Origin of the sequence: Pedobacter glucosidilyticus, from assembly GCF_002483235.1 — a bacterium.
GTDB lineage: Bacteria > Bacteroidota > Bacteroidia > Sphingobacteriales > Sphingobacteriaceae > Pseudopedobacter > Pseudopedobacter glucosidilyticum_B.
On the sequence record NZ_DLHN01000037.1, the window covers coordinates 1 to 115,343 of the forward strand.

Sequence of the window (115,343 nt, forward strand, 5' to 3'; positions counted from 1 at the left end):
GGCTTCTTTCTTTTCCTTGATGAAAAGAAACAAAAATCAAGGCTGATGAATATTTGTAGTTTCGTCTAAATAAATCTTTATCCACAATCCTGAGTGGTGTGAATGGTTTTACTTAATGAAGGTTTTTACAACACCCCTCGGATTGTTTCCCCGATAGTGTTTTTATGAAAGTTTCTACAAAAGATTTATTTGACTTCACGTCCAAATCTTCATAGGCCGTCTTTCGTTCTTCGGAGAATATTATTTAATGATTAAAGGAAATTTCTAAATATCCGCTTTTCAAATCTTTTTACTTTATAATTTTGAATATGCAAAAGATTTATGGGTCTTTCCTGCCAAATCTTCATAGGCCGTCTTTCGTTCTTCAGTAAGTTTTGTTTAATAGGATTGGGAGTTCCTAAACATTCGCTCTTTAGGAGCTTTTTAATTTTTACTTTTGATTTTTAAATTTTTAAGTCTTTCTACTCTGCACTTTATACTTATAACTTTCTACCCTATTCACTGAAAAACCTTTTTCATAAAAGCGGTATTAGCAGAAAAATTATCCATTACTTTGGTAGGAAAACGGGCATCGCGGGAGCGTTCTATGACCAACCAGCCTTTCCAACCCATGGCGTCTAAAGTTTCTTTAACTTTAAACATATCTAAACGCTTATTATCTTGTAGCCATACGCCATCTTCATCTGTACAATGGATTTGGCAAATACGCTTTTTACCCAAGATTTTTAATTCAGTTATCAAATCTCTACCGGCTTTTAAGGGATTAGAGAAATTAAAATAGATTTGGATATGTTTAGAGCCTATCTCTTTCAACAATTTTTTCTCTTCTATAGCACTTAAAGAGGTTTCTATACCGATGATAACGCTAGCTTTTTTGGCCATAGTGCCTGCAACTTTTAATCGCTCTACAATAGCGGGTCTTAGCTCGGGGTTTTTAACTAAATCGCCTTGAACGCCTAAAGGAAGAAATGCTACTTTCACCTGCATCGCTTTCATGGTATCAATACAATCTTGAAGCATTTTTTGATAGGTTGGTCTGGTAGCAAAGGATTGTGCGTAAAAACCTGTCATGGCTAATGAGCAAATTTCTAATTGCAGCTCTTTAGCTTTTGCTAAGAAAGCTGCTCTGGTAGCTTCATCTGCGAGTTTATTATCAAAAGTTTCTTGGTTGCCTAATCCTCCCATATCTAGCTCTAGACCATCAGCGCCAATATCTTTGGCGAGTTGAAAAGCAGAGATTTTCTGACGCTTGAGAATCATCAAATCTATAACGGCTATTTTATAACGCTGTTTAGGTACATCGGCGAAAGCCAAAAGCCTTTGTGGAATACAAGCTGCAGTGGCTAAAATTCCTAATTGACCAATAAACTGACGACGATGAGACATGCTATTTTAGCTAAATTATTTGAACATTTTTTCTAATTGCTCGTAACCCATGATGGCGTTTTTAGGAAGATTTTCGCCTTTATCGCCAAAAACATATAGGGCTTCTTTTTTCTCTATGGTACAGCCAGACTCATCATAATGACCATTTTTATCTTGAACAGCTTTGGCATCTAGTTTAAACTGAGCGATTAAAAAATCGTAAACGGCTTTGCGCTTAGAGAAGCCAAAATCGTGTTTATCTTCTGGTAAATGAACGTTTTGTATTTGCGACGCTTTGCCATAATAGGCATACATTTTTTTGAGGTAAGGATAATCATGCTGTGGAAAATGGGCTGTCCAGTCTCCACCATCAGAGATAACCAGTTGAGGGTTTGGCGCCGTGATAGCAGCTAATTCTACGTTGTTAGTTCCTCCGCCGCAAAGGTGTACAGGCATACCGCTTTCGCAAGGGCAACCTCCATAAAAATAAGATGATAAAGACACTACCGGGATGCTTAAATTTATTCTTGGATCCATAGCGGCCATTAATACAGTTTGGCTACCGCCGCCAGACCCTCCGCAAATGCCTACACGGGTTTTATCAGCTTCTTTTAAACTCAATAAATAATCTAGTAATCTGATAGCGCCTAGAGTTTGTATCGTTTGAGCAAGACTTTTACGATGGTCTTCATACTTAAATTGCAAACCCGACTCGCCCCAACCAAATAAGTCATAACTTATGGTGATGGCTCCCATTTTGGCTATCATAGCGCAGCGGATTTGGCAATCTGCTCTGAAACGATGATCAAACCAATGTCCATCAGGACTTAAAATAACCGGCACTTTACCCTTCATTTTCAATGGCTTATAGATTGAACCATTAACATATAAACCGGGCATAATTTCTAAAGCGATGTTTTCTACGGTGTATCCATCCATCACTCTTTTTGGTGTAAGAATAGGCTTGCTTGAAGGCAATGCTGGCAAAGGAGACAGTTTAAGTGCTTTGTAAAGTTGTGGGCGAATAGAATCTCTGCGGATTTCCCAAGATTTTTTATCGCTATACAAAGCAGCCAATCTATCTAAATTATCCCAACCGTCTTGCACTTCCCAACGGTAATACTCGTACTCCTTAAGCTTATAAACTTTGTCTTTTTCTTTGTTGAGTTTTAAGTCGAGCGGTTTAAAAATATTGTCTAAAGTTTCCTCTAAGCTAGGTCTAAAGCGCCAATCGGCATAGCTTAGCCATTTATCTGCAACTTGGTTTTCGCTGTATTTAATCTTAACATCAAAGCGTCTTTCTATTCCTGTAATCACCTCTTTTAAAGGCTTTTTGTATTGATTATCGCTGTCTTGTTGCGCATACAGCGCCTGACAAACTACAAGAAGTATAAAAAGAATCTTTTTCATGATGAACTTATTGATTTTTATTGGCTAAGTTTTGTGCTTTCTCTTCTCTTCTTCCGGCAATCCATCCGCTGTAAAGCAAATTACGGTCTAGTGTTGGTTTAGGAAAAAACAAGCTGGCTAAGTAACCAACGCCTATCACAATGAGATGGCTGTAAACACCCAGCATTAATTTATCATGAGTAAAGTTATAATCGCCCATATCTAGCAATAAGAACTTCTCCTCGCCCAAACCAATTTTGGTAGAAGTTAAAAAAGCGTAGGACGTGAAAATGATACAAACGATGATAGCAATATTTACCCCTTGCCTATTTGCCCGGGCAGAGAATACACCGAGTAAAAATATCCCTACGATACCACCAGAGAAAATAGCGTATAAGGTAAAGATGATGCCTAAAACGCCTTCTCCACCTACATTGATGTAAATAGCGCCAATACCTATGGCTATAAAACCAGATAAAGCTACCATCCATCGACTAGCTAATAAGTATTCGTTATCTATTTTACCCGGACGAATTTTCTTATAATAATCCTCGATACCAACGGCTGCCAAAGAGTTTAAATCGGCACTTAAGCTACAAATAGCAGCAGAAATCATGGCGGCTAAAATAAAACCTACAATACCGCTAGGCAGCTCGGTCATGATGAAATATGGGAATACGCTATTGGCATTTACATCTGCCGGAAGGCTTTGCTGTTGATAATAAACAAATAAAGCAGTACCGATAAACATAAATAAAGACCAAACGGGTACGGTTAACAAAATCCCTAATAAAGATGCTCTGATGGCAGATTTATCTGACCTGGCGGTTAAATATCTTTGGATAACGGTTTGGTCTGTACCGTATTTTTGGATAGCATAAAACATCCCGTTAATAGCCATCACGATAAAGGTAAGTCGGGTAAAATCTATATCATAAGGACCAAATCCTGTTCTTCCGTTTGCAGATGCAACCTCCCAAATGGTAGATAAACCACCGTTAACAGAGAAGATTATCACCAATAAAACCAATATACCACTAGCAAAAAGCATAAACCCTTGGAAAACATCTAACCAAATAACAGCTTCTATACCACCCAATAAATTAACTACGATAATGATTACCCCCACTACCATAATTACCCAAAAGGTATTGAAACCTGTCATGCTAGAGAGTGCTACTGCTAATAGGTAAAATACCGTCCCCATACCAGAAAACTGCCTTAAAACAAAGGCTATAGAGCTGTAATAGCGAGCAAAAGAGCCAAAACGCTTCTCGAAATACTCATAAGTACTTAAACCAATGACTTTACGATATAAAGGAACAATAAACCAAATGGTACCAAGCAAAACAATGGGCACCATTAAGCCTTGCACCAATAATATCCAGTTGTTAGAAAAACCCTCGCCAGGATAACCCAAAAAGGTAACACTACTAATTAAAGTCGCTAATAAAGACATCCCAATGGCCCAAGATGGCACCCTACCTTTGGCAGAGAAATAAGCCTCGGTAGTTTTTTGGTTTCTGGCATAACGCAAACCAAAATAGAGGGTAATTAATAAAACGGCAATAATGATACTATAATCAATTATTCCTAGAACGGGTTTAGTCATTGTAATTGGTTAGTTGCTATGAGAAGTTTAGAACTTCCATATATTTTTTGTCCAGGTATAACTACCAGGCTTTAAAGTAATATTTATTTTTTGATCTTTCGCCATACTTCTGGTTAAACCTTGAGCAATTTCTTGAACCATCAGCAGGCGGTTAATCTTTAATTTATCTAAAATTGCCGATGCTGTAGCACCACCTTCTATCACCAATTCTTTAACCTTAACTTCTTGTAATACCAGATTTAAAACCTCTGCCATGTAGCTTTTGATAATTTCTGGCTTGGCTTCTTGTTCTTGTTCTAAAGTATTTACAGCAATAATAACCTTAGCTTTTGATTGTAAAATCTGGATAATCTCTTGCTGCCATTGCATTAATAAACTATCCTGATTTTTAACATCATGAGCTAAAGCAGCAGGCATATAACTTACCACTTCTTGTTGCTGTGCTTGTTTCACTAAGTTGATGCTCTTATCAAATTTACTACCGCAAACATAAATGATAGGGCTTTTAAGCATTAAACGCTCTTTTCTATTGACCGATAAATTGGTGAAACGTTGTGCTAATAAAGCGTTAAAAAATGCAGATGAGCCCGCTAAAGCCACATCATGATGAGTATGTTTTAGCCAATGATTAAAATCCTCTAAAATTTCTATATCGCCTATGGTTATTCCTATAGCTGCGAAATCATTTTCATGCTGTTGAATATGAACCGGAAAAACTGATGATGTTACCCTTAATAAATCTTTAACAGAAGCGCTCTTAGCAGGATATTCTGGATCATGCGCAAAGCCTGTTTCGTGTATAAGCTTCCCTTCTATCCAGTATTCACCGTTTTTGATGGTTCTACCTAAAGATGGATTAGCAGCTAATATCAAAGCTTTTCGCATGCCTAAAGCCAGCATTTGCTCTTCTATTTCAGCCAATACATGACCACGCAAAACAGAATCTATTTTTTTAAAAATCAGCTGTGGATTTAACTTTCTTAATGCTGTAAAGGTGGTTTTGATAATCGCTCGGGCTTGTTCTTCTGCTAAAGAACGGGTATTGGCATTTACCACAACAACATCGGCTTTTTTGGCAAATTGCAAATCAGAAACCACCTCTACCGTGAGGTTATACCTTAGCGCAATACCACCAATTTCTGCTGCTCCTGTTAAATCATCTGCAATAACGGCTATCATAAAATATAAAATGCTTTAGGATTGAACTTCTGCTTTTCTGTATGCTGCTAATTGTACAGCAGAGTTTATAGCTAAAGTCATGGCATCTGCACTAGCAATACCTTTACCGGCAATTTCAAAGGCTGTACCATGGTCTACAGAAGTTCTGATGATAGGTAAACCCATGGTGATATTTACACCTTTAACGCTATCCATTTGCTTTTTAAGCGGATTCCATTTGAAGCCAGAAAGTTTAAACGGAATATGTCCTTGATCATGATACATAGCTACAATACCGCCATAAAAGCCTGTTGCAGCTTTAGAAAATAAAGTATCTGCAGGTACTGGACCTTCTACATCATAACCTAAGGCTAAAGCTTGTTGTACGGCTGGTAAAATTTCCTCATCATCCTCGGTACCAAATAAACCAGAATCACCAGCATGCGGATTTAAGCCTGCTATACCGATTTTTAAATTCTTTTCGCCCAAAGAGATTAAGCCCTGATATAAAAGCTCTACAACTTCAATAATTCTTTCTTTTTTAACCAAATCGCAAGCCTGTCTTAAAGAAACATGGGTAGAAACATGAATTACCTTCATGTTATCTTCTACCAAAAGCATTGCGTATTTTTTGGTCTGAGTTAAATCGGCATAAATTTCTGTATGGCCAGCGTAATGATGACCAGCCTCGTTGATGGATTTTTTATTGATAGGCCCAGTTACGGTGGCATCAATAGCCCCTGCTAAAGCCAATTCTATGACTTTCTTAACTGCCTGAAAAGATGCTTCACCTGCCATAGCAGAGATAGCTCCAAATTCTAGCTTTTCTAAATCTACATTCTGAAGGTCAAAAACATCAAGCTTTCCCATTTCAAAACGGGCATCGGCCACGTTTTGTATAGGATTAATTTGTGCCATTAAACCTAATTTTTTAATGATATGCTTAAAAACTGCAGCGTCACCAACTAATAAAGGGCGGCAATAATCGTATATTTTAAAATCAAGAAGCGCTTTAACGGCAATTTCTGGCCCAATACTGGCAGGGTCGCCCATGGTAATTCCGATAATTGGTTTATGAGGCATGGCTTAATAAATTCAGGGTTATTTTTTCTCTTTTAATTAATTCGTGAAAACCTTTTCTCAGCTCGTTCTCTTCTGTTAAAGATAAACCACTAAGTGGAGGCATCATGGTACTTTCGCATAAGCCCAGTTCATTCATCAAAACTTTTAAAGCCCATAAAGACTCGCCCAAAGAACGGTCATGCTGGTATAAATGACCTAATCTGTCAGACTGGATTTGATAATGAAAAGCCAAATTGTAATCTTTTTGAAGGACTGCTTGAAACATTGCTGAATAAATAGATGGAGCTATATTTCCGGTACTTGGTACCAAACCGTCAGCACCGTTGATAAGCGCATGAGCAGATTTTGCTGCCCAACCTAAAAAATAACTAAAATCTGATCGGTTTTTCCAAAGGTTTAAACACTCGTCTAACCTTTTTTCACTACGTTCAGAATCTTTAGCACCAACAATACTAGGGTGTTGACTAAGTTCATCCATCAGCGAAAGCGGAATAGACATGTGTGTGGTTGCCGGGATATTATATACAATTAAAGGCCCGGGTATACCATCTGCTAGCTCTAAAAAATAGCGTTTCATTTGATCTTCAGACAGATGATAATAAGTTGGCAAAGTTGCCGCTACCGCATCTACACCTTCATCAAAACATAATTTTGCAAACTCTATAGAGTCTTCTACGATGTTAGATGATATACCCGCATACAGCTTTACATCTTTAGTTCTGATTTTTGCTGCTGTTTTTATATAATCTTCTTTGAAAGATTGCGGCAAAGAAGCAGATTCACCTGTAGTACCTAGTATAAAAGGCGAAGCATTGCTTTTATACAGGTGAGAAAAAATCCTTTCTACAGCCTCCTTATCCAGCTTATAATCATGCGCTAGTGGCGCTACAACCGGAACAATAGTTCCTTGAAATTTCTTTTCTGTATTCATGTGTTAATAAGCTGCTGTATAAATGGATATAGCATCCTGAAGGGTGATCTCTCTAGGATTGTTTTTTAATAATCGTTGTATTTGCATGGCGTCTTTTGCCATTTCGGTAATTTTATGTTTGGGTATGTTTAAATCGCTAAGCTTAGCCGGAATACCACAAGCCGCTATCAGCGCTTTGATTTTTGCAATTCCGGCGAGCGCCATTTCTTCATCATTTTCTTTGTTTTCGCAACCTAAAGCTTGTGCCACCTGCGCATATTTTTTAACTGCTGCTGGGTAGTTAAATTCCATCACATAAGGCAATAAAAGTGCGTTGGAAAGCCCATGAGGCAAATGAAACATGCTGCCTAAAGGATAGGAAAGTGCATGCACACCTGCTGTGTTTACTGGGCCTAAGCAGAAGCCGCCTAGTAAACTTCCCATAGCAACTTGTTCTCTGGCTGTTTTGTTTTCCCCGTCTTTTACAGCATCTACCAAATAGGCTGCTATTAAGCGCATCCCTTCAAAGGCATACATATCTATAAAAGGCTGAGCAAACTTATTGGTAAAGGCTTCTAGGCAATGGGTTAAAGCATCTAAACCTGTTGCTGCCGTAATACTTGCTGGTACGCTGATGGTTAATAATGGATCCACATAAACCATATCGGGCACTAAAAACGGACTGATGATGCCTTTTTTCTGACCTTCATCATCCACCAAAATAGCGTTTGGAGAAACTTCGCTTCCAGTACCTGAGGTTGCTGGTACACAAATCAATTTTATACTTCTGCCTTTGAGTAAGCCTATGCCTACAATCTCTTCTAAAGTTTGGGTATTGTCTAGTTGTGCAGCTATTAATTTGGCGATATCTAAAACGCTACCCCCACCAATTCCTAAAACTACATCGGCATTAAAATCTTTACATGATGCCAGCAAGTTTTTAAAATCTTGAAAAGTAGGTTCCTGGATAATACTGGTATCTATCTTAATAACTACTCCTGATTGCTCTAATTGCGCTTTCAAATCTGTTAACGTATTTAACAGTGGCTCTATCGTTAATAGCAATACTCTTTTACAAGAAAGTTGTAAAATTTCTTTGGTTAACTGTTGTAATGAGCCATTTCCGAAAACCAATTTACCCGGGAAATGTACGTTTAATAACTGCATTTAATAATTGTTATTTATTCTTCTTCTGGTTTAGTTTCTTTTAAAACAGGTGCTTCATAGCCTTTAAGTGCCGGCCACTGTCCGTTTTTTATTTTCTTTAATTTTAGTTTTGATGGATCTACCACCACATGTTTCATTTTTTCTCTTCGCCAGGTGTAAGCAAAATGTAAAAGACCATCTTTGGTTTGGATAACGGCTGGATAAGAATATTGGCTGATAGGCGAATCCTCTAAAATGAGTGCTGCTTTCCAGTTTTTACCATCCTTAGATACCGATACATTTAAAGGCGTTCTCGGGCCTTTTGCTAAATCGCCAGGAGGCAAAACATGGTTATAAACCAAAACATGCTGACCATTTTTTAGGGTTACTGCATCGGTTCCTGAATTGTTATTTGGCAAATTGGTTTTTGCTAAGGCTGTCCATGTTTCGCCATTATCGTAAGACCAAGCTTCTGCTAAAGCCCTATTTCTTGTTCTAGCTAAAATTTGAAGTTTGCCATTGCCATGATCTAGAATACTTGGCTGTATCACATTTAAACTATCTTTCCCGGCATCTAGCGGACCAATTTTTCTCCACGTTTTACCAAAATCAGCACTTACTTCAAAATGGACTTTCCAACCTTTGCCTTCTGTACTGCTGGCAGCAAATAAATTTCCGTTGCTTAATAAAACAGGTTTGTTTTTTACTGGGCCGATATAACCATCGGGCAGTTTTTGCGCTGCAGACCATGTTTTACCATGATCTTTTGAGCTTTTTAACATCCCCCACCATTCTGATGGTTTGGGGCCAACTTTATAAAACAACAATAAATCGCCACCCGGAATTTGATACAATACAGGATTCCAAGTTGGTAGTCTTTTGCCATCTGGCTGTACGCCATCTGCCGCAGATACTGGAGCTGTCCATTTACCATTTACCTGTCTGCTTACATATATTTCTACATCGGGATGGCGCTCTCTGGTACCACCAAAAAAAGCATAAACCAAGCCTTCTGGAGTTTCTGCTAAAGTGGCCGAGTGGCATGATGGAAAAGGCGCTTTATCGTAAATAAATTCATCTACTAAAATGCCTTTACGCCATTTTGCTTCTTGCGCATTTAGCTTTGTAACTCCAAAGCATACAAATAGGATGATGATATATCTTTTTAACATGGTTTTACTTTTTTGCTTCTGCTTGTTTCTTTGCTTTTTGGGCATTTACATAGTCTTTATACATTTGGCGCCAGTTTCTGCCATTGTTGTTTAGATACTGTTCGCATTTGTTTTTATAAATCTCAAAAATGGCCGATATCTGCTTCATGCTTTTATAATCAACAGCCATTTCGCGGGCTTCTTCCAGATTTTTTTGGATAAATGCTTCTTCCGTAGCCGTCATATTTGGTACAATGGCTTTATAACCTTTCATGGTAAAATCAACTTTACCGATGGTGTATTTATCTAAAATTGCGTTTACTTGCTCTGTAGATAAATCGGCTCTTAAACCTGTCATCAAGTTTTTATGTACACTATCAGGCATGGCAGAATCGGCAATAATTTGACGATGTAATTCGCTTAATTTTTCGCCTGTTACAGGATTTATCCCGGCTGGAACTGTACTTGCTGGGTGACTATTATGCCAATCTCTTACCGCTGTAAGATGCTTTGCAATAACCGCTTTTATACGATTTTCTTTGGCAGCATCATTTAAATTTAAACTAGAAACCCACTCGGCTGCTTTTTGCTCTTGCTCTGATTGAGCCATTACCATAAGTGGTAGCGCTAAACATAATAGGATGATATACTTAAGACTTTTCATATTAATTCACTTTAAAATGATAACTACCAGAAAGCACTTCGTATATAGCTCTGCCACCTTCTGTTTTGATGTATTTGATATTTTCTGAATCGGTAATTTTCTGATTTCCTTCTTTTACTTGTTGTTTATCCTTTACAGGGATGTAAACCCAAGCACTGCTATTTGCAGGAATTGTTATTTGCCAGCTAAATGCTGATTTTTCTTTCTTCCAATTGCTTTTAACCTCGCCATAAGGTGATTGGTAACTTGCATCTACCCAGTTTAACCCATTGATTTCTTCGGGTTTCATGATGATTTTTTTGAAACCTGTTTGTTGCGTATCAGCGCTGATACCTGCTAAACTTTCATAATACCAGATGAGCAAATCGCCCAGCATCATCACATGGTTTTGCGAGTTCATTTTTGGTGCAGCGGTATTGCCGTTCCATAGCTCCCAAATGGTGGTAGCACCATTTTTTAGCATATATCCCCAAGATGGATAAGTGGTATTGGTTGCTATTTTATAAGCTAAATCATTTCTTCCGATTTGAGTTAGCGTACGCATCAGCCATTGCGTACCCACCACGCCAGTACTTAAGTGTCCTTTGTTTTTATTTTCGATGATATCTACTACCTGAGCAATAACTTGCTCTCTTTGTTTGCCATCGGCTATACCAAAAGCAAGTGGTAAAAGATTATCGGTTAACTTATTAGCGCCGTAATAACCGTTTTTATAAAATTCCTGATTAAAGGCTTTTTTCATCTTTGCGGCCTCTTGCACAAAATACAAGCTATCCTGAGCGTTGCCAGTTAAGACACTAAACTTCGTCATGATGGTAAGCAAATGATAATAATAAGCCGTAGAAATTAAGGCACTTGGGTGTTTTTGATCAGCATTTACGCCACGACCATCTTCTGCAGTTACAGGCGGCTCGCACCAATCGCCATAGCTATCTTTGGTGATGATACCTTTATCGTTCATATAACGATCTTTCATATAAGAAAGCCACTTTTTAATAGCCGGATAATTTTGTTCTAACACTTTAACATCGCCCGTTTGGCGGTAAAGCATCTCGGTAACCAAGGTTAAAGTTGCTGGCCAGCTCACGTTATCGCTATAATATCTCCAAAAGGCAGGGGCAACATCTGGTATGGCACCATCTTCTTTTTGTGCGTATCTGATATCATCTAACCATTTAGCGTAAAATGTAGCATTGTCAAATAAAAAGCTCTCGCCGTAAGCACCCACGGTACGGTCGCCCAACCAAGGCTGGCGCTCATTACGTTGCGGACAATCAACCGGCATTCCTTTATAATTAGAGGCTATACCCCACCAAGAATTTTTATAAATCTGATTTAGTAAAGCGTTTGAGGATTGAAAAGTTCCTGCTGTAGCCATATCATCATAAACAAACCTACCTACAAAGCTTTCTTTATTTGGCTGACCTTTAAAACCTGTTACCTCCGCATAACGGAAACCATGATAAACAAATTTAGGCTCCCAAACTTCTGTACCTTTTCCATTTAAAATATAGGTATCCGTTACTTTAGCATCACGTAAGTTGGTTGTAAATAGTTCACCGTTACTTTGTAAAGATTCTGCAAAACGCATTTTAATGGTATCACCAATTGTACCTTGTACACTTATTTTCATCCAGCCAGAAAAATTCTGTCCAAAATCTATCAGATACTTGCCATTACCTTTTGGTGTGATGCTAACCGGATAAATATCTTGCATCACCTTCATTGGTGCTATTTTCTGAGCTTCAAACTTACCGCCTGGTTCTTGCACATACTCGGCTTTAAGCCATTCTTGATCATTAAAACCAGGTTGTGCCCAGCCTATCAATTCTTTTCTGGCATCGTAAACCTCACCATCATACTCGTTATTGGCTAGTAATGGGCCGTTTGCAGTACCTTTCCAACTTTCATCTGTTTTAATAATTTCTGATGTACCATCAGTATACTGCACATGGATCTGCATCAATAACTTAGGAAAACCGAAAGTTTTTACCTTGTAAGGCTTAGCCTGACGCATGGCATAATACCTGCCATTACCTAAAATTATACCGATAGCCTGTTTACCTTGTTTGATGTTGGAAGTAATATCAAAAGCATTGTATTGGATATTTTCCTGATAATCTGTTGGTGCAGGCGCTAAAACCTGATTGCCAATTTTTTGTCCGTTTACATAAAACTCATACAAACCTAAGCCCATGATGTAGGCTGTAGCCGATTTGATTTGCTTTTTTACCTCAAACTCTTTGCGTAAATAACGAGCGGATAGTCTCTGTTCCTCTTCATTATCCCATGGAAAATGACGGTCGAAACCTATCCAGCGGCCATTCCAAGCTTTATAATATAGTAAACCAATAGTCCAGTTAGCAGCTTCACTCCAAGCACTTTCGCCTTTATTTGTCCAAACTTTAACTTTCCAAAAACACTTTTCTCTAGCTTTTAAAGCTTTACCAGCATATTTTTGATGTAAAGACTCGCTAGAATTTATTTTACCAGAGTTCCATAAATCGGCATCTTTTTCTGTTAATTTATCAGGAGAAGAAGCTACTAAAACTTGCCAAGCAGTTTGCATAACCCCTCTTTGCTGACTAACAATTTGCCAGCTTAAGCGAGGCTGTGTATGGTCTATAGCTGTTGGGTTTTCTAAAGACTCGCATTTAAGCTTTTGTACAATAATTTGCGCAAAAGCTAGCTGAGCTGTACATAAACATAACAGCGTTACTATAAAAATCTTATGTGTTAACAGGCTCTTTTTCATCATTAATTTTTACCTGTAAAGTCAAAATATAAGGTCATATCCAAAGCTCTTTTAGGCTCTTTCTCGAAATCATAATAAATATGTTTCATCCCCATGGGGCCAGTAGTTTCTGGTTTTTGGGTTTTAGTTCCTATGGCGGCAATACCATTCATGAAAGAAATATCCCCGGAAGGGAAAGTCATTTGCATATTTTCCCATGTCGTATCTTTCTGTTTTTTAGGCGTAAACAACCTTAAAAAGATGTCTTCTTTATCTGTATAAACTTTAAAGCTTTGCTTTTTGGTGATGAATTTACACCAGTACATATTGGCGTAATAGCCTTTAAACTCAGGATATTCAAAAGGAATTTCTCCGGTTGAGTTATCATTATAGTCTTTTTTCCAAATACCGAATTGATTACCTTTCATTCGGTTTTTCCAAACGCGGTAAGGACCAAAACCCATAAACTCTACTCCTTTTATTTGTTCCTCTGGAAAAGAGAAATTAACACCTACATATTTGGTGAAATAGCTCTCAGGGAAATATTTAACCTGCATTTTCACCATTCCAGATGGGTAGATTGTCCACTGCAAAGTATTAAAGCTTTCCTTTTTATCAAATGATGAAGAGATGATGATGTTATCGCCGTCTTGCTTTAAGCTAAAGTTTTTGAAATTGGTAGCCCCCTCTTGAATAAAAGGTCCATTATTAAAAGGAATGATTCCTTTTTGATTTTGTACCTGTTCTAAAATCCCTGTTGTTTTATTGATGCTGAGCTGTAAATCGGCAACTTTTAAGATAAAAGCGTTTGCGTTTTCTTGAACTTCTACTTTATTTTTTGATAAATTGGCTAAGGCCGCTTTTAAAGTATTTTCTGGCCTAGTGATAGGGAAACTCCAAGTAAAAATTTCTTGTCCGTAAACGTCTTTAGCTGTTACATATAAAACATCAAAAGTGTTCCAATCTGTTGGCAAAAGCATTTGAAGCAAGCCTTTTTCTAAAGGTTTTAGGTTGGGAGCTTCAATTTTACCAGTTTTAATAGTATTTTCACCTTGTGTCGCCAATCGGCTTAATTTGAAACTGAAACTACATTGGTTGAGATTGGTAATATGGTAACGGTTTTCTACCGTTAATTTGCCATCAAAAGCAGGTGTGATTTCTCTTCGCTCTATAAAAACAGGCGACCATATTTCTTTAATAGCGTAAAAGCTACCTTCTTTTTCGTGATGCGGACCAACAATACCATCGGCACCGTGGTTACCATCAGTATCTAATATTCCATTTTTATCTGTACGTACTACGCCTTGGTCGGCAAAATCCCATAAAAAGCCCCCTGCCGATAATGGATTGCTCCACATGGCTTTCCAGTAATCTTCTAAGCCAGCACCATGCCCACCATCAAACATACCATGTAAAAACTCGGTTGGCATCACAATATTTCTACCTTGGTCGTAATTGCCAATACCATAATTATATTCGCGGTAATGCGTGGTTTCAAAACCTCCGTAAATTTCCCAAGGATGTATAACAGGCCTTTTTTGAATATCTAATTGGGTAAATAAAGCATCTAAATCGGTATTATGACCACCTTCATTACCGTTTGCCCAGAAAATAATAGATGGATGATTTTCATCTCTAGCGAACATCTCTTTCAGCAGTTTGGTACCTGTTGGGGTATCATAATGCCCATGCCAACCTGCTAATTCATTCATCACATATAAACCCAAAGAATCGCAAGCTTCAAGTAAATGACTATCAGGCGGATAATGTGCCATCCTGATGGCATTCATATTCATTTCTTTGATGAGTTTTACATCATTGATGCTGATGGTTTTACTGGTTGTTCTGCCAGATTCTGGCCAAAAAGAATGATGATTTACACCTTTAAACTTAATTTTTACACCATTGATATAAACGCCATCACGCTCTCTTAGCTCTACCGTACGAAAACCAATATTTTTACTGATTTGATGAACCAGTTTTGACCCATCATATAAAGAAAAAACAGCTTTGTAAAGGTTTGGAAACTCGGCCGACCATAATTTAGGCGCTTTAAAAGTAGTTTTAATCAAGTTTGAGTTACCTGATAAACTTTGCTGATGTTTGCCTAATTTTTCACCTGATTGATCAAAAACTTCTAAAACCAGTTTTTGGGCTTCGCCTTGATGTAAAAGTTTAGCCGAAAAAGAACCATCGGCTTTAGCGTCTATAGAAACTTGTTGAATATGCTGTTTTGGTAAAGCTTCTAAGAAAACAGGTCTAAAAATGCCCCCAAAAATCCAATAATCAGCCTCGCGTTCTGCGGCATTTATAGATTTATTTGTCGAATGCTTACTTACCGTTACTTCTAATACATTGCTTTCTTGAAACTTGATAAGCTCGGTAACATCATATTTAAACTGGTAAAAAGAACCTTGATGTATCTCTCCTGCTACTTTTCCGTTGATTTTAACTTCAGCATCGGTCATCACCCCATCAAAAACCAAATTGATTTTCTTGTTCTTCCAAGTATCGGCAACTGTGAAACTGTATTTATAAAGTCCCTTTTCTTTACCCTTGTTTACCTCTTTATTAAAGCCATAGTTGTATTTACCAAAGCCTTGTAACTCCCAATTTGAAGGTACGGCAATGCTTGTCCATTTGCCCGAGTTTGCACCATCAGTACAGAAAAAATCCCAATTTTTGGTATCTCCAAAACCAGTTCCAGAAAGCATCATCTTTTCTGTTTGTTGCGCAGCTAAACGAGCCGTTATCAAAAACAGAAAAATTGTAATGTATATGTTTAGGCTCTTGAACATGATTATTTGCTTAGCGCTGATGTTTTTAAAGAATGAATAAAATAAATGGCTTCTGCTACAGGATCTCCCGGATTTTTTAAATCATAATCCTGATCGGTTGGTGTATCTGCATCCGGGAAACGGCGAACTTCACCTGTTCTAAAAGCTACCCTACTAATTTCTGCTACCGGAGCAAAAAACAGCTTAGTCCCCTTGTCTTGTCCGTTTAAAAACAGCTTGTAAGAACGGGTTTTAGTATTTACATCTAATCTTAAAGTATAGGTTTTACCAGCCTCGTACTTAGCAATTCCGCTGTTGCGATAACCTGCTTTAGATTTTAGCTCACCATCAGCATCAATAATAATGCGTGTTGCGGCAATACCTTTTTGGTCTAGTAATTCTATGTGTAGTAAGCCTTTATCAGCCTGAGCCGCAGTAAAAGAAAACTCTATAGAAACTTGCTCTGCCGAAGGAATAACTCTTTCTACCTTAGCATAATCGTACAAATCTTTATCGCGTAAAGCCAAAGCTTTTTTACCGTTAGGTGCTTGCTCTATTTTTGCAGAAGCCCAAATTGGACTATAAATATTCCACTCCTTTAGTTCCTCGCCAGTTTTTAAATCTGCAAAAACATCATTTACAGGCGTTTCAACTTTATCTTTAACCGGAACTGGGATTTTAGCTACCCACATATCTTCTTTATTCATGCTGTAGCCTACCCACATATTTTTATCTGCCGGGATGCCGTTACCTTCTAAAATACCTCTCACATATTGCGGCCCATAAGATTTATAATTACCGCCGTAACGCATGGGCGATATCTCGCCATTAACCAATAACAAATTGTGATAATTTAAGCCATCATTACTTACAGATACAGCTAAAGGCCAACGGTATTCTGATGGATTGTAAACCGTAGCATACTTACCGTCTGATGTTTTTTGTCCCCATATTTTAGCATTACTATTTACAAAACCTGGTGCTCTTAAAGCATCATATAGCCAACTTTTACCGCCATTGTTACTGATACTGGTTAAAGCATGTTTCCAAAAACCAGCAATTCTGCCATCGGGCAAGGTATAATAGCTAAAAGCTTTGATAGCTCTTTTATAAGGTACTAGCGGGTCGTTTCTATCTGCTTCTTCTGACCATTGCTGCATCATTAAAGGCTTAGAAAGTAACTCGTTACAAGCAGCAACAAAGCCTTTGTCTTTGCTTTTAGTGTAGAAAGGATATTGCGCTAATTTGGTATTGAAAGAAGTGTTAAAACGGATGAAATGGATAGGTCCGTAAGTACCATCTTTATAAACTTCACGTACTACCCGGCCAATACCATTACCATCATTAGGGTCGTCTTTGGCATCTAAAGCCACACCATAATAACCTAAAACCAACAATCTGTTACTCGTACTTACATAAAAGCCCATGCGTTGGTGCATAATGGCATACAAATCTTTTGCCTTACCGGGATGATTGGGTTTAGTAAAACCGTCAGGTACTTTGTATGGTGGAAAAACTATTACTGGTGCCGACCATTGGTAGCCATCTTTTGAGGTTTGCAATAGGGTTTTACCTTCTGCAATATGCTCGCCCACTGGGTTACTTAAATACTGCAAAAAGAAAGTATTATTCCAATAAGCCAACATGGGTTGGTGGTTGTAAGTAAAATTATGGCCCGCATTATATTCTAGATGCGTTCTATTTGCTCGCATCACTTGTATGTTGTGTACACCCACCGCCGGACTTAACTGCCCATGATGATAATCTACATTAGAAAGTGTTTTTCCAATATATTTCACTGTGTCTTGCTGGGCTAGCAGACTAGAAGTGCTTAATGCTACGGCTATACAGGTTTGGATGATTTTCATATTAATTCTTTTCGGCTTTTTTGATGATGGCCTTTAGATGTTTTGCTTTGGCTTTAAAAATAGTCCCGTGTTTGTGCCCCTCTGGCATTTTAATTTCAGTATCGATGTTTTTAAAGCTTTTGAAATCTTGTGTGCTTACTGCTGAATATTTTTTAGCTCCGTAAGAGTCATAATAAATTAGCCAGTTGTTTCCTGCTTTTACTACCGATGGGCCTTCTGTTAAATAAGGTGTAAAAGCATCAGATACTTGGTTATAAGGCCCTAAAGGATGCTTTGCAAAAGCCACTTTCATGTTTCTGTTTGGGCGTGTGTTATCTTTCAAAACCAAAACATAATCTTGTTGAGCTCTTTTTACAATGACAGCATCTATGACACTAAAACCAGGGTCTATAAATAATTTTGTTGGTGTAAAAGTTTTAAAATCTTTGGTGGTAGTGTAGTACATCCGGTGGTTGTTTTGCTCCTCTTCTACTCCTTTTTCAAAACGGTAAGGGATAGTAGAAGCCCAGATGATGATAAACTGCTTTTCCTCATCATCATAAAATAACTCTGGTGCCCAAACATTTACCGTAGTTTCCTCGTGTTGCATAACTGGAATAAATTGCTGTTCCGACCAAGTCACTAAATCTTTAGAACTGGCATAACCAAAACCTTTATCGCCTTTCCAACTGCTTGTCCAAACTAAATGATAGATACCATCCGGACCTTGTACAATTGAGGGGTCTCTCATTACTTTCTGCGACCCGATTTCTGGTTTTAAGAAAACCTGATTTAAATCTTCCCAATGGTAGGCATCTTTACTGTAAAGCAAACGTAAACCATCTGTTGCAGGCTCATGAAAGGAAGAAAACATATAAACCTCTGAGCTGCAAGAAGAAAAAAGTAAAAGTAGGAGGAATAAAAGCCTCACCCTAAATCCCTCTCCGAAGGAGAGGGACTTCCATGGTTGCCTGTCTAATTTCCTTATATGGTTAATTCTTTGCATGGTTTATTTTTATCAACTATCTATTGCTCTCTTTACCTAGTTCTTTACACTTTGTACTTTCTACTCTGTACTTTTATACTTTCTACTTTATAATCTCTAAAACCAACACCCAATCATTACCTGCTTTTTCATCCCCCGGAGGGTTAAACTCTTTTACGCCTTTATTTTCTACTTGAGCTTCTTCTTTGTATTTACCATCGCGTGGGTTAAACCAAGAGACTTTCACCTCATCACCTTTTATTTTACCCATATTGATTTTCATATTTCTACCGGTATAGGTATAAATCATGGCGTAATCATCTGCTCTGGTAGCTATCAATCGGTTATATTTTTCTCCGTTTTCTGCAATTAGACTTTGGTCTGGAATACGGTTGAAATAAGGTTTAGAAAGCATTAAATTTTTAAGATGAACCATTTGCTTAGCTCCAGGTGCATGAATAGCCTGATTCCATAATTCTTTTGAACCATAAGCGCTTGTAGAATCTGTCTTTTGATGCATTTGCATTACAGAGTTATGACCATAAGTATAGCCAAAAGCACCAGCAAAAACCGACCAGTAGCCATATCGGCGAACATCAGCATCTGTCCAACGTGGCTCTAAAGTATCGTGTAAACCTTGCGGGATACCCTCATAAGAAGGTTCACCATCGATGGTAGGTTTAAGCGGACTTAATTTTAAATCGGCTTCCATAAACTTCCAATTGTCTTCGCCGTAATGTTTTACTTCGTTCTTAGATGTATCTTGATCATACCTTCTATGGCCAGATTGCACCATATTAAAATCTAACCAGCTCTCCTTATGGAACCAATCAGATGAAGCTGTTCTTCCTCTTGGATGAAATGTGATTAAATGTCTATCATCATAAGCTCTTAAGGTTTCTCCTATTTTCTTCCAAACGGCTAAAGAATCGCTGCCTTTAATATCGCCGCCGTTTAACCAAATGATGTTGTTATAGTTTTTATATCGCTGAGCTAAAAATTTGGCGTATTGTTCTGCTTGTGCAACACTCACTTTTCCATCTTTCACATTGGTACCCCAAACAGGAACTAGAGCCATATAAATTCCTTTTTCGTTTGCTTTATCAATAATAAAATCTAAATGATCCCAATAATCATAAGCTAAAGAATCTTGAGGATTGTTACCAGCAGTTGTATCTGGTGTAGCTACATTAGCATTTACCAAAGAAGAATCTCCATAAGTATTTACAGACGGAACGGTATGCAAAACCATTGCCTGCACCACATTAAAACCTTTTTGCTTACGGTCTTCCAGATAAGTTTCTGCCTCTGCCCTGTTTAGTTTATTGAATAATAACCAACCCGTATCTCCTAACCAAAAGAAAGGTTTACCATCTTCTGTCATTAAATACCTTTTGTTTTCAGATACCTTAAGCAGCTGCACACCATGATATTCTTCAGTAGTTTTACAGGCTGTAAATGCCAATGCTATCAAAAAAACAATATTTATGATTTTCTTCATCGTATTTTATTTTTTCTTTATCCAAACCACAACATTACTTTTTAAATCTTCTGTTTGGATGGTTTGATGGTTAATCTTTATAGTATTTTGCTTTAAAATTTTCCCGCTTTGTGGACTGATATAGCTTAACAAATAAGTTCCTTTCTCAAGCTTTACTTCTGCCGAACTGTTTTGGTAAACAATAGCTGATGATACATTAGCCAAAGTATAAACGTCTTTTTGCGTTTGTGGCTGTGGTTTCATGGTGGCAGCATCTTTCAAGAAATTTTCATCAGCGATAAGAGGCAAATCGGCCAGAGAGCCGCCAGCCATGAATACCGCCCAGCCCATTCTATCATAATTACCTGCATTATAAATTACTGCTTTATCAGGAAATTTGGAACGATACTCGGCCACAGCCCTATAAACCTGCTCGAAAGAAGATTTTCCTACTTTAGTTAAACGAGCATGCTGTCTTGGCGCTAAATTTTGTCCTCCTTTTGGCGCATAAGCCATACCGTTTTCTTGGTAAAACCAATATCTGATATCAATAACATCAACATATTTAGAACGCTCTGGATCAGCCAGAATCTCGTCTTGTACATCTTTAGTAGCACTTAAACCAATGATGGGATGTTTACCCGTTTCTAATTCCCATTCTTTAATAACATCTAGCCAAAAAGCTACAAAATGAGTTGGCCCGGTATACTCGGCACTGGTAAGTTGTATCACAGAGGAATTATCCTTAAAATTCTCTAGACACTGGCGAATATAGTTTCGGTGTAAAGCTCTCCTTACGGGATGATTCACATCGTAAAACTGCTCTGCCATGAAAATACGCTTATCACCAGCATAAGGTACAGGCTCTGGAAAACCCGTGTTATTGATGTTATTTGCTGGTCGCCATGGGAAATCTGCATAATGCGCCCCTGCTTCTAAAATATTATGTTGGAAATAATTTTGATGCAAAAGTACCAGACCTTTTTCATCTGCAAGGTTGGCAAACTGCTGTAATCTACCCCAGTACCATTTATTAAAAGTAGTTAAGTCGTATTTACTTAGACCATCCCAAGCAGTTCCTTGTCCGCTGCGAGCAAAAGGCTGCTCGTAAAACGGAGGCCAAACTTCGCCATCCATTCTTCTTACACGCTGGTGATCATCTCTCCTACGCTCGTACCATAAACCGTAGTTATGATCCATAGCAACTACATTTTTTTGTTGCATATTGGAGGTAAGTTCCTCCAAGTCATCGGTTAAACCAGTACCAATTTCGCCGGGTACAAAACGAGTAATATGCGGACGCATTTTATCTATTGCGTAAGGTCTTGCACTGCCAGACCACCATTGTATATCTTGCTTAGCGCCAGTTAAAAGCTTATTTTGATAAATGATAAAACCGTTTTTCACCTGCATATCACCTACTTTAGGGCTTACTTTAGCGATAACTGGTTTTATAATTTTAGCGCCATTAGCTTCGGTACTTATCGGAGTTCTTGAACCAGCATCATCAATAAACTGACTTAATTGTAAAACAAGTTTTGCTGCTAGCTGTGTTAATGCTAAAGCCGTTTCTATAGAAGGACTTGAAGATGCTTCTGATGCTACAGGTAATAAAAATTTTCTGGCTGTTGCCGATTTTCCTAAACGATCTTCTAACTGTGCATAATAAAAACTTCTTGGGTTTACATGTTCATTAGACATATCCCAAAAACCATCTCCAGCAAATTGTGCCCAAGTACCAAAAGCCCAATTTTGAGCTGTTGGTGGTTGCTCGTTATACACTTTAGCTGCACTACATTGCCAGAAAAGACTGTTAGCAGCTGTCCATCCTGCACCTTGCCCATCTTGTCCTCTATTTGCAAAACTTAAAGCTTGTCCATCTATATTCATGACATCAAACAAAGCTCCTGAAGCCCAGCTATCTATAGCTCCACTGAAGCTATGAGGATTTACAGCTTGGCATTGTACAAAAGCATTTGGCCCTGCCGCCATAAAACCTACGGCAAAATCATGGTAACCAAATTCAGCATATAATCTTTGAAATAATGTTTGTTGGCCTTTGGTGTAAAAAGTATTTCTACGCTCGCCACCAATTTCAGAAACTGGTGCTAAAGATTTACAATCTTCTACCGTTACGCGTTTACTGTTTTGATTTACATAAACCGCAGAACCTGCAAAGTGCTTGAAAGTGATTTGTCTTACCCAAACATCGGCTGCATTTTCTATGTTGATAGCATTCCAGCGGTGGTCTTCGTCTTTTTTATTTTGTTGATTGTAATCTGATACTAATTGTAAATTTTCTATTCCGACATTGGTTATACGGCCATTCCACTGGTATTTGGCCACCGTAGCTTGTCCAAATTGTTTATCTAAAGCTGTAGTAATAGGTGCATCAATGGTGATGTTATTACCATTGATAGCTGTAATTTTTCTATCCCAAAAAATATCTCTTTGACCTGGCTTCCATCCCAAACTGCTTAAACCTCCACCAAAAGTTATGGCATTTAGTTGAGTTATCCATTCTTGAGTAGATGGGCGATGGATGATGATTTGATTTCCTACTTTAAAAGAGCTAGCATCAGCAACTTTAAACTGAAAAGCATTTACAGGAACGTAATCATCACTAACATTTACAGGTGTTTGTTTTACCTGATCTTGAAGACCAACAACACGAACCAAAATCTCTCTGTTTGTGCCTTTTCCTAAGATGGTAGTTCCGTTTTCTACACTACCAAAACCTCTTAAAACAATACCAGAAGCGTTTATTTTAATAGTCCCATAAACCTGATAAACACCTTTTTGTAGTAAGATAGCACCTCTAAATCCATTTTTATCCAAAGGTAATTTAGCAACTTCATCTATAGCCGCTTGGATGGTAGCAGTTGCATCGCCTTCTATATGAGGAACAATAATTTTTGTTGCAATTTGAGGAATAGCTTTTTCGCCTGCCTGATAACCGCTGTAAGAATAATCAGGAATACGATTACCTAGAGCATCTGGAGTATAGGCTAATTGCCCATCTTTCTGAAGATATACCGGAGGTTTCGGAGCCTCTTTCTTTTGTGCTTCAACACCTAGTGGAGATAATCCTAAAAACAAATAAACACCTAAACTACAGAAGTTTAAGCTATAACTAGATACACCGAGTTGAAGTATTTTATTAAGCAAAGTTATTGTCATTTAGGTTTGATTTATGTCTAAAAAAATTGTTGAAGCAAATTACTCATTTAGGTCAACAGATATATTTTTTAAGATATAAATTGGATTTTCTAATACAAATTTAATGGTTAAAGCACTTTTATTTTTGTAGTATTTTCTCTATGTCTTATATGATTTTGCCATAGGCGATAAAATATGATGAATCATCAAAAAAAAGTGATTGTTATTTATAAAAAAGACATAATCTCATCAAATTTTTATTCTTATGGAAAGAACATCAAGTATTTACTATAGCAATTTTATACAAAAAAGAGGAGATACTGATGGGCAGTTCTCCTCTTTTATAAGCCAACCAAAATACCTAAAGTATGAGGTTTATAAATTCTTAGTGAAACCACTCGACTAAGAAAGCTTTTTATTAACTTTTATTACTGAGCTTAACCATCTTGGATAAATAGTACATCAATAAACTATAATGAAAATTTTAATATAAAATTTTTAAGTTTTGAAACCTTTTAAGCTCAAGTTAAAGACTTTGAAAAAATGATCCTCTTTAATAAGGTGTTACATTCTTAATATCAACTACACTATTTAAATAAACCTCTATGTTTGAATAACCCGATGCAGTAATTTTACTAGCATCAGAAGCGTCTTTAGGATTTAAGCCATTTTTAGCTTCATAATCATCTGGCATACCATCTTGATCACTGTCTTTGTAGGGTTTACCTTCATATTTTGGATAGCCACCAACCTGACTGATATCGGTAATGATACCACCTTTATAAGAATCTTTTGGTAATCTACGATGTTTAAAATCAGCTTCAGGGAGCTTTACATCTTTTATGTATTCTATCTCACCTGTTCTCACTTGTTTCACAATTCTGGTATCAACTGGGTCTCTTTTGGGTAAAGTAGCACCTGCATTATCTAATACATAGCTGTATGCTTGTTGTGCCGGAATAATGGTCATTTTAGGCATTGGTAAAGGCTTTTGAACTCGCATGGCAGCAAAGTAGGGCTTTGCTTCATCATAAGTCATAGATTCGCCTTTTTTATTCTCTAACTGTATCCCACCATCCCAGTTATTTTGGGTTACTTTAGTATTTCCTTCCACAATATTTCCCTCAACATGCGCTCTTCCGAAAACAACATAAGGCAACTTACTACGACCAGATTCTGGCTTTAAAATACGGTAACCTATAGGCTGAGTTTTTGGTGTTAAAGGGCCTGGTTTAAAATAGTTATTGATGATATTGTATTGTGCTGTATAATCGCCACCATCTATGGAACGATGTACCCAGTTAAACATCACATTATTAGCGAAATTAAAAATACCATTCCAACCAATTGATGGATTTCTTGCAGCATTATCTGCCCAAAGATTTCTTACAAAAGCACAATTTTCTCCGCCTAAAGTACTACCAAAAGCATGGTTCCAAGTGTCTAAGGCTTCAGAAAAAATGGAGTTTTGGATGGTGATGTTTACTGTACCTAATTTAACTTCTGGCTTACCTGTACTATCGTTATACATGTGGCGATACATAGACATGTTTTCATCTAATCCCCAACTTGCTGATACGTGATCTATCATGATATTTCCTACCGGATTACCACCAATAGCATCATCTCTTCTACCCACATAGGTTTCACCTCTTCTAAAACGCATATATCTAACCACTACATCGTGGGTGTTAATCCAAACTGATTCGCCAGCAACACAAACACCATCTCCAGGAGCAGTTTGACCTGCTATGGTAATGTACGGTGCTCTGATGATTAAAGGAGTTTTTAATCTGATGATGCCTGCTACATTGAAAACTACTATTCTGGCACCACCTTGCTCGCAGGCCCAACGTAAAGAACCGGGGCCACTATCATTAAGGTTAGTAACCACATAAACTTTACCGCCACGACCACCAAAAGCATAAGCACCGCCACCTTCTGCACCAGGGAAAGCTAGAATATCTGCCTGTGGTAAATCTGTAGGACGACCTGCCCAAGGAATATAAGGTTTTCCTTCTTTTGCCTCTTGCTCTATAATAGGTAGTGCTTTTTGCCAAGCTAAATCAGATTGCTTGGTAGCTTGCTTCATTAATTCTGCCGTTGCTTTTTGTACATCGTCTGGTATGCTTGGGTATTGCGCTTTTACTTGATAAGTAGTTAACATAACTGCTGCCCCCAGCAGGGTAGACTTCATCAGTTTCTTCATTTGATTAATTTAATTTAGGAAAATATACGATGTTGATAAAGTATAATATTTCAAATTTAAAGATTAATGTATGGTCCTATTTATATCATGTTTACAAATTATTATATGATTTTATCGGAAACCTCATACAAAAAGCAGCTTCTAAAATCTTTATAACAAAAAAGAACCTTATCTAAGATAAAGTTCTTTTCTATTAGAAAAATCTATAAATAAGGTTTAATTAATGATTATTTTCTGAGTAAACAGTTCTTTTTGATTTAATACGCTTTTTATTTTTAGTATATAAATGCCAGGCATTTTGATAAAAAACTTTTGTGTATTATTTGAAATAACTTCTGCATTTTGAATTAATCTGCCTGACATGTCATAAATAAATAGTTGAGCATCTTCTTTTAACTGACCAGTTAGTAAAGAAACATCTCCGGTTGAAGGAATTGGCCAAACTTTAAAATCCGTTTCATTTCCTTTTACAAACTTTATAGAAGAATAAGCCGTTTCACCATTTTTATCTTTTTGGATAAGTTGATAATAGGTATCGGTAACATGATCATTTTGATCTATAAAATCATAACTTATTGGCTTATTACTTTGTCCTTGAAGCGCTTTAGAATTTATTCTTACACCTAGGTTTTTGAAGTTTTCGCCATCATCTGACCTTAAAACTTCAAAATGACTATTATTAACTTCTTGAACGGTTTTCCATTTTAAAATAACTTCTTTAGTGTTTTTTCTGGATGCTTCAAAAGAAACAATGGTAACAGGCAATGTTAAAGTAGCACCACTAACTATATTAACTTTCCTTGTCATTGAATGTCCGTTAGCATCTGTAACGGTAAAATTAAATGCGGCTAAACCATTAGTTGAAGGTGTAAATGTTACTATACCATTGCTTTGGATTGCACTTCCATTACTAAGATTTGAAATTGTATATACTGGTGCATTAGTAAAGCCTTTAGACAATTCTTTAATATCAATACTTATTGCTTGTGAAGTTATGGCGCTGTAATGTGGTTCTGCCATCCAATTTAAATAATCTTCCAGATTGGTGAAACCATCTTTATCATTATCAGCATTAGCATCAGAAAAATCACCAACAGAAGAGTTTATATTTAGATTATGGATTGTTTCCCACCAATCTGGTAAACCATCTTTATCTGTATCCCAATTAGCTGCTCTGTAAACTTCTGGGTATGATTCATAACCGCCAGAATCAATCTCAGAATCTGGAAATCCTTTTTTACCTGATATGCTTCCTGTTACAGAGTAAGTACCATTTAAGGTTTCTGTTACCATTCTGGTATCATGTAAATCAAAAACAGGCTGATTTGCTCCAACATCAGATAAAACCATTTTATAAGCATGAAAAGCAGTTTGGGTGGTTACAGGTACGCTAAAAAATGGTTGATCTAAAAATGGCTCATAAGTTTTGGTTGCTCCATTAGTGTAAACAGCTCTTCTTCCATTAACTTGTGTAGTTTCATCAAACCTACCTGGCATTACATTTCCATTGAAATAATATTGTTGAGTACCCAAGCCAATGTTTTCGTACTGTGCTGTTAAAGCGTAAAAAAGAGTTGTACCTGCACCTGGTTTATAATAATTATTTACAAAGTTTACTTGATTTGCACCACCATCAGTAGCTCTATTTCCCCAATTATAAACCACATTATTTCTGATATCTAATTTGCCAGCTAGATATCCATTGTTATCTAAACCTCCGCCCAAACTCCAATTACGTCCATAACAATGTGCTAATAAGTTATGATGAAAGCTCCCTTTGTTTCCACCAATAGTTGCGGCATAGCCATGCTCTGTACCTACTGGATAGTTTTGGTGACCAGCTATATTGAGAGCTTCTGAAATAAGTGTTCTTTGTAAAGTGATGTTCTTAGCATTTCTAGAGCTAAATGCTTCATCTATAGTCCAACTGATAGAGCAATGATCCATGATACTATGATCTCCGGTTAGTCCCATTCCATCTGCTGTTGGGCCAGAGCCTAATCTTAACCTCATATTTCTGATAATGGCATCATTAGCACCAAAACCAAAAGGAGATTTACGTAAACAGATACCTTTACCAGGAGCTGTTTGACCTGCTATGGTAACATAAGGACTGCTTAGTGTTAATCTTGATAGTAACTGAATAACACCACCTACATTAAAAACTATTGTTCTAGGACCAATATCATTGGTAATAGCTTCTCTTAAACTACCAGGGCCACTATCGTTAAGGTTGGTAACATAAACAACTTTACCACCTCTGCCGCCTCTTGCATACCTACCAAAACCTTCTGCACCAGGAAATGCTAATTGCCCTGGTCTAAAATACCAAACTCGCCCTTTTTCTGTTCTACCTGAAAATACTTCATCTACTCGCCAGTAATAAGTATCTCCGGTATAAAGATTTGCAGCATTATAACTGTTAGCTGTAAAATTACCTTTGAATAAAGGAGAAGAACGATCTGCTGAAAATACAGCTTGCTCACTAGTACCGAAATAAACATCGTGAGACAAAGCACCAGAAGCGGCTGTCCAGCTTAAGTTAGTTGCACCGCCTATCAATTCTACATGTTCATCAGCATTGTAAGGTATAGGATCTTTTGCCTGACTTCCCATATCTCCTAAGTTTATCCCAAATGCGTTGATAAAAACATTTTTGTAAAGAGCTGGAGTATTTACCTCTGCCTCAAACCTGATAACGATATCTTTATTTTCCTGAGCTTCTAGATTTAAATAAACAAATGTTGCAGTAGAATTTGTTGCTCTTACCATTGGGTGTACGTTATCAGCTACTAGAATATCATTAAGATAAACATCAACCGGACTAACATCATTAGCTAGATAACCGTCTACCGCATTTAAGTATACCAATAAATTGTGTGCGCCTGCTGCCAAACCACTAATTCTCAATTCAATTTTCCCGCCGTTATTGCCATCTTTCACAGTAACACCATCAGAGACTAATTGCGCCCCTAAAGTTGTAGCCCCTGCTTTATACCAATTGGTTGTAAGACTTGTGCCTTGTGAACCTATGCGCTTAAATCTTATTTTAATACCTTGGGTGGTTAAGCTATCTGCTTCGGCAGTTGGAATGCGCCACGGAGTATACCCATTTTCTGTGTTCTGATCGTCTCTTCCACTAAAATGGTTTAAGTCTACTTTGATAATGGGGGTTTGGGCTAATGTAATTGTGATACTAAGGTTTAAAATAGTAAATACTAATTGAGGTAATAGTCTTCTCATATATAAAGAAACGTAATGGTTTATAACAATAGTCAGTTTAACAAAATTACGCTAACAATCAACATAATATTATACTATATTATCACAATAGTATAGTTTATTAGCATACAATTAATAGGTTAAATAATAAAATGATTCGTTAAAAATTCACCATTTGCTATCATTTATAGAATATCATTAGCTAAAAGTTTAAATCTGATTAAAAAACACCCTCTTTACTCTAGTTTTGAAGACTTTTAACAAAAAATGACAACATCATACATAATATAGAAAAAATCATACAAGAATAACGCTAAATCAGGCTTTAGATTTGGTTAGATTATAAACTCATATAAACCTTTTAATTAATTCATTATGAAAAGAAAATTACTTAATATTTTTCACTTAGCTTTCTTTGGACTTTATTCTTTAAATCAAGCTTCTGCTCAGGAATTTGATTATAATTCAGGACTTATATCAGATACAGAAGTTAAAGCTACTTTAACTAATGCGTCTAATCCAGGGATTACTCAAAATGGCATAAAATTAAGTTTTGATCCTGATGATTTATCCAATAGTAATAATAGTTTATCAGTTGGATTAGCAACAGGTGTAGGTGGAGCTACTTTTACGAGGATTCAATTCAACCACGCTACAAGAGGCTTTTTTATTTTAACATCACCGACTGCAATAAAAAGATTTGCGATACAATACAGAGGCGCTTCAGATTCAGGGACTGGAGCAATGATGATTACTTATGGTTCTTCAAAAACGGATCCTTTTATTAAAACACATACATTCCCAGCAGTTACAGGACTTGCGCCAGGTGTGATAAATTATATTAATTTTGCTCCCGAAGAAGATGTTAAATATATAAAGATTCAAAGGTCTGGCTCTCTCCAATCCCAACTTTTCCGTGTATCAGCTTCTACAACTAGTACAACTTTTACTTTACCATTAGATTTATTAGATTTCTCTGCAAAAGTAACACCTTCTGGAAACTCGGTTGATTTAAATTGGAGAACAACTAACGAAATAAGTACAAAAGAATTTATAATCGAAAGAAGAACTGAAGAAACTTCATTTAAAGAGGTTGGGAGAAAAAATAGTTATAACACTTACGGTATTCATAATTATAATTTTACAGATTATAATATATCATCTGGAAATATCTACTACCGATTAAAACAAATAGATCAAGATGGACAATTTAAATATAGTGATATTGTTACAGTAAAAGTAAAATCAAACTTAACATTAAGTGCGTTTCCAAACCCAACAACAGATGTATTAAATTTAGCTCATGCAACTGCAAAAAATGCCTCTGTAAGAATCCTAAATCTTAATGGGCAAACATTAATTATCAAATCATTAGACAATGGGTCTAGCTCTACATCAATAAATACAAGTTCGTTTAATTCTGGAATATATATATTAGTTTATAATAATAACGGAGAAGAATCTACTTTAAAGTTTATCAAAAAATAATTATTTATATTTCATTTTTCAAATAAAGAGCTACTCTAATCGGGGTGGCTTTTTTTATTATGTCTATCTTGTTATGAAAGTTGACTACTCAAAGTAATTACACTCTTAAAAATCCGTTAGGCACCAAAACAACAACAAACATCGTATCAGCATAGTTATAAAGAACTTCTCTTAGAAGTGCACTCAACTATAAAACAAGATACAACTATTTGAAATAAGATTTAATCAATAGATAATTCTAAAAAGGATAAAAGACATTTTATAGAGATAATCATCCTAATCATTATTTCAACCCGTATAATAGTAAAATCACTATTACACCAATCTTTAAACTATATGTACCTAGTTGCTCAAGCAAGTAATACTGCATCCTAACCTTTTAGCATCTTTAAAAGAACAGAAATTGTCTATCATATAGGTGATTAAAACAATAAAAATGATTTCATAAATTTTCTTGCCTCTTAATAATAATTTCTATTGTGTAGATAGAATAAATAACATTAATTAAAAGCAATTAGACAGCAAAAGAAAAGTGAGTATAAAAAAGAAGCCGCCTCATATAGAATGAAACGGCTCCTTAAAAAAAAATTATAGGTTTTTATCTATTTCTGAATCTTAACATCAATATTCATAAACCATCTATTTAAATAGTCTCTAGTAAAACCGTTTATATAAAGCACCCCATATTTACCTTCTTGTGTACGGAAATAGAGAATACTACCAGTAGCTATATTGGTTACTGAGGTTCTATTTAAGGCAGAAGCTAATTTTACAGCTTCTGTTTGTATACTCAACCCAGAAGTTAACGTATTATCAAATATAGTTTTCGCATTAGCCGTTATTCCTTGTGTAAATACGGTTGTTCTTTTAGTCCAGTCAGTAAAATCATACTTACCAGCCATAGGATTAGTAGTAGGTGTATTGGGTGTATATAAATTAAGACTAGGAACTACGTTAGGAGCAACCGGAGGTAATATATAAATACCAAAATCAATTTTTGCTGAGTTATCTTTTCCATTAGCAAAATTAAAAGTCTCGCCAGTAGCTATAGAATAAAAACTAGCTGATGTAACATCAGGATTTTGACTTGTTGCATCTAAACTTGGTGCATATAAAAATCTGTTCGTGATGATGGTGTGATCATTACTAACGTTTATGTTTACATTTTTATAATCATCACCTAAAAAAACATTTAAAACATCTGTAGCATAAATCCTATATCTGTTTAATCCGTTACGGGTCATATTAATTCTAACAACACCTCTGTAATTATTCTTATTAGCATCTGGTAGCAATACGATATTTGTTCTTGTTGGCTGAGCATTTCCTGCAAATGTTTCAAAAACAACATTCCTCATATCCTTTTTAGATGTTAAGGTATAATCCATGTAAACATTATCTCCAGGATTAACTGTTCTTGTATCCGCTTCAGTAACTAATATCGGATTATTTACAACTTGACTACCAGAAGGATAAGCTATTGTAACTAATGAAGTAATATCGGCATTAGTATCGTCAATTACCTTTATATTATAAGTTACCGTTTGAGGATTTGCGCTCGAAAGAATTAAAACCCCAGAATTATAACTTTTAGTTTGAGCACTTGTTAATTGAATAGTTCTTGCTGGTGTTGTGCTCCCTACCTCTGTTAATTCTACTCTAGCCATATTCTTAGTACTGTTTGCACCAGATGTAGGTAAAGCGGCGGTAAACTCAACATAAACTTCACCTTGGTTTAGTGTGCTCTTATACTCTAATTCAACATCTGTTAACATGTTAAATATGTTAGGCACCTCTTTCTTACAAGATGTAAATACAGTAAGCAATGCTAGCATACTGCAAAATATTTTTAAGGCTTTATTATTTTTCATCTTATTATTATTAAAATTTAAAGAATACAATTGATTAATCTAGTGGATCAAATGTACCCCCAGCCCAACCTATTGTTGGTTGAATATTTACGCCACTGTATACAAAATCATTATGGAAAGTGTAGAAATAATGGAACTCTGGAACACTGTAAGGACGTGAAATTGGCTGAACTATAGAATAAGGTTTGAAATATGTTAAATAAGTAGCTTTATCTTCTATATTTAAATTATCTCTAAATCTTTGACCTGTAGTAGCATTTGTAATCGCTTCTAAAGTATTTTTTGTTGTGGTAGCATTACCTTGCAATTCAATAATCATTGCAGACATGGTACCTGTCAACAAATGCATTCTTCTCATTCTTCTTAAATCAGCATTACGTTTGTTTTCAAAAGCAAACTCTATAAAACGCTCATTAAAAATAAGATCACGCATTGCATCTATACCTGTTGCAGCTCCTAAACCGTAATCATTACCGGCAGCGCCTTGTTCTATTCCTGCTCTCATTCTAATTTGTCTTACTAAATCTTTGGCTAAAGTAATATTGCCTGTTTCATTTAAACATTCAGCATAGTTTAACATCACTTCAGCAAATCTCATTTCTATCCAGTCCATTCCGTTTCCGCCAAGATTACTAGTATATGGAATAGAACCTGAAGCTATACTTGGTATAGAAAATCTTTTACAATAAACACCCCATCCAGCACTCTCTTGTATGGCATTTACATAAGTCCATTGTCTACGATCTTTTTTACCACTTAATTCCCAAACACTACCATTATAAGCAAAGGTAGCCGTAAATCTAGGATCTCTATTTTGCCAAAACATAACAGGATCATAATTGTACGTCCCAGCTGTTGAAATTACATTACCATCTTTCATCGGATAAGCATCCATTAAATTTATTGTTGCTCTATAGCCTTGGTTTGGAGAAGCACCATTATTTTCTGAAACTGGACGACTTCTTCTTTCCGCGTCATGCCCTCTTCTCTCTATAGAACTGTTATATGGTCTCACTAAAATTACTTCAGGATTAGCAGTACCTTCTGTCTGGAAAAGAGTAGCATAATTACTGTGTAATCTGTTGCCAGCGGCTATACAAATATCATATGCTTCTTTATTAGCCTGTAAAGCTACATTCCATCTTTCTTGCTCATACGGATGCCTTGGATCATTTCTTGGATTAAACTGCGGGCTAGCCCAATATAATAAAGCTTTTGCTTTTAAACTTGCTGCTGCTGCCTTAGTGATTTTACCTCTACCTGTAGCATCGGGAAAAGTAATACCATCTAATAATACCATAGCAGAGTCTAAATCTCTTACTATAGTTTGAAAACACTCTTTAGCACTAGCTCTACCAGTTACCGTCAAATAATCAGGGCTTTGAGGCTCTAAAACAAGTGGGACGCCACCATATACTTTAGTTAACTCAAAATAAACCATGGCTCTTAAAGCATAGTATTGACCCAAATATTGTCTGTAAACAGATCTTGGTAAAGTACCTTCAGGAATATATTTTATAGCATTATTACATCTAGCAATATCAAAATATTTATTACCTCCGGCATTACCTGTGTAAAGGTTACCCGTAAAGAAAACACTATGGTTATCTAAGGGTTCGCCCATACCAAGAGCTCTAGCTGCCCAAGAATCTGCATTTGGAAAAAAACTCTCATCACTTGCAAAGTGTATACCGTATCTACCTTGCATATTGTTAGTAGTATGATCTTGAAATAAGAACTGAGGCATAACTACATCATAAGCTCTATTTAAGTGTAACTGTATGGTACCTTCGGTGCTCCATAAATCCGGACCAACTCCACCTCTATCTTTTAATTCAAAAAATTCATCTTTATTAACACAAGATACTATTATAGAAGTGCTGATTAACAAAGCAAACATTGCTTTTACTTTAATCATATTTTTTTTATTAATCATAACTTTAATTTTACAAACTTAAACTTAAACCAAAAGATATAGTTCTGATTGTTGGATAATCATATGCACTTGAGGTATATGGATCTTTATAGGGGAAAGGATTAACCAATGTCCATAAATTATTACCCGTTGCTAAAAGTTTTGCATTTGACAAACCTAATTTGCTAGCATATTTAGCAGGTACTTTATAACTTAATGTCATATTGTTTACCCTTATGGTAGTACCATCAACCGCCCAGAAATCTGAGTTTCTAGAGATTGAGGGATCATCAAATCTTGGAAATCTACCCTCCTGAGGATTTTCAGGTGTCCAACGGTCTGTCCAGATAGGGATAACATTTCTAGTTAAAGATGGTGCTGTTCTCGCTCTCGAATCAAAAAACACTTTACCTCCTAGTCTTGCAAAAATATTAGTGCTTAAGGCAAAATCCTTATAAGACAAGCCTATTGATAAACCTGTTGAGAAAAATGAATTTGTATTATCAAATAATGGAACCATATCATAATCGTTGATGATACCATCTCCATTAATATCTTCATAATTTAACCAGCCAGGTTGTGGTATAGCTGCATAAATTTTATAGTTAGGATTCTCTGCCATAAAAGCATCAACTTCTGCTTGAGTCCTAAACATACCTCTACTTCTTAACCCTATGTTAGAAGAATTATACTTTCTTGGGTCTGTTCCGAATTTATTTCCTAAATAGTTTCCTGAATTTAGATTAAGCTCTAATAAATCTCCAGCCGGATAAATGATTCTTTCTACTACTGAGTTTCCATAACCAAAATTCATACTGGTGTTAAGCTTTAGATCTTTGGTGATATTGGCTTTATAACCAATATTAAATTCTGAACCCCAATTGTGATATATACGATAGTTTACAATCGGACCTTGGAATCCTGAATATAATGGATACATTCTCTCGTTACCTCTATCAAATACATCATAACTGCGGTTTCTGAAAACCTCGATACCTAAATCTATCTTATTGTTAAGTAAAGACATCTCCATACCTAAGTTCATGGTCTCTTTTTTCTCCCACGTAATAAACACATTTGGGTAAATACTTGGATTTAAACCATTGGTATTGATGTTATCACCATACAAATAACCATTTGAGGTATCGATTGTGTAACGCTCTTGCCAAAATCTTGAACCTACTCTATCATCACCGGTAATACCATAATTAGCTTTAAACTTTAGGAAATTTATAAACGGCACATTGTCTTTAAAGAAATCTTCCTGACTAACAATCCAACCTAAACCTATACTTGGAGATAAGCCCCATCTGTTCCCTCTAGCGAAGTTTGATGAAGCATCTAACCTTACAACACCTTCTACTAAATATTTTTTATCAAAATCATAACTAAATCTTCCAAAAAAGGATCTTTTTGTTTCTTCAAGTATAGTATTGTTATCTATAACTAATTTGGTTGGATCAAACGCCCACCAATCATCTCTTTCAGGGATGATTTGGTTTGTCCATCTAACTCCTAAAACTTCACTATTACCTTCTGTTTGCTCACCACCAACCAAAGCACTGATGGTATGAGCTTTAAAGGTTTTGTTATAACTTAAAGTTAGAAACCCCTGATAACTATTTCTTTCGGTTAACCTAGGAGATATGGATGCATTAAGAGGTGTTATTGCAGCAAACTCATAATTAGGATTTGCAGAAGTGACTCCTGGCAATAATGTATTAGAATAAAGCGCCAAGTTATTACCAGTTCTCACAAAATCGTAAAGCTTGTATGGCGGCTGATAAATTCTATTGTTTTCTTTACTACCACCTTGAGAAATCTGAAATTTAGCAGATAAACCTTTTAAAAACTTCGGTTGATAATTAATACTTGCATTAATTCTATACCCTTGAGATTTGGTATTGTTATAATAACCAGAACGAAGTACGCCCAAAGGGTTTCTAGGAGTACCGTTGTTAATATTAACTGGTAAACCATTAATTTCTAAAGGTATCCATTGAGGCATGGAAATTATAGTTTCAAAAAAGTTTTGATCAGCATCAGAACTTGGGTTCTTGCTATTCAGCAATCTTTGATCTACGTTAAAGTTTAAATCAGCAGTAAGACCATCCGTAATTTTAGCGGTCATACCACTTCTAAAACCAAATCTATTTTGCTTTAAACCTTCATAATTTCCATCCTCGTTTTGAAAACTACCGCCTACAAAGAATGTAATTTTATCACTACCACCAGATATATTTAAATTATGACGCTGCATAACAGAGGCACTCCATAATTGGTCATACCAACTTTTGTAATTTAAATTCTTAATGGTTTCTAAATCAGCATCAGTAAAGAAATCACTTGCCCTGATACCTCCAGTGGTTGTACCTAACATTTTATAGCCATCATTTAATAAAGTAGCTAATTCTACTGCTGATAAAAATTCTGGCTCTTTAGCCGCATCATTAACCCCGTAATATCCATTATAGCTTATAGATGGCTTGCCTTGTTTTCCTCTTTTAGTAGTAACTAAAACAACTCCCTTTGCACCAGAAGCACCATAAATTGCTGCTGAAGCATCTTTCAAAATAGAAATATTTTCTACCATAGATGCATCAAGGTTTTCAAATACTTCTGGTGTTACTGTAATACCATCTATAATATATAAAGGCTCATCTGTAGTACCAAATCTTGCAGCTGTCTCTGAGTTGGTTGAACTTCTTATATTTAGGGTAATACGAGCTCCTGGTCTTCCAGAAACCTGACTAACGCCAACACCAGCAATTCTATTTCTTAATGCTCCAGCAATATTAGGAGCAGGAATATCTTGAATTTCTTGACCAGTAATAGTCGCTACAGAACCAACAATTTCAGAACGTTTTTTCTCGCCATAACCGGTATAAACAACTTCATTCATTAAATTAACGCTCTCTTGCATTACAACATTGAAGCTTATTCTACCGGCGGCCGGCACTTCCAAAGAGTTAAAACCAACAAAACTAAAAACTAAGGTTTCGTTACCGGTTGGTAAGTTTAATCTAAAAACACCGTTAACATCAGTACTGGTACCGGTATTAGTCCCTTTAATTTTTACAGCAACACCAGGTAATGGCTCTCCCTTACTGTCTTTTACCGTACCGGTAACATTTACCCAACGGGATGATGTGCTTATTGCCCCCGAATGAAGTGACAACCCGGCGTTTCGCTCTGCTGCCACACCAGAAGCTGGCAAAAACAAAGCTAGTAACAAAGGAGCGCAAGCTGCCCTTATCACGTTGCGTTTGTTTAGTGGCTTTTGTAAAGATAACTTCATAGTTCTTCTTGATTCAATTGGTTATTATTAGATTTTGGTTAGTTCTTTTTAGGCAATAAAGACTACCTGACAGTAAAATCGTATGATTACTGTTTCAAATAATTTTTATTACTTTTTTATCGGATTATATACCTATGAATTGTAGCTTATAATCTTCAAATACGTTATGATAATTTAGGTTATAAAATATTGGTTAAAACATTTATATATCAAATATAGGGGTCAAAAATACTGCTTTTGTATAGCATTTTTTCAAAATACTATAGCATATTATCATCCCTTATTTTTCTTTTCTTTAGCCTCTTTTATGCGTTGCTCCCACTCTTGTCCAGCTTTCTTCATGTCTATACCTTGAGCAGAAAGATAATTATTGATTTTACCTTTATATTTCCCAAACCAAGCATGCTTTTTCTCTGATGATGGCGCATCCATAGCATGCTCACGAGCTTCTGTTAAAAAAGCCTTGATTTTTGTACTTTGCTCTTCATTTAAATTTGGTAACATTTCATGATAACCTTTAAGGGTCAAAGGTAAAACACCATAAGTCATACCATCTTTAACTTGTTCTATTTGCCCATCATTAAGCTCTTTCTCTAAAGCCTTGATATAATTTTTATGGATTTTAGAAAGCTTTTGGTCTGCCTTTTCTTGATAAGCTTTAGATTGTTTTTCAAGTTCAACTTTCTGACTTTTTAAATTAGCCTTAAGTTTATTCATTGCATTGTTTCTTTCTTCGTGATGCTGATTGATAACTTGATATTGATTGGCTATAATAGCTGTCACTTTTTTGTACTGAGTGGAATCTGAAATACCTAATTGGGAGACAATTTTCTCTGCCCTTTTTTTAATAATCTCCTGATACGAAGTTTTATCTTGCTTACTACCTTGTGCTTTTACATAATTAAACCCTATCATCATAAGGAAAATAAAAAGCAATAATTTTAGAGAAGTAAATTTCATTTTTGGATTGATAAAAAAATATGATAATTGGCTACCTATAATGGTCTTACACAAAGTACATCAATAATAAAAAATGATTCATGCTTATTTTTATCAATTTTTTATAGGATATTATCATTAAAATTTTATGATTATTTACTTAATCATCTCCATCATTATCAACCTATTATAGTGCTGATGATCTCTATCATGAAGCTTTTAAATTTCAACCTAGAATTTTATTAAAAGAATGAGTTACTGCTCATTAGGATTCTTAAACTGTTTGGATAGTTTAATGAGTTGTAAAATTTGACCAATAATTTGGCTGTAGCTAAAGACTTAAGTCTCTAAACTTCAAAAAAACACCAATTTTTAGTATCTACATCCTCTCCGGAACATCAATACCTAATATACGCATTGCTTTTTTAAGGGTTAATGCCGTATGGTAAGAAAGAAACAATCTAAAGTTTTTGATATTTTCTTCTTCTACTTTTAAGATACTTTCTGTTTGGTAAAATTTATTGTAACTTTTTGCAAGCTCGTAAGCGTAATTGGCAATGGCTGCCGGGTTATAATCTCTGGCAGCTACGGATAATACTTGAGGGTAACGACTCAGTATCTGAATCAATTCAGATTCGGTTTCTTTTAAAGTATTGATGTCTTGGAAACCTGTTATAGCTTCGTTAAAATTAGCTTTATTTACTACAGAACGAATTCTGGCATGTGTATACTGGATAAAAGGCCCTGTATTTCCTTGAAAATCAATAGACTCCTTAGGGTCAAATAAAAGACGTTTCTTAGGCTCTACTTTTAGTAAAAAGTATTTTAGAGCCCCCATACCTATCATGTAGAATAGGTTAGCTTTTTCTTCTTCGCTAAAATGGTCTACCTTGCCTAAGGCTTCTGTTTTTTCTCTAGCGGTGTCTTCCATTTCTCGTATCAAGTCATCCGCATCAACCACAGTACCCTCTCTTGATTTCATTTTACCGCTAGGCAAATCTACCATGCCATAAGAAAGGTGGTACAAACCATCGGCCCAAGTTTTTCCTAGTTTACTTAAGATTAAGAATAGCACTTTAAAATGGTAATCTTGCTCATTACCAACCACATAAATAGATTTATCTACACCAAATTCATCGTATTTTAATTGTGCAGTTCCTAAATCTTGGGTAATGTAAACAGAAGTACCATCAGACCTACGCACCAATTTCTCATCTAAGCCATCATTGGTTAAATCTATCCATACAGAGCCATCTTCTTTTTGAAAGAAAACACCTTTAGCAAGACCTTCTTCTACAATATCTTTACCTAATAAATAGGTGTCAGACTCGTAGTAATATTTATCAAAATCTACCCCAAGTTTACGGTAAGTGCTATCAAAACCTTCGTAAACCCAGCCGTTCATGGTTTTCCATAAAGAGATTACGGCTTCATCTCCTTCTTCCCATTTCAAAAGCATAGCTTGGGCTTCCTTCATCAAAGGAGCTTCTTTTTTAGCTTCGTCTTCTGTTTTACCAGCATCTTTTAAAGCATCTATCTCTTTTTTATATTCTTTATCAAAAATAACATAGTATTTACCTACCAGATGATCGCCTTTTAAACCAGACGATTGTGGCGTTTCGCCAGCACCAAATTTTTGCCATGCCAACATAGATTTACAGATATGAATGCCCCTATCGTTAACCAAATTGGCTTTGGTAACCTCATAACCATTAACTTTTAAAAGCTCGGCAACGGCGTAACCCAAAAGATTATTTCTTACGTGTCCTAAGTGCAATGGCTTATTGGTGTTTGGCGATGAATATTCTACCATTACTTTTTTACCATTAGGAGAAACACTTCCAAAGCTTGAAGAAGCAATATCGTTTTGTAAAACATTTAACCAAAAAGCATCAGCCAAAACAATGTTTAAAAAGCCTTTTATCACATTAAAATCTGCAACTTCAGGGTAATTGTTTTTTAAATATTCTCCAATAACGGCTGCGGTTTGCTCTGGAGATTTTTTTGTTTGTCTTACAAAAGGGAAAACAACCAAAGTAAAATGACCTTCAAATTCTTTTTTAGTTTGCTCTAAAATAATCTGTTCTGTTGCAATTTCAATATCAAATAAAGCTTTAAAAGCTTGGCTTATGGCTGCTGGTAAAAAATTCATGAGGGCAAAAATAATCAAATATTAAATGTTAGCGAATTTAGGTCTTAAATCTTAGCCCAAATGATAAATATCATAGCCTATACCTTTTTATAAATTCATGCGTTTTCAATATTTTAATTAAATTTGAAAGATAGCGCATATTCATGCTAGCTATCATAAATCAGAAATGGCAAAAACAAAATACTATTTTAACACCCAAACCCTTAAATACGAAAAGGTAAGGCTTAGCCTTGGGATTAAAGTTTTAAAAGCCTTTGGTTTTATTTCTACTGCTTTGGTATTCTCTTTCATTATCATCGCCTTTGCTTATACTTTTTTTGATTCGCCAAAAGAAAAGCAATTGAAAAGAGAGATTAACCAATTAACCCTACAATACGAAATTTTACAAGATCGTTTAAAGCAATTGAATGCTGTTGTGGATGATTTGCAAGAGCGAGACGATAATATTTATCGTGTAATTTTTGAGGCCGAGCCAATACCTAAAGACGTTAGAAATGCTGGTTTTGGTGGGATAAACCGATATAAAAATCTGGAAAACTATGATTATGCCAACCTGATGATTGAGGCTACTAAAAAAGTAGACATTCTTTCTAAACAACTTTATGTACAATCTAAATCTTATGATGAATTGGCCAAAGCCGTAAACTCCAAAGAGAAAATGATGGCTTCTATACCGGCTGTACAACCTGTAGATAGCAGAAAACTAAGAGGTGCCATATCTGGTTTTGGGTATCGGATACATCCTATCTATAAAATTAGAAAAATGCATGAAGGTATGGATTTTACCGCCCCAATTGGTACGCCTATTTATGCCACTGGCGATGGTTATATTGCAGCCGTTGGTAATGAAAGAGGCTATGGTAATAGGGTTGTTATTAGTCATGGTTACGGCTACTCCACCAAATATGCACACATGAGCAGGTTTAAAGTTAAAAAAGGACAAAGAGTTAAACGTGGCGATGTTATTGGTTATGTTGGAAATACAGGCGCTTCTACCGGGCCACACTTACATTATGAAGTTTATAAAGGTGGTAAACCTATTAATCCTATTAATTTCTTCTTTAATGATTTAACACCATCAGAATATATGGCTATGTTAGAAGTAGCATCAAGAGAAAACCAATCTTTTGATTAATTTTGATTTTCATTTTATCAATATCATTAAAATGCCTTACAAAGAGAAAGAAATAAACAAGCTGTATTACCCAATAGGTGAAGTTGCAGATATGTTTCAGGTAAACACATCGATGATAAGATTCTACGAAAAAGAATTTGAGATACTGCAACCTAAGAAAAACGCTAAGGGTAATCGCCTATTTAGACCAGAAGATATTGAGAACCTAAAAATAATTTTCCACCTGATTAAAGATAAAGGTTTTACCTTACAGGGAGCCAAAGACTATATGAAAGGCAATAGAAATGAAGTTGCTGAGAATCAAAAAATTATAGATTCTTTAGAAAAATTAAAAGCTTTTATGCTTAACCTTAATGAAGAGCTATAAAGCGGGTATGATTCTTGTTTATCATTCATCGTAAAAAAGCCCACGATGCAGAATATCTTGTTTATTATAAACCATAAAGCCGGTGATGATAAACCAACCAATCTTAAGGACACTATCGTTGATTTAAGTAAGCAATTAAACTACAAATTTCACATCTATTATTTAGGAGATAATCCCGAACAAGGTATTAAAAGTGCTATTCAGCAATATCAACCCACTACTGTGGCTGCTGCCGGAGGCGATGGAACCATAAATTTGGTAGCCAGTATCATTAAGAACAGTGCAATCAAATTATTAATTATCCCTAATGGCTCTGCCAATGGTATGGCTAAAGAATTTAATATGCCTGCTGCTGCGGATGAGTGCATAAAATTACTACAAACCGGAAAAACCGTTACCATTGATTTATTACTTATCAATCAAAATATATCGGCTCATTTAGCGGATGTTGGCCTTAATGCCAGAATAGTGAGAAGGTTTCAGTTAGATCGTAAGCGTGGACTTTTAACTTATGCCAAACATTTGTTTAACGAGATTTTCTTCATCAAATCCAAAACTTTTTTAATAGAGACTGAAGAAAAAACCAGAAAAGTAAAAGCTGTTTCTTTAACCTTTGCCAATGCTACCAAATATGGCACTGGCGCTGTTATTAATCCGGAAGGAAAACTAAACGATGGATTTTTTGAAATCTGTATTGTTAAACCTTTTGCCAAGATTCATTTATTCTCTATAGCTTTAAAAATGTTTAGAAACCGATTGAATTATTCGGCATACTTTGAAACCATTAGTTGTAAAAAAGCTATCATAAGGTGTAAAAGAAGAACACTTTTGCAAATAGATGGCGAAGTTATTGGCAGAACAAAAGAAATCAATTTAACTTGTTTGCCAGCTGCTTTACAGGTAATTATTCCTGCCCATTTAGACTATCCAACCTTGATAAACTAGTTCGCCCATAGGGTTATCTTTATCTGTTATTAAAACCTCTGTTTTAATTTTTAAGTTTTTATAGAGTTTAAGTTTAAAAAACCCCTTTCCAGATATACCAAACCTAGAATATTTACCATCTAAAACATAAGTAGCTTTTGATGCTGCGCCACTTACAATATAATGGTTGTGATATTTCTCTATGTATTGCAAATTATGTTCATGTCCGGCAGCATAAATTAAACCCGGATACTTTCTAAATATTTCTTTTAAACGTTTTCTTAAGATTTTAAACCTTGGATGGGCCAAATCTTCCCTCGCACCCACATATTTACGGTACAAAGGCAATAAAGAACCTACAAAAGGCAAAGGTAAATAGGCTTTCTTTTTATACAATGTAAACGGAAATAAATGATGTTTGAGTTTATATCTGCCACCATGTAAAGAATAGCTGTAAATAGGATAATGCCCTATGACTAAAATTTTCTTTGATTGATGTTTGCTTAAAAGCTCCTCTAGCTTATTAAAAAATTGTGCTTCGTTATCTACATCGCAGCCATATTGTTTACCAATAGGCCTCACTCCTTTTTGCACCCACCATTGCGTATTTATAGCAATAAGTACCAAATCATCATTTAAAACAACTTCCGACGGACCTGGACAACCCTGAGGTGGTAGGTAAGAAAATCTATCATCAAATAATTGATGTAAGTATTCTTCTTGCCGAAGTACAAAGGCTAAGCCATTAGCTTTTCCCTTGTTCCAATCGTGGTTACCCGATATAAAAATCACCCTGCCTTTAAAATCTTTTAAAGCTTCATGGTGTTTTTTAAGAACTGTTTCTGCATCTTCTCTTAAAATAGTATCCAAAGCTGGCAAACCATTGGGGTAAATATTATCTCCTAAAAAAATTACCGCAGAATTTTCATGTACTGGCAAATGATTTTTCAGCAATTCTAAAGCCTCATCAGGTTTATTTCTATTGATATTGCCAGAATCGCCAATTAAGAGTACCTCGAATGTTAAATTATTATTAATCATTTAAAAATTTTTATCCTTATCAGGATTTTTTTCACTTATTTATCAGCTTTTTACTATTTTCAATCCATCAACTTAATATGGATGATAAAATTTTACACCATTCTCATTTTTATACTTTGTTCTAAAACGGTTTTTACCCAAACCTTAAACGGTCCGCGTATACAAGCTATGGGTAATGCCGGCGTTGCTATTCAGGATATTTGGACACTTAAAAACAATGCAGCAGGTATTACATCTCTTGAAAATATAACTTTTGCCCTTGCTTATGAGAACAGATTTTCTGTAAAAGAACTCAGCACTAAATCTGCCGCTATCGCAATACCTTTAAAAAAATACACTTTAGGCGCATCTTTTCAGTCTTATGGCTCTCCTGTATATCAAGAGCTAAAATCGAGCCTTAGTTTTGCCAAAGCTTTCGGAGAAAATTTCTCTACAGCTTTAACGCTTAACTATCATCAATTAAGTATCCAAAATTACGGTAATACCAATACTTTTAGCTTTCAAGTTGGTTTTCAATATCAAATTTTTAAAAATTTTTGGATAGCAGCTCATGCAGCAAATCCTAACAAAAGCCAATATACAGAAACAGAAAGTAACACACTGCCTGCTTTATATCAAATTGGTGCTAGTTATACTTTTTCAGATAAATTGTTGCTAACATCAGAAGTAGAAAAGGTTTTGAATGGAAAATTAGATTTTAAAACTGGTTTAGAATATAAAATTGCTCCTTTCTTAGCTTTAAGAGGCGGCACTTCTGTTAATACTTTCCAGCAGTTTGGAGGTTTCGGAATTCTTTATCAAAAGATAAATCTTGATTTCGCTATTAGCTCTCATCCTGTACTAGGTTATTCACCTCAAATTGCCGTTGGATATGCTTTCTAAAATTAAATTTTTATTTCTTTCGGGATTTCTTTTCTTAAGTATGGGAGTTCAGGCACAGCAGTCTAACGATCCTATTATTGAATATATTTTAGAAGTAATAGCCGAAAATCAATCAGAAGATTTTGATTATACCGAACTTGTTGAACGCCTAAATTTCTATCGCAGAAACCCATTAAACCTTAATAAAGCCAGCAGAGACGAGTTGCAAGAATTGGTATTTTTAAACCCGTTACAAATAAGTAATTTACTAGATCATATTGCAGTAAATGGTAAACTGATAGATGTTTTAGAACTTCAAAGTATTGATGGTTTTGATTTACAAACCATTAGAACTTTACTAAACTTTAGCAATATTAATTCGCCTACAGGCTTTGAAAACTTCAGTTGGAGAAACTTAAAAAAAGAAGGTAGAAGCGATTTAATTGTAAGATACGGTCGCATTTTAGAAGAACAAGCAGGTTTTAATATCACGGAAGAATCAGGTAGATCACGTTATTTAGGAACACCAGACCGGGTTTTTACGCGTTACAGATTTAACTACCTTAATAACCTACAGTTTTCTTTAAATATGGATAAAGATGCTGGCGAGCAATTTTGGACTACCCAAAATCGTACGCTGGGGCCAGATTTTGTCTCTGCTAGTTTATATGTTAAAGATGTATCTAGATTTAAAAAAATAGTTTTAGGCGATTTCTCTTTACAATTTGGACAAGGCTTAACTTTATGGAGCGGTTTAAGCTTTGGTAAGGGTGCCGATTTATTTTCTATCGCTAAACAAGATTTAGGCTTAAGACCTTATACCTCTATTAATGAGTTTTCTTTTTTTAGAGGCTTTGCTACCCAAATAAATTTCGGAAAATTTGATTTTACACCTTTTATCTCTTTCAGAAGGTTAGATGCCGGAAGCAGCTTAAATGCAGCCACCAATTTATCAGAAATAACATCTTTACAAATAAGTGGTTTACACCGTACTCCAAACGAGTTAGCCAATAAAAACCGAATAGGACAATTTGTATTAGGAGGCAATTTACAATACAACCATCGTAAATTATCGGTTGGTTTAACGGCTTATCAATCTAACTACAGCGAGAATTTCGCACCCGGAAATGCTGTTTACAATCAATTTGAGTTTACAGGAAGAAAACTTACCAATTTAGGCGCAAACTATAGTTATACGGTAAATAATATTTATTTATTTGGCGAACTTGCCCATAGTGTAAACTCGGGTATAGCTTTTATTAATGGAGCCATTGCTAGTTTAACACCACAAATTTCTGCTTTGGTTTTCCATAGAAATTACCAGAAAGACTATTACTCTTATTTTAACCAAGGGATTAGCGAAGGTAGTTTAGCCTTTAATGAACGAGGATTTTTTGGAGGTTTACAGTTTAAATCTGGTAAAAAATATGAATTTAACGTCTATACAGATTTATTTAAATTCCCTTGGTTAAGATTTAGGGTTGATGCTCCTTCTATAGGACACGAGCTTTTTAGCCAGTTTACTTATACGCCAAAAAGAACCACTAAATTTATTCTGAGATATAGAATAGAAGAAAAACAACAAAATATTTCTGGCGCCAGTACAGCTATCAATACTTTAGAAACTGTAAGACGGCAAAACTATCGCTTCGAAATTCAATATGCCCTTAACAAAAGTTTTAGCTTAAGAAACCGGGCAGAAGTAACACAGTTTAAGAGAGAAAGTACTCAAAATAATTATGGCTTATTGCTTTATCAGGATGTACTTTATAATCCACTAAGCTCTAAATTATCAGGAAATGCCAGGATAGCTTATTTCAATACCGAAGGTTTTGATACCAGAATATATGCCTATGAAAATGATGTATTATACGGTTTCTCTATCCCAGGCTTTCAAAATAAAGGATTTAGATTTTATCTAAACGGCAGATATACTTTAAAACGAGGTATTGATTTTTGGCTTAAATACAGCTTTACACATTATACAGATTTAGAGACCATTGGCTCTGGTTTAGACCAGATAGATGGGAATTTAAGATCAGAAATTAGAGCTCAAATAAGGTATCAATTTTAATAACATGTTTTTTATGAATTGATTTTTCATCTACAAAAAATCTGTTCATTTTTTCTATCCTATGATTGCATATTTTAAAGGAGAAATTCCATTCTTCAGGTATTTATGGTTTTTCATTATCGGTATTTCTTTGGCTATCGGTTTAGCTATACAACCTCATGCCTTTTGGTGTATTTTATGGATAAGTAATATACTTGTGTTAATGGTATACTTACTTATAACCAAGTACTTGAAGCTTTACCAATATAATTATATACCTGCATGTTTAATTGCGCTACAGTTTATTTTTACAGGTATTATCCTTTGCAACTCGTCTAAAGAAATTTATCAAAAGCATCATTTTTCTAAACATCAGGCTTATCATCATTTAGTTATAATTACCGAGCAACCCAAACTTAAAGGAGATATTGCAAGGTTTACAGTTAGTGTAAAACATAATGTGGTCAATCAAAAGCTTTTAAAAACATCAGGCAACCTGTTGTTAGCCATGCGTTATGATACTACTAAAAAATTCCCTTACAGGTATGGAGATTTACTACTCATAAAATCAAAAATTAAAGATACAGAACCTGCTTATAATCCTGCCGAGTTTAATTATAAAAGGTTTTTAGCGTATAAACAAATCTATCATCAAAGCTTTATAAACCTTAAAGAAACGGTTAAACTAGCATCAGAAAAAGGGAATCCTATCATCAGTTTTGCTTTAAAATTTAGGGAAAAACAAGTAGAAAAGTTTAAAAAATATTTGGCTTATGAAGATTCTAAAGCAGTTGCTTCTACCTTAATTTTGGGCTACCGGGCAGATTTAGATCCTCAAATTCTTCAAGCTTATTCCAATACAGGTACTTTGCATATTTTGTCTGTTTCGGGCATGCATGTGGCTATTGTGGTCTTACTGTTAAACCTTCTTTTTAAACCTTTAGAGAAACTGCGTTATGGAAAAATAGTTAAGCTTATGCTGATGCTGGGTTTAATATGGTTTTATGCTTTGATAACAGGTCTTGCTCCTTCTATTTTAAGAGCCGCTTTAATGCTTTCGCTGATATTGATTGCTAAATATCAAAGTATTAAAACCAATATTTTTAATGTTATAGGCGTAGCAGCATTCGTTATTTTAATCATCAATCCGTTTAATTTGATGGATGTTGGTTTCCAGTTATCTTTTTTAGCAGTGATGGCTTTAGTATACCTACAACCTATTATTTACCATTGGTACCAGCCACAAAACAAAATTTTAGATTGGATGTGGCAATGTGCCAGTGTATCTATAGCCGCACAAATAGCCACCACCCCTATAAGTTTATATTATTTTCATCAATTTCCCCTTTATTTTATCATAAGTAACTTATACATGGCTATACCCGCCATTATTATCATGTACGGTGGCATAGGATTTTTGCTTATAGCGCCCATTTCAGATGTGCTAGCGAATATCCTAGGTGCATTTCTAAATCAAGCCATTTATCTCACCAATAAGTTTTTGATTTTGATAGAACAAATTCCTTATGCCAATATCACTCAGGTTTGGCTTTATCAATCTGAAATCATCCTAATGTATATCATTTTACTGCTCCTTTTGATAAAGTTTTTACATCCTATTTTAAAGCTAAAAATCATAAGCTCGTTAACAGTACTTCTAATAGGTATACATAGCTATCATACTTTACAGCACATACAGCAAGAAAAAATAGTATTCTTTACCCTACGTAAAAATACAGCTGTTGCCCTGTTAAAAGGAAGAACAGCTACTTTATTTACCGATTTAAATCCTGATGAATACACTTATAAATTTTCTGTTAAACCTTACTTAGATAGTTGCAGAATTACTAAACTATCTATCATCAATACCCAAACCCATAAAGATTATAATAACGTAATAAAAATTAAGCGTAAAAGCTTAAAAATAATACGATATCTGGATGATGACCAAACCAAGTATGATTGGCTACTTTTAAGTGGAGATAAAATTTTTGATTTGCCACACTTAGCAAAACTTTATGAAACAAAAAGCTTTATTATTGATGGTAAAAACAAAGATTATAAAATAGAAAATATGGTAGAACAAGCTCAAAAAAATGGAATTTACACCCATGTTTTAAAAAGAAAACCAGCATTAGAAATAAACCTATAATTTTTTTAGTCTAAATACACTTATTTTAAAGCTAAGTGTATGGGTGATAAAATAAAATCATTACTTTCATAGTATAAAAATAAATTTATGATAAAAAAGATAACATTCGGTCTTATCGCATTCATCTGCCTAGGATCTTTAGCTACACAAGCGCAAAAAAAAGTTACTGAAGGCTATATCAGCTATGCGGCAGAATATGATTTGCCACCAGACCAACAAATGGCTGCTGCTATGCTTCCAAAAGAATATAAAATTTACTACAAAGAGAATCTAAGTAAATTTGTAATGGATTTAGGGATGATGACCAACCAAATGACCTCGGACAGTAAAACCAATACGGGTTTAATGTTAATGGACATTCCAATGGCTAAACAAAAAATTGCGGTAAAATTTACAGAGGCAGATTATGAAAAACAAAAAGAAATGATGCCAGATTACGAGTTTACCAAAACCACAGAAAGTAAAGCAATATCAGGATACAACGCCATTAAGTACAACGCTAAAGACAAGGAAAGCGGTAATGAAATAGAAATTTGGACAACCAAAGATTTAGAAATACCTAGCAATAGCTTTACCCAAGCTTTTAAAGACAAAATAGAAGGTACTCCTTTGGTTTTTGTTACCAACATGAATGGGATGAAAGTAAAATTAAGCTTTAAAGAATTAAAAGCAGAAAGCGTAACAGGCTTAAATCTTACAATTCCAGAAGGTTATACTCAAATGACTATGGAAGAGTTGATGAGCATGTCTGGAAGATAATTTTCTTAAAATTTCACAAAAGGCTTTTAGGCTAAATGTAAGTTATTTAACTTGCAGCATGCTTAAAAGCCTTTCTTTTTTTATCAGGTATTTCCTTTTCTGGATAGTTTTTTTTCTGGTTAATCGTGTGGTATTCTTCGGTTGGAATATAGAACGATTAGATGATGTTTCTAACGATAAAATTTTCTTAGCCTTCCTATACGGTATGCAAATGGATGCATCGATGGCTGGTTATTTATCAGTTATACCATTTGTGCTATTTATCATCAGCTGGTTAATTCCTAAAATACCTTTACAAGGAAAAGTTATCCTCAACTATACTTTTGTTTTTACTTTTCTAACTGCTGTTATTACTGCTATTGATTTTAACATTTATACCGAGTGGGGAACAAAAATTAATGCCAGAGCTATAGATTTCTTATTTGAATCTCCATCTGAAGCGATGGCTTCTGCGGCTTCTTCTCCTCTTTTTAGTAGTTTATTTATCGTTTTTGCGCTAAGTATGTTTGGGTTTTATCTCAGCAATAAAATCATTTTTAAGCAAAATCCAGATTTAGATAAATCTTATTTCCTAGTAAAATTCCCTATAGCTTTATTGATTTTAGGTTTAACATTTTTAGCAATCAGAGGTGGTTGGGGAATAGCACCTATGAACCCAAGTAAAGTATATTTTAGCGATAAGCCTATCTTAAACCATGCAGCCATTAATACCGATTGGCTTTTACTTTCTAATTACATTAAAAAAGCAGATAAAAAAAATCCATATCAATACTTAGAGCAAACGAAACAAGATGCTATTTTAAAAGAACTTTATCCAAAAACCAACTCTACAAATACATTACCTATATTAAGTGTAAAAAAACCAAATGTTGTTTTAATTATTCTGGAAAGCTTTACTGCTGATGTTGTACAAGAACTAGGTGGAGAAGAACAAATTACTCCAGGCTTTAGTGCTTTAGCAAAAGAAGGCTTATTATTTAGCAATATTTATGCATCTGGTGATAGAACAGACAAAGGTTTGATAGCCATTTTAAGTGGTTTTCCTTCGCAAGCTATTAGAAGTATTATTAAAGAAAATGATAAACAAGAAAAGCTTCCATCATTAATTAAATCTTTTAGACAGGCAGGCTATAACACATCATTTTTTTATGGTGGTGATACAGAATTTTCAAATTTTAAATCCTACTTAATCAGTAGCCAAATTCATACATTAAAAGATGCTTCTGATTTTAATAGTGAGGATTTAACGTCTAAATGGGGTGCTTATGATGAAATTACCTTCAAAAAACAACTTCAGTTTTTAAATCATGAAAATCAACCATTCTTCTCTACCCTTTTAACTTTAAGTAACCATGAACCTTTTGAACTCCCTAAAGAAGGCGCTTTTGGTAAGCAGAGCATAGAAAATAAATTTAGAAGCACTAGCCATTATACCGCAGAGTGCTTATTGAATTTTGTTGAAGAAGCTAAAAAAGAAGCTTGGTACAATAATACGCTGTTTGTTGTTGTAGCAGATCACGGTCATCGTTTACCAAAAAATATTTACGAAAGCTATATGACAGAAAGATATCATATCCCTTTATTGGTTTTTGGCGGCGCATTACAAACTGTATACAAAGGTAAAGTAGTTGATAAAATTGGCAACCAAACCGATATTGCGGTAACTTTACTTGGGCAGCTAAACTTACACACACAAGCTTATAAATACAGTAATAACCTACTTAACACAGCTACCAAAGGTTTTTCTTTTTACAACTGGGATAATGGATTTGGTATAGTAGAAGATAATCAAGCTATTTCTTATGATCCAATTAGTCAAACAATTATTTATCAAAAACCTAAAACGATAAATCCAAAAAAACAGGAAGAACTCTTATTAAAAGCCAAAGCGATGATGCAAAGCGTTTATCAGGATTATTTGGATTATTGATGGGAAATTTAATTAATATTTACAATTATCTTTACATTATATATGTGTTTCTATAAAAACACCCACATAACAAGTTTTATCGTTTTCACAACTTTCATATGAATAGATATAAAAAAACATTATTAACAATTGTAACTATTGCTTTTTCATTAACAGTTCTTCAAGCCCAAACAATTAACAAAGAACTTGCTATAACTTCTTTAGGAATTGGAAATAGTATGATAGATGCAAAGCAAGCCGCATTGCATAGTGCCACTAAACAAATAGTTGATACTTTTATTCCCTCTAAAAAAGAAATACTTAATGATCAGGCTATAAATCAAATGGCTTCTTTATCTAGTGGTATTATTAAATCGTTCGAAATTCTAGATGAGGAGCAATTTCCTAATGGAAGTTGGGGTGTTATCTTAAAAGCTATAATTTCTTTAGATAAACTCTCTAGCTTTATAAAAGCGAAAGATATTGCGATTGATGTGCATGGCAGTATGTTCGCACTAAACATAAAGAAGCAATTATTGAGTGAGCAAGCAGAAATTAGTGCGTTAAAAAAACTGGTAGAATTACTTCATGAAACCATGCAAATTTCCTTTGACTACAAAATTAAAAATGGTAATCCAAACTCATTAGATGCCGAAAGTAAGAACTGGGAAATACCATTAGAGGTGACTGCAACTTGCAATAAAAATATTGATTTTTGTGCCAACTATTTTAAGAAAGCACTTTCAGTATTATCTCTTAATACATCCGAAGTTGAGAATTATAAATCCTATAATAAGCAAATATTCCCTATTAAAATAATTTACAAAGATCAGCCATCTGTTTTTTATATGCAGAAACAATCATCTATCACCGTGGTAAAATCTTTAATTTCTAATTGGGAATCTTATACTCGTCAATTTGTAGTGCTATCAGGTATTGATGAGTCATACGGAAATGGAATGGGAAAAATTTTTAATTTTTCTGGTTCAAAACAAGATTACGATAACGAAAGTAGTTCCACTATAATAATTAATTTCCCAACAACAGGTCAAATAGCTGCCACATATTCTTGGAGTGATAAAAGAACACTCAGTCAAATTGAGCGAATGACCGAATATTCTGTAAAACCAAGAGGTATTATGTCAAATTTCAAAATCGGTATACCTCTAAAGAATAATCCACCGCTTCTTAAAAATGAATCCGAAGAAATCTTCACTAACGTTGAACAACTCCCTAGATTCCCAGGCGGCGATGTCTCTTTTGGTAATTTCTTGAAAAAAAATATAATTTACCCTGAAGTTGCTCACAAAAACAACATACAAGGAAGAGTAATTGTAAACTTTGTTGTGGAAAAAGACGGTTCATTAACAGATATTAAAATACTAAGAGGTTTAGAAGGTGGTTTGAGTGAAGAAGCAATTAGAGTGTTAAAACTATCACCTAACTGGGAACCAGGAATTCAAAATGGACGCCCGGTAAGAGTCTCATTTACAATTCCAATCTTGTTTCAAAGAAGTGAGTAAAATAGACTAATTACATAAATTATCTCTTTATAAAATTTATAGAAATCAAATTTATTACATATATCTAAACAAAAAAGCCTGCTAGAACATCTAACAGGCTTTGTTATATTTTGAGAATATGATTATTCTGCGTCTTCTGCTTTATCAGCTTTTTTTGCTGGTGCTTTTTTAGCAGCAACTTTTTTCTCTGCTTTAGGCTCTTCTGCGGCAGCTTCAACAGCTACTTCTGCTTTAGGTGCAGCAGCCTTTTTTGCTGGTTTATCTTCTACAACTGGTGCAGCAACCTCAAAAGGAACTACAGAAACATAAGATTTGTTGTCTGCTTTCTTTCTGAAAACTACTTTACCATCAATTAAAGCAAACAAAGTATGGTCTTTACCCATTCCTACGTTTTTCTCAGGATGGTGTTTAGTACCACGTTGACGAACGATGATATTTCCTGCAATAGCAGCTTGTCCGCCAAAAATTTTAATACCTAAACGCTTACTTTGTGATTCTCTACCGTTGTTAGAGCTACCGGCTCCTTTCTTATGTGCCATGGTTTTATATCTTTTTTGCTAAACGATGTTTAACGTTTTGTTACCTAATTAATTATATCGTAATGCTATCAATCTGGATTTTAGTGAAGAACTGACGGTGTCCGTTTTTCTTTTTGTATCCTTTTCTTCTTTTCTTGTGGAAAACGATTACTTTATCACCTTTTAAATGAGACACGATTTTAGCAGAAACTTTTGCTCCTTTTACTGCAGGTGTACCTACGGTAAATTTACCTTCGTTTTCAACTAATAACACATTGTCAAATTCAATACTAGCGCCTTCATCACCTTGTAATCTGTGTACAAAAAGATGCTGGTCTTTAGCAACTTTGAATTGCTGTCCTGCTATATTTACTATTGCGTACATGGTTAAATAATTTATTTTGTTTTAAAAATGAGGTGCAAATATACGGATATAATTATTTAATACAAGCTATAAAACAATTAATTTTTCCTGTTATTTTGCCTTACTTTCTCGGTCTTGAGCATCCAAAATAGCTTGATCTACAGTTTTAGCCAATTGTAAAGCAGCATCTCTTAATTTTGTATTCTCATTATACTCGGCATCAATCTCCATAAACTTTTTCTTACGCTGGTATTCATACTCCAAATAATAACGAGGCGCTTTACCAGTTTTATCGCCTATCATTTGCTCTGGCCAATCCCAAAAACCTAGTTCAGCAGCTTTTCTGTGTAAGAAAAGTAAATCATCTTTATTTAAACGAACCTTCGTTTTTATTAATGAATCGTTTACATCAACATATTGAAAATCTTGAGTTTTAGAGTTAAAAGTCTTCTCGTAATTTCCTCCTAAACCTGCTTTTAAAGTGATAGAAGTAAACTCTGAATATTTATAAGGCGCATTACTAATCATTTTACTGTAGTAAAAAACACAGTATAAAAGAAAGGGCACTACAATACTTAATGCTAAGAATATTTTTTTTGATTTGTTACTCATATCGTGGTTATCTCTTCGTTATTTGCATTTTCATCAAACTCGCCTTCCCATTTCGCTATCACTACGGTAGCTAAGCAGTTTCCTATCACGTTAACCGATGTACGGGCCATATCCATCAGTTCATCTATACCTAAAATGATAAATATTGGCCAAACAGGCATCCCAAAAGAAGCTGCTGTACCTAATAATATCACCAAAGAAGCCCTTGGTACACCTGCAACGCCTTTACTGGTTAGCATTAAAGTAAAAACGATGACCAGCTGCTGTCCAAAACTAAACTCCATCCCGGCGGCTTGCGCCACAAATATAGCTGCTAAAGATAAATAAAGCGTAGTTCCATCCAGATTAAAACTATAACCCGTAGGCATTACAAAGGCAACAATTTTACGTGGTACACCAATACGTTCCATGGCTTCCATAGCCCTTGGTAAAGCCGCTTCTGAACTTGTAGTAGCAAAGGCAATAGAAACAGGCTCGGCAATAGCTTTTAAAAACTTTTTAATAGGAACACCTACTATTAGCGCTATTGGTAATAAAACTCCTAATAAGAAAACAATTAAGGCAACATACAAAGTAGCTAGTAATTGGAATAAATTCACCAAAATACCTAAGCCCATGTGACCAACGGTATAAGCTATGGCTGCACCAACCCCTATTGGAGCGAAATACATTACTAAATTGGTGAATTTAAACATCACTTCTGATAAGCTTTCTGTAAACTTTAACATAGGCTGACGTTTATCTTCCCTTACCATCGCTAAGGCAATACCAAACAGAATACTAAATACTACAATTTGCAATACCTGACCTTCTGCTACAGACTTGGCAACGTTTTCTGGGAAAATATGCAAGATAATATCTGAAGTAGTTTGAGCCTCTACTTTAGGGAGCTCTTCTGCAACACCTGGAGGATTCCCAATGCCCACACCTGCTTTGGAAATATTGATAGCTGCTAAACCTAAAAATAGCGCAATGGTGGTAACAACCTCAAAATAAACCAAAGATTTCCAACCCATCCTGCCCACTTGTTTTAAATCTGAGTGACCAGCAATACCGAAAACTAGTGTGGCAAATAATAAAGGCGCTACAATGGTTTTAATCATTTTCAAGAACACCTTACTTAAAACCTGTAATTCCATCCCGATATGAGGAAAATCATTTCCAATCTCGGCCCCTACTACCATAGATATTAATATCCATGATGTTAAAGATTTTTTCCTCAAACCATATAAAAACAAACCTGTAATGGCCAACCACCTAAAGCCAATAAGAATTTGGCTGTCTATAGTTGCTATTTGATAATGATTTAATAAAGTGAGAAGTGCCGCTACAAAAATACTGATGAGCGTAAATAAAGTACTTGCTTTAAATTTCATGCATTGCTTGTTGGGAATTCAACAAAAGTAACTATTTTGGCTTACAGCACAAAAGCATATCCTGATGGAAGCCCCAAAATTAAATCTGATAAGAAAAGAGCTACAAGAATTACCTAAAGAGGTTTTAGCAGAATATTGTTTGAGATTAGCAAAGTACAAGACAGAGAATAAAGAATTATTAAATTTTCTACTCTTTTTTGGAGAGCGAGCAGATGACTATGTTGAAGATGTAAAAAAGTTGTTAGACGAAGATTTCAAGAAACTCCCCTATTCTGATTATACCTGTACTAAGGTTTTAAGAAAAACCATCAGAATCATGAATAAGCATATTAAATTTATAGGTGTTAAAGTTTTCGAGCTTGACATTAGCATACATTTTTGTCAACTATTTTTAAATGCTGGTATATGCCATACCACTCATAAACCGCTTATCGGATTACTACACAGACAATTAAAAAGAATTTATAAGCTTATTCCTAAGCTAGATGAAGATTTACAGTTTGATTATCAACAAGAGTTTGATGCTTTAATTGCAGAAGTTAAAACTCAGCGTAGCTACTTTAGCATGCAAGACATCCAATAAGGCTTTGTAAAATTTAGCTCATAAAGCAGGCTAAATTTTAGGGTACTATTTATATTATAGATATTTATGCTTCATGAAAGTATCTCCAAAAACTTTAAAGTGGGCACTCAGATTTTACCCACCCTTATTCTTTCAAAGGATTTGGGTACAAAAGTTTAGTAGCGATTTTAAATCGGTAGAGGTAAAAATCTTAAAAAGCATTTTTAACACCAACTACAATAAAACCATTTTTGGAGGAACTATTTTTAGCGCTTCAGACCCTTTTTACGCTTTACTTTTCGATCAGATTTTCAGAAAAAAAGGCTATAAAACCAGGGTTTGGCTTAAAAGTGCACACATACAATATTTAAAACCTGGCAATACCCATTTGTATTTTAAGATTTCTATCTCTGATGAAGATATTGCAGAGGCAGAACATCAGCTTAAAACAGTAGGTAAATTTGTAAAAGCATTACCTATATCTATTACCAATAAAAAAGGAGAAGTTTGTGCGGTAGTAAGTAATGAGGTTTACGTTAGAAATTTATATCAGGGAGAACATCACACAATAGCTTATTAAATGGGAATCATAAAAACGTTTATGAATGATGATGCCTTCATAAAAAAAGGTTTCAGCATTTCTACAGATAAATCTTTGTTAGATTTTGAGGTGATATACAATTTCCTGAGCCAAGAATCTTATTGGGCAAAAGGCATCAGCAAAGAACGTTTAGCAAAAGCGATACAGCATTCTATCTGTTACGGACTTTATCATGAGCAAAAACAAATAGGTTTTGCTCGTTTAATTACTGATGAAAGTACCTTTGCTTATGTAGCCGATGTATTTGTGTTACCAGCTTATAGAAAGCAAGGTTTATCCAAATGGCTGGTACAAAATATTTTAAATCATGATGACTTTAATGGAATAAAACGCTGGCTTTTGGCAACTTTAGATGCGCATGGTTTATATCAACAATTTGGTTTTGAACCTTTAAAATCGGCAGATAGATTTTTAGAGATTTTAACTCCTTATCAAAACAACTAATATGCTGAGGCCCTACCATATTAAGCAACTGATTTTTGAAGGCGAAGGTGTAGCTTTGGATTTTAAAAGAACGATTACTTCCTGCGAAAAAATCGCCAAAACAATGGTTTCTTTTGCCAATAACAAAGGTGGTAAGCTACTTATTGGCGTTGCAGATGATGGAACCATTAAAGGCGTTAAGGCAGAAGATGAAGAAAAGTACATGATTGAAAAGGCCTGTACTTTTTATTCAAAACCCATGCTAGAACCCATTTTTGAGGAAGTTTACGTTGATGATAAATTGGTTCTGGTAGTTTCTATCGCCTCAAGCGATACCAAGCCACATTATGCACTTGGCGAAGACCAAAAATGGTGGGTTTATATTAGGGTTAAAGATAAAAGCGTATTAGCGAGTAAAATTGTTGTAGACGTTTTACGTAAACAACAAGATGAGGAAGGTGTTATGATTGCTTACTCTTCTAAAGAAAAAGCACTTTTAGAGTATTTAGAACAAAACGAGCGTATCACCCTAAAAGAATATGCCCAAATGCTTAATATCTCTAGAAGAAGAGCATCAAGAATTATGGTAAATCTTATTCTATCTGGCGTTATTAGGGTGCATACTACAGAAAAAGAAGAATTTTATACGGCCTCTTAAGAGGTTTACATCATGAAAAGAATTTATTATAAATACAAACCACATTATAAAGAGAATTTAACGCTGGCTATTCCAGTTGTTATTTCTCAGCTGGGCCATACTTTAGTACATACCGCAGATAGTATTATTGTAGGGCAATTTGCTGGCACTATACCCCTAGCTGCCGTTTCATTGGTGAATAGCATATTCATGATTATTATGGTATTAGGTATAGGAATTTCTTATGGCTTAACACCTTTAGTAGCTCAAGAAAATGGTAAAAACAACTTTGAAGAATGTGGCAAGCTCTTAAGTAACAGCTTAATCATCAATATCTTTACTGGCATAGCCTTGTTTTGTTTCATATACTTTGGTTCGGTATTGTTTATTGATCATTTAGACCAGTCTCCAGAGGTTGTTTATCACGCCAAGCCCTATCTTAATTTGCTGGGTTTATCGGTTATTCCGTTAATGATTTTTTTAACATTTAAGCAGTTTGCTGAGGGATTAGGTTTTACCAAACAAGCTATGATGATTTCTATCTGGGGAAATGTCATCAATATTATTTTAGGGATTATCTTCGTGAAAGGCTTATTTGGCATTAGTCCAATGGGCGTTAAAGGTGTTGGCTACAGCACACTTATAGATAGAAGTATTATGGCCATTGTCATGGTGATTTATGTGTTTAAGTCGGTTCATTTTAGAAAATACCTGAAAAACTTTGTTTGGAATTTCATCGATAAAATAAGACTGAAAAGAATATTTAAACAAGGCGCACCAACAGCCATGCAATATACTTTTGAGGTGAGTGCTTTTAGCGGAGCAGCCATTTTAATAGGGACTATTGGCGCTGTAGAACAAGCGGCACACCAAGTTGCTATTAATTTAGCTGCAACAACTTATATGATGGCAAGCGGAATATCGGCTGCAGCCACCATTAAAACCGGTAATAATTTTGGCAAGAACGATTTCTATTATCTACGCCTATCAGCAATAAGTAGTTACCATATTGTTTTGATTTTTATGACGATAACCGCAGCCCTGTTTATGGGGCTTAACAATATTTTACCTGCTTTTTATTCTAAAGATACCGCTGTTATAGAAATTGCTGCAGGTTTATTATTAATAGCTGCTATTTTCCAATTATTTGATGGCGCACAGGTAGTTGGCTTAGGTATTTTAAGAGGTATGGGCGATGTAAATTTACCTACCCTTATTACTTTTATGGCCTATTGGGTGTTTGGCTTACCAGTAGGTTATTACTTAGGTATAACGCTAGATTTTGGCGTAAGTGGTATTTGGATAGGTCTTACTTTGGGCTTATTAGTGGCCAGTATTCTATTGTTTTTACGTTTTCAAAAGCTTTCTAAAAAATTAATTTAAAATGAACCGAGACAAATTTCTGTTAGATAACAGACCTGCTATTGCTATTGAAAACCCTGAAAGCATTATAGAAGATTTAAGCAGATTCCAAAACTTCACCTTGAGAGCCGTTTTAAAACTCCAAAACGATGTTTTAGCTCGTATTTGTGTAGATTTCTTACAGAAAAACTATAAGAATTTTTCACAGCAGCAAAGCTTAGATAAAGTTAAGCTTTTGCAGCAAGCTTTAAAGTCAAACATCCAATTAAAAACATTGTTATTTGGTGTGATTGCAGGATTTCTAACATCAGAGGAGTTAGATTTTTATTTACAAAACACATCAGAAATTAATAAAAGATTAAGCGCCTTTATTTTCAAAAGAGTTTCAGAACAATTATAATATGCAGTTTAAAACGCCTCTCCAACAATTTAGAGCTATAGCCATTTTAGAAGGATGGTCTTATATTTTACTAGGCTTTACCATGATTTTAAAATACCAGTTTGCTATGCCACAACCCAATTATGTAGTAGGTATGGCACATGGTGTACTTTTTATGCTTTATATCCTTCTTTTATTAAGAGTTAGCTATATCTTAAAATGGAAACTTTGGCAAATGACCTTAGCTTTTCTTGTCTCCTTAGTACCTTTTGGTACCTTCTATGCCGAGAAAAAATGGTTTTCTAAGTGGTAAATCACTTAATCAAAAAACCAATATTTACTTACTCTCGTTTTTCAAACTGATCATGAGCAAATCTTAATCATTAAAAAAATGCAACATCAAATTCAAAAAATTCAAGAAGAAATAGAGCCTTTAAGACAAGAAATCATCAATCATAAGGTTTATCATCTCATTAAAGATTTAGATGATTTAAAGCTATTCATGCAATACCATGTTTATGCCGTATGGGATTTTATGTCGCTTTTAAAAACACTACAAAATAACCTTACATGCGTTACAACACCTTGGTTTCCGGTTGGCGATGCTGATACTCGTTTTCTTATTAATGAAATTGTAGTGGGCGAAGAATCAGATGTTGATATGAATGGCGTTCGTAAAAGCCATTTTGAAATTTACTTAGATGCCATGCAACAATGCGGTGCCGATGTAAACCAAATCAATACTTTTATTAATGCTCTTAAAAGTGGCAAAAATTTAAACCAAGCTTTTGATGTAGCAAATACTCCTGAAGCAGCTAAAGCTTTTGTAAATTTCACTTTTGAAACTATTGCTAGCCAGAAAAGTCATTTACAATCAGCTATTTTCACCTTTGGCCGTGAAGATTTAATACCGGGAATGTTTATGTCTATCATTAACGACATCAACAAACAATTCCCAGATAATATCTCTATTTTTAAGTATTATTTAGAGCGTCATATAGAAGTTGATGGCGATCACCATAGCCATTTAGCCTTACAAATGACAGCTAATTTGTGTGGAGATAACGAACTGTATTGGCAAGAAGCTAAAGCAGCAACTATCGCATCATTACAAAAACGTATACAACTTTGGGATGGTGTTTATCACGAACTTTTGGCTAAAAAACAAGTATTAACTGCTTAAATATTTTGATAAAGGAAAGTGTAGAGCTTCTTATTTTTAAGCCCTCTGCTCTTTCCTTTTTATCTTATACAAAACTCTTTTCGCTCTAGAAATTAAAGCCGGAGAAGAAGATGTTAAAAAATCCTGCAAAACAACTTTCAACTCTTCTAAAGTCCAATCATGCTTATCAGAAAGGGCATAAATAATATCTAAACAATTACATTTTACAGCAACAGGTATTTTTGGGTTTATCAACCAATCAAAAGATGGCTCTAACAAATTGCTTAAATCTTGCGTACTTAAATGGTAAAAATCACACCAATGCGGATGTACCAATCGCATTCCTATTTTAGAAAAATGCCTTTGTACACTAGCGTTATCCGTAGTTTTATAAAGTGCTAGAAAATGGTAAACTTGTGGCTTAAAAACATCAGGAGCAGTAATTTCTGCATACTCTAATAACCAAGCGGCTCTAAAAGCTATTTGTTTATCTTGATGGAAACACAATGCTAAAACATCATCTATCAAGATAAAACCATTTTTAACCTGTAAGGCTAAATCAATAGTTTTTTCTTTATGATAATGATGCTTTAAAAAGTTGGTTAATTGTTCTTTATCCATCAATTAATATAAAAGCCAGCCTTATTTATCATAGATAAACCTTACCTTTGCGCAAAATAAGGATTTTTACATGATTACTGTTTCTAATTTATCATTACGTTTTGGAAAACGCACACTTTTTGAAGATGTTAACCTCAAGTTTACACATGGCAATTGCTACGGTGTAATTGGTGCTAACGGAGCTGGAAAGTCGACTTTTATGAAAATACTAGCTGGCGAAGTTGATCCAACCAGCGGTTCTGTAAGTTTCACTCCGGGCGAACGTATGGCCGTTTTAAATCAAAATCATTATGCTTTTGATGATTTTTCGGTAATAGAAACCGTACTGCAAGGACATAAAGAGCTGTACGATATCATGAAAGAAAAAGACGCCATTTATATGAAGGAAGATTTTTCTGATGCTGATGGTGTAAGAGCCGGAGAGTTAGAAAACCTTTTTGCAGAAATGAATGGTTGGAATGCAGAAAATGACGCTGCTACCCTATTGAGTAACTTAGGTATTACTGAAGATAAACACTACAAGCTATTAAAGGAGCTTGATGGTAACGAGAAAGTAAGGGTTTTACTAGCCCAAGCTTTATTTGGTAACCCAGATATTTTGATTCTGGATGAGCCAACCAACGATTTGGATATTGAAACCATTGCTTGGTTAGAAGATTTCTTAGCTGATTATCAGAATATTGTATTGGTTGTTTCTCACGATAGACACTTCTTAGATACGGTTTGTACACACATTGTGGATATAGATTTTGGTAAGATGAATATCTTTACAGGTAACTACTCTTTCTGGTACGAGTCTTCTCAGTTGGCTTTAAAACAACGTTCAGACCAGAACAAGAAAATGGAAGATAAAGTGAAGGAGTTACAAGAATTTATCAGACGTTTCTCTGCCAATGCTTCAAAATCTAAACAAGCTACCAGCCGTAAAAAAGCATTAGAAAAAATTAATATTGATGAAATTAAACCATCAAGCAGAAAGTATCCTGGCATTATGTTTAACCAGATGCAAAGAGAGCTTGGCGACCAAGTTTTACAAGTAGAAAATCTCACTAAAGTTGTTAATGGCGAGGTTTTATTTAAAGATGTTAGCTTCTCGGTAAATAAAGGAGATAAAATTGCTATTCTTTCTCAGAACTCTTTGGCTACCAATGCTTTTTATGATATCATTTCTGGTAACGATAAAGACTTTAAAGGTGAATTTAAATGGGGTGTTACCGTAGTTCCTGCTTATTTACCTAATGATAACCACGGATTTTTTGATGGTAAAACAGAAAATCTTATCGACTGGTTAAGAGAGTATTCTTTAGCTGATAAAGACGAAACTTTTGTGCGAGGTTTCTTAGGTAGAATGTTGTTTTCTGGTGAAGAAGTTTTGAAAAAATGTAGCGTATTATCTGGAGGAGAAAAAATGCGTTGTATGTTTTCTAAAATGATGTTAGAAGGTGCCAATGTTTTGATGATGGACGAACCAACTAACCACTTAGACTTAGAATCTATCACCGCATTAAACAACGGTATGGTTGATTTTAAAGGTGTTATCTTATTTACCTCTCGAGATCATGAGTTAACCCAAACCGTAGCTAACAGAATTGTTGAGATAACGCCAAAAGGTAGTCTTGATAAATTGATGAGCTACGATGAATACATCAGCAATGAAACCATAAAAGAACAAAAAGAAGCACTTTATAAATAGGCTTCAATTTTGATATTGATAAACCCGATTGCTAGAAATAACAATCGGGTTTTATTTTTTTAAGGAGGATTAAAATATTAATTTTAAAACATGAAAAGAGTAAGCTATCAAGAACTTTATCAGGAATTTGTTAGGGTATTAAAAAAACTTGGTTTTAAAGATGATAAGGCACAAGCCTGCGCTAAAATTTTCACCAATAACAGTTTAGATGGTGTTTATTCTCATGGTTTAAACAGGTTTGAAGTTTTTGCAGACTATGTAAAACAAGGTTTAGTAAATGTTGATGCTGAGCCTATGCAAATAGCCAAACATGGTTTATTAGAACAATGGGATGGTAATTTTGGACCAGGGATGCTAAACGCTAGTTTTTGTATGCAAAGAGCAATTGATGTTGCTAAAGAAAATGGTTTAGCTTGTATAGCATTAAAAAACACCAACCACTGGATGCGTGGCGGCACTTACGGCTGGCAAGCGGCAGAAGCTGGTTGTATCAGCATCAGTTTTACCAATACCATTGCTATTATGCCTCCTTGGGGTGCAAAAAAACCAACGATTGGTAATAATCCGCTTATTATTGCTGTACCACACCCAAAGGGACATATTGTCTTAGACATGGCGATGTCGCAATTCTCTTATGGTAAGCTACAAGAATACAAACTTAAAGGACAAGAACTACCCTATTTTGGCGGTTATGATACTGATGGCGAGCTAACTAAAAATCCATCAGCAATATATAAAACCAGAAGAACTTTACCTGTTGGTATGTGGAAAGGCTCTGGATTAAGTATCATGCTTGATTTGTTGGTAAGCATTTTAAGCGGAGGCTCTTCTACTGCTAAGATTACGGAAAGCGAGAAAGAAACAGGCATTTCACAAGTTTATATGTGTATAGATACCAAGCTATTTCCAAACAGCCAAAATATTATCGATGAAATTGTAGCTTACACCAAATCAGCAGAAACCGTTGAAAGGCAAGAAATCTATTATCCTGGGGAAAGGACACTTCAAATCAGAAAAGAAAACACCGAGAAAGGTATCCCAGTTGATGAACAAATGTGGAATAAATTATTGAATGCTTAATCTAAAATAAAGTTACCTTAAAAAATTCATCAAACAGCGTGATTTAAATGAGTGATTTTTTAACCCATTATTTTTAAAAGCAAGAAGAAATGATGGCTATATTTCTAAATCAAAAATAAAGGTCGTTTAAAAAACGACCTTTATTAGTAGCGGGAGCCACTCTTATTAAACCAATTTTAAATTACGCAAAATGAGATAACATTTTTTGCATAAGGAAATCCAAAATTATAAGAATCAAAAACGGCTTGCAACCTGCTGTGTCCTGCTCCAATGATTAAATCATCATGCAATAAAATTTTAAAAGGCACTCATATCTAATAAACTATAATTTCACCAAAAAATTAATCTTTTCCTTAAAACAAAATCCATAATCATGATATTTGCTTATCATGGGATATCATAGTTTAAGAGACTGCGTAAACGATTTAGAACGTAACGGACATTTAGTAAGGATTAAAGAAGAAATAGACCCCTATTTAGAAGCCGCGGCTATTCATCATCGTGTTTACGAACAACAAGGACCAGCACTATATTTCGAAAATATTAAAGGAAGTAAATTTCCTGCCGTATCTAACCTTTTTGGAACGCTAGAGCGCAGTAAGTTTATGTTTAGAGATACCCTTGAAAAGCTTAAAATATTAGTGGATTTAAAAGGAGACCCTATGAGAGCTTTAAAAGCACCTTTTAAATACTTGGATGTTTCTTTAACAGCACTTTCTGCCTTACCCATGAAAACCAGTAAAAATAGTCCTATCAATTATGGTAGAGCTAAAATTTCTGACATCCCTCCAATTGTAAATTGGCCAATGGATGGCGGTCCTTTTGTGACTATGCCACAAGTATATACAGAAGATATTACCAAACCAGGTATTATGAATGCTAATTTGGGAATGTATCGTATACAATTAAGTGGAAACGAATACATCACCGATAAGGAAATTGGCTTACATTACCAATTACACCGAGGCATCGGGGTACATCAAACTAAAGCAAACGCCTTAGGTAAACCTTTAAAAGTGAGTATTTTTGTTGGCGGACCACCGGCACATCCTTTAGCTGCTGTAATGCCTTTACCAGAAGGTTTATCTGAAATGACTTTTGCCGGTGCTTTAGGAAATCGTAGGTTCAGGTATTTTTATGATGAAGAAGGTTTTTGTATTTCTGCTGATGCAGACTTTGTGATTACTGGAACCGTTTATCCTCAAGAAAACAAACCTGAAGGACCATTTGGAGACCATTTAGGCTATTATAGCTTAACGCATCCTTTCCCTTTAATGAAAGTGCATCAGGTTTATCATAGAAAAGATGCCATCTGGAGCTTTACTGTTGTAGGAAGACCGCCACAAGAAGACACCAGTTTTGGTGCGCTTATTCATGAAATTACCGGAGCAGCTATTCCGCAAGAAGTACCCGGTTTACATGCAGTAAACGCGGTAGATGCTGCAGGGGTTCATCCTTTACTTTTTGCTTTAGGAAGCGAGCGCTATACACCCTATTTGAAAGAGCGTAAACCTCAGGAAATATTAACTATAGCCAATCATATTTTAGGTAAAAACCAACTCAGCTTAGCTAAATATTTATTTATATGTGCTAAGGAAGATAATCCGGATTTAGATATTCATGATATTCCTGCCTTTATACAGCATGTTTTAGAAAGGATAGATTTTACCCGCGATTTACATTTTTATACCAAAACCACTATTGACACCCTTGATTATAGCGGAACAGACATTAATGCAGGATCTAAGGTAGCTATTGCCATTGCTGGGGAAGTAAAACGTAAATTATGGAAAGAAATTCCGGCAAATTTTAGCATCCCAAATCTATACTCGGGATTTAAGATGGTAATGCCAGGTGTAGTAGCCATACAAGCACCAACTTTTACGGCTTATAATAAAGCTGAGGAAGAAACTCAAATTTTAAACGACTACTTAAAAACACAGGACCTCAATGGTTTAGGACTTATAATTTTATGTGATGATGCTGAGTTTACTGCTAAAACACCTCACAATTTTGTTTGGGTAAGTTTTACCAGAAGCAATCCTTCGCATGATATTTATGGTATCAATAGCTTTGTAGAGCATAAACATTGGGGATGTCATGGTCCTATCGTTATTGATGCAAGAATAAAACCTCATCATGCTCCTCCACTCGTTCAAAATCCTGAGGTGGAAAAGAAAATTAACAGGTTATGGGATAAAGGAGGAAGTTTATATAAAATTGGCTGATTAAGTTTTAAAGGCTCAAGTTTAGAGCTTCATAAATGCTCTTTTAGCTATTTATAACTATTATTCAAAAATAAGTGTTCCAAAAAACTGTGGTTGATGAAAATCTGGTTCACTTGTTTGTATAAGTGTCCACGAAAGATAATCAGGTTTTGGTAAATCATCGCCACATTTATAAAAATTGGCTTTCGCCGATAATCCCTTTAAAGTTTTTAAATGGGAAAACATAAAAACATTAATCGGGACTACAACCAATATCTCCCAATTAAATTCATTTAACATCTTATCATGTTGAAGTGTAATATGCGTTTTTATAGATTTTAATATTTGTTCTGATAACAATTCCCTATTAGCTCTACCAGCTCCGTAACCTACTTTTACACTACCTAAACAATTAAACTCTAGGTTATAGTAATTTTTATCATCTAAAAAAGATATAAAACATTCTACACAATTATCTAGATGAACATGAGTATTTTTATTTAACCTTATTAAAAACAGCTTCAATATTTACTGATGCACCGTTATTTTTCTTACTCTCATCTGCGGCCTCAATAAAAGCGCAAATTTCTAATGTTTCTTTTGGATTTACCGGTGCCTTACCAGTTTCAAAAAATCTAACAATCTTTTGTAATAGAGGATTATAACCTTTAAAATTATTAAGCTCAACAATATCATTCTCTCCAAAAACAGTGATGCCATAATCTTTTTTACCCGATCTTAAACCTCTGAAAGTTCCGATTCTGTTACCTTCCCAAAGCCCAACAACTAAATCGGTATCTGTGGTATGTACTCTGGATACCGATTTACAGCCTGTTCCCATAATAGTAAAGAGCATTTCTACACCATGTATACCATACCAAAAGAAATCAGGATGCGTAGGTTCTAAAGGAGAAGGACTATAAGTTTGAGCACCTAATACTTTACCAAATTTTCCATTTCTGGCCTCTTCTAAACCATCCATATACCTTAATGATGAGGATGAAAATATTGGAGTTTTATATTTTTCTGAAGCCTTAAAAATAGCCATAGCATCTGCTAGAGAAGCAGCAATAGGCTTATCAATAAACATACGTTTACCAGCCTTTAAAACAGGTAAAGCTTGTTCTAAATGTCTTCTACCATCATTGGTTTCTAGCAAAACAACATCAACTTTCTTTAATAATTCATCAATAGATGAAACAATTTCTACACCTAGTTTTTTAACCTCTTCTATATAACCAGGTACACGTTCTATGCTACTTTTAATATCTAAACTACCTTGAGGGTACGCAGCTACTACTTTATAACCTAAATAAACACCTGCTGTGTCTGCTGCATTTAATGTTTTTGTAAAGGCTACAGCATGTGAGGTATCTAAACCTATGATACCTACCCTTTTACCTTTCTGTAAAGGAGCTTTAGCCATCACAGGATTTAATACTCCTGATAAACCTATGCTAGTACCTGCTACGGCTGCCATTTCAATAAATTTTCTTCTGTTATATTGGTGTTTCATATCCCTATATTTTAAATTTATAGCTAATAATTTCGTAAATTAATTATAAAGCTCCTTAATATGTTAATAATTTTTAAAAATTAAAGCATAAGAAGTATAATAAATTACGGATACAACCCCAAGCAGAAAAACTACCTGCTAACAGCAGCCGAAGCAGAGCTTTTAAACAACGGTAAAATGGCTGATAAAAGAGAAATATTAGCTAAAAACTTTGATATACACACTGATAACATCCTGATAAAAGAAAATAAAACAACCCAAGTTAAAAGAACTGTAGTAATGGGCTCTTTTGCAAGGTATGGTGCTACCTCTAAAGGCTGGACAGGTTTTGCTGATATTAGTGAACTGTTTAAATAAAGAAACACTTTAACCTCAGCTATGTAAATTGGTTAACTCATTTCTTACAAAATAATTTACTCATTATTATCTGTATAAATTTAAAACCTACATAAATATAAGTATATGGATTACTTTACATCCTACTGACGTCTCACATCCCACTCATCAAAAAATAAAAAATTATCTTTGTAGCCATAAATCAAAAGATATGAGTAAACACGGAAGAATATTAGTGGCGATGAGTGGTGGTGTGGATAGTTCTGTTGCTGCAGTAATGCTGCATGAACAAGGATATGAGGTGATTGGCTTAACCATGAAAACCTGGGATTATGCTTCTTCTGGTGCCAATTCTAAAGAAACTGGCTGTTGCAGTTTAGATTCTATTAATGATGCAAGATCTTTAGCCGTAGGATATGGTTTTCCGCATTACATTTTAGATATCAGAAACGAGTTTGGAGATTTTGTAATTGATAATTTTGTAGATGAATATCTGGCTGGCCGTACACCTAACCCTTGCGTACTTTGTAACACACATATCAAATGGGAAGCTTTATTAAAAAGAGCTGATAAACTAGATTGCGAATTCATAGCAACAGGCCACTATGCTAATATTCGTCTTCAAGAGAATGGAAGATATGTAATTTCTAAAGGGAAAGATGAAAATAAAGATCAATCTTACGTATTATGGGGTGTTTCTCAAGAAAATTTAGCTCGTACTAAATTCCCGCTAGGTTCTTTTACCAAAGCAGAAATTAGACAAATGGCCTTAGATATGGGCCAAGAAGAATTGGCTAAGAAAGGCGAAAGCTATGAGATTTGCTTCGTTCCTGACAATGATTACAGAGCATTTTTAAAACACCGTGTACCAGAACTGGAACAAGAAGTAGATGGTGGCGATTTTGTTTTAACAGATGGCACCAAAGTAGGCAAACATAAAGGCTATCCTTTTTACACCATTGGGCAAAGAAAAGGTTTGGGCCTTGCTTTTGGTAAACCTATGTACGTTACCCAAATTCTACCAGAAAGTAATACCGTTGTTTTGGGCGAGGAAGAAGAACTACAAAAAACAGAAGCCAGCGTAAGAAATTTAAATTTAGTTAAATATGCGGCTATCCCAGAGCCTTTAGAAGCTATTACGAAGATCAGATATAAAGATGCTGGCACTTTTAGCCATATCCACCAAGAGGGTAATATCATGAAAGTAAACTTCCATCATGCTGTTTCTGGTATTGCACCGGGGCAATCAGCAGTTTTTTATGAAGGTAATGATTTACTAGGAGGTGGTTTTTTAATGTAATTCTATTAAATTAGTTGCATGAAAAAATTAGGTCAGGTAATTTTAACATTTTTGGTGATACTTTCTTTAAGTTGTACCAAAGAAAAAAATGCTGTTCCTAAATCTTTTCAATACGAATATTATCCGTTAGCAAAATCTAAAGTTTGGGTTTATGATGTAGATTCTACCCATTATAATAACTTTAACAACTCGGTAACCAACTTTCAGTTTCAAATTAAAGATTCTATTGCCGATTTTTTTATCGGTCTTAGCGGGGATACTATTTTTAGATTAGAACGCTATAAAAAAGAAAACAATAGCAACACTTGGGTTTTTCAGAAAACCATAGCCAGAAGTAAAAGTATCAGAGCAGCAGAAGAAACCTTAGATAACCAAACTTTTGTGAGACTTATTTTTCCACCAGAATTTGGCGCACAATGGAATGGTAACAGCAGAAATAATATAGGCGAGCAAAGCTATACCATTACAGATTTTGAAGTAGCCAAAGAAGTAAACGGAACCAATTACCCTACAACGCTTTCAATAACTCAAATAGATGAAAACAACCTCATAGAAGAAGATTTTGCTATAGAGACTTATGCTAAAGACATCGGCTTAATTTATAAAGAAGTTAAGAAGATTGAGAAAGATATTTCCTCAGGAAGAATTTTAAACGGCTTTATATATTCTTTTAAATTGAGAGCCAACAATTAGCAAAAAATCTTGTTGCTTAAATAATTTAATACGTTTTTAATCCCTTTTTTTTGGGATAAAAAATATATTATCCTTTATTTGCGGTAAAATCAATTTTTAATGGCGAAAAACTTACTGATTGTAGAGTCTCCGGCGAAAGCCAAAACGATAGAAGGATATTTAGGTAAAGACTTTCTGGTGAAATCCAGCTATGGCCACATCCGTGATTTAAAAAAAGATGATGGAGCGATTGAAGTTGATAACGATTTTAAACAGCACTATGAAATTCCTGCCGATAAAAAACAGGTAGTAGCCGAGCTGAAGAAGTTAGCAAAAGAAGCAGAAATGATTTGGCTAGCATCCGATGAAGACCGCGAGGGAGAAGCTATTGCATGGCATTTGTATGACTCGTTAGGCTTAAAAGAAAGCAACACCAAACGTATTGTTTTTCACGAGATTACCAAACCAGCTATCTTAAAAGCTATAGAAAATCCAAGAACCATTAACTATAACTTAGTTAATGCGCAACAAGCTAGGCGTGTTTTAGACCGTTTAGTAGGTTTTGAGCTTTCTCCTGTACTTTGGAAAAAAGTTAAGCCTTCCCTTTCTGCTGGTAGGGTGCAATCTGTAGCGGTAAGGTTAATTGTTGATAGAGAAAGAGAAATCAATCATTTTACGGCAGAATCTGCTTATAAGATTATTGCCATTTTCTCCACAGGTAAAGTAAAAGAAATTTTTAGAGCAGAACTGCCACAGCGTTATGCCAATAAAGAGGAAGCAGAACAGTTTTTAAAAGACTGCATTGGCGCTAGTTTTAAAGTTAATTCTTTAGATACCAAGCCAACCAAAAGAAATCCGGCCCCGCCATTTACCACCTCTACCCTACAGCAAGAAGCTAGTAGAAAATTAGGTTTTTCTGTTTCCAGAACCATGACAGTGGCTCAGAAACTATATGAAACCGGAAAAATCACGTACATGAGAACCGACTCTGTTAACCTTTCTGATACTGCTATTGAAGCCGCAGAAAGAGAAATTAACAGTGCTTATGGCAATAAATACCATCATAAAAGAACGTTTAAAACAAAATCTGCCGGAGCGCAGGAAGCTCACGAAGCTATCAGACCTACCCATTTTGAATGGCATAGTATTGATGGTGATGCCAGCGAAAAACGTTTGTATGAATTGATTTGGAAAAGAGCCATTGCCTCTCAAATGAGCGAAGCGCAGTTTGAAAAAACTACAGCTAAAATCAATATCTCTACTCGTAAAGAGGACTTAACCGCTAATGGCGAGGTAATGAAATTTGATGGTTTCTTAAAAGTATACTTAGAATCTGAAGACGAAGAAAGCGATGCTCATTTAGAAGATGATAACAATGCCATTTTGCCTCCTCTAAGTGTGAATCAAAACTTAGAATTGGTAGAAATGAATGCTACAGAGCGCTTCAGCAGGCCACCGGCAAGATATACCGAGGCTTCTTTAGTAAAGAAACTAGAAGAATTGGGTATTGGCCGACCATCAACTTATGCACCTACCATCTCTACTATACAAAACCGAGGTTACGTAGTTAGAGAAGACCGAGAAGGAAAAAGCAGAAGTTATGGTGTTTATACCCTTAAAAACGATAAAATTGTTAATGCTACCAAATCTGAAGTTACCGGAACAGAAAAAGGAAAGCTTTTTCCTACTGATATTGGTGCAGTAGTAAACGACTTTTTGGTAGAGCATTTTAAAGATATTGTTGATTTCAACTTTACAGCATCAGTAGAGAAACAATTTGATGAAATTGCTAATGGCTTAAAAGAGTGGACTAAAATGCTTCACAATTTTTACCAGCCTTTCCATACAGAAGTTGAAGATACTTTAAAAAATGCTGATAGAGCTAGTGGCGAACGTCTTTTAGGAACAGACCCCGCTACAGGTAAAAACGTTTATACCAGAATTGGTAAGTTTGGCCCTATGGTACAAATTGGCGAAGCAGAGGATGAAGAAAAGCCTCGTTACGCTAGCTTGTTAAAAGCACAATCTGTGGAAACTCTTACTTTAAAAGATGCTTTAGAACTCTTTAAACTTCCTTTTTCTTTAGATGATTATGAAGGTAAAGAAGTTACAGTTGGTGTTGGCAGGTTTGGCCCTTATGTTAAATGGGGAGAAACTTTTATATCGTTACCTAAAAATGAAGATCCATTAATGGTAAACCAAGAAAGAGCTATTGCCATTATTCAGGAAAAACTACATACCGATGCTCCGGTAGCGCAATACAAAAACCTTCCAGTAACCAAAGGCAAAGGTAGATTTGGCCCCTTCATCAAATGGAATGATTTGTATATCAACATCCCGGTAAGGTATAATTTTGATAACTTAAGTCAGCAAGATATTGAAGAGCTGATTAGCGCCAAAATGGAAAAAGAAGCTAACCGTTACATACAGCAATGGGAAAGCGATAAAATTGCCATTGAAAATGGTAGATGGGGCCCATTCATCCGCTTTGGTAAACAAATGTTAAAGCTTGGAAAAAACGCTGCTACCAACCAGAAATTTACCGCAGAAGATTTAGCAGCTATTTCTTTAGAGGATGTAAAAAAACTTATTACCGAGCAAATACCAGACGCTTTTGAGCCAAAAACAAAAAAAGTTACTAAAAAAGCTCCTGCAAAGAAAGTAGTAGCGAAAAAAAAGTAATATGAAAAAAGATTTACCAGAAAATCTGGTCGAAGATATTTTTATTGCAGTAGTGTTAGAAAATGAAACTCCTCATGCAAAATCATGGGGAGTTTACTTAATTAACCTCAAAGAAACGGCTATAGAAACCATTTTAGTAACTTCTAAAGGTTACGGAGAACGAAATGGCGAAGAAGTTAAAACTTCTGTTTTAAGACACATGATTCCTACTTTGGAGGCCAAAAGCTTTGCCAAAATTGAAATGATAGACGAAGAAGTTTTTGGTTTAAATAATGAATATTGGCTTTCTTACTATTTAGGGCGAGATATTTTTGATAAAAAATTCATCTTTTTACCAGAAAGCATTGTAGAATCTAACTTTATTAAAATCCCTTTACTAAATATGCCCGGTGTAATGATTGGCGTATAAAGCTTCCCCTCTACATTACCCCTACTTTTACAAAAATTAACAATTGAACTGAATAGATTAACCATTGGGCTTAATCCTCTTAACCAAAATTATTGTTACTTGCGTGTATCAATGATGAATTGATGACATCGGTTTAAACCGATACTCTCTCCTCTTTATTTAATTGGCTACATCCCGGTTTAGTTCTTAATCCGGGATTTTTTTATTTTCGTAAAAACAATAAACCCTATGTTAGCACAATTAGATTTACAAAGCATTTTAGTTTTAGATATAGAAACGGTTCCTCAATATCCAAACTTTCATGAATTACCTGAAAATCTACAGATACTTTGGGATAAAAAAACCTATTTTCAGCGTAAGCAAGACGAAAGTCCTGCCGAATTTTATCAAAGAGCCGGTATTTGGGCCGAGTTTGGTAAGATTATCTGTATATCGGTAGGTATTTTCAAATCAGATTCACAGTTACGTGTTAAATCTTTTTGTTGTGATGATGAAATAGAAATTTTAAAAGATTTCATCAACCTCTTAAATAATCAGCCTAGTAATTTAATCCTTTGCGCCCATAATGGTAAAGAGTTTGATTTCCCATATTTATGCAGAAGAATGCTTATTAACGGACTTACCATACCCACTCAACTTCAAATTGCAGGAAAAAAGCCTTGGGAAATAAACCATTTAGATACTTTAGAACTATGGAAATTTGGCGACTATAAGAATTATACTTCACTTGCACTTTTAGCTGCAATATTCAATATCCCTACACCAAAAGACGATATAGATGGCAGCATGGTTGGCGATGTTTATTGGAATGAGAAAAATTTAGAACGGATAAGTACTTATTGCCAAAAAGATGTGATTACAACTGCTCGCTTACTACAAAAATTTAAAGGTTTGGAAATGGTAAAAGATGAGCATATTACAATTGTAATATAGAATTTTAAAATGCAAGCTGGTTAAGGTTTATAAATTCGGAAAAAATGATAACCTTTAGGCATTAAAATCATTATGGCATTAAATTACGTTTGGATAGCATTCTTCCTAATTTCTTTTATTGTAGCTTGTATTAAGCTTTTTTTCTTTGGTGATACAACCATCTTCACCAATGTGATGAACGGGATGTTTGAGAGTGCTAAAACCGGCGGAGAAATATCTTTAGGTTTAATTGGCATCATGACATTTTGGTTAGGTATCATGAAAATTGGGGAAAAAGCGGGTATGATAACTTTATTTGCAAAAGGAGTAAATCCTTTTTTTAGCAAATTATTTCCTGGCGTACCTAAAAACCATCCGGCCAATGGCTCCATCATCATGAATTTTTCTGCTAATATGCTCGGTTTAGACAATGCTGCTACTCCAGTAGGCCTTAAAGCCATGCAAGAACTTCAAGAAATTAATCCGGATAAAAACACCGCTACCAATGCCCAAATTATGTTTCTGGTATTGAATACAGCAGGTATTACACTAATTCCTACTTCTGTAATTGCGTTAAGACTGGCCAATGGTGCTGCTAATCCGGCAGATATTTTTATCCCCTCTTTAATAGGTACTTTTATTTCGTTTATTTCTGGAATGATAGCAGTAGCCATCTATCAAAAAATAAACCTTTTTAAACTTCCAGTACTTTTATTTTTAGGCTTTTTTGCAGGTCTAATGGCAGCCTTATATTTTGGTTTAAATGGCTTACCACCAAAAGAAATAGAAAATATTACAGGATTAATTGGCGGATTATTAATTTTCTCCATTATTATGCTTTTTATAGGCTATGGTGCTGTTAAAAAAATTAATGTTTACGATGCTTTTATAGACGGTGCTAAAGAAGGTTTTTCCACTGCCGTGATGATTATCCCCTTCTTGATAGCCATATTAGTTGCCATTAGTGCTTTTAGAAATACAGGCTGTATGGATTATCTGGTAAACGGAATTGGAAGTTTGGTTGCCCTTGCTGGTCTTGATACTTCTTTTGTGCCTGCACTACCTGTTGGCTTAATGAAAACGCTAAGTGGTGGCGGTGCCAGAGGTTTAATGGTTGATGTAATGACCACCTACGGTGCCGATTCTTTTCAGGGAAGATTAGCCAGCATTATACAAGGTTCATCAGAAACCACTTTTTATGTTTTAGCAGTATATTTTGGCTCTGTTGGAATAAAAAATACCAGACATGCACTTGTTTGCGGCTTAGTTGCTGATTTTGTTGGTTTAATTGCCGCTATATTTTTAGCTTATATATTTTTCGGATAATAAAAACAGATATAAAATGAAGAAACGTATTGCTCTTATTGCCCATGATGGAAGAAAAGCAGAAATGGTAGCTTTTGTAAAAGATTTTAAAGAAATTTTAGCTCGTATGGATCTAGTGGCAACAGGTACTACCGGTGGACATATAGAAAGAACCGGTCTTACAGTAACCAAAAAACTAAGTGGTCCAAATGGTGGCGATGCTCAAATTGCCGCTATGGCTGCAGAAGGTTTGTTAGACTGTATTTTGTTTTTTAGAGACCCACTAGGCAAGCATCCACACGAGCCAGATGTACAAATGCTTTTAAGAATTTGCGATGTACACAATGTACCTTTAGCCACTAATCCTGCAACAGCAAAATTCTTACTTTTAGGTATTGAGGAATAGCCAAATAAAAATTAATTTAGTTTAACGCCAGTAAAACATTAAATACCAACTTATCGGCGTTAAACTAATTATTGATGAAAAAATTATTTGCTATATTCTCTGGTGCTGTATTGCTTTTATCCTGTGCCAGCCAAAAAAACTTTAAATCGCAACCACTTTACGGTCATTATCTTGGAGAATTACCTTGTGCAGACTGCTCAGGAATGAGAACCTATATTCAGCTATTTCCTGATTTTACTTACCATAAAAAAACCATTTATTTAGATAAAGCAGACGAAGTTTATACAGTTAAAGATAGCTGGAAAATTGTAAATGACTCGGTCTTAGTTTTAAATGAGCAAAACAACCAGCAAGCTTATTTATATAAAAAAGACAAACTAACTATGCTTTCTCAAAAAAGAGAAATAATAACTGGAAACCTTGCCTATCGTTATAACCTATTTAAAATTACAGATGATAGCACCTACAAAGCAGACTTTTCTAATCTAAAAAAAAATCAAGTTAACTTTTTAGGACAAGGTAATGAGCCATTTTGGTCGGTAGAAATTCTGTCAAACCAATCTCTTAAACTTAAACAATTAGGAGAAGAGGATATCATATTTAAGATTTTTGAAAGCAACTACAAAAAGGATGTTTCTATATTTAAGGCTAAAAATAATGCTGCATCAATAACATTTAAAATTTATAACTTTCCTTGTATTAATGATATGTCTGGGGCACAAGCCGATAAATATGTAGAACTTATTGAGCCAAATAAAATATTAAAAGGCTGTGGCTATATCTTACAAGAAGACTTTGAATTGGCAGGTAAATGGCATTTATCCTATATGAAGGATGAAACTATAAAACAAGTAGCACAAGAGAAACTACTTTTTATAAATTTTCAAACAGAAAGCAAACAGCTGAATGGAAATTTGGGATGTAACAACTTTGGCGCAACATATAGTATTAATAATCATTCGATTAAAATTGAGAAAATTATAAGTACTATGATGGCTTGTCCTGCATTAACGATTGAACAAAAGTTCTCTGAAGCCTTGCAAAAAACAAATCATTTTATGTTGGTAGATGGTAAATTAAACTTTTTTAATGGCCAATCTTTATTACTTTCTTTTACAAGATAAACATTTGGAACAGTAATTGTAAAACTTGGTATACATCAAAAAATATGAATACCATGGAAACAATTGCAATGACAACAGAGATTCTGAATGATTTAGTAAAAATCAATAACGACAGAATTGTAGGCTATGAAAGAGCCATTAAAGAATTAAAAGATGAAGATGCAGATTTAAAAGTTTTATTTGCTGATATGATTAGAGAAAGTCATCGCTATAAAATGGCCTTAGCAACAGAACTAAGTGTTTTAGGTGCTGATATAGAAAGCGAGACTACTACCAGCGGTAAAATTTACAGAGCATGGATGGATGTTAAAGCCGCTTTTACAGGACACGATAGAAAATCTATTTTAGCAAGTTGCGAGTTTGGTGAAGATGCCGCACAAAAAGCTTATGAAGCTGCACTTAAAGAAGAGGATTTACCTGCACATATCATCACTATGGTTTCTGAGCAAAAACAATCTTTAAGATTATCTCATGATCAAATTAAAGCTTTGAGAGATCAGCAGGTTGATTAATTTTTAATCAAGATTTATCTAAAAGGCTGCCTTTAAAATCATTTATTAAACAGTGTGTCTGCTAACGCTAAGCACCCTAATGATGATTTTATAAAGACAGCCTTCTTTTTTTATAATTGTTTGGTGATATTACTCCTATAAATAGGTATTACATCTGCAATGGTAAATAAAAATCCAACGTTGATAAAACCGCTGAACAAACTCCTATATTTATTTTTGAGCTATTTTAAGATGCTGATTTTATCATCAAAAAATTTTAACCCCTTAAAGTTCAATAGCTTCTAAAAAAAGGCAAAAATCATTTGCATGATATAGCTTAGAACACTATCTTTGCACAACTTTCAAGAAAACGTTTAACACAAACATGAAAGTATGATTCCGTAGCTCAGCTGGTAGAGCATTACACTTTTAATGTAGTGGTCCTGGGTTCGAATCCCAGCGGGATCACCAGTAATACACAAGCCTCAGCAAGTGAGGCTTTTTTTATCCAAATAAGAAATTGATTCCGTAGCTCAGCTGGTAGAGCATTACACTTTTAATGTAGTGGTCCTGGGTTCGAATCCCAGCGGGATCACCAATATTTTCAAATAAAAAGCTCTGTTAGATAAACCTGACAGAGCTTTTTTGCATTTATCAAAAAGATTTTATACGCTATTTGGGGATCAAACTAAGGCATAGATAAGATTGTAAATAAGGAGGTAAAGAAAATGATAAGTTCTCTACCAAACTGGATACCTGGCACACAAAACGGAAAGCCTGTGAGCGTATCATATAATTTACCTATTCTCTTTGATTATCTAGAAGATTAATAACCGATACCAGCAACGAAAAATAATCATCAATCATTCCACCCACTTATAAGCTTATTACTTGAACGGAAAAAATTTGCGCTAACTTTTATTACTTCTCTATCACTTTAGAAACCTTAAAATAAGCTTCATTTTTAAGTGGCGCATTGCTTAAAGCTTCTTCCCTACTTATTTCTTGTATCACTTCATCTGGCCTCAATACATTCACATGCTCATTCATATAGATAAGAGGTTCTACACCGGTGGTATCTAATTCGCCTAGCTTTTCCATAAAACTAAGAATCTCGCTTAGTTCTTCAATAGATCTATTTTTTTCTTCTTCTGTTAAAACTAACCTAGCCAAATGAGCTATTTTATCTACTGTTTCTTTATCAATTTTCATCAGAATAAGCTAACTATCCTTGTAAATTTTATAATTTAATGCCGAATGTACGATTTCAAAAACATTATTTTTAAGATTTTCTTCATCTTTTTCTGATAAGTTTTCTGTGTATACCGGTTCATGAATCATGATGTTGCATTTACCGGGTTTAGAACCGTAGCGTTTACCATCATCCCAAAGTAGCTCCCAATTGTTTACAATGCTTACCGGTAAAATAGGGATTTTTAAACTGATAGCTAATTTAAAAGGTCCATTTTTAAAGGGATGTAAAAGTGGAGGATACTCATCTCCTATTTTACCTTCCGGAAAAATCATTAAAGACATCCCTTCCTTTAATCGTTCTCCAGCGGTTTTAAAAGCCCTGTACGATGATATTTTACTTTGCCTATTTACAGGTACATCTATAGTTTTAAAATAAAGAGCTGTTAATGGATTATTCAGCAGCTCATCTTTCCCCATAAAGAAAAAATTATTTTTCATCAGCATGGTCATAGCTAAAATATCCATATTAGAAGAATGGTTAGCGCAAACAATATAAGTTTTACTCCAATCTATTTTTTCTTTAAAATGATAGGTGTACCTGATACCAGAAAAAAAACAGGCTAATTTGGCATTCCACTGTCTTATTTTATTGAGTTTATGGTAACTACGCTGATTTCTTGAATAACCATACAACCACGGATATAAAAGAAAATAAAACAGTAACACCATCAAATGGTAAAAATAAAGATGCAGCTGTTTCAAAATTTGTTTCATCAATTTCAAAAATAGAAATTTTCTGTACTTTCGTTGCCTATATGGAAACTGTTGTTAGTGGCATAAGGTCCACAGGAAAATTACATCTGGGAAATTATTACGGTGCTGTAAAAAATTTCATTAAAATGCAGGAGCAATATAATTGTTTCTTTTTTATTGCAGATTATCATTCTTTAACTACACATCCAACACCAGAAAATCTACATGGTAATGTTAAACATGTATTGGTAGAATACCTGGCAGCCGGCTTAGACCCAGAAAAATGTACATTATACGTCCAATCTGATGTGCCTGAGGTAACCGAGCTTTACCTGTATCTAAACATGAATGCCTATTTGGGCGAGCTGGAAAGAAGCACTTCTTTTAAAGATAAAGTACGCTCACAACCTCAAAATGTTAATGCAGGTTTATTAACCTATCCGGTTTTAATGGCTGCTGATATTATTTTACACCATGCTACAAAAGTACCTGTTGGGAAAGATCAAGAACAACATTTAGAAATGGCCCGTACTTTTGGTAACCGTTTTAACAACTTATACCAAACAGATTATTTTAAAGAGCCTTATGCTTTTAATTTTTCTGAGCAATTGGTTAAAATACCTGGCTTAGATGGTAAAGGTAAAATGGGAAAATCTGAAGGAGAAATGAATGCGGTTTATTTATCAGACAGCCCAGAAATCATCAAAAAGAAGGTAATGAAAGCTGTTACCGATAGTGGCCCAACGGTAGAAAACCAAGAAAAGCCTCAAGAAATACAAAATCTTTTTGACTTGATGAAGGTAGTATCAACAGAAGATACTTATCAGTATTTTGAAACTGCTTATAATAGCTGCACCATAAGATATGGCGATTTTAAAAAGCAAATTGCTGAAGATATGATTTTGGCCACAGCAGATATCAGATTAAAAATTGAAGATATAGCTAAAAACACAAGTCTTTTGCATAAAGTTGCTATACTTGGGGCCGAGAAGGCGAGAGAAAGCGCATCAAAAACGATAAAAGAAGTAAGAGAAATAATTGGTTTCAGACCATTTTAATTTTAATTTAGAGAAATTAGAGCATTTTTTTCAGAACAATAAAGCATTATGCATATAGCCGTTGTTGGTAATATAGGAGCCGGAAAAACCACCCTTACCGAATTATTAGCCAAAAATTATAATTGGGAAGCCATGTTTGAGGCTGTTGATAACAATCCGTATTTAGAAGATTTTTATAGCGACATGAAAAGATGGAGCTTTAATTTACAGATTTACTTCTTAAACAGTAGGTTTCAGCAGATTAGAGATATCCAAAGTAGCAACAAAAACATCATACAAGACCGTACCATTTATGAGGATGCCTATATTTTTGCTGAGAATCTTCATGAAATGGGCTTAATGACCAGTAGAGATTACGAAAACTATCAATCTATCTTTGATAATATTACAGCTTATATTAAACCGCCTGATTTATTAATTTATTTAAAAGCATCCGTACCTACTTTGGTAGAAAATATACAAAGAAGAGGACGCGAATATGAGGCAAGTATACGTTTAGATTATCTACAGAAACTAAATGAGAAGTACGATAAATGGATTAAAAGCTATAAATCAGGAAAATTACTCATTTTGGATAAAGATAAACTTGATTTTGCTAATAAACCAGATGATTTAAGTATCGTTATAGAAAGTATAGAAAGAGAAATTAACGGTTTATTTAAATAATTTTTAATGAAAATATTAGGTGTTATCCCTGCCAGATTTGCTTCTACCCGTTTTCCGGGTAAACCTTTGATAGATTTAGCAGGAAAATCCATGATCCAAAGGGTTTATGAGCAAACACAGCAGGCCAGCTCTTTGGCTGATGTTATTGTAGCTACAGATGATACCAAAATATTTCAAGCCGTTAAACAATTTGGCGGAAATGTTATCATGACTGCCGACACACACATAAGTGGAACCGATAGATGTGCAGAAGTTGCCCAAAAAGTAAGTGGTTTTGATGCCCTGATAAATATTCAAGGTGATGAACCTTTGATAGACCCTAATCAGATTAATTTAGTAGCAGGCTGCTTCAATGATATATCAACCCAGATAGCTACTCTGGTTAAAAAGATTGAAACTTATGAGGAGCTTTATAATTTTAACACCCCAAAGGTGTTATTAAATAACAAAAAAGAGGCTATATATTTTAGCAGACAAACGCTACCCTATGTAAGAGATGTAGAATCTACCAAATGGCTAGAAAAACATACTTTTTATAAGCATATAGGCATTTACGGATACAAAACACCTACTTTAAGTATCATCTCTCAGTTAGAAATAGGTAGTTTAGAAAAAGCCGAGGGCTTAGAGCAATTAAGATGGATAGAAAACGGTTTTAATATTAAAGTTGCCATCACACAAACAGATACTTTAGCTATTGATACTCCTGCTGATGTTAACAAAGTTTTAGAAGCTATTAAGAATGATAAGGTATCGTAATTTTAAATTGCGTACCCGGGTTTAAATTTTCATATCCGATACTTCCCTTTTTATACTCGATAATCTTTTTAATCAAATACAATCCTAAGCCGTTACCATCAGACTTTACATTTCCGCGATAATACATAGTAAAAATATGGTCTTTTATCTGGTCTGATATTCCCTCACCATCATCCTCAACTATTATCGTTAAATGATGATTTGATAAAGATAAACTTGCTTTTATATTAGCTACATGATGAGAATATTTAATACTATTCTCAATAAGATTTTCCATGATAACACTTAACAAAAATCTACTAAAAATTAATGGTTTTTGTATATGATCTATCAATTGTAGGTTTACTTTTTTCGTTTTGGAAACTTCTTCTAATTGCGCTTTAAGTTCGGTTATAAAATTTGGCAGGTTAATTTCTTCATTTTCATGGATTTCTAAAGAGGATAAAGCGTTAAGCTTATACAACATCCTGTACAAACCTTTTACAGAAAGTTCTATATAGCCAAGCAAATCTAGCATCTGGCTACCATCTTGAGTTTCTTTGAGTAAATTAACCACACCATGTATGTTGGTTAATGGAGCTCTAAAATCGTGAGAGGTATGGTAAAACAGTGTTTTTAACTCTTTATTGATATTATTTAAATCTTCTGTTCTCTGCTCTATCCTACTTTCTAACTCTTCTTTTAACACCTTTATCTGAGCATTTTGCGCACTCATTTGTTGATGTTGATGCTCTAAACTCTCCACCAAAAAAAGCTGATGGAGTTTATGACATAAAGTATCTGCTATAAGCTTTAAGAAATTAAAGTCTTCATCTAATTCTGGATATTCATGAATGTATCCTACAGTGATGACCATTTGTACATCTTTAAAACCAGATAACGGTAAGGCTAGTATTGCTTTAAAGGGGCTTGCTAAATTATCGATACCAAAAAAAGGGATATTAAACCTCAACATATCGGCCTTATGACTGCAATAGATAGATTTTCCATCCATAAAAATCTTATGTTCGGCTCGTTTATCTACAAAGTTTAAAGATGTAGCATCTATATCTCTAACTTGATGAGATGTCCAGTATTTACCCTTGTAATTAAAGCAGAATTTTATTGCAGAGCCTCTTAAAAGAGAGAAGATATAGGAATTTAGTACCCCCTCTATCTCATCCACATGAGTACATTTATTCAGTGTGGTTAAAAATAAGTGAAATACATCATTCCTCTCTGATTTAATGGTGCTCAGAGAAAAATAGTTCATTGTTGAGCGTGTTAATTTTGTATTAAATCTAAACAATTTAATTCATAATATTTTGTTTTACTATTAAGATTTAATGTAAAGGTCTAGGCTTAACCATACCACCGTAAGTATCATCAACAGTATGCATTACAATAAATGCCTGCTTATCTATACTTTTAACCAAATTTTTTAATCTGGTTACCTCTAATCTGGTAACTACGGTAAAGACAATGTTTAAACCTCTTTCTTCTAATGGCACATTCTTTACATAGCCACGTTCACCTTTGTAAATGGTGACAGCTCTTCCCATAATTTTAATAACAGCTTGTCTAATCTCCTCACTCTCGGCAGAAATTATGGTTACACCAATATACTCCTCAATACCATGAATGATAAAATCAACGGTTTTAGAGGCCGCTAAATAAGTTAATATCGCATACAAAGCTGTTTCTATATTGATTAAAAAAGCAGCAAATCCAAAAATGATGATATTAAATAACAAGATGATATCGCCAACACTTAAACTTATTTTTCTACTTAAATAAAGAGCCAAAACTTCTGTACCATCAATTACAGCCCCACCCCTGATGGTTAAACCAATGCCTGCACCCAGAAAAAATCCTCCAAAAACAGAAATCAATAGTTTATCTGTAGTAACGATAGGATAAAAATTAAAACTAAGCATAATAGCAAGGCCTGTAATGGCCAGAATAGTTTTGATAGCAAAAGCCCTTGATATTTGTTTAGAGCCTAGCAATACAAATGGAATATTAACCAATACAACCCAAATAGAAAGCGGAATACCTCCTAAAATATACAACATCAAAGAGATTCCCATTGCACCGCCATCCAAAAAATGATTGGGAAGTAAAAAACTTTTTAAGCCAAAAGCTGCGGAAGATATACCTAAGACCACAAACAAAGTCTCTTTTATAAAAACTTTAGGGTCTGATTTTTGATAAGCGTACTTAACTTTCTTTTTTACTCTCATTAGCGCTTTAAAATAACAAATTTTGTAAGTAAAGCTGAGATTTTTTATTAAAATAGTTATGAATTTAAAAAGTATTAACCCTTACAACGGAAAGCAACTTGCTAGTTACAAACAACATAACCAAAAACAGCTAGCAAATAAAGTTCAACAAGCACAGCAAGCGTGGATAAACTATCAGCAAACAACCATATCGCAAAGGGCAGTTTGGATGAATAACCTAGCTCAACAACTTATTCATCAGCAAGAGCATTTGGCAAAACTTGTTACAGAAGAGATGGGAAAACCTATAGCAGACGGTATTGCAGAAGTAAAAAAATGCGCATCTGTATGTGAGTATTATGCCAAACATGCCGAAGAATTTCTTAAAGATGAAATGGTTGATACCGATGCTAAAAAAAGTTTTATCAGCTACCAACCCTTGGGTATTATTTTGGCCATTATGCCTTGGAATTTCCCTTATTGGCAAGTTTTTAGATTCCTCGCTCCAGCATTAATGGCTGGCAATGCTGGTTTATTAAAACATGCCTCAAATGTTAGTGCTTGTGCTTTGGCTATAGAAAAACTGGTTGATGCCGCAGGCTTCCCAAAAGGTATTTTTCAAACTTTGCTTTGTGATAGTAAAAACTCAGCAGTGGTGATAGAAAATCCGCTAGTAAAAGCTATCACTTTAACCGGAAGTACGCAAGCCGGTATACAAGTAGCTAAAAAAGCTGGCGAATTACTTAAAAAGACAGTTTTAGAACTTGGAGGTAGCGACCCTTATATTATTCTTGAAGATGCTGACCTAGAGCAAGCTGCTGAAATATGTGTAAATTCACGCCTAATCAATAACGGACAAAGCTGTATTGCAGCTAAACGTTTTATTGTGGTGAAAACTGTTGAAAAAGCTTTTACTGCACTTTTTTTATCCAAAATGAAGTCTAAAAGATATGGTAATCCCTTAGAGAAAGGTATAGATTTAGGCCCTATGGCCAGAACAGATCTTAGAGATGAATTACACCAACAAGTAACAGAAAGCATCGAGAAAGGTGCAAAATGTATTTTAGGAGGCTTTATTCCAGAAGGCAAAGGAGCTTTTTATCCACCAACGGTACTCACAAATGTAAAAAAAGGAATGCCTGCTTATGATGATGAACTATTTGGACCAGTTTCCGCTATGATAACTGCCAAAAATGAAGAAGATGCTATCAAGCTAGCTAATGATACTTGTTTTGGATTAGGAGGAGCTATTTTCACTAAAGACTTAGCTAAAGGAGAACAGATAGCTAAAGAAAAACTACAAGCAGGTTCTTGCTTTGTAAATAGTTTGGTAAAGTCTGACCCTAGATTACCTTTCGGCGGAATTAACCAATCTGGCTATGGTAGGGAGTTAAGCTTAATTGGGATGAGAGAGTTTTTGAATATTAAAACCGTTTATATTCAAGAATAAGTAAAACCCAAAGATATACAACATCGTAAATGACATTAGTAAAATTGATACTAAATCAATAATTATAGCATGCAAGAAAGCAAAGAAGCACTCATTATATTCCTCAAATATCCAGAACTAGGCCGAGCAAAAACCAGATTGGCAGCAAGTATTGGAAATGAAAAAGCACTTAAAGTATATATTGAACTTTTAAATAATACAAATCTGATTACTAGAAATTTAAAAATAGATAAGTTTCTTTATTATGACAAGGTGTCAGAGAAAAAATTAGATTGGAAGGAAGGGAATTATACCCATGCCTATCAGATAGAAAGTGATTTGGGTGGCAGAATGGCCCAAGCCTTTGAAGACATTTTTAACAAAGGGTATGAACAGGTTATCATTATGGGATCTGACTGTTATGATTTAAGTAGCCATATTATTGAAGAAGCCTTTAAAACACTTCAAAATCATGATGTTGTACTTGGACCAGCAAAAGATGGTGGCTATTATCTAATTGGATTAAGTAAAATGAATAAACAACTTTTTACGGAGATTGAATGGAGTACGGAACAAGTATTGAAGAGTACTGTACAGAAGTGTAAAGCAGCCAATTTATCTTATCACTTACTAAAAACCTTATCAGATATTGATACTGTTGAAGACCTTACCCCTCACCTAAAGCATATTATTAAATAAAACACATATATACCTGAACTACAATACTAATTAACTTTTAAGAAACACAAATTACAGGTCTAGTAGCTAAAGATTATATCTAAAATCTTTAAGCTATCTTTGTAAAGTGGATAGTAAACAGCAAGCATATACTCACATGATAAAAGCTGAAGCAGAACGCTTAGGCTTTATGTTTTGCGGTATTGCCAAAGCTGGTTTTCTTGAAGAAGAAGCGCCCAAGCTTGAACAATGGTTAAAAGAAGGAAGACATGGAAAGATGTCTTATATGGAAAATCATTTTGACAAAAGATTAGACCCAAGATTGCTGGTTGATGGCGCAAAATCTATCATTTCTGTTGCATTAAACTATTATACTCCCCAAAAGCAAACTGACCCCGAAGCCCCTAAAATATCAAAATATGCGTATGGCACCGATTATCACTTTGTTATAAAAGATAAATTAAAAGCTTTACAGCAATTTATATCGCAAAATATAGGAGAGGTAGCCGGAAGAGCTTTTGTTGATTCTGCACCCGTTTTAGACAAAACTTGGGCAAAAAAAGCTGGTATAGGTTGGATTGGAAAAAACAGTAATCTCTTGAATAAAAAATCTGGGTCTTTTTTCTTTTTAGCAGAGCTGATTATTGATTTAGAATTAGCTTACGACCACCCGTTCCAAACCGACCACTGTGGAACCTGTACCAGGTGTATTGATGCCTGCCCTACTGAAGCTATTATTAAACCTTATTTGGTTGATGGCAGCAAATGTATCTCTTACTTAACCATAGAGCTAAAAGAGCAAATTCCTCATGAGTTTAAAGGTAAAATGGACAACTGGATGTTTGGTTGTGATATTTGCCAAGATGTTTGCCCATGGAATAGTTTTTCTACCCCGCATCAAGAAGAGCAATTTAACCCTCATCCAGATTTACTACATTTAAATAAAAAAGACTGGGAAGAAATTACTGATGATGTTTTTTCAAAATTATTTAAAAAATCTGCTGTAAAGCGAACCAAATTAGTAGGATTAAAACGCAACATTAATTTCTTAAAATCCAAATAAAATATAAACTACTAATTTAAGTAACCTAATTAGACCTACTGATTTCTATGATTTTATCATTTATACCATTACTGGTAGAAAAATAAACTTTACCATCTGGTGCCACACAAATAGCTCTCTTTCTTCCGTATTGTGCTCCAAAAAAATCTTGACTAGCTACTATAGCTGTACCTGCATCATTTAGTTTTAGTTGGACCAATTTACTAGCTTTTAAAGTAACCAATAGCAAAGAGTTTTTCCATTGCGGTATGCTGTTATGGTTGTAATAAGTTAATCCGGCGGTGGCTATGGTTGGTGTCCAAGTTTGTAAGGGTGCGGCAACATTATTGTTTGTACAGAAGGTATTTTCTGCACTATTATCACAAGCGCCTACAACATTCGGCCATCCATAATTACGATTTTTCTCTATCAAATTTATCTCATCATCGGTATTAGGACCATGTTCTGATGCATATAATTTTCCATCTACCATCACCAATCCTTGTGCATTACGATGCCCAAAAGACCAAATTTCACTATCTGGCATAGGGTTATCAGCAGGTATACTCCCATTTAGGTTAATTCTTAAAACCTTACCAGCTAAAGAATTTTTGTTTTGTGCCAGTGCAGTATTATTAGCATCCCCGGTTGTAATAAAAAGCTTTAAATCAGGCGATATAAGCAATCTACTTCCATTATGAATATTAGCGGCTGGGATATTATCTAACAGAACTAAAGGACTATTTAGGGTTTGATTATTGTAGGTATACCTCACTACTTTTTCTGTGTAAACACCTAGTCTGTTATAATTGTAAACCACATAAACATAGGGCTCGGTAGCAAAGTTAGGATGTAAAGCCATTCCTAGCAATCCGCCTTCTCCTCTAGCATCAATATCAGGAATGGTAAATAAAGGTTTTACTTGTTTAGTTGCTATTTCTAGTCTGCTAATTTTGCCACTACGCTCTGTAAACCAAATATGATCATCTGGACCATAAATAATTTCCCAAGGATGAGAAAGCCCTGTTGCCATTTCTGTTGTAGCAAATTCTGCATCAGCTAAAGGTGTTTCCTCTTGTTGTCCTTTCTTTTCACAGCTTATAAAGAGAAAGAATAGTGCAAAGCTTAATAAACTATATTTCATAATAGGGATTTTGAAATATAAACGTTTATCTGCAAGAAATAGTTTTTACACCTTGATTATCAAGCTATTTAAGATATACATAAGTAATCCCATCCCCGCCCCTATCGGCATGTTCGTCTTCCATTCTGCTTACTTCGCTATATTTTTTCAGGTAATTTCTTATCAATTTCCTTAAAATACCATCGCCTTTACCATGTATCACTTTAAAAGAATTCATATTAAACATAATGGCTTTATCCAGATATTTTTCTATTTCGTATAGCGCATCGTCACCTCTCTTACCTCTTACATCTATTTCACTTACAAAATCCGCAGCAGACTGCGTATGGGTTACTCTGCTAAGTTTACGAATGTCTTTGGGTACCTCGCTATTAGAAACCTTTATAGCCCTATTTTTTTTCACAACAGACCTTAACTCGCCAAAAGCAATAATCAAATTATCTTTATTAACTTCTAAAACTTGAGCTATATTACCAGAATCTGTTAGCTTAATCCAATCACCTTCTTTAACCTCTACAGTTTCATTAGTAATTTGCTTTGGCTTTTCTGCCTTTATTTCGTTCTTTTTAAGCTCTGTATGAAGCTGACTTCTCAATTCCTGAGTCTTTTCTTTATCAGCTTTGCTTTCTTTTATCTCAGCAATGGTATTTTCTACAAGTTTATTGGCATTTTTAATGATTTGTTGCGCTTCAAGCTTGGCTTCTTTGAGGAGGTTTTTCTTATTTTCATCATAAAAAGCTTTTAACTTCTCATTCTCATCTAGTAATGATTTTGCTTTTCTCTGAAGCTTATCTATCTCAATCTTTTTCTCTAAAACTTCTTTTTTATCACGTTCTAAATCAATCAATAAAGTATCTACTTTTCTTTGCTGTATACTGATTTTACTCTTCGCTAAATCTAGCAATTGTTTAGATAAACCAATTTTTTGTGCAATTTCAAAAGCATAAGAACTGCCAGGCTTACCCATCTCTAACATGTAAAGCGGTTGCAGATGGATATTATCAAAAATCATAGATGCATTTTCAATACCAGTGGTATGATTAGCAAATATTTTCAGATTAGAATAGTGTGTGGTGATTACTCCAAAAGCGTTTTTCTTGTTGATGATTTCTAAAACAGCCTCAGCAATGGGCCCACCAAATTGAGGATCGGTACCGGTACCAAATTCATCTATCAATACCAAAGTTTTGGCGTTGGAAAACTCCGTAAAGTATTTCATTTTTGATAGATGAGCGCTATAAGTACTTAAATCGCTTTCTATGGATTGATCGTCTCCAATATCAGCAAAAAGCTGTTTAAATATGCCAAATTCTGATTCCTCTGCCACAGGCACCAACAAACCGGCTTGTACCATAATTTGTAATAAGCCTACGGTTTTCATGGCTACGGATTTACCTCCTGCATTAGGCCCAGAAACCAATAAAATCCTAGTTTTCTCGTCTAAATGCATATTTAAAGGCACTACAGGTTTTCCGTTTTGCTTTGCCCCTATAACCAATAAAGGATGACGAGCATTCACCAATTTTAACCTCGTATCTTTTAAAACAACAGGCATTTCTGCATCAATTTCAATAGCAAAAAGTGCTTTTGCCCTTACAAAATCCAGCTTGGTTAAAAAGTTATGATAAGAATATAAAATAGGTACGTAAGGGCGAGTTTTATCTGTTAAGTCGGTTAAAATTTTGATGATTTCCCTTCTGCGCTCAAACTCCATATCCCTTATTAGGTTATTGAGGTTAAAAACTTCTTCGGGTTCTATGTAAACGGTTTGCCCAGATGCAGACTCATCATGAACAAAACCTTTTAATTTCCTTTTATTTTCTGCTAAAATAGGGATACAAATTCTACCATCTCTAACGGTTAAACTACCATCGGCAACCCAGTTGTTTTGTTGGGCATTTTTATAAATCTGGTCTACTTTTTTACGGGCATCTTGTTCTGCTTTGGCAATAGCATCAGTTAAATAAGCTAATTCTTTAGATGCATTATTCTTGATTTTACCCTTAACATCTATAATCGCTTCTATATTTTTAATGATGCTTTTTTCTATAGGTAAATGCTCAAACAGTGCTTCTAAATTAGGATACAAGCCATTCCGCTCTTCAAAATATTTGATAACCGCAAAAACTGTAAGCAAAGAATTATAAATCTGAAAAAACTCTTCCTCACTTAAAAAAGTACCTTCTATTTTGGCTTTATCAGAAAGTCTTTTGATGTCAAAAAAACTTTGGATGGATAAAGGCTGATCGTTCTTAATGATATTTTTAAACTCTTGCGTTTGCTTCAAGAACTTAATTATCTGATCATAATTAGCCATGAACTGGATTTTATCCACCATTCCACGCCCCATATCACTCATACAAAAAGATCTGATGTTGGCTTTTATCTCATCAAAACCTAATTTGTCTAAACTATTTACTGGATAAATCATCTACTGCTCAAATTAAACTTGAAACACCTATTTAATAGGCCTTCTTCTAACCCTAAGGCTATCTTGTGTTTGACGTTGTATTTCTTTAATCTCTTTACGGATGATTCCTTTATTTAAATCCACAGTTTTAGCAACAGAGTCTTTTTTAAGCTTATAAATTAGACTACTGCTAATAATTGCTTTGTTTAAACTATCAATAAATTTAAGCGGCAATCTTAAAGTTCTTAACTGTTCTTTATTGATTTCATCTTGCATTCTTAACAAACTATCCTCAACAACTTCATATATCTCTTTCATCTGCTCGGTATTTTTACCATAATATTTTAAGCTGGTGCTAAACTTTGCAGAATCTATTTGATGCCTGTTAAAAACATAGTTATAGCGGTCTTTGGCAAAAATCAATAAAGAATCCTGATTAAATCTAACATCCAAAGCAGCATCACTTAAGTGCATATCAATCAATACATTAGCCATTTCATCTTCGGCTATCAAGTTATCAGGCTTATCATCATTGTTACAGGCTACAAAAAAAATAAGTAAACAAAACAAAGCCAGCAATTTTTTCATTCGTATTTTTACCATTTAAAAAGCTAAAATTACAGATAAATGAGCATTACAGATAATTTATTAAAACTAAAAAAAGAGATAGAGCAAGAAGATGTAAAACTCATTGCTGTTTCTAAAACAAAACCAGTTGAAGATATTATGGAAGCTTATTTGGCTGGGCAACGTTTGTTTGGAGAAAACCATGTGCAAGAATTGGTAGAGAAGCATGAAGCCCTACCAAAAGATATAGAATGGCATTTAATTGGCCATTTACAAACCAATAAAGTAAAATACATTGCCCCTTTTATACACCTCATCCACTCGGTTGATAGTTTAAAGCTATTACAAGAAATTAATAAGCAAGCTGCAAAAAATAATAGGGTTATCAATTGCTTATTACAAGTTTACATTGCCGATGAAGAAACAAAATACGGTTTAGGTTTTGATGAGGTGATAGATTTATTACGCTCTGATGAATTTGCAAGCTTACAAAACATAAAAATTGTTGGCTTAATGGGAATCGCAACCAATTCTGATAACGAGAAGCAAATAAAGGAAGAGTTTTACGAGCTTAAAACTTTATTTGATGGTATAAAAACCTCTTATTTTAGGAAAGATGATGGATTTAAAGAAATTTCTATGGGTATGTCTACCGATTATAAAATTGCCATAGAACAAGGCTCTACCATGATAAGAATTGGAAGCGATATTTTTGGCAAAAGAGTAATTAAGCATTTTAAAAACGTAGAATGATTAGAGAAGCCCAAAAATTAGACTGCCCAAGAATGTTAGAGTTGATTCATGAACTTGCCCTTTATGAAAAAGCACCTGATGAGGTTACCGTTACTTTAGAAGAGTTTATTGATGCTGGTTTTGGAGAAAAGCCCGTTTGGAAAGCTTTTGTAGCAGAAATTGAGGGTAAAGTAGAAGGCTTTGCTTTGTTTTACATACGCTACTCTACCTGGAAAGGCTGCCGTTTATATCTTGAGGATTTTATTGTTACTGAAAAGATGCGTGGCCGAGGAATTGGCAAACTATTATTTGAGCGCACCATACAAGAAGCTAAAGAAAAAGGCTATAAAGGTATGGTTTGGCAAGTACTTGATTGGAATGAGCCTGCTATAAATTTTTATAGAAAATATGAAGCTTACTTAGAAAATGGCTGGCTTAATGCTTCATTATCCAGCCAACAAATACAAAAATTCTAACTTATGAAACATTATATTTTACTAGCTTTCATTGCTCTTACATTTATTAGCTGTAATCAAAATAAGCCAAAACAGGCAGAACAAGAACATGCTAAACAAATTGCTAAAGATACCTTAGCTTATGAACTTATAAACTTTTATAAAACCACACCAAGCTGTAAAAGTGATACTTGCGAAGCCTATGTAAAAGCTGTTTACCCGGTTTTTAAAACAGATTCTTTAAACAAATTTGTCAGCAAAATCATTACTACTTTACCTTATAATGGTGTACCAACAAATAATTTAAACTTAGCTGCAGATTCTTTTATTAACGATTATCTAAGGTTTAAAAAAGAGTTTCCTGATAGCCCAGCAGGCTACGCATGGGATCAGAATTTTAGAATAGCTTATCAGGATAAAGATTTTATCAATTTCGCTTATCAAACCTATGTTTATACGGGTGGGGCACATGGTTTAGAAACCATTCAGTATTTCAATGTTTCTAAAAAAGACTATCAAATTATACAACTAAAAGATATTTTTGATAAAGATGAAAGAGCGCAATTAAATACTATTGCCGAGCAAATTTTTAGAAAACAAGAAGGCTTAAAAGCCGATGATAACTTAGACAGCTATTTCTTTGACGAGCAAAAGTTTAAGCTTAATGAGAACTTCATCATCACCGATAAGGGATTAAAATTTATGTATAACCCTTACGAGATTAAAGCGTATGCTTATGGCAGAACAGAACTGCTTATCCCATACGAAGACATGCAAGAAATCATAAAAAAAGAAAGTATTTTATCAAAATTCAAACTATAATGGAGGTATTCAAATTTGGTGGCGCTTCTGTAAAAGACGCCGATGGTATTAAAAACTTAAGTCTTATACTTAAGAAAAACATCGGTAAACAGCTATTAGTGGTTATTTCTGCTATGGGTAAAACTACCAATGCTTTAGAAAAACTTACCAAAAGCTATTTTGATAAAAAAGATGATGTTTTTGATATTCTAGACGAGATTAAAACTTATCATTTTAGTATTTTAGACCAACTTTTTGAGAATAAAAACGCCAAAGTTTTTGATGAGCTTAATAACACTTTTGTGGAAATTGAGTGGATAATTGAAGACGAACCACAAGATGAGTTTAATTTCATTTACGACCAAATAGTTTCTATTGGCGAAATCCTTTCTACCAAGATAGTCAGTCATTATTTAAATACCGTTGGTATTAACAACAAATGGCTTGATGCCCGTTCCTACATCCAAACGGATAATACTTACCGCGAAGCCAAAATTAACTGGGAGAAAACAGAAAAGTTAATTGCTCAAGGCATCCCTCCTATCTTGAAAGAGCAAATGGCCATTACACAAGGTTTTATTGGCAATACCTCAGAAAATTTCACAACTACTTTGGGCAGAGAAGGTTCTGATTATACTGCATCTATTTTTGCAAGTTGTTTAAATGCAAGCCAAGTTACCGTTTGGAAAGATGTACCGGGTATTTTAAATGCTGACCCCAAATTATTTAAAGATACCCAAAAACTGGACGAATTATCTTACGCAGAAGCCATAGAAATGACTTATTATGGTGCTACAGTTATTCATCCAAAAACCATTAAACCGTTACAAAATAAAGGTATTCCACTATTTGTGAAGCCTTTTATGCAACCAGAAGAGGCAGGAACCATCATTAAGGAAGCCGATATTGCTATTCGGATTCCTATTTTGATTGTAAAGCAAAACCAACTGTTGTTGAGTATATCAACTAAAGATTTTTCTTTTATGACGGAGCATCATCTAAAAGATTTATTTGCGGCTTTTTCTCAAACAAATATTAAAATTAACATGATGCAGGTATCAGCACTTAGTTTTTCTGCTTGTTTTGATGATGATGAAAGCAAGTTTAATCAGCTTAAAAATTTACTTGAGGCAAATTTTAGTTATAAATACAACAATCATTTACAGCTTATAACTATTAGGCATGCTACAGAAGATAGCATAAAAACTTATGCACAAGCAAAGAGTTTATTGCTAGAACAAAGAAGCAGAACAACAGCACAGTTTATCCTAAAAAATGATGAATAAAGCACTTTTAGATAAAGAAGTTCAGGATTATATTAGGCTTAACGCCGATGTCGATGTGAATAAAATTATCTTAAAAGGCTCCCCGTTTAAAGGTATTGATGTAAAAGAAATTGCTAACCAAATACAAGGGAAGAAAGCAACAGCCAAAAAGCTCCCCTTATGGGCAAATACTGATGGCATTATTTATCCACCAAAACTAAACTTAGAGCAGTCATCATCAGAAATAACAGCACTTTATAAAAGCAAATTGGTTAAAAATGCCAAATTGGTTGATTTAACAGGTGGTTTTGGTGTTGATGATTTTTACTTTGCTAAAGAAGCTAAAGAGGTTGTACATTGCGAACTTAATACGCAACTATCTGCCCTAGCACAACACAACAACCAATTGTTAGGTGCTCAGAACATTACATTTCATACCGGCGATAGCCATGAATACCTGCAAAAAATACAGCAAACTGATATTATTTATACAGACCCCTCTAGAAGAGTAGAAAACTCGAAAGTATTTTTATTGCAAGATTGCGAGCCAAACATTATCCAACATCTGGATTTTTATTTATCTAAAGCTTCAAAAATCATATTAAAAGCAGCCCCTATTTTAGATATTTATGCAGCGGTTAAGGCGCTTAAATATGTAAGCGAAATACATGTTGTAAGTGTAAATAACGAGTGTAAAGAGCTTTTATTCATTATAGAAAAGCAAGCATCAGCAACTAAAATTATTTGTGCTTTATTAAGTGTTGATCATCAAAATATCTTAGAATTTCCATATCTGGAAGAAGAAAACATCATCAGCCCAAGCTATAAAAACCCCGAAACTTATTTGTATGAGCCAGATGCTGCTATTTTAAAAGCTGGTCTTTTTAAAAGTATTGCCCAAAAGTTTGACTTATATAAATTACATCAGCATTCGCATGTATATACTTCAACAGTATTAAAGCAAGATTTTCCAGGTCGTGTTTTAAAGATTAAAGCGTATTATGATTTAAAGCAATTTTCTAGACAACAAATAGAACAGGCAAATGTTATATGCAGAAATTTTCCGTTGAAACCAGAAGAGGTGAAGAAAAAGTTTAAGATAAAAGATGGTGGTGATACCTATTTGTATTGTACAACCATTTCTAATGGATTAAAGATTATGATAATTGCAGAAAGAATTATCTGAAATTATTTTACATTTGAAACAAATTAAACATCTATTAAATATCCAGACTTAAACACAGCCTAAATTTTCATGATTTTTAAATTAAAAAAATGACATTTTTTGAAGAAATAAACAATGATAGCTTAGCAGGGGTAGCTCTTAAAAATATCAACATCAAAAAAGCAGTAATTTCATATTTTGCAAATACTGGAAACTCTACCATTGCAGATTTATGTAAAGAATTAGCTTTAAGCGCTCCAAAAGTTAATAATATTCTTAATGATTTACTTGCCGATGGCCTGGTTAAAGATTATGGAAAAGTAGAATCTACCGGAGGAAGAAAACCTAATATTTATGGTTTAGTAGCAGAATCGGCTTTTTTTATTGGAGTTGATGTTAAAAAAACGCATATCAATATAGGTTTATCAGATTTAAAAAAGAATATCATTAAATATACCGAGCATTTGCCTTATCAACTGGCAAATACTCAGGAATCTTTGGATGAACTTTATGAATTGATTAGAAATTTCATCAAAAGCTTAAAAACTCCTAAAGATAAAATTTTAGGCATTGGTATTAATTTAAGCGGTAGAATTAATTATACCACTGGCAATAGCTACAACGCATTTCATTTTAATAAAAAGCCATTAAATAAAATTATGGAAAGCAGTTTAGGTATTAAGGTTTTTTTAGAAAACGACTCTAATGCAATGGCTTTTGGAGAGTTCTCATCAGGTGTAGTAAATGGCGAAAAAAATGTTTTGTTTTTAAATGTTGATTATGGCTTAGGACTTGGCATCATCATTAATAACCAACTCTATTACGGAAAATCTGGATTTGCCGGAGAATTTGGACATATCCCGATGTTTAAAAATGAAGTTTTATGTTATTGTGGTAAAAAAGGCTGTTTAGAAACAGAAGCGTCAGGAAATTATTTACTACGCATGTTTAAAGAAAAATTAGCTTCGGGTTTAGCCTCATCTATTAATAGAGATCCGAAAAATATACAATTGGAAGATATTATTAAAGCTGTTAATCAGGACGATACCTTGGCGATAGAAACACTAGCCGATATGGCTGATAATTTAGGAAGAGGTATTGCATTACTTATCAATATCTTCAATCCAGAACTGATTGTTATAGGAGGTAGTTTGGCAGCAACTGGAGATTATTTAAGACTTCCTATCAGAAGTGCTATCAATAAATATTCTTTAAGTTTAGTAAATGTTGATACTAAAATTCAGATTTCACAACTAGGAGAAAAATCTGGTGTTGTAGGTGCTTGTTTATTATCAAGAAATCGTGTGTTTAACATCGCATAAAAAACTAACAATCACTTAAACTTATTGGAATATTAACCGCCAAGCCACCTTCTGATGTTTCTTTGTATTTAGAATTCATATCTAAAGCCGTTTCCCACATGGTTTTAACTACACTATCTAAAGAAACTTTTGCTTTTGATGGCTCACTTTGTAGTGCTAATTGAGCAGCTGTAATAGCTTTTATTGCCCCCATCGTATTACGCTCAATACAAGGAACTTGAACCAAACCAGCAATTGGATCGCATGTAAGCCCTAGATGATGCTCCATAGCAATTTCTGCTGCCATTAAACACTGCTCTGGGCTGCCACCTAAAACTTCTGTTAAACCAGCTGCTGCCATTGCCGAGCTTACGCCGATTTCTGCTTGGCAACCGCCCATAGCAGCAGATAAAGTTGCACCTTGTTTAAAAATACTTCCAATTTGTGCCGCAGTTAATAAAAATTGTATGATTTTACTGTTGTTTTGACCATTGCAAAAAACAATATAATACATTAAAACAGCCGGAATAACACCTGCAGAACCATTTGTTGGTGCTGTTACTACCCTGCCAAAAGAAGCATTTTCTTCGTTTACAGCTAAAGCAAAACAGCTAACCCAATTTAAAGTATACTGAAAACCATTACCATTTTCTTTAATGGCAGCCATCCACTCGTATTGGTTATGATATTTTTTACCAGATAATAACCTTTTATTAATAGCGGCCGCCCTTCTGTTTACAAGCAATCCACCGGGTAAAATTCCTTCTTCATGGCACCCTTTATAGATACAGTCTATCATCACCTGCCATATTTGAAGCAATTTTTCATCTATAACAAGTTCTGTATTCCAGCATTTTTCATTCTCTAAAACTATACTGCTGATGTTTTTAACTGCTGTTGTACAAGCATTAAGTAAGTGGGCAGCGGTTTGTGTTTCGTATTTAGGTGCTGTTGTCTTAGCAGAAGTTAAGGTTTCTTCTCCTTCTTTTTGGATAAACCCACCACCAACAGAATAATAAGTTTCCTGATAAACCTCGGCCGAGGCTAATACCACAATAAAAGTGAGGGCATTAGGATGATAAGGCAAGGATTCTTGCTTTAAAAACTCAATATCTTTAGCGTAATTAAAATCTATGCAATGTTGCTGATGAAGATTTATTTTTTTGTCGTTTTTGATACTATTTATTATCGGATTTATTTGGTTGATGTCCATCGTAACCGGATCAAAACCGCCTAAACCTAACATTAAAGCTATATCTGTACCATGCCCAATACCTGTTTTAGCTAGCGAACCATATAAAACAACATGAATAGTATTTACCTGATTGAGTTTGCCGTTTGCATGTAAATCTTTTACAAAACGTTGCGCAGCCCTCCAGGGACCAAGCGTGTGTGAACTTGAAGGACCAACACCTATTTTAAGGATATCAAAAACAGAAATTTGTTCGGCTAACATAGCAGGATAAATAAAAATTTTAGTCTTCTAAATAATCTAAATCTTTAGAAAAAGTTTCTTGCATTTTATTTAAGGCCCAAAAAGCTAATCCTAAACTTATGACACCAACAATAATACCTGCGTGTATAAAAGTTCCGTTAAATACCTTATTAAAGAACTGAAAAAGTAATGATAAAGGAACTACTGCACCTCTAACAAAATTAGGTACTGTGGTAGTAACGGTCGCCCTAATATTAGTACCAAACTGCTCTGCTGCTATGGTCATAAAAATAACCCAATAGCCTACAGAAAAACCTAGGAATAAGCATATTGCGTAGAAAGCAAACAAGCTTATACCAGACAAAAAGAAATATGCCGCAACGCCTACTACTGATAAAAACAAATAAACATAAACCACTTTTAAGCGGCTTTTTAACCACTGACTTAACAAGCCACTAGCAATATCGCCTAACACCAAACCGGCATAACAACAGGCAACAGCAGCACCAGCATTTACATTACCTTGAACGCCCAAAACCTTACCAAACTCTGGCGATAAAGTAATTAAAATCCCAACTACAAACCATAAAGGCACACCAATGATAATACATCTCAGATATTTAAAAAAACGCTTCTTATTACTAAAAAGCGAGAAAAAATCGCCTCTATTTACATGTTCTTGTTCTTTGGTTTTACCAAACATCCCTGATTCTGATACACCTATTCTTAATAACAACAAGGATAAACCTAAACCTCCACCAATAAAATAACAGGTACGCCAATCAAAAATTTGTGCAACAAAATAAGCTGCTACAGCACCACTAACCCCCACAGCAGCCACTATTGTTGTGGCATAACCTCTTTTTTCTTTAGAAATTAGCTCGGCCACTAAAGTAATACCAGCTCCCAACTCTCCTGCCAAACCAACTCCAGCTATAAAACGCCAAACAGCATAAGCTTCTATCGAGTTTACAAAACCATTAGCGATGTTAGCCACCGAATACATAAAAATAGAACCAAACAACACAGAAAGTCTACCTTTTTTATCGCCAAGTATGCCCCAAAAAATACCCCCTAATAGCAAACCTATCATTTGAACGTTTAAAAGAAAGATACCATTATCTGTTAAGGTTTGTCCAAAATAACCCATAGACTCTAAACTAGGTACCCTCACAATACTAAAAAGCAGTAAATCATAAACATCTACAAAGTAACCTAAAGAGGCTACAATTACAGCAGCACTTAAAAGACCTGCCTTGGGCTGAATATTTTGTTCTTGGCTAGAAGAAACCATATAGAAAATTTAGAATAATTGGTTAAAAACTTTTGATTTATTTTACTTTGTTTGGCTAAATTAATAAATATTTTAAAAAGTCAAAGTTTAATTTATCCTAAAAAAGAAATGGCTTCACTATTTGTAAAGCCACCTTTAACATCAGAAAATGTAAGTCATTATTTCTTGTATTGGTAACTATCAAACTGAACGCCATTTTCATTAATCATCCTAAACAATGCTTGATTGTTTTTTAGTGTTACCGCAATAAAATGTCTAATACTTTGCGCTTCTTTTAAATACCATTCTTTTTTGGTTATTGGTCTTGTATTTACTCCCCATGCGCCATCGCCCATATAAACAATACCTTTACCGGTTTCATCAATTTTATTTTCAAAGATAGGATATGTTCTTTTATAAGTATGGTCATGATTTTCAAAAGCTACTTTTACCCCATTTTTCTCAAACAAAGGCACAAAATTTTCTCTTATTTCTTTACTGTTACTCGCAGAAAACGCTCTGTTTGATGGATAAGCCGGCACATGATAGAAAGGGAATATAAAATCTACTTTTTTGTTTCTAGTGGCTAAGGTTTGAGCTAACCACTGGGTTTGCTCGCCTTTGATTGGGTTAGAATGATCTGTATCTAAAGCTACTAAAGAAAGGTAATTTTTAAAATCAAGAACATTATAGCCTCTTAAACCCGGGAAAGCAAAAAAAGTATAAAAGTAAGGAGCAATCTTTTTCCTCCACTCGTTGGTATCTTTAAAATCAGGATGCTTTTTATAAGTTCCATCAACAACTTCATGGTTTCCGATACCTGCTACAATAGGTATAATCCTGTTATCTTTATCTATAAGCGTTTCTTGTACCGACTGAAACCATTGCTCCCATCTTCCCAAATTCTTTTCTAAGCCATTTGCGTAAGCTAAATCTCCACCTAAGACTATAAAATCTGGATTTAATGCTAAAGCAGCCTTATTGGTTCTATCCATGTGAGCTTTTTCATGCATGGTATCACCGCCTGTAATAAATGTGATACCTTTTTTGGTATTAAGCGGCATGGTTCTAAACCTGTAAACTGTTTTATCAGAACCAAAAGTAAACTCATAATTACCTGCTGCTGTAAGATTTTTCAAGTAAAATCTATTGATTTTTTTGGTAGAAAATGGAAAGGCAAAACTTTCTCCCTGAAATTCATTCCACTTTTTCTCTGTAGCTAATTTATAGTTTAAGGTGTTTTTACCTTGATAATCGCCTAGTGTATGAACATCAATGACCATGGTAGATGTTGGATCATCAACCCAAGTAAGAAGTAGACCAGCAACTATTTTTTTGTCTTGAGCTTGTAATTTACAAGCAAAAATAAAGAAAGCTAGAAAGCTAAATACCTTTAGCAAATGTTTAATCATGTGGATTAATTTTGGTTTAACAGCTTGGAAATCTGAAATTTTCCTCAGAATTTCGATTCTAAAAATACAAAGCCTAAATCTAATTAGCTAAATTAATCTCAACTACTTAAAATTTTTCTCTATTAATAGTTGAATAATTCCATCAACCATACCAACTCTGGGCACATAAATGTTTTTAATATTACCCCATTTCATTACTTTAAGAAAAATATCGCAAGCAGGGATAATAACGTCTGCCCTATCTTGATTTAAGCCTAAGACATTGATTCTGTCTTTTAAAGAGTAAGAACTTAAATAATTTTCTAAGTTTTTAAGTTTTGTAAAAGATAAGGGAGCACCTTCTTTTTCATCAGATAACTTAAATAATTTATTGATGTTACCTCCTGTGCCAATGCCTATAAGGTCTCTGGTATCTTTACAATTTTCTTTAATCCAGGTTTGCATATCTTGCCATTCTTCCTCTCTATCCTGATTATCCAAAATACGGATAGTACCTAGATTGAAAGATTTTGAGGCTTCCATTTGGCCATGACTAAATACCGAAAGTTCTGTACTTCCGCCACCAACATCTATATATAAATAGTTTTTCTTGCGATCTAGCGTTTGTTCTATATGGCTGGCGTAGATGATGCTCGCTTCTTTTTGACCACCAATAACCTCTAAATCAAGACCTATTTCTTCTTTTACCTTTGTTGTAAGTTCCTCGCCATTTACCGCCTCACGCATGGCCGATGTTGCACAAGCCATGTAATCTTCAACTTTATAAACATCCATAAGGTTCTTAAAAGCTAACATGGTTTTATATAAATCAGTAGCTTTCTTCTCAGAAATTTTTTTCTCCAAAAAAGCATCATCACCTAACCTTAAAGGTACTCTTACTAAAGTGTTTTTTTTAAAAGAGATGGTTCCGTCGTTATCTATAATATCTGCTATAAGGAGTCTTACTGCGTTAGAACCAATATCAATTGCTGCGTATTTCAATTTTAGCTATGTTTTTGTTTTAAATAATTATATATCTCTATTTGAGAACGGTAAGGTTCTTTATGACCAGTTTTACGATATTTATTGTTGTTGAGATGATTGATTTCTCTGGCTTTGGTATTGTCTTTTAATTGTATATCTATAATATCTCTAATTTCCTGTTTGATAGTCTCATCATAAATAGGGAAACCAACTTCTACCCGATGATCTAAGTTTCTAGTCATTAAGTCGGCTGATAATAAAAAGACTTTTTCTTTCCCTCCATTTGCAAAAACCCATATCCTAGCATGTTCCAAATATTTATCTACAATAGATATCACTTCAATATTTTCGCTAAAACCCTTTCTTCCAGGAACCAAGCTACACATACCACGTACTATCAATGTAATTTTTACACCCGCATTGCTAGCTTCGTAAAGCTTCTTGATGGTTTGCTCATCAGCAAGCGAATTCATTTTTAAGATGATGTAAGCCTCTTTACCTTGCTTGGCAGTTTTAATTTCCTGATTAATAAGTGCGAATAATTTAGGACGAGTTTCTAAAGGAGAAACTATTAAATGCTTATAATCTTTAGAAATTGCTTTTTTAGAAATGGCTATAAACAGTTTACTTAATTCATCCGTAATTTTAGGATTAGCAGTAAATAAGCTATGATCACCATAGATACCAGCAGTTTTCTCATTAAAATTGCCCGTAGCTAAATTAGCATAATGTACTTTAACACCTTTTTCTATACGGGTAACTAAACAAATTTTAGAATGCACTTTATAACCTGTGATACCATAGTTAACCATTACCCCCTCTTCTTCTAGTCTGTTTGTCCAATAAATGTTGGCTTGCTCATCAAAACGGGCTTTAAGCTCAACCAAACAATTTACCTTTTTGCCATTACGTGATGCGTTGATAAGCGCATTAATTACTTTAGAATTTTCTGCTAAGCGATATAAAGTAATGTGTATTTCTGTAACTTTTGGATCTATGGCGGCTTCTCTTAAAAAGTGGATGATATAGTCAAAAGATTGATAAGGCAGACTGATAAGATAATCTTTTCGTTTAATCAACTCGAATAACCCTTTAAAATAGCTTAAGCCTTTTACCGGCAGCGGCGTTTGCTTTTTATATTCTAAATCATCTAAACCTACATTAGGAAAACTTATAAAATCTTTAAAATTATGATATCTGTTACCTGGTATTAAGCTTTCTGAGTTTAAATTTAATTTTGATACAATGGTTGATAGCATATCCATTGGCATGGCGGTATCATAAAGTAAGCGCATTGGCTTACCTTTTTTACGTTTTTGTAAACTTTTAGATAATGCTTCTATAAATTTATCACTAACGGTTTTATCTAAATCCAGTTCGGCATCACGGGTAACTTGTATAGAATATGCTTCAATTTCATCATAATCAAAAATGAAGAAAACATCATCTAAACAATACCTAATAATATCATCAACCAGAATAATAAATTTCAGATTGTTGGTTTCTGGTAAAATTAAAAACCTGCTAATTCCTTCTGGAAGCTCAACCAAAGCATATTTTACTTTGGTTTTTTTATCTTTCTTGGATAGCTTAACCAAAAAATAAATAACCCTGTCTTTTAATTCTGGAAAAGGCTGTTTTTCATCTAAAATAATAGGCACAATAGCAGATAAAAGCTTATCTCTAAAAAACGATTTTACGAAAGCTCCCCGACTTACGTTTAATTGCTTATCATTAAGGATAAAAATTTTATTGTTAGAAAGTTCTTTGATAATCTCCTCATACAAAAGATTAAACTTTCTTTCTTGTTTGATAACGATATTTTTAATTTGATTGAGGATTTTTTTAGGATTATAGCCTAATTCCTCTTTTACTTTGTCTACAACAGTTGTTAACCTATTTAAAGTAGCAACACGTACACGGTAAAACTCATCCAAATTAGAGGAGAATATAGCTAAAAACTTTATGCGCTCTATCAAAGGGACAGTTTTATCCGCAGCTTCCTGCAAAACCCTATCATTAAAATATAGCCAACTAATTTCTCTATTTAAAATTGGAGGTTTACTATTTGTCATTATATACCACGAAATCCAAAGCTGCAAAATTTAATGTTAACTATGTGTTAAGTATAAACACTGTTAACCATTATTCAAAAACACGTAATACCTATCAAAATTGATGCAGCAATTTACTTTATCTACTCTGTTTTCTTAGTTGATGATTTATTTACTTTTTTAACAGGTGCTTTGCTGGCTGTTTTTGGTGCCTCTGGCTTGGCTACAGTTACTGCTTTATCAACAGTTTTTTTGGTGGGTACAGCTTTTGGTGCAGGGGCTTTTTTTACTACTTTTTTAGTAGGAGTAGTCGCTTTTGGAGCCTCAGTTTTAACATCATCTAAAACTACTTTAGCTGGGTTTACAACTTCCTTTTTAATAATTTCTTCTATATCAGCAGCCTTGGTATTTACCTTTTTAACTGCTTTTGCAATTACTTTTTCCGCTTTTTGTGTTGATTTTAAGGTATTCACTTTTACTTCGGCTTTTTTAGTATCCGTTTTATTAACCTTTATATCTTTTACACTTTTAATTTTAGCGGCTAGTTTTTTAGCTAGCAGCTTACTAGCCTTTTTTAATTCGGAGCCTATATCCTCAGCGTCATGCCCCAAACTCACAATAAAATCTTTGAGCTTGGCTTTAAGGTTAATTTCTAAATCGTTTTTAAGCTGTTTTTTAACTTTTCTATTTACCCCTTTGGTTTTTGATACTTTCATAATACTTTTTTATTGTTTTATTTAAATCTATCTTTAAAAACTCAATTAATCAAATTAAGTTTTTGTATGCCATCATTTGATATCGTAAGTAAACTAGATAGCCAAACATTAGATAACGCTATTAACAATGCAAAAAAGGAGATTTTAAATCGTTATGATTTTCATGATTCTAAAAGTTCTATAGAATTGGATAAAAAAACCAATGCGCTAACTGTGATAACAGAGAACGATATGCGCTTAAAAGCGATTATTGATTCTATCATTTCTAGAATGGTGAAGCAACATTTAGACCCTAATGCTTTAAACTTAGAAAAACCGCATTATAGTGTTTCTGGTAACATGATTAGGAAAGATATTGATGTTAAAGAAGGTATTGATAAAGAAACAGCTAAAAAGATTGTAAAGAAAATTAAAGATTCTGGATTAAAAGTTCAGGCTTCTATCATGGAAGACCAAGTAAGGGTACAAGGCAAAAAAATTGATGATTTACAAGCTGTGATACAACTTTGCAGAGGCGATAATTTTGGCCAGCCCCTACAATACATCAACATGAGAAACTAAGTATGGAAAAAACGATAGCAGCATCAGATTTAATCATAAATACTGATGGTAGTATTTATCATTTAAACTTAAGACCAGAAGATATTGCTGATACCATTATTACTGTTGGCGACCAAGAAAGAGTGCCAGAGGTGAGCAAGTATTTTGATAAAATTGAGCTAAAAAAGGGCAAAAGAGAGTTTATTACGCATACGGGTTATATCGGTAAAAAAAGAATAACCGTTATTTCAACTGGTATTGGTACTGATAATATTGATATCGTTTTAAACGAATTGGATGCACTTGCTAATATTGATTTTGAGCAAAGACAAGTAAAAGAAAACCATAAAACTTTACAAATTATTAGACTAGGAACATCAGGAAGCATAAATAAAAATGTAGAAATGGGTAGCATTTTAGCATCTTCACATGGTTTAGGTTTAGATAGTTTGATGCATTATTATGAAAGAAACCTAAACGCTGAAGATAAAGCTTTAGAGCAACAAGTTCAATCTTCTCTTCAAGATTTAGGCTTATCTCCTTATTTAACATCAGCTTCAGCTTCTTTATTAAATTCTTTAGCTGCTGATATTCCTAAAGGGATAACGGTAACGGCTCCTGGGTTTTACGCTCCACAGGGCAGAAAAGTAAGAGCAATTAATAAAATCCATAACCTTATTGAAAGGTTAACAAGTTTAAATTTAAACCATTATACAGTTACCAATTTAGAGATGGAAACCGCAGGAATTTACGCTCTTGCCAATGCTTTAGGGCATGAAGCTATTTCTATAAATGCCATTTTAGCTAGTCGCTTAAATTTTGAGTTTGCAACTAACCCAACTTTAATAGTTGAAAATATGCTGAAAAAAGTTTTAGAGAAGTTAGCTTAATTCTTTAACATAATTTAGAAATAACTTTAAAGCTTCCTTTTTTTGAGCATCTAAAGGATAATCTATTTTATGTAGCAGATAATCTTCCAAATCAAAATCATCTCGCATTTGCATGGTTTTAAAGACTTCTTTAAGGTTATCTAAACCTAGCTTTAAAGCATCGCTAAAATCAGTAACAAATTTCTCTGGTAACTTTTTATTGCTTACCCAAGCAGCAAAAACGAAAGGTAAACCTGTGAAATTTTTCCATTCTTGAGCTAAATCATAAGCATAAGGATATAGATTTTGCTTGCCAAAAGTACGGTCTCCAATTTGTACAAATGCGGCTTTTGGATGTTTAAGCTCGCCGTAATCTGTCGCGTTAATTAACCTCACCGGGTTAACTTTAAAATAATGCGTTAACAATACAAAAGCTAAATTATTTGAGGTATTAGACTCGGGGTCCAATTGTAAAAATTCTATTTCTTCTACCGGGCAATTGCTAAAAATATAAACAGAATTTACAGCACCATTAGCCCCTATACAATAATCAGATACTAAATGATATTCGGGTAATTTTAATAAGGATGCAACAGGTATTAAACCTATATCAGCTTCATCATCTATGAGCTTTTGAGCACACAATGCCGGATAATCTACCGTTAATTGTATTTCTTCTTTAACAGGATGATGCTCTAAACCATAAATAAAGGGTAATGTATTGGTATAACTAACCGCAGAAACTCTTATCATCTTAAAATAAAATCAAACCTATAAACCCTGCTCTTCTAAATGCGCTAAACTATTAAAAACTTCTATCTCAAACCCCTCTCCATCATAATTTAAAACATATAAAGAAGTATTTTGGTGCGGATAGGTATCCATCTCAGACAATGGCTTTTTCATCAATAAACACATTAATAAACGAATAGCCCTACCATGCATACAAATTAAAACAGTATGTTCATTTTCTTGCTTGGTGATGTAATCCATTGCAGCTGCTTGCCTTACATAAACATCATTCGGACTTTCGCCTCCTTCTGGTTTAACATCATAATGACCAGCAGCCCAAGCCTGTATCAAATTAATAAAAGCCTCTCTTAATGCTGCATTACTTTTTTGACCTTCATAAACACCCCACGCCAGCTCATCTAAACCAGCTAACTGCTCCCAAGCTAAGCCATCATCAATAAAGCCTTTTACCGTTTGGTGCGTTCTTTTTAAGGTTGATGTATAAACTTTATCAAAAGGAATATACTTGTATTTTTTATAAAAAGCTTCACCTTGCGCTATTCCTGTAGCATTTAAATCAGAATTAACACCCCTGCCTTGTACAATCCCATCTTTGTTGAAATCTGTTTCACCATGCCTGATGACGTAAAGCTTTTTATTTTTCTTCTTATCCAAACTATATGTTTTTAATTAATAACGGGTAAAGCGTAGTATTTTGGTTTTTCATCCTCAGGGAAATCAGCATGCTCAAAATCATTGATAACATGATATAAAGTATCTCTTTCTACTGGTTTTTTACCAACTGCTTTAATCAATTTCACTAAATCTTTAGTGCTCATGGCAGGGTTTTGCTCCTCGGCACCAGCCATAGCATATATTTTGGTAGTATCGTCTAAAGTACCGTCAATATCATCAACACCAAAATTAAGGGATAGTTGGGCGGTATTTCTACCTATCATAGCCCAGTAAGCTTTGATATGCTCAAAATTATCCAGATAAATTCTAGAAATAGCGTAGTTTCTTAAATCTTCAACTACGGTTGATTCTGCCACATGAGACATTTGGTTATCCTGATTTCTGAATTTCAACGGAATAAAAGTTTGGAAACCACCTGTTTTATCTTGTAAATTCCTCAATCTCTCTAAATGGTCTACCCTATGCCAATATTCCTCTATATGACCGTATAGCATAGTTGCATTAGAACGCATGCCTAATTTGTGCCATTCTTCATGTATTTGCAGCCATTGCTCGGCATCGCATTTGTCTTTAGCAATTTGCTCTCTTATTTCTGGATGAAAAATTTCTGCTCCACCACCCGGCATAGACTCTAAGCCAGCTTCTTTCATCATCCGCATGCCAGTAGCGTAATCTACTTTGGCTTTTTTAAAGATGTAATGATATTCTACCGGAGTGAGTGCTTTAACATGTAAATCTGGGCGATGCTTTTTAATAGCCGTAAAGAAATCCATATAAAATTTCATATCGTATTGCGGTAATACACCCCCAACAATATGAACTTCTGTAACAGGCTGGTCATCATAAGATTTTACAATGGCCATCATTTCCTCCATGGTATACTCCCAACCTTCTGCTCTTTCTTTTATTAAACGAGAATAAGAGCAAAATTTACAATCGTAAACGCATAAGTTTGTTGGCTCTATATGAAAATTTCTATTGAAATAAGTAACGTTACCATGTTTCTTGGTTCTGATATAATTTGCTAAAACTCCTAAATAGGATAAATCAGCTTTTTCATATAAAAGAACTCCTTCTTCAAAACTTATTCTCTCTCCATTTTGTACTTTTAAGGCTATCTCTTTTAAAGAAACCTCCAAATGAGCATCTTGTAAAAGTACTGTGAGTTGATGGTCTGCGTTCATGCTATGAATTTTGTCAAAATTAATAATTAGCAAGCTTTTTTTAGTTTACTTAATGTAAAACAAACACTTTTGTATTAAGTTTACTTTTGTAAGTTATTAAACCATGAATTTAGAAACGCTAGTTATACATGCAGGCAATAAGGTTGATGAAGCTACAAAAGCAGTTGTACAGCCTTTAATTTTGTCTACTACTTTTGAAAGAAACAATGGCGAATATCCAGGTGGATACATTTATTCAAGAGCTGATAATCCTAACCGGAAATCTTTAGAGCGTGTTTTAGCTTTGTTGGAAGGCGGTGAAGATGCTTGTGCTTTTGCTACCGGTAATGCCGCTGGCATGTCGGTTTTTCAAGCTTTAGTACCCGGCTCTCACATTATTTGTCCTGATGATATGTATCACGGACTAAGAAATCAGCTTAAAATATTATTTAAAGGGATTTTAACTTTTGATTTTATTGATTTTACTAATTTATCTTTAATAGAAAGCACTATAAATGCCTCAACAAAGTTAATTTGGGCCGAAACACCATCTAACCCATTATTAAAATTGGCTGATATTGCTGCCATAGCTAAAATCTGCGAAAAGCATCAACTTATTTTTGCTGTTGATAATACCTTTGCAACACCTATTTGCCAACAACCTTTAACCTTAGGTGCCCATTTAGTGATGCACTCTACCACCAAATATTTAAATGGCCATAGCGATGTTACTGGTGGCGCTATCATCACCAAAAACAAAGATGAATTTTGGGAGAAAATTAGAACTGTACAAGGTTTTGGCGGTGCAACGCCTTCTCCTTTTGATTGTTATCTGATTACTCGAGGTATTAAAACTTTACCTTACCGGATGCGTGGGCATATAGAAAATGCCATGAAATTGGCTATTTATTTAGAAAATCATCCGGCTATTGAAGCTGTTTTTTATCCCGGCTTAGCATCACATCCGCAGCATGAATTAGCAAAAAAGCAAATGTTAAACTATAGTGGTATGCTTTCTTTCACTTTAAAAGGTGGTGAAAAAGCAGCATTTGATTTGATTAATGGACTAAAAATATTTACCCAAGCAACAAGTTTAGGAGGAGTTGAAAGTTTAATAGAGCATCGTTACGCAGTGGAAGGCCCAGATACCAAAACACCCAAAAATTTATTAAGAGTTTCTGTTGGTTTAGAACATATTGATGATTTAATTGATGATTTAGACCAAAATTTAAAAAACTTAAAACACTAATAATCAACAAAATAAAGATAAATTCAAAATTTTATTTGGAAAAACAAAGCAAATAAATATATCTTTGAAACATTATTTGGTTTAAATACCAAAATCAATTCCTCTTCAGAAAAGGTCTTGATTTATAAAGAAGTGGTAAGAGAACAGGCTCTAAGACCCACTGGCAACCTCACAATAATTGTGAAAGGTGCCAAATCCTGACCCGAAAGGGAAATATAAATTAATTTAAAGACATGAAAAGTTTAGCATTCATCTTACAACAAATTAATTTCCTGCTCAAAGGAAATCAAAACACTCTTGTTTTACAATTTGCTAATGCAAAATGTAACATGTGTTGCTGTATGTGCTAATTCTTGCGCCTCTTTATCCCATAAAACATTTATAACAAACTTTATTATTCACATTTTAAAATATCATACAATGTCTAATCAAAATTTGAAATTTGAAACCCTGCAATTACATGCTGGCCAACAAGTAGATCCAACAACTGGTTCAAGAGCCGTTCCATTGTACCAAACCACATCTTATGTATTTAACAGCTCAGAACATGGGGCTAACTTATTCGCTTTAAAAGAGTTCGGAAACATTTATACACGTTTAATGAACCCAACTACTGATGTTTTTGAGCAAAGAGTAGCAGCTTTAGAAGGTGGTGTAGCGGCTTTAGCAGTAGCATCAGGACAAGCAGCTCAATTCATTGCGATAGCAAATATTATCCAGTCTGGAGAGAACTTTGTTTCTACTAGATATTTATACGGAGGTAGCTACAACCAATTTAAAGTTCAGTTTAAGAGGTTAGGTATTGAGGCCCGTTTTGTTAACGAGGAAACACCTGAAGCTTACGAATCCTTGATAGACGATAAAACTAAAGCTATTTACCTAGAAACTATTGGCAACCCAGCTTTTAACATTCCTGATTTTGAAAAAATATCGGCTTTAGCTAAAAAACACGATCTTCCTTTGATTGTGGATAATACTTTTGGTGCTGGTGGATACCTTTTTAGACCAATTGAGCATGGTGCTAACGTAGTAGTAGAATCTGCAACAAAATGGATTGGCGGACACGGTACTAGCGTTGGTGGTGTTATTGTTGATGGTGGAAATTACAACTGGGGTAACGGCAAATTTCCTCAATTCTCAGAACCATCAGAAGGTTACCACGGTTTAGTTTTCTCTGATGTTTTTGGTGTTAACGGTCCTTTTGGTAACATCCAATTTATCATCAGAGCAAGAGTAGAAGGTTTAAGAGATTTTGGTCCTGCTATTTCTCCATTCAACTCTTTCTTATTGATTCAAGGTTTAGAAACCCTTTCTTTAAGAGTACAAAGACATGTTGATAATGCTTTAGAATTAGCAAAGTGGTTAGAAAATCATGAGGCGGTACAAGCGGTTAACTATCCTGGTTTAGAATCATCTCCTTACCATACTTTAGCTAAAAAATATTTAAAAAATGGTTTTGGCGGCGTATTATCTTTCGAGCTAAAAGGTGATAAAGAAAATGCCATCAAATTTGTTGATGCACTTAAACTAACCAGCCATTTAGCAAATGTGGGTGATGCAAAAACACTTATTATCCAGCCTTCTGCAACTACACATCAACAATTAAGTGCTGATGAACAATTAAAAGCAGGTGTTACACCAACTTTATTAAGAGTTTCTGTTGGTATAGAGCATATTGATGATATTAAAGCTGATTTTGCTCAAGCTTTTGACGCCATTAAATAATTTTTTGACCTTTTTAATTGATGTTTGCGATGAGTGTAAAGATATTTCAATACAAAAAGCAGTTTAAGCTAGAAAGTGGTAAAAGACTTAAAAAGCTAAACATAGCTTACCATACTTTTGGTAAGCTAAATGCTGATAAAAGCAATGTAGTGTGGGTTTGCCATGCTTTAACTGCAAATTCTGATGTGCTTGATTGGTGGAAAGGCCTGTTTGGTGAAAATGATTTATTTAACCCAGAGGAGTATTTTATTGTTTGTGCTAATATTTTAGGTTCTCCTTATGGTACTACAAATCCTTTATCTGTTAATGAAAGTACTAAGCAACCTTATTATTTGTCTTTCCCAAAAATCACCATCAGAGACATGGTTGAAGCGCACAAACTTTTAGCGCAACACTTAGCAATAGAAAACATTGAGATGTTAATTGGTGGTTCTTTAGGTGGTCAGCAGGCTTTAGAATGGTCTGTTTCAGAAACTGATAGGATTAAAAATCTAATTGTTTTAGCTACTAATGCACAACATTCTGCTTGGGGAATTGCTTTTAACGAATCGCAAAGATTGGCTATAGAAACCGATAGAACTTTTTACACACAAGAAGCAACAGGCGGACAAAAAGGTTTAAAAACAGCTAGGAGTATTGCTTTATTATCTTACAGAACATACCATTGTTATGCTGATAAGCAAATAGAATCATCTAACGAAGTTATAGATTCATTTAAATCTTCATCGTACCAAAATTATCAAGGGGAGAAATTAGTTAACAGATTTAATGCCTATAGTTATTGGTATTTAACCAAAACTATGGATAGCCATAACCTAGGAAGAGGAAGAACGAGTGTAGCAGCTGCTTTAGCAAGCATAAAAGCAAACACTTTAGTTATTGGTATAGCTTCTGATCTGCTTTTCCCAACACATGAGCAAAAATTTATAGCTAAACATATTCCAGAAGCATCATATCATGAAATTGATTCGCTTTATGGGCATGATGGATTTTTGCTTGAGGTTAGTAAACTTGAAAGCATCATCTCTAAATTTTTAAGAGAAAAAACTTTAGAAAGAGAGCAAAGCAGCTTACAAGTTGCTTAATAAAAAAAACCGATTAGAAAACTAATCGGTTTTTTTATATTCAGAAATTGAAACTTAAATTTCTCTGTTGCTATCCCATTGTTCCAAGTAATCGGCAACTTTTCTTACAAACATACCACCTAGCGCACCATCAACAACCCTATGATCATAAGATAATGATAAATACATCATGTGTCTAATACCTATCATGTCTCCATGCTGAGTTTCTATTACTGCTGGTTTTTTCTTTATTACACCAACTGCTAATATAGCTACCTGCGGCTGATTGATAATTGGCGTACCCATAATATTACCAAAGCCACCAATGTTAGTGATGGTAAAAGTACCCCCTTGTATTTCATCAGGCTGTAGTTTATTTATTCTAGCCCTGGCAGCTAAATCATTAACTGCTTTGGTTAAACCAACCATATTTAATTGGTCGGCATTTTTAATTACCGGCACAATTAAATTTCCGCTTGGTAATGCTGTAGCCATACCAATATTAATATCTTTCTTCTTGATGATTTGAGAGCCATTTACAGAGATATTAATCATTGGCATATCTTTAATGGCCTTTGCTACTGCTTCAACAAAAATTGGAGTAAATGTTATTTTTTCGCCTTCTCTTCTTTCAAAAGCATCTTTTACCTTATTTCTCCATTGCACCAAGTTCGTAACATCAGCCTCTACAAAAGAGCAAACATGAGCAGAAGTTTGCTTACTACTAATCATGTGATCTGCTATAAGCTTGCGCATCCTGTCCATTTCGATAATTTCATCATTACCGTTTCCGTAAGTTACTGTCTGTGTTGATTTTGGCTGTGAAGGCATTTCATCATGATAACTAAAACCTTCTTTACTGCTATCTACTTTATGGGTTTGGTTACTTTCTTTCTGATATGAACGTTGAGTTTGATTTTTCTCTGCAATATAATTGAGTAAATCATTTTTTGTAACCCTGTTTTCTGCGCCAGTGCCCTGAATTTTGTCTAGCTCTGCTAAATCTAATCCTTCTTCTTGTGCAATACTCTTAACTAATGGAGAATAAAACCTTCCTGACTCTGTATATTGAAAACTTGAGTCTTCTTTTTCTTCTGTTGCTGGCACAAAAGGAATTTCTTCTTCTGGTTCTTCTGGGGCTGGGATTTCTTCCTGCATGCTACTTAACTCTTCTGTTATGTGCTCAACTTCAATTTTTTCTTCTTGCACAACATCATCCATTTGGCTCTCTGTTTCTATCATAGCTATAACATCCCCTACTTGAGCTATCTCATTTTCAGCAAAAAACTGCTGTACCAATTTACCCTTTACCGGCGATGGTACCTCAGAGTCAACTTTGTCTGTTGCTACCTCCAATACAATATCGTCTATTTCAATATTATCACCCGGATTTTTCTCCCATCTGATAACTGTTGCTTCCGCTACACTTTCACCCATTTTTGGCAATAGTAATTTGTATTGAGCCATAAGAATTATTTATCGTTTATAACAAAAATAACAATTTGATTGATTTTTATGCTTTATGTTGCTTAAGTAATCGTAATAAAAGATTTAAAGCCGCAATAGCTGCTCTTTCTATATTTTGCAAACGTTTATTACTAAAAGTAAATTTCTTGGCAATAGTTTGATTTTTGTGCGCAACTGCTATCCAAACTGTACCAACGGGTTTTTCTAACGTTCCACCATCAGGACCAGCAACACCACTAATGGCAATAGCATAATCACTATTAAAATTTTTAATTGCTCCATTGGCCATTTCCGTAACTGTTTCCTCACTAACAGCACCATAAGTATCTAAAGTTTG

General features: G+C 34.5%; 96 protein-coding genes, 2 tRNA genes, 1 pseudogene and 1 riboswitch (1 of these 100 running past the window's edge). Of the genes and pseudogenes, 50 read left to right on the plus strand and 49 right to left on the minus strand.

Features of this window, described 5'->3' with window-relative positions; genetic code table 11:
* Positions 1–498 precede the first annotated feature (498 nt).
* From B2745_RS15375 to B2745_RS15455, 17 genes are all read right to left on the minus strand, one after another.
* Entirely contained in the window at positions 499–1,386 is an 888-nt protein-coding gene (locus B2745_RS15375; RefSeq protein WP_304068451.1) for a sugar phosphate isomerase/epimerase family protein, read from the minus strand.
* Positions 1,387–1,401: 15 nt separating this feature from the next.
* A complete protein-coding gene (locus B2745_RS15380; protein ID WP_304068454.1) occupies positions 1,402–2,775 on the minus strand; it encodes a DUF4974 domain-containing protein in 1,374 nt (457 codons plus the stop codon).
* A gap of 7 nt (positions 2,776–2,782) precedes the next feature.
* The gene (locus B2745_RS15385) at positions 2,783–4,366 is read right to left on the minus strand and encodes a sodium:solute symporter (RefSeq protein WP_304068457.1); all 1,584 of its coding nucleotides are present in this window, start codon (positions 4,364–4,366) and stop codon (positions 2,783–2,785) included.
* 27 nt (positions 4,367–4,393) lie between these two features.
* The gene (locus tag B2745_RS15390; RefSeq protein ID WP_304068460.1) at positions 4,394–5,545 is read right to left on the minus strand and encodes a four-carbon acid sugar kinase family protein; all 1,152 of its coding nucleotides are present in this window, start codon (positions 5,543–5,545) and stop codon (positions 4,394–4,396) included.
* A 15-nt stretch (positions 5,546–5,560) separates the two neighbouring features.
* Positions 5,561–6,607 (minus strand): 4-hydroxythreonine-4-phosphate dehydrogenase PdxA, encoded by a 1,047-nt coding sequence (pdxA, locus tag B2745_RS15395; protein WP_304068463.1) that lies wholly within the window; start codon positions 6,605–6,607, stop codon positions 5,561–5,563.
* Positions 6,597–7,538, minus strand: coding sequence for a dihydrodipicolinate synthase family protein (locus tag B2745_RS15400; protein WP_304068467.1), 942 nt, complete (start codon positions 7,536–7,538; stop codon positions 6,597–6,599). Before B2745_RS15400 ends, pdxA begins: the two co-directional genes overlap by 11 nt.
* 3 nt (positions 7,539–7,541) lie before the next feature.
* Positions 7,542–8,684, minus strand: coding sequence for an iron-containing alcohol dehydrogenase (locus B2745_RS15405; protein WP_304068470.1), 1,143 nt, complete (start codon positions 8,682–8,684; stop codon positions 7,542–7,544).
* A 14-nt stretch (positions 8,685–8,698) separates the two neighbouring features.
* Entirely contained in the window at positions 8,699–9,835 is a 1,137-nt protein-coding gene (locus B2745_RS15410) for a sialidase family protein (RefSeq protein ID WP_304068472.1), read from the minus strand.
* Positions 9,836–9,839: 4 nt separating this feature from the next.
* Entirely contained in the window at positions 9,840–10,478 is a 639-nt protein-coding gene (locus B2745_RS15415) for a DUF3826 domain-containing protein (protein ID WP_304068474.1), read from the minus strand.
* Between the two features lies 1 nt (position 10,479).
* Positions 10,480–13,236, minus strand: coding sequence for an alpha-L-rhamnosidase (locus B2745_RS15420; RefSeq protein WP_304068477.1), 2,757 nt, complete (start codon positions 13,234–13,236; stop codon positions 10,480–10,482).
* The gene (locus B2745_RS15425) at positions 13,236–16,010 is read right to left on the minus strand and encodes a glycoside hydrolase family 2 protein (protein WP_304068480.1); all 2,775 of its coding nucleotides are present in this window, start codon (positions 16,008–16,010) and stop codon (positions 13,236–13,238) included. The genes B2745_RS15420 and B2745_RS15425 overlap by 1 nt, the downstream gene beginning before the upstream one ends.
* Positions 16,011–16,012: 2 nt before the next feature.
* Positions 16,013–17,857 carry a six-hairpin glycosidase gene (locus B2745_RS15430; RefSeq protein WP_304068482.1) on the minus strand — a complete coding sequence of 615 codons (1,845 nt, stop codon included), beginning with the start codon at positions 17,855–17,857 and terminating at the stop codon, positions 16,013–16,015.
* A 1-nt stretch (position 17,858) separates the two neighbouring features.
* Positions 17,859–18,842 carry a glycoside hydrolase family 43 protein gene (locus B2745_RS15435; protein ID WP_304068484.1) on the minus strand — a complete coding sequence of 328 codons (984 nt, stop codon included), beginning with the start codon at positions 18,840–18,842 and terminating at the stop codon, positions 17,859–17,861.
* An 82-nt stretch (positions 18,843–18,924) separates the two neighbouring features.
* Entirely contained in the window at positions 18,925–20,322 is a 1,398-nt protein-coding gene (locus tag B2745_RS15440) for a glycoside hydrolase family 140 protein (protein ID WP_304068487.1), read from the minus strand.
* 6 nt (positions 20,323–20,328) lie between these two features.
* Positions 20,329–23,481, minus strand: a complete 3,153-nt coding sequence (locus B2745_RS15445) for a DUF6298 domain-containing protein (RefSeq protein ID WP_304068490.1) — start codon at positions 23,479–23,481, stop codon at positions 20,329–20,331.
* A 532-nt stretch (positions 23,482–24,013) separates the two neighbouring features.
* Positions 24,014–25,669: a pectate lyase family protein gene (locus tag B2745_RS15450; protein ID WP_414691939.1), complete on the minus strand. Its 1,656-nt coding sequence runs from the start codon at positions 25,667–25,669 to the stop codon at positions 24,014–24,016.
* A gap of 216 nt (positions 25,670–25,885) precedes the next feature.
* Positions 25,886–28,912 carry a T9SS type A sorting domain-containing protein gene (locus B2745_RS15455; RefSeq protein ID WP_304068492.1) on the minus strand — a complete coding sequence of 1,009 codons (3,027 nt, stop codon included), beginning with the start codon at positions 28,910–28,912 and terminating at the stop codon, positions 25,886–25,888.
* A 354-nt stretch (positions 28,913–29,266) separates the two neighbouring features.
* Between B2745_RS15455 and B2745_RS15460 the strand changes: the two genes are divergently transcribed.
* Entirely contained in the window at positions 29,267–30,379 is a 1,113-nt protein-coding gene (locus B2745_RS15460) for a T9SS type A sorting domain-containing protein (protein WP_304068495.1), read from the plus strand.
* Positions 30,380–30,981: 602 nt separating this feature from the next.
* Here the strand turns inward: B2745_RS15460 and B2745_RS15465 are convergent.
* From B2745_RS15465 to argS, 5 genes are all read right to left on the minus strand, one after another.
* Positions 30,982–32,250, minus strand: coding sequence for a hypothetical protein (locus B2745_RS15465; protein WP_304068497.1), 1,269 nt, complete (start codon positions 32,248–32,250; stop codon positions 30,982–30,984).
* Between the two features lie 34 nt (positions 32,251–32,284).
* The gene (locus tag B2745_RS15470; RefSeq protein ID WP_304068499.1) at positions 32,285–34,186 is read right to left on the minus strand and encodes a RagB/SusD family nutrient uptake outer membrane protein; all 1,902 of its coding nucleotides are present in this window, start codon (positions 34,184–34,186) and stop codon (positions 32,285–32,287) included.
* A gap of 10 nt (positions 34,187–34,196) precedes the next feature.
* The gene (locus B2745_RS15475; RefSeq protein WP_304068502.1) at positions 34,197–37,463 is read right to left on the minus strand and encodes a SusC/RagA family TonB-linked outer membrane protein; all 3,267 of its coding nucleotides are present in this window, start codon (positions 37,461–37,463) and stop codon (positions 34,197–34,199) included.
* Positions 37,464–37,736: 273 nt separating this feature from the next.
* Positions 37,737–38,423: a DUF3826 domain-containing protein gene (locus B2745_RS15480; protein WP_304068505.1), complete on the minus strand. Its 687-nt coding sequence runs from the start codon at positions 38,421–38,423 to the stop codon at positions 37,737–37,739.
* Positions 38,424–38,781: 358 nt separating this feature from the next.
* Positions 38,782–40,554, minus strand: a complete 1,773-nt coding sequence (gene argS / locus B2745_RS15485) for an arginine--tRNA ligase (RefSeq protein WP_304068507.1) — start codon at positions 40,552–40,554, stop codon at positions 38,782–38,784.
* A 166-nt stretch (positions 40,555–40,720) separates the two neighbouring features.
* Between argS and B2745_RS15490 the strand changes: the two genes are divergently transcribed.
* The 3 genes from B2745_RS15490 to B2745_RS15500 are packed head-to-tail and all read left to right on the plus strand — an operon-like array spanning position 40,721 to position 43,001.
* Positions 40,721–41,689, plus strand: coding sequence for a M23 family metallopeptidase (locus B2745_RS15490; RefSeq protein ID WP_026903121.1), 969 nt, complete (start codon positions 40,721–40,723; stop codon positions 41,687–41,689).
* A gap of 31 nt (positions 41,690–41,720) precedes the next feature.
* Entirely contained in the window at positions 41,721–42,056 is a 336-nt protein-coding gene (locus B2745_RS15495) for a MerR family transcriptional regulator (RefSeq protein WP_039453233.1), read from the plus strand.
* A 45-nt stretch (positions 42,057–42,101) separates the two neighbouring features.
* Complete coding sequence (locus B2745_RS15500) at positions 42,102–43,001, plus strand: diacylglycerol/lipid kinase family protein (RefSeq protein ID WP_304068510.1); 900 nt, start codon at positions 42,102–42,104, stop codon at positions 42,999–43,001.
* Here the strand turns inward: B2745_RS15500 and B2745_RS15505 are convergent.
* Positions 42,975–44,021 (minus strand): metallophosphoesterase, encoded by a 1,047-nt coding sequence (locus B2745_RS15505; protein ID WP_304068513.1) that lies wholly within the window; start codon positions 44,019–44,021, stop codon positions 42,975–42,977. The two genes, B2745_RS15500 and B2745_RS15505, sit on opposite strands and share 27 nt — an antisense overlap.
* 81 nt (positions 44,022–44,102) lie before the next feature.
* Here B2745_RS15505 and B2745_RS15510 point away from each other — a divergent pair, with 81 nt between their 5' ends.
* The 6 genes from B2745_RS15510 (at position 44,103) to B2745_RS15535 (ending at position 53,278) form a co-directional block, all read left to right on the plus strand.
* A complete protein-coding gene (locus B2745_RS15510) occupies positions 44,103–44,903 on the plus strand; it encodes a hypothetical protein (RefSeq protein WP_304068515.1) in 801 nt (266 codons plus the stop codon).
* 40 nt (positions 44,904–44,943) lie between these two features.
* Complete coding sequence (locus tag B2745_RS15515; protein ID WP_304068517.1) at positions 44,944–46,956, plus strand: hypothetical protein; 2,013 nt, start codon at positions 44,944–44,946, stop codon at positions 46,954–46,956.
* A 61-nt stretch (positions 46,957–47,017) separates the two neighbouring features.
* Complete coding sequence (locus B2745_RS15520) at positions 47,018–49,087, plus strand: ComEC/Rec2 family competence protein (RefSeq protein ID WP_304068520.1); 2,070 nt, start codon at positions 47,018–47,020, stop codon at positions 49,085–49,087.
* 87 nt (positions 49,088–49,174) lie between these two features.
* Positions 49,175–49,846 (plus strand): hypothetical protein, encoded by a 672-nt coding sequence (locus tag B2745_RS15525; protein WP_026903114.1) that lies wholly within the window; start codon positions 49,175–49,177, stop codon positions 49,844–49,846.
* A 58-nt stretch (positions 49,847–49,904) separates the two neighbouring features.
* Positions 49,905–51,776 carry an LTA synthase family protein gene (locus B2745_RS15530; protein WP_304068523.1) on the plus strand — a complete coding sequence of 624 codons (1,872 nt, stop codon included), beginning with the start codon at positions 49,905–49,907 and terminating at the stop codon, positions 51,774–51,776.
* A gap of 98 nt (positions 51,777–51,874) precedes the next feature.
* Positions 51,875–53,278 (plus strand): energy transducer TonB, encoded by a 1,404-nt coding sequence (locus tag B2745_RS15535; RefSeq protein WP_304068526.1) that lies wholly within the window; start codon positions 51,875–51,877, stop codon positions 53,276–53,278.
* Positions 53,279–53,400: 122 nt separating this feature from the next.
* Here B2745_RS15535 and rpmA read toward each other — a convergent pair whose 3' ends face one another.
* From rpmA to B2745_RS15555, 4 genes are all read right to left on the minus strand, one after another.
* Positions 53,401–53,817, minus strand: coding sequence for a 50S ribosomal protein L27 (gene rpmA / locus B2745_RS15540; RefSeq protein WP_304068528.1), 417 nt, complete (start codon positions 53,815–53,817; stop codon positions 53,401–53,403).
* A gap of 52 nt (positions 53,818–53,869) precedes the next feature.
* Positions 53,870–54,181 carry a 50S ribosomal protein L21 gene (rplU, locus tag B2745_RS15545; RefSeq protein WP_026903110.1) on the minus strand — a complete coding sequence of 104 codons (312 nt, stop codon included), beginning with the start codon at positions 54,179–54,181 and terminating at the stop codon, positions 53,870–53,872.
* A gap of 90 nt (positions 54,182–54,271) precedes the next feature.
* Positions 54,272–54,772 (minus strand): hypothetical protein, encoded by a 501-nt coding sequence (locus B2745_RS15550; protein WP_304068531.1) that lies wholly within the window; start codon positions 54,770–54,772, stop codon positions 54,272–54,274.
* Entirely contained in the window at positions 54,769–56,148 is a 1,380-nt protein-coding gene (locus tag B2745_RS15555) for a dicarboxylate/amino acid:cation symporter (protein WP_304068534.1), read from the minus strand. Before B2745_RS15555 ends, B2745_RS15550 begins: the two co-directional genes overlap by 4 nt.
* Before the next feature lie 64 nt (positions 56,149–56,212).
* Between B2745_RS15555 and B2745_RS15560 the strand changes: the two genes are divergently transcribed.
* From B2745_RS15560 to B2745_RS15570, 3 genes and pseudogenes are all read left to right on the plus strand, one after another.
* Positions 56,213–56,731 (plus strand): hypothetical protein, encoded by a 519-nt coding sequence (locus B2745_RS15560; RefSeq protein ID WP_304068537.1) that lies wholly within the window; start codon positions 56,213–56,215, stop codon positions 56,729–56,731.
* Positions 56,732–56,804: 73 nt separating this feature from the next.
* The gene (locus B2745_RS15565; protein ID WP_304068539.1) at positions 56,805–57,290 is read left to right on the plus strand and encodes a DUF4442 domain-containing protein; all 486 of its coding nucleotides are present in this window, start codon (positions 56,805–56,807) and stop codon (positions 57,288–57,290) included.
* 21 nt (positions 57,291–57,311) lie between these two features.
* Positions 57,312–57,698, plus strand: a pseudogene (locus tag B2745_RS15570) (GNAT family N-acetyltransferase); the annotation flags it as partial.
* Here B2745_RS15570 and B2745_RS17020 read toward each other — a convergent pair.
* Positions 57,628–57,774 (minus strand): hypothetical protein, encoded by a 147-nt coding sequence (locus B2745_RS17020; RefSeq protein WP_414691940.1) that lies wholly within the window; start codon positions 57,772–57,774, stop codon positions 57,628–57,630. The pseudogene B2745_RS15570 and the gene B2745_RS17020 overlap by 71 nt on opposite strands.
* Between B2745_RS17020 and B2745_RS15575 the strand changes: the two genes are divergently transcribed.
* From B2745_RS15575 to B2745_RS15595, 5 genes are all read left to right on the plus strand, one after another.
* Positions 57,757–58,392, plus strand: coding sequence for an RNA-binding domain-containing protein (locus B2745_RS15575; RefSeq protein WP_304068544.1), 636 nt, complete (start codon positions 57,757–57,759; stop codon positions 58,390–58,392). The two genes, B2745_RS17020 and B2745_RS15575, sit on opposite strands and share 18 nt — an antisense overlap.
* Positions 58,393–58,404: 12 nt before the next feature.
* A complete protein-coding gene (locus B2745_RS15580) occupies positions 58,405–59,754 on the plus strand; it encodes an MATE family efflux transporter (RefSeq protein WP_304068547.1) in 1,350 nt (449 codons plus the stop codon).
* A 1-nt stretch (position 59,755) separates the two neighbouring features.
* A complete protein-coding gene (locus B2745_RS15585) occupies positions 59,756–60,133 on the plus strand; it encodes a hypothetical protein (RefSeq protein ID WP_304068549.1) in 378 nt (125 codons plus the stop codon).
* 1 nt (position 60,134) lies between these two features.
* Complete coding sequence (locus tag B2745_RS15590) at positions 60,135–60,425, plus strand: DUF3817 domain-containing protein (protein ID WP_304068552.1); 291 nt, start codon at positions 60,135–60,137, stop codon at positions 60,423–60,425.
* Between the two features lie 78 nt (positions 60,426–60,503).
* Positions 60,504–61,295 (plus strand): DUF3050 domain-containing protein, encoded by a 792-nt coding sequence (locus tag B2745_RS15595; RefSeq protein WP_304068554.1) that lies wholly within the window; start codon positions 60,504–60,506, stop codon positions 61,293–61,295.
* A gap of 36 nt (positions 61,296–61,331) precedes the next feature.
* Here the strand turns inward: B2745_RS15595 and B2745_RS15600 are convergent, their stop codons facing one another.
* Positions 61,332–61,895 (minus strand): hypothetical protein, encoded by a 564-nt coding sequence (locus tag B2745_RS15600; RefSeq protein WP_304068556.1) that lies wholly within the window; start codon positions 61,893–61,895, stop codon positions 61,332–61,334.
* 70 nt (positions 61,896–61,965) lie between these two features.
* Here B2745_RS15600 and B2745_RS15605 point away from each other — a divergent pair, with 70 nt between their 5' ends.
* The 3 genes from B2745_RS15605 to B2745_RS15615 all read left to right on the plus strand — a co-directional run bounded on the left by B2745_RS15605 (position 61,966) and on the right by B2745_RS15615 (position 66,896).
* Positions 61,966–63,588, plus strand: a complete 1,623-nt coding sequence (locus B2745_RS15605) for an ABC-F family ATP-binding cassette domain-containing protein (protein ID WP_304068559.1) — start codon at positions 61,966–61,968, stop codon at positions 63,586–63,588.
* Positions 63,589–63,678: 90 nt separating this feature from the next.
* Entirely contained in the window at positions 63,679–64,668 is a 990-nt protein-coding gene (gene yiaK / locus B2745_RS15610) for a 3-dehydro-L-gulonate 2-dehydrogenase (RefSeq protein WP_304068562.1), read from the plus strand.
* Between the two features lie 389 nt (positions 64,669–65,057).
* Entirely contained in the window at positions 65,058–66,896 is a 1,839-nt protein-coding gene (locus B2745_RS15615) for a UbiD family decarboxylase (protein ID WP_304068566.1), read from the plus strand.
* A gap of 60 nt (positions 66,897–66,956) precedes the next feature.
* Here B2745_RS15615 and B2745_RS15620 read toward each other — a convergent pair whose 3' ends face one another.
* Together B2745_RS15620 and B2745_RS15625 are read right to left on the minus strand one after the other, a co-directional pair.
* Positions 66,957–67,400 carry a carbohydrate-binding family 9-like protein gene (locus B2745_RS15620; RefSeq protein WP_304068569.1) on the minus strand — a complete coding sequence of 148 codons (444 nt, stop codon included), beginning with the start codon at positions 67,398–67,400 and terminating at the stop codon, positions 66,957–66,959.
* Positions 67,372–68,391 carry a Gfo/Idh/MocA family protein gene (locus B2745_RS15625; RefSeq protein WP_304068572.1) on the minus strand — a complete coding sequence of 340 codons (1,020 nt, stop codon included), beginning with the start codon at positions 68,389–68,391 and terminating at the stop codon, positions 67,372–67,374. Before B2745_RS15625 ends, B2745_RS15620 begins: the two co-directional genes overlap by 29 nt.
* A 177-nt stretch (positions 68,392–68,568) precedes the next feature.
* Here B2745_RS15625 and B2745_RS15630 point away from each other — a divergent pair, with 177 nt between their 5' ends.
* The 12 genes from B2745_RS15630 (at position 68,569) to B2745_RS15685 (ending at position 78,626) form a co-directional block, all read left to right on the plus strand.
* Complete coding sequence (locus B2745_RS15630; protein WP_304068573.1) at positions 68,569–68,748, plus strand: hypothetical protein; 180 nt, start codon at positions 68,569–68,571, stop codon at positions 68,746–68,748.
* Positions 68,749–68,938: 190 nt separating this feature from the next.
* Positions 68,939–70,027, plus strand: a complete 1,089-nt coding sequence (gene mnmA, locus B2745_RS15635) for a tRNA 2-thiouridine(34) synthase MnmA (protein WP_304068577.1) — start codon at positions 68,939–68,941, stop codon at positions 70,025–70,027.
* A gap of 18 nt (positions 70,028–70,045) precedes the next feature.
* Entirely contained in the window at positions 70,046–70,720 is a 675-nt protein-coding gene (locus B2745_RS15640) for a hypothetical protein (protein ID WP_304068580.1), read from the plus strand.
* Positions 70,721–70,819: 99 nt separating this feature from the next.
* A complete protein-coding gene (gene topA / locus B2745_RS15645) occupies positions 70,820–73,381 on the plus strand; it encodes a type I DNA topoisomerase (RefSeq protein WP_304068583.1) in 2,562 nt (853 codons plus the stop codon).
* A gap of 1 nt (position 73,382) precedes the next feature.
* A complete protein-coding gene (locus B2745_RS15650) occupies positions 73,383–73,790 on the plus strand; it encodes a hypothetical protein (protein WP_304068586.1) in 408 nt (135 codons plus the stop codon).
* Between the two features lie 228 nt (positions 73,791–74,018).
* Positions 74,019–74,723 carry a 3'-5' exonuclease gene (locus tag B2745_RS15655; protein WP_304068588.1) on the plus strand — a complete coding sequence of 235 codons (705 nt, stop codon included), beginning with the start codon at positions 74,019–74,021 and terminating at the stop codon, positions 74,721–74,723.
* A gap of 72 nt (positions 74,724–74,795) precedes the next feature.
* Positions 74,796–76,028, plus strand: a complete 1,233-nt coding sequence (locus tag B2745_RS15660) for a nucleoside recognition domain-containing protein (RefSeq protein WP_304068590.1) — start codon at positions 74,796–74,798, stop codon at positions 76,026–76,028.
* Between the two features lie 16 nt (positions 76,029–76,044).
* Positions 76,045–76,413, plus strand: coding sequence for a methylglyoxal synthase (locus B2745_RS15665; protein ID WP_026903074.1), 369 nt, complete (start codon positions 76,045–76,047; stop codon positions 76,411–76,413).
* 74 nt (positions 76,414–76,487) lie between these two features.
* Positions 76,488–77,537 carry an META domain-containing protein gene (locus B2745_RS15670; RefSeq protein ID WP_304068593.1) on the plus strand — a complete coding sequence of 350 codons (1,050 nt, stop codon included), beginning with the start codon at positions 76,488–76,490 and terminating at the stop codon, positions 77,535–77,537.
* Positions 77,538–77,590: 53 nt separating this feature from the next.
* On the plus strand, positions 77,591–78,049 hold the full coding sequence (locus B2745_RS15675) for a PA2169 family four-helix-bundle protein (protein ID WP_026903073.1): 459 nt from the start codon (positions 77,591–77,593) through the stop codon (positions 78,047–78,049).
* A 374-nt stretch (positions 78,050–78,423) separates the two neighbouring features.
* Positions 78,424–78,499 (plus strand) — tRNA-Lys (locus B2745_RS15680).
* A gap of 51 nt (positions 78,500–78,550) precedes the next feature.
* Positions 78,551–78,626 (plus strand) — tRNA-Lys (locus tag B2745_RS15685).
* Positions 78,627–78,949: 323 nt separating this feature from the next.
* Here the strand turns inward: B2745_RS15685 and gatC are convergent.
* On the minus strand, positions 78,950–79,240 hold the full coding sequence (gene gatC / locus B2745_RS15690) for an Asp-tRNA(Asn)/Glu-tRNA(Gln) amidotransferase subunit GatC (RefSeq protein WP_304068596.1): 291 nt from the start codon (positions 79,238–79,240) through the stop codon (positions 78,950–78,952).
* Between the two features lie 9 nt (positions 79,241–79,249).
* Positions 79,250–79,915, minus strand: coding sequence for a lysophospholipid acyltransferase family protein (locus tag B2745_RS15695; RefSeq protein WP_349681789.1), 666 nt, complete (start codon positions 79,913–79,915; stop codon positions 79,250–79,252).
* A 122-nt stretch (positions 79,916–80,037) separates the two neighbouring features.
* On the opposite strand from B2745_RS15695, the gene trpS reads away from it, so the two are divergent.
* From trpS to kdsB, 3 genes are read left to right on the plus strand one after another with little or no spacing between them, the layout of a single operon-like run.
* Entirely contained in the window at positions 80,038–81,033 is a 996-nt protein-coding gene (trpS, locus tag B2745_RS15700; RefSeq protein ID WP_304068602.1) for a tryptophan--tRNA ligase, read from the plus strand.
* 48 nt (positions 81,034–81,081) lie between these two features.
* Positions 81,082–81,699 carry a deoxynucleoside kinase gene (locus B2745_RS15705; protein WP_026903069.1) on the plus strand — a complete coding sequence of 206 codons (618 nt, stop codon included), beginning with the start codon at positions 81,082–81,084 and terminating at the stop codon, positions 81,697–81,699.
* Positions 81,700–81,705: 6 nt separating this feature from the next.
* Positions 81,706–82,458: a 3-deoxy-manno-octulosonate cytidylyltransferase gene (gene kdsB / locus B2745_RS15710; protein WP_304068604.1), complete on the plus strand. Its 753-nt coding sequence runs from the start codon at positions 81,706–81,708 to the stop codon at positions 82,456–82,458.
* On the opposite strand, the gene B2745_RS15715 is transcribed toward kdsB, so the two are convergent.
* Positions 82,436–83,710 carry a sensor histidine kinase gene (locus tag B2745_RS15715; protein ID WP_304068607.1) on the minus strand — a complete coding sequence of 425 codons (1,275 nt, stop codon included), beginning with the start codon at positions 83,708–83,710 and terminating at the stop codon, positions 82,436–82,438. The two genes, kdsB and B2745_RS15715, sit on opposite strands and share 23 nt — an antisense overlap.
* Before the next feature lie 70 nt (positions 83,711–83,780).
* Positions 83,781–84,680: a YitT family protein gene (locus B2745_RS15720; protein WP_026903066.1), complete on the minus strand. Its 900-nt coding sequence runs from the start codon at positions 84,678–84,680 to the stop codon at positions 83,781–83,783.
* A gap of 58 nt (positions 84,681–84,738) precedes the next feature.
* Here B2745_RS15720 and B2745_RS15725 point away from each other — a divergent pair, with 58 nt between their 5' ends.
* From B2745_RS15725 to queG, 3 genes are all read left to right on the plus strand, one after another.
* On the plus strand, positions 84,739–86,109 hold the full coding sequence (locus tag B2745_RS15725) for an NAD-dependent succinate-semialdehyde dehydrogenase (protein WP_304068610.1): 1,371 nt from the start codon (positions 84,739–84,741) through the stop codon (positions 86,107–86,109).
* 69 nt (positions 86,110–86,178) lie between these two features.
* Complete coding sequence (locus B2745_RS15730) at positions 86,179–86,787, plus strand: TIGR04282 family arsenosugar biosynthesis glycosyltransferase (protein ID WP_304068613.1); 609 nt, start codon at positions 86,179–86,181, stop codon at positions 86,785–86,787.
* A gap of 136 nt (positions 86,788–86,923) precedes the next feature.
* Positions 86,924–87,829 carry a tRNA epoxyqueuosine(34) reductase QueG gene (gene queG, locus B2745_RS15735; protein WP_304068615.1) on the plus strand — a complete coding sequence of 302 codons (906 nt, stop codon included), beginning with the start codon at positions 86,924–86,926 and terminating at the stop codon, positions 87,827–87,829.
* Positions 87,830–87,854: 25 nt separating this feature from the next.
* On the opposite strand, the gene B2745_RS15740 is transcribed toward queG, so the two are convergent.
* The 3 genes from B2745_RS15740 to B2745_RS15750 all read right to left on the minus strand — a co-directional run bounded on the left by B2745_RS15740 (position 87,855) and on the right by B2745_RS15750 (position 91,950).
* Positions 87,855–88,952, minus strand: a complete 1,098-nt coding sequence (locus B2745_RS15740) for a PQQ-dependent sugar dehydrogenase (protein WP_304068618.1) — start codon at positions 88,950–88,952, stop codon at positions 87,855–87,857.
* Between the two features lie 64 nt (positions 88,953–89,016).
* On the minus strand, positions 89,017–91,383 hold the full coding sequence (locus tag B2745_RS15745; protein ID WP_304068621.1) for an endonuclease MutS2: 2,367 nt from the start codon (positions 91,381–91,383) through the stop codon (positions 89,017–89,019).
* A 27-nt stretch (positions 91,384–91,410) separates the two neighbouring features.
* Positions 91,411–91,950, minus strand: coding sequence for a DUF4296 domain-containing protein (locus B2745_RS15750; protein ID WP_304068623.1), 540 nt, complete (start codon positions 91,948–91,950; stop codon positions 91,411–91,413).
* A gap of 39 nt (positions 91,951–91,989) precedes the next feature.
* On the opposite strand from B2745_RS15750, the gene B2745_RS15755 reads away from it, so the two are divergent.
* The 6 genes from B2745_RS15755 (at position 91,990) to B2745_RS15780 (ending at position 97,669) form a co-directional block, all read left to right on the plus strand.
* Complete coding sequence (locus B2745_RS15755; protein WP_304068626.1) at positions 91,990–92,682, plus strand: YggS family pyridoxal phosphate-dependent enzyme; 693 nt, start codon at positions 91,990–91,992, stop codon at positions 92,680–92,682.
* Entirely contained in the window at positions 92,679–93,137 is a 459-nt protein-coding gene (locus B2745_RS15760) for a GNAT family N-acetyltransferase (RefSeq protein WP_304068629.1), read from the plus strand. The genes B2745_RS15755 and B2745_RS15760 overlap by 4 nt, the downstream gene beginning before the upstream one ends.
* 3 nt (positions 93,138–93,140) lie before the next feature.
* Positions 93,141–93,938, plus strand: a complete 798-nt coding sequence (locus B2745_RS15765; RefSeq protein WP_304068632.1) for a DUF3298 and DUF4163 domain-containing protein — start codon at positions 93,141–93,143, stop codon at positions 93,936–93,938.
* On the plus strand, positions 93,938–95,203 hold the full coding sequence (locus tag B2745_RS15770) for an aspartate kinase (protein ID WP_304068634.1): 1,266 nt from the start codon (positions 93,938–93,940) through the stop codon (positions 95,201–95,203). Before B2745_RS15765 ends, B2745_RS15770 begins: the two co-directional genes overlap by 1 nt.
* On the plus strand, positions 95,193–96,368 hold the full coding sequence (locus B2745_RS15775; RefSeq protein ID WP_304068636.1) for a class I SAM-dependent methyltransferase: 1,176 nt from the start codon (positions 95,193–95,195) through the stop codon (positions 96,366–96,368). The genes B2745_RS15770 and B2745_RS15775 overlap by 11 nt, the downstream gene beginning before the upstream one ends.
* Before the next feature lie 89 nt (positions 96,369–96,457).
* Entirely contained in the window at positions 96,458–97,669 is a 1,212-nt protein-coding gene (locus tag B2745_RS15780) for an ROK family transcriptional regulator (RefSeq protein WP_304068639.1), read from the plus strand.
* 4 nt (positions 97,670–97,673) lie between these two features.
* On the opposite strand, the gene B2745_RS15785 is transcribed toward B2745_RS15780, so the two are convergent.
* The 6 genes from B2745_RS15785 to B2745_RS15810 form a co-directional block, all read right to left on the minus strand.
* Positions 97,674–99,104 carry an L-serine ammonia-lyase gene (locus B2745_RS15785; RefSeq protein ID WP_304068642.1) on the minus strand — a complete coding sequence of 477 codons (1,431 nt, stop codon included), beginning with the start codon at positions 99,102–99,104 and terminating at the stop codon, positions 97,674–97,676.
* Between the two features lie 19 nt (positions 99,105–99,123).
* On the minus strand, positions 99,124–100,377 hold the full coding sequence (locus B2745_RS15790; protein ID WP_304068645.1) for an MFS transporter: 1,254 nt from the start codon (positions 100,375–100,377) through the stop codon (positions 99,124–99,126).
* A gap of 158 nt (positions 100,378–100,535) precedes the next feature.
* Positions 100,536–101,768, minus strand: a complete 1,233-nt coding sequence (locus tag B2745_RS15795; RefSeq protein WP_304068648.1) for a metallophosphoesterase family protein — start codon at positions 101,766–101,768, stop codon at positions 100,536–100,538.
* Between the two features lie 102 nt (positions 101,769–101,870).
* On the minus strand, positions 101,871–102,749 hold the full coding sequence (locus B2745_RS15800; RefSeq protein WP_304068651.1) for an exopolyphosphatase: 879 nt from the start codon (positions 102,747–102,749) through the stop codon (positions 101,871–101,873).
* Positions 102,750–102,751: 2 nt separating this feature from the next.
* On the minus strand, positions 102,752–104,806 hold the full coding sequence (ppk1, locus tag B2745_RS15805; RefSeq protein WP_304068654.1) for a polyphosphate kinase 1: 2,055 nt from the start codon (positions 104,804–104,806) through the stop codon (positions 102,752–102,754).
* Positions 104,807–104,928: 122 nt separating this feature from the next.
* Positions 104,929–105,501, minus strand: coding sequence for a hypothetical protein (locus B2745_RS15810; protein ID WP_304068657.1), 573 nt, complete (start codon positions 105,499–105,501; stop codon positions 104,929–104,931).
* A 66-nt stretch (positions 105,502–105,567) separates the two neighbouring features.
* On the opposite strand from B2745_RS15810, the gene B2745_RS15815 reads away from it, so the two are divergent.
* Both B2745_RS15815 and B2745_RS15820 read left to right on the plus strand, forming a co-directional pair.
* Positions 105,568–106,062 (plus strand): YajQ family cyclic di-GMP-binding protein, encoded by a 495-nt coding sequence (locus B2745_RS15815; protein WP_304068660.1) that lies wholly within the window; start codon positions 105,568–105,570, stop codon positions 106,060–106,062.
* Positions 106,063–106,064: 2 nt separating this feature from the next.
* On the plus strand, positions 106,065–106,931 hold the full coding sequence (locus B2745_RS15820; RefSeq protein WP_304068663.1) for a nucleoside phosphorylase: 867 nt from the start codon (positions 106,065–106,067) through the stop codon (positions 106,929–106,931).
* Here B2745_RS15820 and B2745_RS15825 read toward each other — a convergent pair.
* From B2745_RS15825 to mqnE, 3 genes are read right to left on the minus strand one after another with little or no spacing between them, the layout of a single operon-like run.
* Entirely contained in the window at positions 106,923–107,663 is a 741-nt protein-coding gene (locus tag B2745_RS15825) for a menaquinone biosynthetic enzyme MqnA/MqnD family protein (RefSeq protein WP_304068666.1), read from the minus strand. The two genes, B2745_RS15820 and B2745_RS15825, sit on opposite strands and share 9 nt — an antisense overlap.
* 18 nt (positions 107,664–107,681) lie before the next feature.
* Entirely contained in the window at positions 107,682–108,317 is a 636-nt protein-coding gene (locus tag B2745_RS15830) for a histidine phosphatase family protein (RefSeq protein ID WP_304068668.1), read from the minus strand.
* A gap of 11 nt (positions 108,318–108,328) precedes the next feature.
* A complete protein-coding gene (gene mqnE, locus B2745_RS15835; protein WP_304068671.1) occupies positions 108,329–109,522 on the minus strand; it encodes an aminofutalosine synthase MqnE in 1,194 nt (397 codons plus the stop codon).
* 103 nt (positions 109,523–109,625) lie between these two features.
* Between mqnE and B2745_RS15840 the strand changes: the two genes are divergently transcribed.
* The 3 genes from B2745_RS15840 to B2745_RS15850 all read left to right on the plus strand — a co-directional run bounded on the left by B2745_RS15840 (position 109,626) and on the right by B2745_RS15850 (position 113,560).
* A complete protein-coding gene (locus tag B2745_RS15840) occupies positions 109,626–110,750 on the plus strand; it encodes a trans-sulfuration enzyme family protein (RefSeq protein WP_304068674.1) in 1,125 nt (374 codons plus the stop codon).
* A gap of 119 nt (positions 110,751–110,869) precedes the next feature.
* Positions 110,870–110,972: riboswitch (SAM riboswitch) on the plus strand.
* A 198-nt stretch (positions 110,973–111,170) separates the two neighbouring features.
* Positions 111,171–112,475, plus strand: a complete 1,305-nt coding sequence (locus B2745_RS15845; protein WP_304068676.1) for an O-acetylhomoserine aminocarboxypropyltransferase/cysteine synthase family protein — start codon at positions 111,171–111,173, stop codon at positions 112,473–112,475.
* 29 nt (positions 112,476–112,504) lie between these two features.
* Positions 112,505–113,560 (plus strand): homoserine O-acetyltransferase family protein, encoded by a 1,056-nt coding sequence (locus B2745_RS15850; RefSeq protein WP_304068679.1) that lies wholly within the window; start codon positions 112,505–112,507, stop codon positions 113,558–113,560.
* Positions 113,561–113,614: 54 nt separating this feature from the next.
* Here the strand turns inward: B2745_RS15850 and B2745_RS15855 are convergent, their stop codons facing one another.
* Both B2745_RS15855 and B2745_RS15860 read right to left on the minus strand, forming a co-directional pair.
* Positions 113,615–115,006, minus strand: coding sequence for a dihydrolipoamide acetyltransferase family protein (locus B2745_RS15855; protein ID WP_304068682.1), 1,392 nt, complete (start codon positions 115,004–115,006; stop codon positions 113,615–113,617).
* Positions 115,007–115,052: 46 nt separating this feature from the next.
* Positions 115,053–115,343, minus strand: the 3' end of a protein-coding gene (locus B2745_RS15860; RefSeq protein WP_304068685.1) for a competence/damage-inducible protein A. The gene runs 960 nt beyond the window's last position; 291 of the gene's 1,251 nt are visible here — the last part of the coding sequence; its start codon lies off the right edge, out of view — the gene reads right to left on this strand; its stop codon occupies positions 115,053–115,055.

What these genes read in the sequence shown, in the direction of transcription:
- B2745_RS15375 (WP_304068451.1), bottom strand. Translation starts at nt 1,386, where the DNA reads ATGTCTCATCGTCGTCAGTTTATTGGTCAATTAGGAATTTTAGCCACT.
- B2745_RS15380 (WP_304068454.1), bottom strand. Translation starts at nt 2,775, where the DNA reads ATGAAAAAGATTCTTTTTATACTTCTTGTAGTTTGTCAGGCGCTGTAT.
- B2745_RS15385 (WP_304068457.1), bottom strand. Translation starts at nt 4,366, where the DNA reads ATGACTAAACCCGTTCTAGGAATAATTGATTATAGTATCATTATTGCC.
- B2745_RS15390 (WP_304068460.1), bottom strand. Translation starts at nt 5,545, where the DNA reads ATGATAGCCGTTATTGCAGATGATTTAACAGGAGCAGCAGAAATTGGT.
- pdxA (WP_304068463.1), bottom strand. Translation starts at nt 6,607, where the DNA reads ATGCCTCATAAACCAATTATCGGAATTACCATGGGCGACCCTGCCAGT.
- B2745_RS15400 (WP_304068467.1), bottom strand. Translation starts at nt 7,538, where the DNA reads ATGAATACAGAAAAGAAATTTCAAGGAACTATTGTTCCGGTTGTAGCG.
- B2745_RS15405 (WP_304068470.1), bottom strand. Translation starts at nt 8,684, where the DNA reads ATGCAGTTATTAAACGTACATTTCCCGGGTAAATTGGTTTTCGGAAAT.
- B2745_RS15410 (WP_304068472.1), bottom strand. Translation starts at nt 9,835, where the DNA reads ATGTTAAAAAGATATATCATCATCCTATTTGTATGCTTTGGAGTTACA.
- B2745_RS15415 (WP_304068474.1), bottom strand. Translation starts at nt 10,478, where the DNA reads ATGAAAAGTCTTAAGTATATCATCCTATTATGTTTAGCGCTACCACTT.
- B2745_RS15420 (WP_304068477.1), bottom strand. Translation starts at nt 13,236, where the DNA reads ATGATGAAAAAGAGCCTGTTAACACATAAGATTTTTATAGTAACGCTG.
- B2745_RS15425 (WP_304068480.1), bottom strand. Translation starts at nt 16,010, where the DNA reads ATGTTCAAGAGCCTAAACATATACATTACAATTTTTCTGTTTTTGATA.
- B2745_RS15430 (WP_304068482.1), bottom strand. Translation starts at nt 17,857, where the DNA reads ATGAAAATCATCCAAACCTGTATAGCCGTAGCATTAAGCACTTCTAGT.
- B2745_RS15435 (WP_304068484.1), bottom strand. Translation starts at nt 18,842, where the DNA reads ATGCAAAGAATTAACCATATAAGGAAATTAGACAGGCAACCATGGAAG.
- B2745_RS15440 (WP_304068487.1), bottom strand. Translation starts at nt 20,322, where the DNA reads ATGAAGAAAATCATAAATATTGTTTTTTTGATAGCATTGGCATTTACA.
- B2745_RS15445 (WP_304068490.1), bottom strand. Translation starts at nt 23,481, where the DNA reads ATGACAATAACTTTGCTTAATAAAATACTTCAACTCGGTGTATCTAGT.
- B2745_RS15450 (WP_414691939.1), bottom strand. Translation starts at nt 25,669, where the DNA reads ATGAAGAAACTGATGAAGTCTACCCTGCTGGGGGCAGCAGTTATGTTA.
- B2745_RS15455 (WP_304068492.1), bottom strand. Translation starts at nt 28,912, where the DNA reads ATGAGAAGACTATTACCTCAATTAGTATTTACTATTTTAAACCTTAGT.
- B2745_RS15460 (WP_304068495.1), top strand. Translation starts at nt 29,267, where the DNA reads ATGAAAAGAAAATTACTTAATATTTTTCACTTAGCTTTCTTTGGACTT.
- B2745_RS15465 (WP_304068497.1), bottom strand. Translation starts at nt 32,250, where the DNA reads ATGAAAAATAATAAAGCCTTAAAAATATTTTGCAGTATGCTAGCATTG.
- B2745_RS15470 (WP_304068499.1), bottom strand. Translation starts at nt 34,186, where the DNA reads ATGATTAATAAAAAAAATATGATTAAAGTAAAAGCAATGTTTGCTTTG.
- B2745_RS15475 (WP_304068502.1), bottom strand. Translation starts at nt 37,463, where the DNA reads ATGAAGTTATCTTTACAAAAGCCACTAAACAAACGCAACGTGATAAGG.
- B2745_RS15480 (WP_304068505.1), bottom strand. Translation starts at nt 38,423, where the DNA reads ATGAAATTTACTTCTCTAAAATTATTGCTTTTTATTTTCCTTATGATG.
- argS (WP_304068507.1), bottom strand. Translation starts at nt 40,554, where the DNA reads ATGAATTTTTTACCAGCAGCCATAAGCCAAGCTTTTAAAGCTTTATTT.
- B2745_RS15490 (WP_026903121.1), top strand. Translation starts at nt 40,721, where the DNA reads ATGGCAAAAACAAAATACTATTTTAACACCCAAACCCTTAAATACGAA.
- B2745_RS15495 (WP_039453233.1), top strand. Translation starts at nt 41,721, where the DNA reads ATGCCTTACAAAGAGAAAGAAATAAACAAGCTGTATTACCCAATAGGT.
- B2745_RS15500 (WP_304068510.1), top strand. Translation starts at nt 42,102, where the DNA reads ATGCAGAATATCTTGTTTATTATAAACCATAAAGCCGGTGATGATAAA.
- B2745_RS15505 (WP_304068513.1), bottom strand. Translation starts at nt 44,021, where the DNA reads ATGATTAATAATAATTTAACATTCGAGGTACTCTTAATTGGCGATTCT.
- B2745_RS15510 (WP_304068515.1), top strand. Translation starts at nt 44,103, where the DNA reads ATGATAAAATTTTACACCATTCTCATTTTTATACTTTGTTCTAAAACG.
- B2745_RS15515 (WP_304068517.1), top strand. Translation starts at nt 44,944, where the DNA reads ATGGGAGTTCAGGCACAGCAGTCTAACGATCCTATTATTGAATATATT.
- B2745_RS15520 (WP_304068520.1), top strand. Translation starts at nt 47,018, where the DNA reads ATGATTGCATATTTTAAAGGAGAAATTCCATTCTTCAGGTATTTATGG.
- B2745_RS15525 (WP_026903114.1), top strand. Translation starts at nt 49,175, where the DNA reads ATGATAAAAAAGATAACATTCGGTCTTATCGCATTCATCTGCCTAGGA.
- B2745_RS15530 (WP_304068523.1), top strand. Translation starts at nt 49,905, where the DNA reads ATGCTTAAAAGCCTTTCTTTTTTTATCAGGTATTTCCTTTTCTGGATA.
- B2745_RS15535 (WP_304068526.1), top strand. Translation starts at nt 51,875, where the DNA reads ATGAATAGATATAAAAAAACATTATTAACAATTGTAACTATTGCTTTT.
- rpmA (WP_304068528.1), bottom strand. Translation starts at nt 53,817, where the DNA reads ATGGCACATAAGAAAGGAGCCGGTAGCTCTAACAACGGTAGAGAATCA.
- rplU (WP_026903110.1), bottom strand. Translation starts at nt 54,181, where the DNA reads ATGTACGCAATAGTAAATATAGCAGGACAGCAATTCAAAGTTGCTAAA.
- B2745_RS15550 (WP_304068531.1), bottom strand. Translation starts at nt 54,772, where the DNA reads ATGAGTAACAAATCAAAAAAAATATTCTTAGCATTAAGTATTGTAGTG.
- B2745_RS15555 (WP_304068534.1), bottom strand. Translation starts at nt 56,148, where the DNA reads ATGAAATTTAAAGCAAGTACTTTATTTACGCTCATCAGTATTTTTGTA.
- B2745_RS15560 (WP_304068537.1), top strand. Translation starts at nt 56,213, where the DNA reads ATGGAAGCCCCAAAATTAAATCTGATAAGAAAAGAGCTACAAGAATTA.
- B2745_RS15565 (WP_304068539.1), top strand. Translation starts at nt 56,805, where the DNA reads ATGAAAGTATCTCCAAAAACTTTAAAGTGGGCACTCAGATTTTACCCA.
- B2745_RS15575 (WP_304068544.1), top strand. Translation starts at nt 57,757, where the DNA reads ATGCTGAGGCCCTACCATATTAAGCAACTGATTTTTGAAGGCGAAGGT.
- B2745_RS17020 (WP_414691940.1), bottom strand. Translation starts at nt 57,774, where the DNA reads ATGGTAGGGCCTCAGCATATTAGTTGTTTTGATAAGGAGTTAAAATCT.
- B2745_RS15580 (WP_304068547.1), top strand. Translation starts at nt 58,405, where the DNA reads ATGAAAAGAATTTATTATAAATACAAACCACATTATAAAGAGAATTTA.
- B2745_RS15585 (WP_304068549.1), top strand. Translation starts at nt 59,756, where the DNA reads ATGAACCGAGACAAATTTCTGTTAGATAACAGACCTGCTATTGCTATT.
- B2745_RS15590 (WP_304068552.1), top strand. Translation starts at nt 60,135, where the DNA reads ATGCAGTTTAAAACGCCTCTCCAACAATTTAGAGCTATAGCCATTTTA.
- B2745_RS15595 (WP_304068554.1), top strand. Translation starts at nt 60,504, where the DNA reads ATGCAACATCAAATTCAAAAAATTCAAGAAGAAATAGAGCCTTTAAGA.
- B2745_RS15600 (WP_304068556.1), bottom strand. Translation starts at nt 61,895, where the DNA reads ATGGATAAAGAACAATTAACCAACTTTTTAAAGCATCATTATCATAAA.
- B2745_RS15605 (WP_304068559.1), top strand. Translation starts at nt 61,966, where the DNA reads ATGATTACTGTTTCTAATTTATCATTACGTTTTGGAAAACGCACACTT.
- yiaK (WP_304068562.1), top strand. Translation starts at nt 63,679, where the DNA reads ATGAAAAGAGTAAGCTATCAAGAACTTTATCAGGAATTTGTTAGGGTA.
- B2745_RS15615 (WP_304068566.1), top strand. Translation starts at nt 65,058, where the DNA reads ATGGGATATCATAGTTTAAGAGACTGCGTAAACGATTTAGAACGTAAC.
- B2745_RS15625 (WP_304068572.1), bottom strand. Translation starts at nt 68,391, where the DNA reads ATGAAACACCAATATAACAGAAGAAAATTTATTGAAATGGCAGCCGTA.
- B2745_RS15630 (WP_304068573.1), top strand. Translation starts at nt 68,569, where the DNA reads ATGGCTGATAAAAGAGAAATATTAGCTAAAAACTTTGATATACACACT.
- mnmA (WP_304068577.1), top strand. Translation starts at nt 68,939, where the DNA reads ATGAGTAAACACGGAAGAATATTAGTGGCGATGAGTGGTGGTGTGGAT.
- B2745_RS15640 (WP_304068580.1), top strand. Translation starts at nt 70,046, where the DNA reads ATGAAAAAATTAGGTCAGGTAATTTTAACATTTTTGGTGATACTTTCT.
- topA (WP_304068583.1), top strand. Translation starts at nt 70,820, where the DNA reads ATGGCGAAAAACTTACTGATTGTAGAGTCTCCGGCGAAAGCCAAAACG.
- B2745_RS15650 (WP_304068586.1), top strand. Translation starts at nt 73,383, where the DNA reads ATGAAAAAAGATTTACCAGAAAATCTGGTCGAAGATATTTTTATTGCA.
- B2745_RS15655 (WP_304068588.1), top strand. Translation starts at nt 74,019, where the DNA reads ATGTTAGCACAATTAGATTTACAAAGCATTTTAGTTTTAGATATAGAA.
- B2745_RS15660 (WP_304068590.1), top strand. Translation starts at nt 74,796, where the DNA reads ATGGCATTAAATTACGTTTGGATAGCATTCTTCCTAATTTCTTTTATT.
- B2745_RS15665 (WP_026903074.1), top strand. Translation starts at nt 76,045, where the DNA reads ATGAAGAAACGTATTGCTCTTATTGCCCATGATGGAAGAAAAGCAGAA.
- B2745_RS15670 (WP_304068593.1), top strand. Translation starts at nt 76,488, where the DNA reads ATGAAAAAATTATTTGCTATATTCTCTGGTGCTGTATTGCTTTTATCC.
- B2745_RS15675 (WP_026903073.1), top strand. Translation starts at nt 77,591, where the DNA reads ATGGAAACAATTGCAATGACAACAGAGATTCTGAATGATTTAGTAAAA.
- gatC (WP_304068596.1), bottom strand. Translation starts at nt 79,240, where the DNA reads ATGAAAATTGATAAAGAAACAGTAGATAAAATAGCTCATTTGGCTAGG.
- trpS (WP_304068602.1), top strand. Translation starts at nt 80,038, where the DNA reads ATGGAAACTGTTGTTAGTGGCATAAGGTCCACAGGAAAATTACATCTG.
- B2745_RS15705 (WP_026903069.1), top strand. Translation starts at nt 81,082, where the DNA reads ATGCATATAGCCGTTGTTGGTAATATAGGAGCCGGAAAAACCACCCTT.
- kdsB (WP_304068604.1), top strand. Translation starts at nt 81,706, where the DNA reads ATGAAAATATTAGGTGTTATCCCTGCCAGATTTGCTTCTACCCGTTTT.
- B2745_RS15715 (WP_304068607.1), bottom strand. Translation starts at nt 83,710, where the DNA reads ATGAACTATTTTTCTCTGAGCACCATTAAATCAGAGAGGAATGATGTA.
- B2745_RS15720 (WP_026903066.1), bottom strand. Translation starts at nt 84,680, where the DNA reads ATGAGAGTAAAAAAGAAAGTTAAGTACGCTTATCAAAAATCAGACCCT.
- B2745_RS15725 (WP_304068610.1), top strand. Translation starts at nt 84,739, where the DNA reads ATGAATTTAAAAAGTATTAACCCTTACAACGGAAAGCAACTTGCTAGT.
- B2745_RS15730 (WP_304068613.1), top strand. Translation starts at nt 86,179, where the DNA reads ATGCAAGAAAGCAAAGAAGCACTCATTATATTCCTCAAATATCCAGAA.
- queG (WP_304068615.1), top strand. Translation starts at nt 86,924, where the DNA reads ATGATAAAAGCTGAAGCAGAACGCTTAGGCTTTATGTTTTGCGGTATT.
- B2745_RS15740 (WP_304068618.1), bottom strand. Translation starts at nt 88,952, where the DNA reads ATGAAATATAGTTTATTAAGCTTTGCACTATTCTTTCTCTTTATAAGC.
- B2745_RS15745 (WP_304068621.1), bottom strand. Translation starts at nt 91,383, where the DNA reads ATGATTTATCCAGTAAATAGTTTAGACAAATTAGGTTTTGATGAGATA.
- B2745_RS15750 (WP_304068623.1), bottom strand. Translation starts at nt 91,950, where the DNA reads ATGAAAAAATTGCTGGCTTTGTTTTGTTTACTTATTTTTTTTGTAGCC.
- B2745_RS15755 (WP_304068626.1), top strand. Translation starts at nt 91,990, where the DNA reads ATGAGCATTACAGATAATTTATTAAAACTAAAAAAAGAGATAGAGCAA.
- B2745_RS15760 (WP_304068629.1), top strand. Translation starts at nt 92,679, where the DNA reads ATGATTAGAGAAGCCCAAAAATTAGACTGCCCAAGAATGTTAGAGTTG.
- B2745_RS15765 (WP_304068632.1), top strand. Translation starts at nt 93,141, where the DNA reads ATGAAACATTATATTTTACTAGCTTTCATTGCTCTTACATTTATTAGC.
- B2745_RS15770 (WP_304068634.1), top strand. Translation starts at nt 93,938, where the DNA reads ATGGAGGTATTCAAATTTGGTGGCGCTTCTGTAAAAGACGCCGATGGT.
- B2745_RS15775 (WP_304068636.1), top strand. Translation starts at nt 95,193, where the DNA reads ATGATGAATAAAGCACTTTTAGATAAAGAAGTTCAGGATTATATTAGG.
- B2745_RS15780 (WP_304068639.1), top strand. Translation starts at nt 96,458, where the DNA reads ATGACATTTTTTGAAGAAATAAACAATGATAGCTTAGCAGGGGTAGCT.
- B2745_RS15785 (WP_304068642.1), bottom strand. Translation starts at nt 99,104, where the DNA reads ATGTTAGCCGAACAAATTTCTGTTTTTGATATCCTTAAAATAGGTGTT.
- B2745_RS15790 (WP_304068645.1), bottom strand. Translation starts at nt 100,377, where the DNA reads ATGGTTTCTTCTAGCCAAGAACAAAATATTCAGCCCAAGGCAGGTCTT.
- B2745_RS15795 (WP_304068648.1), bottom strand. Translation starts at nt 101,768, where the DNA reads ATGATTAAACATTTGCTAAAGGTATTTAGCTTTCTAGCTTTCTTTATT.
- ppk1 (WP_304068654.1), bottom strand. Translation starts at nt 104,806, where the DNA reads ATGACAAATAGTAAACCTCCAATTTTAAATAGAGAAATTAGTTGGCTA.
- B2745_RS15810 (WP_304068657.1), bottom strand. Translation starts at nt 105,501, where the DNA reads ATGAAAGTATCAAAAACCAAAGGGGTAAATAGAAAAGTTAAAAAACAG.
- B2745_RS15815 (WP_304068660.1), top strand. Translation starts at nt 105,568, where the DNA reads ATGCCATCATTTGATATCGTAAGTAAACTAGATAGCCAAACATTAGAT.
- B2745_RS15820 (WP_304068663.1), top strand. Translation starts at nt 106,065, where the DNA reads ATGGAAAAAACGATAGCAGCATCAGATTTAATCATAAATACTGATGGT.
- B2745_RS15825 (WP_304068666.1), bottom strand. Translation starts at nt 107,663, where the DNA reads ATGATAAGAGTTTCTGCGGTTAGTTATACCAATACATTACCCTTTATT.
- mqnE (WP_304068671.1), bottom strand. Translation starts at nt 109,522, where the DNA reads ATGAACGCAGACCATCAACTCACAGTACTTTTACAAGATGCTCATTTG.
- B2745_RS15840 (WP_304068674.1), top strand. Translation starts at nt 109,626, where the DNA reads ATGAATTTAGAAACGCTAGTTATACATGCAGGCAATAAGGTTGATGAA.
- B2745_RS15845 (WP_304068676.1), top strand. Translation starts at nt 111,171, where the DNA reads ATGTCTAATCAAAATTTGAAATTTGAAACCCTGCAATTACATGCTGGC.
- B2745_RS15850 (WP_304068679.1), top strand. Translation starts at nt 112,505, where the DNA reads ATGAGTGTAAAGATATTTCAATACAAAAAGCAGTTTAAGCTAGAAAGT.
- B2745_RS15855 (WP_304068682.1), bottom strand. Translation starts at nt 115,006, where the DNA reads ATGGCTCAATACAAATTACTATTGCCAAAAATGGGTGAAAGTGTAGCG.